Below are 83039 nucleotides of genomic sequence, written 5' to 3'. Positions count from 1 at the left end.
TTCGGCGGCTGGGACGCCATGGGCCAGGCCTGGAAAGGCCTCGCCCAACTCGCCACCGGCCTCGCCATCAGCGCCATCCCCGGCGCCAGCACCCTCTTCTGGGCCCTCCCCGACGACAAACTCCCCTCCTGGCTCCGCGACTCCCGCACCGCAATGAAGGAAACCGGCAAGGCGCTGGTCGCCTGGGACGAATGGGGCAAGAACCCCGGACGGGCAGCGGGAGCCGTCACCTTCAACGTCCTGACCACCGTCTTCACCGGCGGCGCAGGCGGCGCAGCAGCCGGAGCCGGCAAAGCCGGCGCCGTCGCCAAGGTCCTCTCCGCCGCCGGCAAAGCCGGCAAGGTCATCGACCCCATGACCTACATCGCCAAGGGCGCAGGCGCCGGCATCTCCAAAATCGGCGACATCACCAAGGGCCTCAAAGGCATCGGCAACATCGAGATCCCCAAGCTGCCCGACGATGCGATCGTGCTGCCCGAGGGCTCCCTCAAGCTGCCCGACGGCGCCATACACCTGCCCGAGGGGGCAGCGATCCCGGACGGGGCGGTCAAGCTCCCCGACGGCAACATCAAGCTCCCCGACGACGTGCCCGTCCTGCCCGAAGGCGCCACCAAACTCCCCACCGAGCCCGGTGCACCGGCCCAGTACTTCGACGGCGAGGGCAATCTCCTCGACGACAAGGGCAACATCGTCCAAAAGGCCGCGGACGCCCGCCCGGAACCCTCCCCGGACATCACCCCGGACACCCCGCACACCGGCTCCCCCTCCCCCGACAGGGAACCGGCCCTGGTCGGCGCGGGCGCCCACACCGCCGACAACACGGCCCACGTCGGCGCCAACGCCGGCGACCATGCCATCCACCTCGGCGACAGCTTCGGCAATGACCTCGGCGACGTCGGCCGCACCGGCGACAACCTCCCCGGCACCAACATCGGCGACAACCTCCCCGGAGGCAACGTCGGCAACCACCTCCCCGGAGGCGGAGTCGGCGACCACATGCCCACCGGCCGCACCGGCGACAACCTCCCCGGCGGCCATGTGCCCAGCAACAACCTGGACCACGCCGCGCCCGGCAGCCGCGTCGGTGACCACGTGCCGGGGCCCCGCACCGAGCCCCCCGGCGCGGGTCCCTCCACAGGCCACGACATACCCGGCGGCTCCAACGCGGACAACGGGCTCCCCCGCACCGGCGACCACGGCCCGATCGGCCCCGGCAGCCTGGACGACCTGGGACACACCGCGGACGATGCGGGCCATAGCTCGAACGACGCAGGCCACGTCGCCGACGACGGGGCCACGCCCGCAAACCACGCGGACGAGGGCACCGGAAACGGCGGCCACAACGGGGAGCGGGAGCTGACCCCCGCCGAGCGGAAGCAGATCCAGGACGAGCACATCCGGAAGGCCAACGACCCCGACAAGACGTGGTTCGAGAAGTACTACGACAGTCGGGGCCATCGATTGGACAAGTCCACGAAAGAGAGCGGCGTCGAGCTGCCCATCCTGGCCAAGGACAGCAACGGCAACTGGATATCCAAGTACGACCTGCCGCACGGACCGTCCGAGATCAGGTTCGATGAAACGCCGCTCCCGCGGAAGTCGGCCAGTCCTGGGGCTCTCGCCCACCTTGACGATGTAGCAAAGAGCCGCAAGGTCTCCATGGATCTCACCCATGCGGAGAGGACGTTCGAGAAGAACCCGTCCGCCGCGGCACAGGAGACCCTCGACAAGGCGCAGGAAGCGTACGCCAAGCAGCTCGGCGAGACGCCCAACAACAGCTCGATAGCCGAAAGGCTCGGTGAGGACGCGGCCGCGTACCACGTCGTCCCCGAGAAGTTCCCCGACGCCCAGCATGTCCCGCTCCCGAAGACGCCCAACGGCGCCAACATGTTCGACCAGCTCTACAAACGCGGCGACGGAAGCTATCTCATCGTCGAGGCGAAGGCACCATCAGCGAGGCTCGACTGGCGGCAGGGAGGTGGCGCTGCAGACGGAATGATGGTCAAGCAGGGCACCAAGGAGTACGTCCAGACGATCATCGCCGAGATGCAGAGCCGCTCGACGCAGTCGGTGACGGACAGTGCGGGGCGCACAGTGACCAATGGTCAGTTGGCGCTCGAGCTGATGAAGGCGCTGGATAGCCAGAAGCTGGAATACGTGCTGGTCAAGGCCAATGACAGTACGGGCACGTACGCTGGGGCCATGCTCGAACATTTCAAGATCAACTAAAGGAGAGTCAGTGGTCGCGAGCATTCACCGCCATGACTACCCCGTGGCCGACATGGCCGGCGGGATTACGGTTCTCGACGAGACCGCGAGCTGGGTGCTTGAGCGCCTTGAGCAGTCGGACATCGCCCGTGGCCAGGCCCTGAATACCATGCTGACCCTCGCGAAGTCGCGCTGTGCGACGGACCCACAGGTAACAAAGTTCGAGACCTGGGAGGCATGGGTCACCGCCATGCAGGTCGGCTCCGCGCTGTTCGCCGCGGCCACCACGACCGAAGACAGTGTGTCCTGCCGGATCAGGGAAGAGACGAGGAATCTCCCCGCTACGGGGCCCCAGGCCCACGTGAACGCGGGAACCTGGGTCACCTCCTTCTACCTGGCCGTGATCTGCCGCGAGAAGGAGCGCCTGGCGGAGCTGACCCAGGTTCCTGTCTCATTCCTGCGTGAGTCGGGTGCCGTGTTCGACGAGTACATCTACGCGTGGGTGGAGACTCTGCAGAGCTTCTGGTCCAGCCGGGGTGACACGTGGGACAAGCTGGTTGCCGCGGTTGACGGCACGAGCCCGGAAGCGGCCCAGTACGCCGATTCAGAGCTGATGCTCAAGATCTTGTATCCGCCGATCATCCTCTTCTACCGCTACCTGAGTCGGGATGCCGAGCAGTTCAGCGAAGCTCTGACCGACGCCCTCAAGTGGCACAAGGAGTACTGGTCCGCGGACGACGATCGGTCGGCGAACAGTGACGGCCTCGTCGCCCTTGGCACGCTTGCCATCGCCTGTCTGGCCCGCGATGCCGGCATGCCGATCGAGGTCGAGTCCGAGTACCTGCCCAAGGAGCTCCTGGAGTTCGGCTGGGTCGGCGAAATCGACACCTGAGCCCCACCCGCAGCTGTTAAGGACCGCCTTCGACGCCGCCGAGTACATTGTCGCGGGATTCCAGCCTCTGCCGGAACTCGGATCAAAAGGACGGCGTACAGCGCCAGAAAGACCTGCGTGCGGCTGTACATTTCGCGGAGCTCCGCGCTCGGGAAGCGCCACACTGCCCGACCCACCCCTTGGCGAGCCGGTCGGCCCGACGGAGAACACAAGCCCAGCACTCCCGACCTGGGCTCGCTACAAGACGTCGCGAGCGAGGAGTCAGGCCGCGTCAACAACAGGGGATGGCAATGTCAACTCGTACCCGTAAGGGCTGGGCGCCGCGCGAATTCCCTGCCGACCGAGCCGCCGCCGAACGACTGCGCGAATGGCTGAAGGAATCGGACGGTAAAGGGCTCGACGCCGTGGGCCTCGACTTCAGCGCCGCAGACCTGTCGGGCGGAAACTTCTCCGAATCATGGTTCACCGAGGCCAGGTTGGTCGGTACGAACCTGGCTGGAGCAGATTTCTACCGTGCAGATCTCGAGGAAGCCGATCTCTCCGGAGCGAACCTGACCAACGCCTCGCTGGTGCGGGCAAACTTCGACGATGCGACGCTCCGGGGTGCAACTCTTGACAGGGCCGACCTCGTCAAGGCTTCGCTCTACGACGTCGATGCCTCGGGGGCGAGTTTTCGCGGTACGCGACTGATGGGTGCATCCCTGTTGGACGTGAACCTCTGCGGGGCCGATCTGACGAATGCGGTGGCGGACGAGAACTCCTTCAAGGTCAAGATCGACGAGAACACCATCCTGAACGGCTTCTCAGGAACAGTTTTCGGCCCGGTCGAAGTTCTTACTGAAGAAGGCACCAAGGAACTGGGCGGTGGCGACCTCGAGCAGTGGATTCGCGAGAGGAACGGGAATGTGAGGGTGATTCCTTCGCGAGCCGGAACGCAGTGATTGTCCGAGTGCCCCGGCATTACTGGACCGCCGATGAGGATCAGGCCAAGGATCCTGATGGCCGTATCGCTCTGGGACCCCTTGCCATCGCCTGCCTCGCCCACGACGGCGAGATCCCTCTCCTGGTGGAGTCCGCCTACCTGCCCAAGCACCTCCTCCAGCGCAGCTGGCTCGGCGAATTCCCCACCTGAGCCCCACGGGAGAGCACGCGGTGCAGCGCAGTGGTACCGCGTGGCGGACCCCGCAGCGGAGATGTTCCACGCCTGGGAGGCATGGGTCACGGCCACGCAGGCCGGCACCGCGCGGTTCGCCGCAGGCACCGCGGCCGAGGGGCCCCTGCGGTGCCGTATCGACGTCGACGGCGAGGTGGGGAACCTTCCCGCGCGGAGTTCGACGAATACCCCGCTCGATCCAGCTGTCGCCAAGTCGGCGGCCTCTCGCCTGTATCGCCCTGATTCCTGTCCTTTGGCTCCCCTTCCTGATTGTCCGGGGTCTGTCCCACTCCCGGATCCGGGTTGTACTGCTGACTTGTCCATGCCTTATGTTGCGGAGGCAATGCAAGGGGGAATCCGTATGCCGCAACACACGCAGACAGTGGCTCGACGAGGCAACGTTCACACAGGGGACGTACGACGCCTTACGCGCCTCGCGCAACGGCCGACGCGGACCGGTTCCGCCGTACGGGAACCCCTCCGGCCGGAGACCGACGGTTCACCGACCACGACTGAGGCAACGGACGACTGAGGCAGCGGACGACTGATGGCACGGGATTACGACAGCCAGCTTCTGGAGTCGGTGGCGGTACGCCGCCGCAGGATGCGGGACGCGCTGCTGTTCGGCGTGCAGCGGTCGCGACGCACGGCGGACGAGCGGCTCGGCAAGGTGTTCGCCGGGATCGCCATCGCGGCCGTCCTGTGCGCGGGATGCATCGGATGGTCCTTCCTCCAGCACACGCTGGCGAAGCAGAAGGCCGAGCAGGAGAAGCAGCAGCGCCAGGAACAGCAGTACGAGCAGCCGACGCCGACCGGGAAACCGGACAAGTCCGGTACATCCAGCCCAGGTTCATCCTGATCCCGACCGCCCGACGACCCCCGTGAGCAACCGCATGGGCACGTCCGGTCCGCCCCCGTCCTCAATGTCGCGACGATAGGTTCCCGTAAAGTGGTGAGCACAACAATGACTTCCCGGGCTCAACTGAGCCGGGTGACCCTGGTCGGCGAGCGACGCCGGGCCGACATCGTCCTCCCCTCGGACACCCCGATCGGTCAACTGCTCCCGGACATACTGCAGTTGCTCGACGACCGGGCCGCATCACGCCCGATGACACGGCAGTTGATCACATCGGACGGCTCCGCGCTGCCGCACGACAGCACCCTGTCCTCGGCCGAGGTCGCGGACGGCGCCGTGCTCCGCCTCGTCCGTGCCCACTCCGCGCCGCCCGCCCCGGTCGTGCACGACGTCACCGATCTGGTGGCCGACGACCTCGACCTGCAGGCGTGGCGCTGGCGTCCCGCCGCGCGCCGGGCCAGCGCGGGCGTGGCAACCGTCACCTTCGCCGTCGTCGCCGCACTGCTGGCCCGTCAGGAGTTCGAGCTCGGCGCCCTCGCGGGCGCGCTCGTCGCGGTCACGCTCGTCCTCCTGGCGGCCGGTGCGCTCGTCGCCAGGATCGGCCAGGGCAACCTCGGACTCGCCACCGCGCTCCTGCTCGCCTCCGGCGGGCTCGGCATCCTCACCGCCTGGACCGCCGCCGACGCCTACGACTGGCCGGGCACCGCACGGCTCGCCGCCGTCGCGGCCGCGCTCGTCGTGGTGCTCCTGCTCCTCGGCTACTTCTCGCCGCTCGGCCGCGGCGGACTCATCGGCGCCGCGGCGACCGCCGCGATCACCGTGGTGTGGGAGGCCGTCGCCGCCGTCCAGAGCGACCTGTCCCGGCTCGGCGCCGTGATGGCCGTCTTCTCCGTGGTACTGCTCGGCCTGCTGCCCCGGCTCGCTCTGATGGCCTCCGGGCTCACCGCACTCGACGACCGCCGCTCCGGCGGCATCTCCGTCAGCCGCCACCAGGTCGGCAACGCGCTCGCGGCCACGCACCGCGGCCTCGCTCTCGCCACGACCGTCACCGCGGTCTCCGCGACGGCCGGCGGCTGGCTGCTCACCCAGGCGGACACGCCCACGGTGTGGACCATGGCGCTTCCCTCCCTCGTCGCCCTCGTCCTGCTCTCCCGGGCGCGGGCCTTCCCGCTCGTCGCCGAGGTCGTGGCGCTCTTCGCCGCCTCCGCGGTTCTCGTCGTGCGCCTCGTGATGGTGTGGATGCACCACTCCAGCGGCGCCGGACCGCTCGCCGTACTGTGCGCGGCCGCGCTCCTGCCGCTGCTCGTTCTGGCGGTGCAGCCGCCCGAGCATGTGCAGGTCCGGCTGCGGCGCATGGGCGACCTGGTCGAGTCCATCGGCGTCGTGGGGCTCTTCCCGCTCGCCGTCGGTGCGTTCGGCCTGTACGGACAGCTGCTCAACAAGTTCTGAGTCGACGCTCAGGCGCTCCGAGCGGGGCAGCAGGGCGGAAAAAGAAGGGCTGACATGCCGAACGCAGAAAACTGGCAGGGTGACGTGCTGCGCGACCTGCGCGGCGCCACCCCGCAGGGCACGCCGCAGCAGGGCCCGCAGGGCCCCGCCGGACAGCCGCAGGGTGCCCCCGCCGGCCCCGGCTTCCCCACGCAGAGCGCACCCGCGCCGGACGCCGGTTACGGGTACCCGCCGGTGCAGCACCCCGGCCACCAGGCCGCCCCCGCGGACCAGTACCGGCAGGCGGAGCAGTACCGGGCGCAGCAGTACCAACAGCAGGAGCAGTACCAGGCACAGCAGTACCAGGCCCAGCAGGGACAACAAGCCCAGCAGACACAGCAGTATCAGGCGGATCAGTACCAGGCCCAGCAGTACCAGACACAACAGGCCCAGGCCCAGGCGCAACACGCTCAGCCGTACCAGGGGCAGCAGCCCCAGGCCGCCTACACCCCCTCCACCAGTGCCCACCGCACCCCCGACTCCCGGCCCGTCGTGGACAAGAGCCTTGTCACCGCCGGACGCAAGCCGCGACACGGGCAGTCCTTCGCCTCGCGTGCCACCCGCGCCGTGCGCCGTACCGTCTCCTCGTCGGCCGCGAAGGAGGTCGCCGAGATCACCCGGGTCGCCGAGGTACTCCAGCAACCCGTGACGACCGGACGGCAGATCGCCGTCACCTCCATCCGGGGAGGCGCCGGCAAGACGACCGTCGCCGCACTGCTCGGCACCACGTACGCGCACTACCGGCAGGACCCGGTCCTCGTCGTCGAGGCCGACCCGGCGCTCGGCTCGCTGCCGCTGCGGCTCGGCGCGGAATCGCTCCGCTGGACCATCGGCGACTTCGCGGACATCGTCGAACCGCAGATGTCACTGCTCGACATCACCGGCTATCTCGTCCAGCTCCCCGGCAACGCCTGGCTGCTGCCGGGCAGTCAGGGGCAGATCGGCGCGATGCTCGGCAGCAGGGCGTACGAGGGCGTCATGGTCTCGCTGCGCCGCTACTTCGGGGTCACGGTCGTCGACTGCGAGACACTGCCGGCCGAGGTCGCCCGCGTCGCGCTCTCCGCCGCCCAGGCCCGCATTCTGACCGCCCCCGCCACGCTGGAGGGCGTCACCAGCACGTACTCGGTGCTCCAGTGGATGCAGGGGCTTCCGAAGCATGTGATCGCCGGCACGGTCGTCGTCCTCACCGAGCTCGTGCCGCACCCGGGACTCGACCTCGCCGAGGCCGCCGAGAAGCTCAAGTCCACCGGGGCAAGCGTTCAAGTCCTGCCGTACGACCGGCATCTGGCGGCCGGCGGCCTGATCCGTACCGAGCTGCTCGCCCACTCGACCAGGGAAGCCGCCACCCGCCTCGCCGCGGACGTCTTCCAGCTCTCCCAGAAGCGCCACTGACCCAGATGCCGAGCCCGACCGTGAGTGACGGACGCCGATGAGTACCCGACTGATCCACCGCCCGGCCAGGACCACCCGGCCCGCGGCCCCCTCCGAGGCACGCACCATCGAGGCACCGCCCAACCTCCCCGAGGGGAAATCGGGCAACATCGCGATGTCGCTGCTGCCCGTCGCCGGCGTCATGTCGTCCGTCGTGATGATGACCGTCGTACGGAACAGTCAGTTCGCCGGGCTCGGTGCGATCATCCTCGTCGTCACCGTCATCGGATCCGTCGCGCTCGTCTTCTCGCAGCGCGGCAAGGCGCAACGCACCCGCCGTACCCAGCGCGAGGCGTATCTCGCCTATCTGGAGGACCTGCGCGAGGAACTCTCCGGCGAGGAACGCGAGCGGCGCGAGCGGACCGAGATCCTCACCCCGCCGCCGGACGCCCTGTACGACATCGTGCGCGACCCGGCCCGGCTGTGGGAGCGCCGCCGTGCCGACGGCGACTTCCTGCGGGTGCGTGTCGGCACCGGTGAGATGCCCGTACGCGATCTGAAGGTCGCCCAGCAGGGCTCCTCGGTCCTCACACCGCCCGACCGCTTCATGCTCAACGAGGCGTCGGCCCTGATGGCCCGGTTCCGTACCGGCACCGAACTCCCGCTCACCGTCCCACTCGACCGCGTCGGCAACGTCAGCGTGATCGGCCCCCGCGAGGACTGCCTGCGCGTCGCCCGCGCCCTGCTCGTCCAGACCGCCGCGACCCACGCCCCCGACGACGTGGCCATGGCACTGGCCGTGCCCGGCGACCGGCTGGCCGACTGGGAATGGGCCAAGTGGATGCCGCATCTGCTCGACACCGAACAGCTCGACGGCCCCGTCGCCGCCCGCCGCATCGCCCCGTCCGCGCCCCAGCTCGCCCGGCAGATCGGCGCCGAACTGCGCCGCCGCGCCTCGTACGCGGCCGAGGTGCGCCGCGGCCTGTCCGGCAAGGACGCCCTGTCCATGACGTCGCGCCTCCTCGTCGTGGCCGACGGACACGGCCAGGACGCCGTGGACCTGCCGTGCCCCGACGACGCGGTGGGGTTGCGCGACATGGGCGTCACCATGCTGCACCTGCTCGAACAACGCATCCAGGAACCGGGACACGTCGGCGTACGCATCACCGTCGACGGCGACCAGGTACTCATCGAGGACCTGCGCGAGCAGGAGCCGATCAGCGCCCACGGCACCGTCGACGAGGTCAGCATCCCGTTCGCCGAAGGTCTCGCCCGGATGCTCGCACCACTGCGTCTGGCCGCCGAATCGCTCGTCGACGCCCCGCTGTCCGGACCCGTCGACTTCGCCGACCTGCTCGGCATCGACGACGTGGCACGGCTCGACCTGTCCCACCTGTGGGCACCGCGCGGCGAACGCTCCTTCCTGCGCGTGCCGATCGGCGTCAGCGACTCCCGCGAACCGGTCCTCCTCGACCTGAAGGAGTCCTCCGAACTCGGCATGGGCCCGCACGGGCTGTGCGTCGGCGCCACCGGTTCCGGCAAGTCGGAACTGCTCCGCACCCTCGTCCTCGCCCTCGTCGCCACCCACCCGCCCGAGGACCTGGCGCTCGTCCTCGTCGACTACAAGGGCGGTGCCACGTTCGCCCCGTTCGCGGACCTGCCGCACGTCGCCGGCGTCATCACCAACCTGGAGAACCAGGCCGGCCTCGTCGAGCGGGTCCACGCCTCGCTCGCCGGCGAGGTCAAACGCCGCCAGCAGGTCCTCAAGGACGCCGGCAACGTCGCCGACATCGGTGACTACGCCGCGCTCCGCGCCGACAAGCGGCCCGACCTGGACCCGCTGCCCCACCTGTTCGTCGTCATCGACGAGTTCGGTGAACTCCTCACCGCCAAGCCGGACTTCATCGACCTGTTCCTGTCCATCGGCCGTATCGGCCGGTCCATCGGTGTGCACCTGCTGCTGTCCAGCCAGCGCATCGAAGGCGGCAAGCTCAAGGGCCTGGACACCTACCTCTCGTACCGGCTCGGCCTGCGGACATTCTCCGCCGACGAGTCCCGCACAGTGCTGGACACCACCGACGCCTTCCACCTGCCGCCGCTGCCCGGTTTCGGCTTCCTCAAGGTCGACACCAGCCACTACGAGCGCTTCAAGGCGAGCTACGTCTCCGGCGCCTACCGCGGTCCCGTGCAGCGCGCCGAGGAAGCGGAGTCCGGACCCCTCGCCCTCGAGTACGAGGCGTTCAACACCCTTGCCAAGAACGAGAACACGGGCGACCGGGAGCCCACGGTCCGACGCCGCGAAACCGGACCCACCGAGATGGGTGTCATCGTCGACCAGCTGCAGAACGCCGCCGATCCGGTACGCCGCATCTGGCTGCCCCCTCTGCCCTCCGCCATCTCCCTGGACAAGGTCGCAGGCCCCCTGGACGTCGGCCCGCGCGGCATGCAGCTCGCCAAGCGCCGCGGCCCCCTCCAGGTACCGCTCGGCCTGCTCGACGACCCCACCAAGCAATGGCAGGGCCAGTGGTACCTGGACCTCACCGTGGCAGGCGGCCACGCCGCCGTCATCGGCGGCCCGCAGTCCGGCAAGACGACCCTCCTGCGCACCCTCGCCCTCTCCCTCGCACTGACCCACACCCCGCAGGAAGTCGGGATCTACGGCCTCGACCTCGTCGGAGGCGGTCTCCAGGCGCTGGCGGACCTGCCGCACGTCGGCGGCGTCGCAGGCCGCGCCGACCGTGAGCGCGCCGGACGCACCGTGGAAGAGGTACGGGGCGCCCTCGCGGTCCGTGAGGACCTCTTCCGCGAACACGGCATCGACTCCGTCGAGCAGCTGCGTACCCTGCACGCGGCGGGCCGGCTGCCGCAACTGGCCTCCGCCGAGATCGTGCTCGTCATCGACGGATTCGGCGCGCTGCGCGACGACTTCGAGGAGCTGGACGACGCCGTCGTCGACATCCTCAAGCGCGGCGGCGGCTACGGCATCCACGTCGTCGCCGGAATGCTCCGCTGGAACGACGTCCGCATCGCCACCCAGTCCAACTTCGGCACCCGCGTCGAACTGCGCCTGAACGACCCCAGCGAGTCCAGCATCGACCGCAAGCTCGCACAGACCCTGGCACCCGACGAGCCCGGCCGTCTCCTCACCGACGGCAAGCTCTTCACACAGGTCGCGCTCCCCCGCACGGACGGGCTCGCCGACACCTCGGACCTGGGCGCCGTCCTGGAGCGCACCGCCCGCACGATCCGTGCCACCTGGAGCGGCGACGTCGCCCAGCCGGTACGGGTACTGCCGCACATCCTGGAGCCGCACCTCCTGCCGGGCCCGGTCGCCGAGCCCAAGCGGGTACCGATCGGCCTGGACCAGACGGCGCTCGCGCCCGTACTGCTCGACCTGTTCCACCACGACCAGCACCTGCTGGTCATGGGCGACAGCGAGTGCGGCAAGACGAACCTCCTCAAGACCATCGCCGGCGGACTCATCGAGCGCTACAGCGAGGACGAGCTGGTCTTCGCCGTCATGGACCCGCGCCGCGGACTGCGCGGCGCGATCCCCGAGGAGTTCCGCGGCGGCTACGCGTACAACGCCAAGATGTGCGCGGGTCTCGCCGCCGGTATCGCCACCGAGCTGGAGAAGCGGCTGCCCGACGACAGCGCGGACACCGAGGACCTGGAGCCCGGCAGCTGGGGCAGCGGACCACGGATCGTCGTCCTCGTCGACGACTACGACGTGCTGACCACCGCGGGGCTGGCCCCACTCGCCCCGTTCCTGCCGTACATCCCGTCCGCGGTCGACATCGGGCTGCACTTCGTGCTGACCCGCCGCGTCGCCGGTGCCTCGCGCGGCATGTACGAACCCCTGGTGCAGGGCCTGCGCGAGTCCGGCGCCTCGGCGATCCTCATGGCGGGCGACCGCAGCGAAGGCCAGCTGTTCCCCGGCGTGTACGCCACCCAGCAGCCCGCGGGCCGCGGCGTCCTCATCCGCAGGGGCCAGTCGAACCGCCTGATCCAGACCGTGTACACCACCGAGTGACACACCCGTCACGACGGCCGCACCACGCAGAACACACCACGCCACGGACGACGAAGGACCGGACGACCACATGACCAAGGACGTCATCGCCCTCACCCCGAGAATGCCCGATCCGCTCAGCGTGATCGCGGGCCTGCTCTCCGGAGGTCCCGACAAGCTGGTGGATACGGTCGGCGAGGACGCCGTCGTGCAGCTCTGCGACACGGAGGGCCGGCCGCTCGTCTCCGTCGAGGCACCCCTGCTCGTCCAGGTCGCCGGTGAGGCGGAGCGGCTCCTCGGGGCGACCTCGCCCGAGGTCCCGTTCTGGTGGACGGAGGCACGCGCCACCACCGGCGTCGAGGAGGCCGAACGGATCGCGGGCACCTTCGCCGCCCGACTGGTCGCCCTGGCCGGCGGCTCCGCCTGGCCGCCGGAGGTCGCGCGCTCCATCGCCGTGGTCAAGACCGACGGTGTCAGCGTCGCACCCACGCCCGCCGCCGCACAGCCCGCCATCGACGCCCTCACCGACAAGGTCGCGGTCGTCATCCAGGACCGCCCGGTGGTCGCGATGACGGCCTGGCTCTCCGACGCCTTCCGGGCCACCGCGAACGCCGAGCTCGGCCTCCAGATCGTCACCGCCCCGGGGGTCACGCTCTCCCCCGCCGTACGGGGCAGCCTCCCCGGCTGGCCGTCGCGCTGGGTCGTGCAGGACGAACGGGACGGCTACTACGACGGGCTGTCCGGGGCCGTGCTGCGCTGGCAGAACGGCCTGTTCGCACCGGTCGAGGCAGCCGACGCCACGCCCGAGGACCCGCGCACCCCGGTGGCCGCGTCGTTCAAGGAGGTCGCCGACACCGGTGAGCGCCAACTGGCCGTCACATTCCGCACCGTTCACCCCGCCGACGAGCGCCTCGTTCTCGGCGGCTCCATCGAGGCGGTGTGGCGCGAGCTCACCGGCGCAGCCCCGGCAGGCTGGGGCACCGCGGAACCCGCCAACCTGCCCTGGTCTCTGCGCCAACTGACCGATGTCGCCTACGACCGGGCGCCCCAGCCGACCTGGGCCGTGGTGGTCGGCAGCCCGGACCGACCCGCTCTCGCCACGGTCCGGATCAGCCGGACGACGGGCGGCGTGGAGGAGGACGTCACCCTGGCGCTCGGCTACGGGCCCGACGAGGACATGCCGCTGGACGCCCTGCCCAGGGCCGCGGAGATCCTCGCCACCCGCCACCACCTCCAGTCGATGCTCGTCCAGATCCGCAAGGCCCGCCGCGACCTGGCGGTGCCGCCCCGCTTCGAGGGCCCCGGAGTCCCCCTGGCCTTCGTGCTGGGCGCCGAGGAGGTCCGCGAGATGCCCGGCGACCGCGCCCGCCGCACCCCGCTGTCCGAACCCCCGGTCCAGCTCGGCCCGAAGACCCGCCCGGCGCTGTACTACCCGCTGCCGGGCGACCCGTCGGACCTGTCGGGCTGGCAGGACTTCGAACGCCTGATGCGCCATCTGAAGGGCGTCTGACCGCCATCGTGGTGAAGCGCGAGGGCCTCCCGGTCGCCGGTGCGGATGTCGCCATCCCCACCGGACCGGAAGGCCCTCGCGCTTTCAAGACGGACAGAAAGCCCAGTGCCCCTCCCGGCACTAGTACTTGCTGATCTCCCAGAAGCGGAAGACGGTCGAGGCGTCCAAGGTCCACTCCAGGCCGGAGATGTTGTCGTACGCCACGGCATACTGCTTGCCCTGCCACAGCGGCAGGATCGGCAGGTCCTCGGCCACGTCGTCCTGGAGCTCGTTGAAGGCCTTCTCGGTGGTGCCCCGTTCGGCCCGGGAGGCGGCGTCGGGGATGATCCGGCCGGTGATGTCGTCGTTCACGTAGCCGTTCTGCAGGACGTTGTCCTTGCCGAAGAACGGCTGGGTGAAGTTGTCCGGGTCGGGGTAGTCCGGGACCCAGCCCTTCACGTAGACGCCGAGCTTGCCGGCCGCTATCTGCTTCTCGTACTGGTCGAAGGGCAGGGACTTGACGTCCGCGTCGAACAGTCCGCTCGCATTGAGCTGCTGGGCGATCGCCCGGAACTCGGCGTCGGTGGCGGGGCCGTAGCGGCTCGGCGTGGACCACAGCGTGAGCTTCACCTTGTCGGTGATGCCCGCGCTGCGCAGCACCTGTTCGGCCTTGGCAGGCTGGCTCCCACCGTACTTGTCGAAGAACGCGGTGTTGTGGGCCGTGATGCCGGCCGGGACGATCGAGTACAGCGGGGTGGCCGTCGAGTGGTAGACCTGGCTGACGAGAGCGTCACGATTGACCAGGTACGCAATGGCCTTGCGCACGGGAAGCTGTCGGACCACCGGGTCCTTCATGTTGAAGACCAGATGCTGCACCTCGGCGCTGGTGCCTTCGACGACGTCGATACCCTTGTCGGCCGCGGCGGTGGATTCCTCCAACCGGGAGATGTCCCGCGCCGTCAGACCACGGTAGGCGACATCGATGTCGCCCTTCTGCAGTGCGGACGCCAGTTTCTTCTGGTCGCCCCGGAAGAAGTCGAGGGTGATGCCCGAGTTCTTCACCCGCGCTGTGCCCCGGTAGCTGGAGTTGACCGAGAAGACGGCCTTCGACTTGTCGAGGGACTTCAGCTTGTAGGGACCCGACCCGACGGCCTTGCCGTCCTTGCGCAGGCTGTCCGCCGGGTACTCGCGGTGGTTCACGATGGAGCCGGCGCCCGAGGCGATCTTGCTGGGGAAGGTGGCGTCGGGAACGTTGAGCTGGAAGACGACCGTTCGCGCGTCCGGAGTGGTGATCTTCTCGATCGTGGAGAGCAGCGGCGCGGGGCCGCCCGGGTCGTCGATCCTGATCGCCCGGTCGAAGGAGTACTTGACGTCCTCGGAGGTGAGGCTGTCGCCGTTGCTGAAGGTCAGGCCGTCGCGGAGAGTGCACCGGTAGACCCTGCTGCCGTCCTCGAACGAGCAGGACTTCGCCGCTTCCGGCCGAGGGGTCGATTCCCCGCGGGGAAAGCTGAGAAGGGACTGGAAGACATTGTTGAACAGCAGCCAGGACCCCGGGTCGTAGCCCGAGGCCGGATCCGCGGCCAGGACGTCGTCCGACATGCCCACGACGATCGAGCCGCCGGGCCCGGCGGCGTCTCCTCCGGACTGGAAGTCGCAGCCGCCCAGCAGGGCCACCGCGAGACCGGCCCCGATGGGAGCGCTCGTCCATCGATTGCGTATGTTCACAGAACTGCCTCGTGCTCTCTGTCGGCCGCGCGGCATCCTGCGCGGCCGGGATTGATCAGGAACCGTCGGTTGCGGATCTGGTCGGCCCGTTCGGGGATGGTGTGGCCGCTGCCCCGCCGCCTGATCCGGGTCCGGATGGGCCTGGAGCTGTAGCCCTTGCCGCCCAGGACCCGGTCGGGCCGGACCCGCCGCTGTCCCGGGCCGGTACCGAGGCATCCGGAACTCCTCCATCACGGCAGCGAACCGGGTGCAGTCGTTGCTGTGGCCAGCCTCCGTCCGCGGTCCCCCTCCAGACGCGTGGATGCTCCGCGCATCCGGACCAGGGAGGCGAGCATGTTGTCGCCTGATCATAAAGGCGGGGTGACAGCCCCTCCTTATTCCCCCGGTAGTTGGTGGCGGTCCGGCCGCCAACCGGTGTCTTCGGCTCGAACACGAGCCGTCCACCGCTCTGCACGATCGCCCGCCGGGGCCGGTCACGGTGTCCGGGACGGGGGCTCGGGAGCCACGGCCAACGGACGAGGAAAACGAAAAAACAGGACCTTGCTCCAACCACGTGCCCCACCACGCCTCGGACAGCAGAAAACCCCAGGTCACGGGCTGTGTGACCTGGGGTTCTTCCGAGCCCCCTGTCGGATTCGAACCGACGACCTACGCATTACAAGTGCGTTGCTCTGGCCAGCTGAGCTAAGGAGGCAACGCGCACAGCAAAGCCGCGCGCGCAAGCTCCCTCACTCTACACAGCGGCCCGACTCCTGATCCACGAAGTTCTTCCACACCCGTGACCACTCGGCCATCGACCGTCGGCCGACATGCCTGTGGAGCTCCTGCGGGAACGGACTCCGTGGCTCCGCCCACGTGCACGAGACCGGAGGCGCGTTGTTCCACCCGCCACGTCCCGATGCGAGATTTCCGTCGCCCGCGAACTACTGACAGATTCGAAATGGCCAGGTAGCGTCGCGGAAGGTTCACCCAGGTGGACCAGACCACTCCCTTACTCGGATCGTCCGGCACGTTCCTGCCGGTGGAGGAGAAGATTCAGCATGGCCAGTGTCACGTTCGACAAGGCGTCCCGCATCTACCCCGGCTCCACCAAGCCCGCCGTGGACCAGCTCGAGATCGACATCGCGGACGGTGAGTTCCTCGTCCTCGTCGGTCCTTCCGGTTGCGGCAAGTCGACCTCCCTGCGCATGCTCGCGGGTCTCGAGGACGTCAACGGCGGCGCGATCCGCATCGGTGACCGCGATGTCACGCACCTGCCGCCCAAGGACCGGGACATCGCCATGGTGTTCCAGAACTACGCGCTCTACCCGCACATGTCCGTCGCGGACAACATGGGCTTCGCGCTGAAGATCGCCGGTATCAACAAGACCGAGATCCGGGCGAAGGTCGAAGAGGCCGCCAAGATGCTGGACCTCACCGACTACCTGGACCGCAAGCCGAAGGCGCTCTCCGGTGGTCAGCGTCAGCGTGTCGCGATGGGCCGCGCCATCGTGCGTGAGCCGCAGGTCTTCCTCATGGACGAGCCGCTGTCGAACCTCGACGCCAAGCTCCGCGTCTCCACCCGTACGCAGATCGCGTCGCTCCAGCGCCGCCTCGGCATCACGACCGTGTACGTCACGCACGACCAGGTCGAGGCCCTCACCATGGGTGACCGCGTCGCGGTCCTCAAGGACGGTCTGCTGCAGCAGGTCGACTCGCCGCGCAACATGTACGACCGCCCGGCCAACCTCTTCGTCGCCGGCTTCATCGGCTCCCCGGCCATGAACCTGGTCGAGGTCCCGATCACCGACGGTGGCGTGAAGTTCGGCAACAGCGTCGTCCCGGTCTCCCGCGAGGCGCTCACCGCCGCAGCGGACAAGGGTGACACCACGGTCACGGTCGGCATCCGCCCGGAGCACTTCGACATCGTCGAGCACGGCGGCGCCGCCGCCAAGTCGCTCTCCAAGGACAGCGCCGACGCCCCGGCCGGTCTGGCCGTCTCGGTCAACGTCGTCGAGGAGCTCGGCGCCGACGGCTTCGTCTACGGTTCCGCGCGCGTCGGCGGTGCGGACAAGGACCTGGTCGTCCGCGTCGGCGGCCGCGCCGTGCCGGAGAAGGGCACCACGCTGCACGTCGTGCCGCGCCCGGACGAGCTGCACGTCTTCTCGACCTCGACGGGTGAGCGTCTCACCGACTGACGTCACACACGCCGTACGACGGCCCCGCACCCCTCGTGGTGCGGGGCCGTCCGCGTACCGAAGCGCGTGTACGGGTTTGAGCCCGGGCGTCCGGCATCTTCGGCAAATACCCTGGTACTTCGGTCATTTCACCGGCGGTCGTCAACGCGGGATTCGAAAAGCACCCTCGAACCATCCCCCGCAGGGGTGACGCAATGTCGTCGATTCATCACTGCCCGCTACGCTCGCTGCGTGACCCACACCGCGCGCCGCATCGGCCGAACTCTCGCTCTCGTCCTGCCCGTCGTCATGGTCCTCTCCGGGACTCTCGCGGTCACCCGTGTGCCGTGGGCAGCGCACAACTCCGAGTCGCAGGTCCTCACCGCGTCGGCTCGGACCGTATCGAAGCACGCCACGTCGCACGCCCCGCAGGATGTCCTGCGTGACCGGCTGCTCGTGGAGCTTCAGGAGAAGGACCCGGGCGTCGCGCTGACGGACCTCCAGCGCGCCGTCGAGGGGCGCCCCTCGCTCGCCCGGCACTGCATGTCGATCGCCAGGGCGCTGGGCCGCGCCGCGGTCGAGCAGTACGGTCCGACGCGGGCACACCGGTTCTCCCGCCCGGTCTGCGACACGTCGTTCGCCTCGGGTGTCGCGCAGTTCAGCTGACCGGCCCGGCCCGGGCACGGCCTATCGTGCCCGGCATGCATACGTATCCGACGCAGGCCGTGATCCTGGCAGGTGGCCAGGGATCGCGGCTGCGCCCGTACACCGATGACCGCCCCAAGCCGATGGTCGAGATCCCTGGCACCGGGACGCCGATCATCGGCCATCAGCTTTCCTGGTTGGCCGCCGAGGGCGTGACCGATGCCGTCGTCTCGTGCGGTCATCTGGCCGAGGTGCTCCAGGAGTGGCTCGCGGAGGCCGTCCTGCCGCTCCGGGTGACCACTGTGGTGGAGTCGGAGCCGCTGGGCCGCGGCGGCGGCCTGAGGTACGCCGCCGCCCGGCTGCCGGACCCGTCGGAGCCCTGGTACGCCACCAACGGCGACATCTGGACCCGTTTCTCGCTGCGTGAGATGGCCGCGTTCCATGCGGAGCGCGATGCGACCGCCACGCTGGCTCTGGCCCGTCCCCGTATCCCGTGGGGTGCCGTGGAGACGGACGCGTTCGGGCACATCATCGACTTCATCGAGTCGCCGCCGTCCCCGTATCTGATCAACGCGGGTGTGTACGTCTTCTCGCCGGCGTTCACGGCGCTGCTGCCGGAACGCGGCGACCATGAGCGGACGACGTTCCCACGGCTGGCCCGCGAGCGTCGGCTGGCCGGGTATCCGCTGCCGCACGGGGCGTACTGGCGGGCCATCGACACGGCGAAGGACCTGGCCGAGGCGGCGAAGGAGCTGGACGGTCGGTAGCACGGCGGGGAGGGGCGGTCACCGGAGTTCCGGTCACCGCCCCTCCCCGCGTGGCGTGCGGTTCAGCCGAGCAGGCCGCCGATCGGATTACGGCCGCCGCCCGACGTGCCGCCGGAGGTCGAGCCCGTGGAGCCGTCGCCGGTCGAACCACCACCGGCGGAGCCGCCGCCCGTGCCGGTGGAGCCGGAGGAGCCCGGTCCGGCGCTGGTCGTCGGGGGCTGCTGCGGGGTCGTCCGCTGCGGGGGCTGCTGCCCGGTGCCCTGGGTCCGGCTGGGCTGTCCGGCGCCGGAGCCGGCGGTCCGGCCGGACTCGCGGACGCTGTCCGTGGCCGGCGTGGACGCCTGTGCGGAGGGCGTGGCAGCGGCGCTGGAGCGCGACGGGGAGGGCTTCTGTCCGGCGGGGCTGCGCGAGGCCCTGCCCTTGCCCGACTCCTGCGGGAGCGGGGAGCCGGGCAGCTGGTTGGTCGGGTTGTCGTTCGGTCCGGGCACGGTGACGACCTCGGAGGAGCGGACGGCGCCGCCGAGCATCGACCCGATGAGCAGGGTGAGCCCGACGACGACGGTGGCGACGACGGCGCCGCGGCGCAGCACCCGGCGGCGCAGGTCCCAGATCGCAGAGCGCGGGCCGAGCCTGCGCCATGCCTCGCCGGCCAGGCGCCCGTCGACGGAGTAGACGGGGGCGCCCGCGATGACGAGCGGGCTCCACGCGGCGAGGTAGATGATGTCCGGTGCGTCGTAGACGGCGACGGTCCGCCAGCTGACGGTGACCAGCAGCGCGGCGGAGAGCAGGGCGCCGACCGAGGCGGCGACCCGCTGCCAGAGGCCGAGGACGGTGAGGACGCCGACGATGACCTGGAGGAAGGCGACGGTGAGTCCGGCGCCGACCGGGTGCGAGAGTGCGAAGTCCCGCAGCGGTTCGGCGAGTCCCCAAGGGTGCAGCGAGGTCAGCCACTTGACCATGGAGCCGCGCTCGCCGCCGTCGAAGTAGACGGGGTCGCAGAGTTTGCCCATGCCCGCGTAGATGGAGATGAAGCCGAGGAACACCCGCATCGGCAGGAGTACGACCCCGAGGTTCATCCGGCGTCCGGGGTAGTACGCGTGGCGGACGGTGTCGGCGCTGTGCCGTTGCGACCTGCTCCCGACGGTCCGGTCGAACTCGTCGTCCTCGTACGGCTCATGGTCGTACGCGCCGGTGTCGACGGCGTCGTAGGCGCCGACCGCCTGTCGCATCGGGGGAAGCAGCGGGCCTCTGCCGTGGCGGCCGCCGGAGCGGTGGGGGGCGGGGATGACGGGGGTGGGCTGGGTCTCGTCCAGGCGCGGGATGACCTGGGTGGCGCCCGAGCCGGTGTCGAACTCGTCGCCGTACGGGCCGTACCCGCCGTCGAGGCCGACCGCGGTGGAGTTCCGGACGGCCTGGAGGAGTCCGGTGGCGCCGGGGGCGGACTTTCCGCTCCACACGACGGGCGAGCGCCTGCCGCGTCCCGCCCCGCTGCCGCTCATGGCGGGGACCCTGACGGACCCCGCGGGGGCGGCACCGCGCACCCGTGCGCGCTGGCCGGGGGCGAGCTGCACCCGGAAGCTGGCGTGGTTGACGATGACCTGCGCTGGGTCGCAGTCCACCTTGGCCATGCTCAGGGCGGGTAGTTCGTCGAACCGAGGCGTTCTGGTGTCCACACTCATCTAACCGAGTGATGTGTGATTAGGACACTGCCTGACGGCCCCGATGTGTCCGAGACCCGTCAACAGACCCGGGCGGTGCGGAGGCCGGGGTGCGCGCGGCGCTCGGTGCCGACACGTCTGCCGAGGTCGGAGCCCTGCGCTGCCGTCCGGCAGTGCGGGCTCCCGGACGGGCCGGTCTCGGGCCCGTCCGGGAGTCGTCCCGGTCAGACGCGGCGCCGAGCCGCCTCGTAGAGCACGATGCCCGCGGCGACGCCGGCGTTCAGCGACTCCGCGCCGCCCGGCATCGAGATGCGGACCCGGTAGTCACAGGTCTCGCCGACGAGACGGCCCAGGCCCTTGCCCTCGCTGCCGATGACGATGACGACCGGACCGCCGAGGGCGTCCAGGTCCTCGACGGTGTGCTCGCCGTCCGCGGCGAGGCCGACAACCGTGATCCCGGCCTTCTGGTAGCCCTCCAGGGCGCGCGTCAGGTTCGTCACCCGGGAGACCGGCGTACGGGCCGCCGTGCCCGCGGAGGACTTCCAGGCGCCCGCCGTCATCCCGGCCGCACGCCGCTCCGGCACGACCACGCCGTGGCCGCCGAACGCGGAGACGGAGCGGACGATCGCACCGAGGTTGCGCGGGTCGGTGACGCCGTCGAGGGCGACGATCAGCGGGTCCTCGTGGTTGTCGTACGCGGCGGCAGTGAGGTCCTCCGGGTGCGCGTACTCGTACGGCGGGACCTGCAGGACGAGGCCCTGGTGGTTCAGGCCGTTCGTCATCCGGTCGAGCTCGGGGCGCGGCGCCTCCATCAGGTTGATGTTGCCGCGCTGGCCGGCGAGCTGGAGCGCGTCGCGCACCCGCTCGTCGTTGTCGATGTACTGCTGGACGTACAGGGTGGTCGCCGGGACGCCGTCGCGCAGCGCCTCGTAGACCGGGTTGCGGCCCACGACCATCTCGGACGTGCCCTTGGCGCCGCCGCGCCGCGGGGCGGGCCGACGGGCCACGGCCTGCTTCGCCTGGGCGTTGGCGATCCGGTTCTTCTTGTGTCCCTTGCGGGCGGAGGCGGGCGGCGTCGGTCCCTTGCCTTCGAGACCACGGCGTCGGTTACCGCCGCTGCCGACCTGCATGCCCTTCTTGTTGGACGTGCGGCGGTTCCTGCGCTGGCTGTTCCCGGCCATGACCTACCTGTTTCGTTGCTTCAGACATGCGTATGTAAGTGAAGTGTGCCGCCCGGAACGCCGGGCGGCACATGGGTGGACTACTGGCGCGGGCCGAGCGTCCACCGTGGGCCCGTCGGACTGTCCTCGATGACGAGGCCCGACTGGTTGAGCTGGTCGCGGATGGCATCGGCGGCGGGCCAGTCCTTGCGCTCGCGGGCCGACTGGCGCTGGTCCAGGACGAGGCGTACGAGCGTGTCGACGACCCCGTGCAGATCGTCACCGCGGTCGCTCTCGCCCGCCCACTGTTCGTCGAGCGGGTCGAGGCCGAGGACGCCGAGCATCGCGCGGACCTCCGCGAGTCTGGCGACTGCCGCTTCCTTGTCGTCGGCGGCGAGCGCGGAGTTGCCCTGCCGGACGGTGGTGTGGACGATCGCGAGCGCCTGCGGGACGCCCAGGTCGTCGTCCATCGCCTCGGCGAACGCGGGCGGCACCTCGGCGGCGGCCACGACTTCGCCGCCGGCCTTCTCGATGACCCGCTGGACGAAGCCCTCGATCCGCGCGAACGCGGACTCCGCCTCGCGCAGTGCCTCCTCGCTGTACTCGATCATCGACCGGTAGTGCGGGGTGCCGAGGTAGTAGCGCAGCACGATGGGCCGCCACGCCTTGACCATCTCGCTGACCAGCACCGAGTTGCCGAGCGACTTCGACATCTTCTCGCCGGACATGGTGACCCAGCCGTTGTGCACCCAGTACTTCGCGAACTCGTCGCCGAAGGCCTTCGCCTGGGCGATCTCGTTCTCGTGGTGCGGGAAGATCAGGTCGATGCCGCCGCCGTGGATGTCGAAAGCGGTGCCGAGGTACTTGTGCGCCATGGCGGAGCACTCCAGGTGCCAGCCGGGGCGGCCGCGGCCCCAGGGGGTCTCCCAGCTGGGCTCGCCCGGCTTGCTCGCTTTCCACATCGCGAAGTCGCGCTGGTCGCGCTTGCCGGTCTCGCCCTCGCCCGACGGCTGGCGCAGGTCGTCGAGGTCCTGGTTGGAGAGCTCCAGGTAGCCGGGGAAGGACCGCACGTCGAAGTAGACGTTGCCGTCGGCCTCGTAGGCGTGACCGCGCTCGATGAGGCCGCGCATCATCTCGATCATCTCGGTGATGTGGCCGGTGGCACGCGGTTCGTAGGTGGGCGGGAGGCAGCCGAGAGCGTCGTAGCCGTCGTTGAACGCGCGCTCGTTCTCGTACCCGATCGACCACCAGGGACGGCCCTGCTCGGCCGACTTCCCGATGATCTTGTCGTCGATGTCGGTGACGTTCCGGATGAACGTGACGTCGTAGCCGCGGTAGGCGAACCAGCGGCGCATGATGTCGAAGTTCAGCCCGGACCGGATGTGCCCGATGTGCGGGGCGGCCTGGACGGTCGCGCCACAGAGGTAGATCGAGACGCAGCCCGCCGTGAGCGGGACGAAGTCACGGATCTGCCGGGCGCTGGTGTCGTACAGGCGAATAGTCACCCCTCAAGGGTAGTGGGCCCGCACCTGTGCACAGTGCCCCCTTGGGGCTAGCGGAACAAGTTCGTGTTGTCCGCGTCCGAAAGCGCCTGGCGTCCCTGTCCTCAATCGCCGGACGGGCTGGATTTTCGGCGCCGTGTCCCGGGGGCGCCGCCGCACTGTGCGGTGCGTGGTGGGCGGGGCCCCTCCGGGGCGTCTCCTCAGGACTGGCGGCCCCACCCAGGCATCACCCGCGTCTGCGACCCGGTGGAACGCATGGCCGCGGACGCGCGACGGCCGGTCCGGGGCCGTGCAGGGGAGTCCCCGCAGGACGACGAACGGATACCCGGGCTCCCCCGCGTACCCGCCGAACGTTCGTCGTTCGAGGAGACACCCCGGAGGGGCCCCGGACCACCACCCACCAGGGCAGGCGACCGTGCCACCAGGGCCCAGGCCGACACCTCAAGCCCGTCCGGCGATCGAGGACGGAACCGGCCACCCCGGACCGGGGCACCACACCACGCAACGCCCCGCCCAGGGGCCCCGCACGGTCAGCCCACCCGGTAGACCAGCGCCGTCGCGAGCCCCGCGAGCCCCTCCGCACGGCCGGTGAACCCGAGGCCGTCCGATGTGGCGGCCGAGAGCGAGACCGGGGCGCCCACCGCAGCCGACAGCACCTTCTGCGCCTCGTCGCGCCGCTTGCCGATCTTCGGTCGTACGCCGATGACCTGTACGGCGACGTTCCCGATCTCGAACCCCGCGGCCCGTACGATCCGCGCCGCCTCGGTCAGCAGCGTGACGCCCGCGGCGCCGGACCACTCGGGGCGCCCCGTCCCGAAGTGCTGTCCGAGGTCGCCGAGCCCGGCGGCCGAGAACAGCGCGTTGCAGGCGGCGTGCGCCACGACGTCGGCGTCGGAGTGGCCGGCGAGGCCGGGGCCCTCGCCCTCCCAGAGCAGGCCCGCGCACCACAGTTCGCGGCCCTCCTCGAAGGCGTGGATGTCCGTGCCGATGCCGACCTGCGGAATCACCGGCGCGTGCTCAGAACCCATCGTTCGCCCTCCTGCGCGCGAGAACCGCCTCGGCCAGCACCAGGTCCAGCGGCCGGGTCACCTTGAATGCCTCTTCGTGCCCGGGTACGACCACGACGGGCGCCCCGAGCTGTTCGACCATGCCCGCGTCGTCGGTCGCGCCGTCGCCGTCGACGGCGACGCTCTCGTGGGCGCGGACCAGAGTGTCCCGGTCGAATCCCTGCGGGGTCTGCACGGCGCGCAGCCTGGCCCGTACGGGCGTGCCGAGCACGGGCTCCGGGTCGCCGGGCGCGCCGGGCTCGACCTCCTTGACGGTGTCGGCGAGCGGCAGCGCGGGGACGACGGCGGGCGCACCGTCGCGTACGGCCTCGATCACCGCGTCCACGGTGTCGACCGGCACCAGCGGGCGTGCCGCGTCGTGGACGAGGACGGCGGAGATGTCCTCGGGGAGCGCGGCGAGGCCGAGGCCGACCGATTCCTGGCGGGTGTCGCCGCCCGGCACGACGAGGTAGTCGGTGCGCTCGGGCAGGGCGTGTTCGTCCAGCAGGTTCTTGACCTCGGGCGCGCCGTCCGCCGGGGCGACAACGACGACGAGGGAGACGGACCGGGACGCCGCCATGGCCCGTACCGCATGGATGAGCATGGGCGTGCCGCTCAGCGCGCGGAGCGCCTTGGGGGCGCCCGGGCCGAGCCGTACGCCTCGGCCGGCGGCGGGAATCACCGCGGCGGTGCGGTACGGACGCGATTGATCAGACATCGGTTGCACTCCGAAGCATCAGCATGTTTGTTTCCACGGCCGACATGGGTATGGCCACAAGCGAGCCGGGCGCGACGCCTTGACTCGGCCGGGACCCTTTCCGTGACACCCGGTCGAGTTCGAGCAAGCCGCAGCGGTTGCTCGGGGTCGGCTTTACAGGATCGCGAGCAAAGTATCGATGGGATAGCCGGATCCGAATCCGGACATGCCTCAGCGCCCGACGACACACCGTGAATACGGCTGGTCAGCGGGCACCGCGGCACATTTATTTACGACCGGTGCGATCCGGGTCAGGACGCGAGAACCTCGTCGAGCAGAGCCTCGGCCTTGTCCTCGTTCGTGTTCTCCGCGAGAGCGAGCTCACTCACCAGGATCTGGCGAGCCTTGGCAAGCATGCGCTTCTCACCTGCGGAGAGTCCGCGCTCACGCTCGCGACGCCACAGGTCGCGGACGACTTCGGCGACCTTGATGACATCGCCGGAGGCGAGCTTCTCCAGATTTGCCTTGTAGCGCCGGGACCAGTTCGTCGGCTCTTCGGCGTACGGTGCGCGCAGCACCTCGAAGACCCGGTCCAGGCCCTCCTGCCCGACTACGTCGCGCACGCCCACGAACTCGGCATTGTCCGCCGGGACACGAACCGTCAAGTCACCCTGGGCGACCTTGAGCACCAAGTAGGTCTTGTCCACGCCTTTGATCTGGCGAGTTTCGATAGCCTCGATCAGCGCGGCCCCGTGATGGGGATAGACCACGGTGTCGCCAACCTTGAACGTCATGTGACAGGTACCCCTTCCGTGGCTATCAAGAGTAACACGAGAACAGCTTCTCCTGAATGACGTTTTCGCAGGTCAGGGCATATCTCGGGGCTTGACAACAGCAACACGAACGTGCTGCGGAAGGGATCGGGAAGGCGGTAATCGCAGGTCGGAGCGGCTGTACGGGCGGGCTGAAACACGTACGTCACACACGTCCGAACCCCCTCCGAAGTGACCGAACGTCCCGGTTTGCCGGATTCCAGATGGTGAACTTTCCATACTCCGTTCGGAGATCGATCACCCGTACGGACGTAAGTGCCGATGGTCAATAGAATTGATCAACGGTCGGGGATCGCGGAGATTATGCGCAAGGAATACGCCACGGTCCGAGGAATTGATCAAGCCTGTTATGTGAACAGCACACGAATCGCGGGGGCGGGGCGGCGTGCCGGCCGATCGGGAACCTGGTTGCGGTCACGGCACGTGATGCCCGGGGCCCGTAGGGGCGGGTCGGGTGCGGGGCGGGGACGACGGCTCGGTAACCTAAGCCCGCTGACACACCCTTAGGGCGGCTTTACGCCGCTCGCCCCTCCCGTCCGTGAAGTCCGTACGTTCAAGGAGTTGCCGCAGCCGTGAGCCGCAGCCTTCGACGCGGCGCCCTTGCCGCCACTGCCATCGTGATCTCGATCGGTGCACTTTCCGCGTGTGGTGCCGGCAATGACGCGCAGACGCTCGAAATCAAGCCGGACAACGCTGCCACCACCATCGGTGACATCCGGATCCAGAACGCGAACATCGTCACCCAGCCGGAGCGCAACGCCAAGGGCCCGGCCGTCGTCACCGCCACGCTGTTCAACAACGGCGTCGCACAGCAGACGCTGGACTCGATCACCCTCCCGGGCACCGGCGCGGCGGTTCAGCTGCACGCCGCCAAGGGTGCGGGACCGATCGTCGTCCCGGCCGGGGGCAAGGTCGTCATCGGCGGCAAGGGCAATGCCGCCGCCGTGATCGAGAACGGCCGCGAGGCCGCGCAGAACGGCAACGTGCAGTCGGTCGTCTTCAAGTTCAGCAGGACCGGTGAGGTCCCGCTCGGCGTGTTCGTCGTCCCGGCCACCAGCTACTTCACCGGCTTCGGCCCGAGCTCGCTGCCGGCGGTGCCGTCCGAGACGCCCGCAGCGACGCCGTCCGGATCCGCGACGCCGGGCAACCCGGCCGAGTCGCTCGGAGCGGAGGGCCCGACGGACGCCGCGTCGGCCTCGCAGCCGGCCGAGTGACGTCCACGGACACGCACGACGGAGGCGCCTCCCGCTCGGGAGGCGCCTCCGTCGTATGTGCTCCGCCCGGCGGCCTGCCGTACGGACCCGGGGTTTACGGCTCGAACTTGTACCCCAGGCCCCGCACCGTCACCAGGAAGCGCGGCGCCCCCGGGTCGGGCTCGATCTTGGCGCGCAGGCGCTTGACGTGGACGTCGAGGGTCTTGGTGTCGCCCACGTAGTCCGCGCCCCAGACACGGTCGATCAGCTGCATCCGGGTCAGCACCCGGCCCGCGTTGCGCAGCAGCATCTCCAGCAGGTCGAACTCCTTGAGCGGGAGATCGACCTTGCCGCCGGAGACCGTGACGACGTGGCGGTCCACGTCCATCCGGACCGGGCCCGCCTCCAGGGCGGCCGGGGTGACCTCCTCCGGCTCCCCGCGGCGCCGCAGCACCGCGCGGATGCGGGCGACGAGCTCCCGCGAGGAGAACGGCTTGGTCACGTAGTCGTCGGCTCCTATTTCCAGGCCGACGACCTTGTCGATCTCGCTGTCCTTGGCCGTGACCATGATCACGGGGACGTTGGACCTGCTGCGCAGCTGGCGGCAGACCTCGGTGCCGGGCAGGCCCGGCAGCATCAGATCGAGGAGGACGAGGTCGGCGCCGTTGCGCTCGAACTCGTCGAGCCCGTCGGGGCCCGTGGCCGCTATCGCGACCTCGAAGCCTTCCTTGCGGAGCATGTAGGACAGGGCGTCGCTGAAGGATTCCTCATCCTCGACGACAAGCACTCGGGTCACGGAAGGACCTCCGGGGCAGGAAATGGTTCGAGAGTGTCGGGGTCGGCGGTCCGGTAGGCCCCGTCGTCACCGTTGACGATGAGCGGTCCGCCCGATGTACGGTCTCGGTCCCGTACGGAGCCCGCTTCGGGCAGCCGCAGGGTGAAGGTGGAGCCCTGTCCCTCCGAGCTCCAGACCGTGACCTCCCCGCCGTGCGAGGCGGCCACATGTTTGACGATGGCGAGGCCGAGACCGGTGCCACCGGTGGCCCGTGAGCGGGCCGGGTCGACGCGGTAGAAGCGTTCGAAGACCCGCTCGCGGTCCTTCTCCGAGATGCCGATGCCCTGGTCGGTCACGGCAATCTCGATCTGGTCCCCGCCCGGTACGGCCAGGCGCCTCGCGGCGATGCCGACGCGGGTGCGGGCGGGGCTGTAGTTGACGGCGTTCTCCACGAGATTGCCGAGCGCCGCGGCGAGCTGGCCGCGGTTGCCCCAGATCCGGAGCTCCGCGGTGCCGCCGGCGGCCATGGTGATCTGTTTCGCGCCGGCCTGCTGCCGGCAGCGGTCGATGGCCTCGGCGACCAGTTCGTCGACCCGGACCGGCTCGGCGTCCTCCAGCGGGTCGTCGTTCTGCACCCGGGAGAGGTCGATGAGTTCCTGTACGAGGTTGGTCAGCCGGGTCGCCTCGATCTGCATCCGGCCCGCGAACCGCTCGACCGCCTCCGGGTCGTCGGACGCGTCCATGACGGCTTCGGAGAGCAGCGAGAGCGCTCCTACCGGGGTCTTGAGCTCATGGCTGACGTTGGCGACGAAGTCGCGTCGTACCGCTTCGATACGGCGGGCCTCGGTGAGGTCCTCGACCAGCAGGAGCACCAGCCGGGAGCCCAGCGGGGCGACCCGTGCCGAGACCGCGAGGGCCTCGCCCCGGCCCGTACCGCGCCGGGGGAGGTCCAGTTCGACCTGCCGTATCTCACCGTCCCGGCGGGTGTCCCTGGCCATGTGCAGCATGGGTTCGACGGCCAGCCGGCCGCCCCTGACCAGTCCCAGCGCGTACGCGGCGGAGCTGGCCTTGACGACACTGTCGCTCTCGTCGAGCACGACCGCGGAGGAGGAGAGCACGGAGAGCACCGTGTCGACCCCGGGGGGCAGTGCCCCGTTGCTGTCGGGCCGCAGGGACGTGCGCGTCGGTTTCTTCTGGTCGCGCTCGCTCCAGCGGAACGCCAGCATGGCGATCACACCGGTACACAACCCGGCGATCGCTGCAGCTGCGGCGACCGCCGCGTTCACGTCCATACCTCAAGGTTAAGCAGGTGCGGCAGTGCTCTCCCAGCCATCCGAGTGCGTACTCGAACACTCGTCGCCCAGAGTTCACCGAGGAGCAAGGGTTGGTTCACTTGGTCGGCCGGATCCGGACGCGTACGCCCCACAGGGTGAGAGCGTGGGGTTCAGATCTGGCCCCGGCCTTAGTGAGGACTGGAGAGGGACTTCCATGCGCGACGCTTACCACGAGGAACTCGACTCGATCGGAGAGGGCCTGGTCGAGATGGCCCGGCTCGTCGGGTCGGCGATCGGCCGGGCGACGACGTCCATGCTCGACGCCGACCTCAAGCTCGCGGAGAGCGTGATCGCCGCGGACCAGAAGGTCGACGACCTCCAGCACGACCTGGAGGCGCGGGCGATCGCCCTCCTCGCGCGCCAGCAGCCCGTGGCGACCGATCTGCGGATCGTGGTCACGTCGCTCCGGATGAGTGCCGACCTGGAGCGCTCGGGCGACCTGGCCCAGCACGTGGCCAAGCTGGCCCGGCTGCGCTTCCCGCAGTCGGCGGTGCCGCATGACCTGCACGCCACCATTCTGGAGATGGGGCAGCTGGCGCAGCGCCTGATGGCCAAGGCCGCCGAGGTGATCATCACGAAGGACGTCGACCTGGCGCTCCAGCTGGAGCAGGACGACGACGAGATGGACCTGCTGCACCGCACGCTGTTCCAGCACCTGATGGACGACCGCTGGAAGCACGGCATCGAGACCGCGGTCGACGTGACGCTGCTCGGCCGTTACTACGAGCGGTTCGCCGACCACGCGGTGTCGGTCGCCAAGCGGGTCGTCTATCTCGTGACGGGTGAATACGCGGAGGACATCCAGAATGCGACGCCGGTAGAGGGCGCGTAGCGGGTAGCAGACCGCGCGTTTTGCGCGGGTGTGCCTTGGATGCGCCGTCTGTGCGCCGTTGATGGGACGGCCGGAGTGGGCATGAATGGGGTGGGGCGTCAGGCGGTAGGCCTGGTGGTACGCCCCGGTCGTACGTCGCTGTCGGTCGTACGGCCCTGCCGTACGCCTCGATATACGTCCTAGAGGAGGAACGATGGCCGACTCCCCCACGCCCGACCCGCAGCAGGAGACACCCGCTGAAGTGGTCCATCTGACGGTGCTCGGTGCCTGTGGCTGCGGTTCGAGCTGCGGGTGCGGCTGCCAGTCGGGCGCCCCGTGCCAGTGCGGCGGCTGACCGAGGCTGACCGGACGCCACCGGACCGGCGCCCCCTGCGGGGCGCCGGTCCGGTGGCGTCGTGGGCAGTGCCGTTTCAGGCGGTGACGGGCTCCGGGACGCGGCGGATACGGGCCACCGTGTGGCCGACGGCGCCGATCAGCAGCAGCACCAGCACCGTGCCCAGGGTGAAGACCTCGAACGACAGCCGGGACACGCCCCACACCTCGTGGAAGTCGTACGGAATGCCGAGCACCGGCTCCAGCGTGCCCGGGAAGAGCGCCGACCACGATCCGACCAGGATCCAGGCGTAGACGAGTCCGGCGCTGATCAGGAACCCGGGCGTGCCGAACGGCACCCGGTACGGGCGCGGTTCGTCGGTGTGCCGCAGCCGCAGCACCACCAGGGCCGGGACGACCATCAGGTACGACAGCAGCAGCGTGGTCACAGCGACGGTGAGGACGACGCCGAAGACCGCTGCCGCGTCCCCCGCGGCCAGCCGCATCGCGACGAGCATGAAGAGCGTCGCGATCACGCCGGAGAGCAGGTTCGTCCGGACCGGCGTGCCGAGCTTCGGGTGGAAGGCGCCCAGTGAGCGGCTGAAGAAGCCGCCGTCCGCGGCGGCCATCGCCTGCATCCGGTCGCTGACGATCATCCAGGCGCTGCCCTGGGTGAGCAGCGCGAAGACGAACATGACGGCAACCGTGGTGAGGACCGCGCCGCTCGCGGAGCCGTACACCCCGAAGACCAGCCGGGCGCCCTCCATGAAGCCTCCGATGCCGGTGACCTGCCCGGCCGGGACGACGGCGAGGATCGCGAAGACCGGCAGCAGGTAGCAGGCCGCGGCGATCAGGGCGGACCGGCCGAGCGCCGCGGGGACGTCGCGCTGCGGGTCGTGCATCTCCTCGCCCGCCGCGTTGGGCGCCTCGAATCCGACGTACGCGAAGAGCAGGACCGGGACGAGCGCCAGGAAGCCCGCGGTGCTGGGCGGGAAGGAGGCGCTGTCGAGGCCGCGGAAGCCGTGGCCGATGCCGTACGCGACGGCGGTGCCGGTGAAGAGGGTGAGCGCGAGGACCTTCACCGCGGCGCCCGCGGTGGTGATCCACTTGCCGCGGCGCAGCGAGACGACGGCGGTCAGGATCGCGATCCAGATGAACAGCAGCTTGAACGCGTAGTCGGAGAGCGTGCCCTCACCGAGGTGGAACACGAAACCGTCCCAGGTCTCGGCGGCGATGAAGACGAGGGAACCGCCGAGCCAGATGGGGTTGGTGACCCAGTAGAAGAGCGTGGTGAGCGCGGCGGGCAGCCGGCCGAAGGCGCGCTTCACCCAGACGTACGGTCCGCCCTCCTGCGGGAACGCCGCCCCCGTCTCGGCGAAGAGCAGTGCGTACGGGACGAGGAAGAGGACGGCGATCACGGCGGTCCAGGTGACTGCCTCGCCGCCGCCGGTGGCGATCTGGCCGACGGTGTCGAACGAGATGACGGCGGCGACACCCATCGCCGTGATGTCGAAACGACGCAGGCTGCGGTGGAGGTGGGGAACGGGGGTGTGGGTGCGTGGCGAGGGAGCTTGGGGCACGGTCGGTCCTCACGGCGGTCCGGGGGTGACGGGAGGGGGGAGCGGTGGTGGCGGGATCAAGCCCCTCCGGTGATCGAGGAGCGGGGGGGCCGGGGGCGGAGCTCCTGGTGGGGCGGCGCCCCCGGCCGGGGTGTCCGGACGGTGGGTCAGCCCGCGATCGTGCCGTCCGGGCCGGTGCGCTCCAGTACGGACCTCAGCGCCACCGCTGCCTCCTTCGCCTCTGCCTCCGTCATGATCAGCGGCGGCGACAGCACCAGGCTGTGGGCCGAGTCGCGCACGATGACGCCCGTCTCGCGGCGGATGACGTCGTGCGGCATCCGGGCGGGGTCGAGCGGCAGCGGTGTGCGCGACTCGCGGTCGGTGACGAGTTCGACGGCGAGCATCATGCCCACCGATCGGATCTCGCCGACGATCGGCAACTCACCGAGCTGCGCTTCGAGTTCGGCGTGGAGGTGGGCGCCGAGACCGACCGCGCGCGCCAGCAGCCCCTCGCGCTCGATGATGTCGAGGTTGGCGAGGGCCACGGCCGCGGCGACGGGGTGGCCGTTGTACGTGTAGCCCATCGGGAAGCCGTGGTCGAGCAGGAGCGCCTCGGCGACGTGGTCGGCGACCAGCAGGGCACCGAGCGGGGTGTAGCCGGAGGTGATGCCCTTGGCGGTGGTGATGATGTCGGGGACGACACCGAAGTGCTGGGCGGCGAACCACTCGCCGACCCGCCCGTACGCGGTGACGACCTCATCGAAGATGAGCAGGATGCCGTGCCGGTCGAGGACGTCGCGGACCCGCGGCCAGTAGTCGGCCGGCGGTACGAGCATCCCGCCGACGCCCATGATGGGTTCGCCGATCATCGCCGCGATGTTGCCGGGGCCGATCTCGGCGATGCGTGCCTCCAGCTCCCGGATCAGGAAGTCGGTGGGGTCCTCGCCGCCGTACAGCTCGGTGCGGTAGGGCCACGGCGGGGTGAGGTGCGAGACGTGCGGCATCATCGGGGCGAACCCCTCGTGGTAGACCGGGAATCCGGTGGCGGAGCCGCCGCCGTAGCCGATGCCGTGGTACGCCTTGTCGCGGGCCAGGATCCAGGTGCGGGACGACTCGCCGCGCCGGTGGTGGTAGTAGCGGGCCATCTTGATCGCGGCCTCGTTGCCCTCGGAGCCGCCCGAGGTGAAGTAGACGTGGTTCAGGCCCTCGGGGGCGAGGGAGGCCAGCCGGGCGGCGAGCTCGATGGCACGGTCGTTGGAGAACTCCCAGAAGCTGGTGAAGTACTCCAACTGCTTCATCTGCTCGAAGGCCACCCGGGCGATCTCCTCGCGGCCGTGGCCGACCTGGGCGAGCCAGAGCCCACCGGTCGCGTCGAGGTACGAGCGTCCCTCGGCGTCGGTGAGGCGGCAGCCGGAGCCGCAGGTCATGATGACGCGCTCTTCTGCGGTGCCGGGGAGGTAGGGGTGGATGATGTGCGCCCGGTCGGTGGCGGCGAGTTCTGCGTGGGTGAGGGTCATCGTCGTACGTCCTTACGCGTGCGGGTGCGGGTGCGTTGCGGGTGCGGTCATCGAGAGCGCGGCCAGTGCCAGTGCCTTCGCCGTGTCGATCAGGTCGGCGACCTCGATGTATTCGTCGATGGTGTGGAGGGTCGGGGAGCCGTCCGGGCGGGTGGCTGTCGGGCCGAGGCAGACGGCGGGCGTGTCGCCGAGGCGGGTCAGGGTCGCCGCGTCCGTCCAGGACGGTTCGCCGAGCACGCGCGGGGTGCGGCCGAGTGCGGTGGCGGACGCTGCGAGTGCGTGGACGAGCGGGTGTCCGGCGGGGACTTCGGCGGGCGGGAGTTCGGTGTCCCAGGCGAACCGGGGCGGGTGCGCGGTGAGCCAGCCGTCACCGGCGCAGGCGTCGCGTACGGCCCGTTCGATGTCGTCCCGGACCCGGCTCGCCCAGCCGCCGCCGTCCGCCTGGGCCGGCAGGTAGGTGATGTCCAGGGCGACTTCGCAGGACGCCGGGTAGGTCACCCACCACTCGCCGCCCTTGATGGTGGTCGGCACGATGGACGGCGGCGGGAGCAGCGGGTGCCGGTGCGCCGGGTCGTCGGCCCAGCGTTCGCGCAGCCGCCCGAGGGCGGCGAGGACCGGCAGGGTCTTCTCGATGGCGTTCACGGCGCCGCCGCTGCGCCAGTCCCCCGGCGGGTGTTCGGCGTGCCCGGGGCGGCCGGCGACCGTGACGGTGCCGCCGAGGATGCCGCGCTGTGCGGTGACGACGTCGAGGTCGGTGGGTTCGGGGACGACCGCCGCGTCGGCGCGTACCCCGTACCCGACGGAGGCGAGGGTGCCCGCGCCGTTCCACTCCTCGTCGGTCGCCGTGTTGATCAGAAGGTCGCCGGGGAGCCGGATGCCGAGGGCGGCGAGCGTCTCGGCGGCGATGACGGCCGCGGCGATGCCGCCCTTCATGTCGCAGGTGCCGCGCCCGTACAGCCGCCCGTCGCGGACCTCGGCACGGAACGGATCGCTGGTCCACTCGCTCCTCGGTTCCGCGGACACGACGTCGATGTGGCCGTTGAAGAGGAGCGAGCGGCCGCCGCCGGTACCGGGGAAGCGGGCGATGAGCTGGGGGCGGCCGTCGAAGCCGAGGCCCGGCGGAGTCTGCGGGGAGTCGGGCAGGTCGCCCGGTTTCGGGGTGAAGACGTCGACGGTGGCTCCGGCCCGGCGCAGCCGTCCGGCCAGGTACTCCTGGAGGTCGGCCTCGTCCCGGGCGGATTCGGAGGCCTCGCCGCGCACGGTCGTGTCGAAGCGCACCAGGTCGCAGGTGAGGCCGATCAGGTCGTCGGCGCGGCGGTCGATCTCGGCCAGGAGCCCGGCGGCGCCGGGTGTGGTTGCGGTGGCGGGGACTGTGCTCATGCGTACGCGATCCAGGTCGTCTTGAGGCCGGTGTACTTGTCGAACGAGTGCAGGGAGAGGTCGCGCCCGAACCCGGACTGCTTGAAGCCGCCGAAGGGGGTGGCGGGGCTGAGTGCGTCGACGGTGTTCACGGAGACCGTGCCCGCGTGCAGCGCGTCGGCGACCCGGTGGGCGCGGGCCAGGTCGCGGGTCCAGACGGAGGCGGCCAGCCCGTACGGGGAGTCGTTGGCGATCCGTACCGCCGCCGCCTCGTCGGTGAACGGGAGCACGGTCAGGACCGGGCCGAAGAGTTCGTCGCGGGCGAGCGGTGCGTCGGGGGCGAGGCCGGTGACGACGGTCGGATCGAGGTAGGCGCCCGGCCGGTCGGGGCGGGTGCCGCCGCAGGCGATGTCGCCGCCGGACTCCTTGACCGCCTCGATGATGCGGCTGACCTGGTGGTCGTCGACGAGCGGGCCGAGCAGGGTCGCCGGGTCGAGCGGGTCGCCGGGGACGTAGGCGGCGGTGTGGTCGACGACCCGGGCGGTGAACTCCTCGGCGATCGAGGCGTGGACCAGGAGGCGGGTGTTGGCGGAGCAGACCTGGCCGGCGTTGTAGAGGAAGCCCCAGGCGGCGCGTTCGGCGGCGGCGTCGAGGTCGGCGTCGGCGAAGACGAGGTTGGGGCTCTTGCCGCCCGCTTCGAGCCAGACCTGCTTCATGTTGGACTCGGCCGCGTACGCCAGGAACCTCTTGCCGACGGCCGTGGAGCCGGTGAAGACGAGGGTGTCGACGTCCGGGTGCAGGCCGAGGGCGCGGCCCGCGGTCTCTCCGGGGCCGGGCACGACGTTGAGGACACCGTCGGGCAGACCGGCCTCGGCGGCGAGTTCGGCGAGGCGCAGCGCGGAGAGCGAGGACTGCTCGGCGGGCTTGAGCACGACGCTGTTGCCGGCGGCGAGCGCGGGGGCCAGCTTCCAGACCGCGATGTCCAGTGGGAAGTTCCACGGCACGACGGCGCCGACGACGCCCAGCGGTGCGCGGCGGACCAGGGCGACGTTGCCGGGCGGGGTGGGGGCGACCTCGTCGTACAGCTTGTCGGCGGCCTCCGCGTACCAGGCGAAGCAGCCCGCGGCGCCCGGCACATCGGTGCCGTACGACTCGGCGATCGGCTTGCCCATGTCGAGGGTGTCCAGGAGCGCCAGTTCGGGTGCGTTGGCCTCGATGAGGGCGGCGAGGCGCAGCAGGGTGCGCTTGCGGACGGCGGGGTCGGCGCGGGACCAGCGGCCGTCGTCGAAGGCGGTGCGGGCGGCGCGGACGGCGGCGTCGATCTCGTGGGCGCCGCACTCCGCGAGGTGCGCGGTGGTCCTCCCGGTCGACGGGTCGACGGTGGGGAAGACGGCCCCGTCGGCGGCGTCGGTCCAGCGGCCGTCGATGAAGGCGCGGGTGCGGAAGTCGAGCGCGGTGGCGCGTCGTTGCCAGTCGGCGTGGGTGAGGGCGCTCATGTCGTGGGTGCTCCGGAGGTGGGTGCGGATGCGGGTACGGGCGTCGGGAGCCCGCTCCTTGTCGCAGGGGAGGTCGTGAGGCGGGCCGCCAGCAGGTAGGCGGGGACGGTGACGACGAGGCCGGCGATCCAGCCGAGGTCGGTGTCGCCGAGGGCGTGCGCGAGCGGCCCGGTGTAGAGGGACTGCGCCATGAACGGGATCTCGGCGAGGATGCCCAGCGCGTAGACGGCGAGCGCGGTGACGTTCCAGCGGCCGTAGATCCCGCCGTCGCGGGCGAAGAACGACGCCACGTCGTACGAGCCGTGCCGGACCAGGTAGAAGTCGACGAGATTGATCGCCGTCCACGGGATCAGTACGTACTGCAGGACGTAGATCAGGTTGAGGTAGCTGGTCATGAACGAGTCGGCCAGGGCCAGGGCCAGGACCACGGACAGTGCGGTGAGTACGGCTCCGATGACGGCGCGGCCGGTGGCGCGCGGCAGCCAGCGGTGGGCGAACGTCTGCACGGCTGTGACCGCGCAGAGCACCGCCCCGTACAGGTTCATGGAGTTGGTGAGCATCGTGACGACCGCGAAGCTCCACAGGGTGATCTGGCCGAGCGGGGAGCCGAGCAGGGCGCTCTGGGCGGCGATCGGGTCGTCGCCGCCGGCCAGCCCGATCGCCGCGCCGACCACCATGGGGAGCAGGCTGCCGAGCACACAGCCCGCGTAGGTGCACCAGAGCGTCGAGCGGACCCCGGCGCGGTCGGCGGGCATGTAGCGCGAGTAGTCCGAGACGTACGGGGCGTACGCGATCTGCCAGAGCGCGCCGACGGAGACCATGCCGAGGAATCCGGCGAGGCTGAAGCCGCCGCGGTCCAGGAAGCCGTCGGGGAGCCCGCCGAACAGCAGCCAGGCCGCGCCGGCCAGCTGTACGGCTCCGAAGACCCAGCTGGTGAGCGCGCCGATCCGGTGCATCAGCCGGTAGCCGACGACGGCGACGACCAGGCTGACCAGGGCGCCCAGTACGACGCCGGTGCGCTCGCCGACGGGGGCGACCTGGCCCAGCGACTGGGCGCCGACGACCAGGTTCGAGGCGAAGAACCCCTGGTACATGACGATGACGACGAGGACGACGGCGAGTGCGCCGACGTACCCGAACTGGCCGCGGCTCTGGATCATCTGCGGCACTCCGAGCTGCGGGCCCTGTGCCGAGTGCAGTGCCATCAGGAAGCCGCCGCCCAGATGTCCGGCGAGCAGCGCGGCCAGGCTCCACCAGAAGGAGAGCCCGAAGGCGGTGGGGGCCAGGGCTCCGGTGACGACGGTCAGCGGGCCGAGGTTCGCGGAGAACCAGATGGTGAACAGGTCGCGCGTGCGGCCGTGGCGTTCGGAGAGAGGTACGGCGTCGATGGTGCGCCGTTCCACAATCGTCCCTGAGCTGTCGCCGGTCATCCGACCCCGTTCGCCGTTCTTTGAAGATGGATTCAAACAACGCACTAGGAAGCCGTCAATGACTTGGGCGCCACCAACTTGCCTTATTTGAACGAAGTAACAGAGAATTAACCGCATGGGGAGACCGAAGAACCAGACAGCACGACGCGAGGCCCTCGTCGACGCCGCGGGACGCGCGATCGCCGAACGAGGGCTGGAGGGTCTGCGGATCAAGGACATCGCCGCCGAGGCGGGGGTGTCGGCAGGCTCGGTCCTGTACTACTACCCGGAGATGGACGAGCTGGTCCTGGAGGTGCACCGGGGCGCCGTCGAGCGCTATGTGTCCGCGCGCCACGACCGTACGGACGCGGTCGGTGACCCCGTCGAGCGGCTGCGCGCCCTGATCGGCAGCGGACTTCCCGCCGCGGCGGGCGACCCGCAGCACAGCCTGCTGTACGAGCTGCACCGCCGCGCGGACCGCAGCTCCGGGCATGCCGCGCTGATGGCCTCACTGTTCGCGCGCGAGGTCGCGCTCTACACGACGGTGCTCGAAGTCGGCGCGGCGACCGGGGTGTTCACGCTCACGGGAAGTGCGGCCGATGTGGCACGGAACCTGGTGGCGCTGGAGGACGGGTACGGGCTGCACATCGTCAGCCGGAACACACAGCTGACACCGGAGGAGGCGCAGCGGCTGATCCTGGGGTACGCGAGGGCCGCGACGGGCCGCGCGGAACTGTGAGGGTCCCCGGGATCGGCCCGGGCGCCGGGTCCCTGCGCCCGGGTCGAGCAGGACATCAACGGCCGCGCGGAGCCGTGACGGGGCGAGGCGGGGCGACCCCGTGACGTCCCTCAGCCCCGCCCCGCGATCAGCCGTTCCCGCTGGACCGGGTCGGCGGCGACCGCGGCGGCGGTCAGGGCCATCGCCGCGGCCCCGTCCAGCACCGCACGGTCCGCGGCCGCGCCCACGCAGTGCGCCGCGAACTCCTTCTGGTGATTGACGGCGGGCAGCGAGCCGATGCCCAGGTACGGGTGGATGGCGGGCAGCACCCGGGACACATTGCCCATGTCCGTGGACGCCCGGTTCATCCGCGCGGCGGGCGTCCCGGTCTCGAAGCGCCGACCCAGTTCCGTCGCCGTACGCCGGTACATCGCCAGCAGTTCCGCGTCATTGCGGAACTCCGAGTACGGGCGGCTCTCCGGCTCGATCTCCAGCTCGCAGCCCGACGCAAGAGCCCCCGCCTCGAAGCACCGCTCGACCCGCGGCTGGAGCTCGGCGAGCTGTTCCAGGGTGTCGGCGCGTACGTACCAACGCCCCTCCGTCAGCTCCGGGATGGCGTTCGGGGCCTCGCCGCCGCGCGTCATCATGCCGTGCACCCTGGTCCGCCCCGGCAGCTGCTGACGCAGCAGTCCGATGGCGACCTGGGCGACGGTGAACGCGTCGGCCGCGTTGCGCCCCTGCTCCGGGTAGGCCGCCGCGTGGGCCGCCTTGCCGTGGTAGCGCACCTTGAGATGGGCGACGGCGAACGGGTCCGCCTCGGCGACGTCCACCGGTCCCGGGTGCACCATCATCGCGGCGTGCACCCCGTCGAAGGCGCCGCGTTCCAGCATCAGGATCTTGCCGCCGCCTCCCTCCTCGGCCGGGGTACCGAAGACGGTGAGGGTGAGCCCCAACTCGTCGACGAGGGGCGCCAGTCCGGCCGCGGCGCCGACCGCGGCCGCCGCGATGACGTTGTGCCCGCAGGCGTGGCCGAGGCCGGGCAGTGCGTCGTACTCGGCGCAGATGCCGAGGTGCAGGGGCCCGGACCCGAGGGTGGCGGTGAAGGCGGTGGGCAGACCGGCCGTCCCCGGCCGGACGTCGAAACCGAGGTCGTTCAGCGCGTAACCGACCCAGCGGGCCGCCTTCTCCTCCTCCCACGCCACCTCGGGGTGGGCGTGGATGCGGTGGCTGAGGGCGAGCAGCTCGTCGGCGACCCCGGCAACCGCTGTGCGTACGGGTTTCATTCGTCCCCCGGTACGCCGTACGAGGGTGCGTCGCCGGGGGCGAGTGCGCGGCGTACGTAGGCATCGGCCTGCGGCTCCCACACCGTCCACAGAGTGGCGAGTTCGGCGACCGGGTCGCCGTCCGTCCAGTCGACACGGAGGTCGGTCACCGGCCAGGCGACATCGTCGGCGACGAGCAGTCCGGCCGAGCGGACGAGCCCCTCCTCGCCGCCCGCCGCGGCGCCGGCAGCCAGCGCGTCCACCAGACGCCGGCCGAGCGGGGCGGCCGGGTCGGTGGCGAACGCGTCGAGCATGGCCTGCGGGACGCCGGGGCCCGACAGGAGGTTTCCGGCGGTGACGGCGTCCGGACCCACGGCCTCCGCGTACCGGCCGAGCGCCCGCGCCCCCGAGTACACGGCGCCCGGCCCCTGAGCCCCGACAGCCGTCAACTGCCGGTATTCCACGCAGGGTTCCGTGACAACGACCTCGCGCACGGCCGAGGTCGCCGAGCTGCCCGCGCCCAGCAGGTCGAGCAGTCGGGTGCCGAGCCGCGGATCGGTGACGTTCTGCGAACAGACCGCGCCGACGCCCGCCCGCACATGGGCGCAGCGCGCGGCCACGGCGGGCGAGGAGGAGGTGACGGCGACGCCGAACTGTCCGGTCCGGGTGCAGCGGGCGGCGATCGAGAAGGTCACCGAACCCCCTTGGACCGTACGGCGGCGGCTTCCGCCCGCCGTTCGGCCGGGATCACCGCGGTGGCGTCGATCTCGACCAGCCACTCCGGGCGGGCCAGCGCGGAGACGACCAGCCCGGTGGAGACGTAGTGCACGCCCTTCAGCCACCGCCCCATGGTCCGGTAGACGGGTTCGCGGTAGCGGATGTCCGTCAGATAGACGGTGATCTTGACGATCTCGTCGAGCCGGCTGCCGCACTCGTCGAGCAGCATGGCGATGTTCGCCATGGCCTTCTCGGCCTGGGCCGCGACATCTCCGACGCCGACGTTCTCGCGGGTGTCGAGGTCCTGGCCGATCTGCCCGCGCAGATAGACGGTGCCGTCGGCGACGACGGCCTGCGCGAGATCGTTGGAGAGGTCCTGCTCGGGATACGTGTCGGCGGTGTTGAAGGACCGGATCCGGTCGTGCACAGGGCTCACTTGGCGGACCTCCCCAGCGAACCGAGCACGTTGTCGGAGAGCCCGGCCGCGTCCTTGACCAGGTCGAGCGGACCGTCCCAGTCGAAGTTGCGGTAGACGGCGCCGAGGTGGGCGAAGGGCGGCGACTGCGCGAACAGCTGGAAGGTCAGCCGGTGCCCCGCGTAGTCGGAGTTCAGCAGGTCACGGGCGTACGCGAGAAGCTTGCGGCGGTCCTCGGCGACCCAGTGCTCGTTGATCGAGTAGAACTTGTCCAGCCACGGCTTGGTGTCCGGGTGGTCGAACGACGCCTTGTCCGGGGTAATGCAGATCTGGCCGCCGCACAGCTCACGGGCGATGTGCATCATCTCGTGCAGCTGCGAACAGGCCAGTACCCGGCCGGTGTAGAGCAGCGACTGGTTCGGCATGAGCAGCCCGCCGGGGCTGGGCTCGGCCATCGCGATCGCGGCCGTGAGGTGCGCGTTGATGCCTTCGCGGTAGCAGGCGAGGGTGGCCAGCTTCTCCTGAACGGCCTGCTGCTTCTCCAGACCGGTCTGCTTCACGTTCCACAGCGCGGCGCCGATCATGAGGTCCGCGAGCCGCAGATTGCGCTGGGTGAAGGCGAAGGCGCTGTAGCGGTGCAGGGTCGCGCGGATGAAGGTGGCGGCCTTGGTGTCCCGGTAGAAAAGGACGTTCTCCCAGGGGATCTCGACATCGTCGAAGACGACGAGCGTGTCGACCTCGTCGAAGCGGTTGGAGACCGGATAGTCCTCGATCGGCTTGGCGCCGGCGAAGCCCGTACGGCAGATGTACTTCAGACCGGGGGCGCCCATGTCGAGCATGAACCCGAGTGCGTAGTCGGAGAGTTCGGAGTCGCCCCAGTTGGCGATCGTCGGCTTGGTGAACGCCTGGTTGGAGTAGGCGGCGGCCGTCTCGTACTTGGCTCCGCGCACCACGATGCCGTTGTCCGTCTCCCGCACGACATGCAGCAGCATGTCCGGGTCCTGGTCCTGCGGGCGCTTGGAGCGGTCGCCCTTCGGGTCGGTGTTGGCGGAGACGTGGAACGGGTCGCCGTAGCAGGCCAGGTCGATGTGGCGCTTGACGTTCTCGGCGTACGTCGGGTTGATGGCGTTCAGGACGTCCTGGCCGTCGATCAGCGACCAGACCTCGCCGATCGTCTCGTCGCCGACGCGGGTGACGACACCGCCGACATCGCTGAGCACGGCGTCGGTGGCGGCGCGCTTGGCGTCCCAGTCCTCGCGGGTCCGCGGCGGCTTCTGCTGCACGGCGTTGACCTCGCCCGTCTCCGGGTCGGTGTACGTCATGGTGTCCCGGGTCGCCGGCTCGTGGGCCATGTCGTAGATCCGGGCGCGGATGTCGACGAGCGGCTTGAAGGCGGGGTGCGCGGGGACGTCCGCGACCTTCTCGCCGTTGATCCAGACGTCGCGTCCGTCGCGGATCGACTCCCGGTACTGCTCTCCGGTGCGGATCATCTCCGTACTCCTTCTTCGGTGCGGGTGGTCACAGGGGGCGGTGCGCGCCGTACGTACGGGCGTGGTGGACGAGCGGGCGGGCCGTCGTGGAGACGGCGCTGGCGAGGACGGCGCCGAACAGGACCCGGTGCGTGCCGGAGACGACGGCATCGGTGAGCCGGCAGTCGAAGGCGGCGGCGGCGGCGCGCAGCAGGGGCGACCCCGTGGTGTGCGTGTCCCAGTCGGCGCAGCCGAAGTCGTACGGGGCAGTGGCGGTTCCGGGACCGGGCCGACCGGCGAAGACGTCCGAGACATGCGCCTGGCCGAGACCGAGGACGCTGACGGCGAAGTGGCCGTTGCGGACGGCGGCCGCGGCGAGCGGGCTGCGCTCGTTCACGCAGACGAGCAGCGACGGCGGGTCGGCGGTGACGGAACACATGGCGCTCACGGTCTGGGCGAACCGGCCGGCCGGACCGTCGGTCGTGACGACGGTGACACCGGTCGCGGCATTGCCCATCGCGGCGATGAAGTCGGCGCGGTCGGTGGCCGGTTGGACCGGGTGGTGCGGAGCGATCGTCATGGGCTGCGGCCTCCCCTGGAGTGGTGCGGTCCTGGTGGTTGACCACTATGGGAGGGCAGCCCGTCATCCGTACAGCAGATCTTTTAGCGCTATTGCATAGATTTTCCAGATGCAGCGATGTTCTCGGAGGTCAGCCCCGCAGCGCCTCCCGGCACACGGCGGCGAACGCCTGCGCCCGGCCGGTCAGCCGGACGCCCCGGAGCTTGGCGAGGACCACCGGCAGCGCGGGCAGATGGTCGGCCAGCGGCAGATCGACGACGCGGGCGCCGTCGTACGTGCGGTCGTGCGCCGGCCGCTGGTTGAGCAGCGCCCAGCCCTGTCCGGCCGCGACCAGCGCACGTACCGTCTCGTAGCTCCTGGTCCGGTGGCGCACCCGCGGCTCCCCGCCCGCCTTGGCCACGACCGACTGGAAGTAGTCCCGGCTGACCGGCAGGTCGAGCAGGATCATCGGCTCCTCGGCGAGGTCCGCGAGGCGCGCCGAACCGCTCTCGGCCAGCCGGTGCCCCTCCGGGACCAGGGCGTAGGGCGGGGCCATCGCCAGCACCTCGCGCTCGATGTCGTCGTCGAGCTCCAGGTCGTACAGGAGCGCCAGCTCGCACTCGCCGGTCCGCAGGCTCTCCTGGAGCGCGGGGGTGTCCCCCTCGTGCACCTCGATCCGCACCGCCGGATGGTTCTCGCCGAACTCCCGCAGCAGACGCGGCAGATAGAACGGGGCCAGGGTCTGGAAACAGCCCACGGCCAGCTCGCCGACCAGGTCCGAGCCGAGGCTGCGGGCGGACTCGGCGAGCTCGTCGGCATGGGTCAGAAAGCCGCGCAGCTCATGCAGGAACCGCTCACCCGCCCCGGTCAGCGACAGTCCCTTGGCATGCCGACGGATCAGCAGCTGGACCCCGAGCTCGCGCTCCAGATGGGTGACGGCCGTGGAGACCGCCGACTGCGACACATTGATGCGCTGCGCGGCGGCGGTCATCGAGCCGAGCTCGGCGGCGGCGAGGAAGTACCGGAGCTGTACGAGGGTGAAGTTCGCGTCCTTGGCCATGACCGGATTCTGGCTCCTGGCCGGACCGAGTGCATCAATAAATCCGATGCAATCGCTGCGAAATCACTATTTGACCGCTGACTGAAACCGTTCGAGACTCACCGACCACCCGCACCTGTACGCCATGGAGTCCGCCTCACCCTCGTTCCCGCCCCCGTCCCCAGGGAGTCCGCATGCCCGGTCCCGCAGAACCGACCACGCCCGCGGCGCCCGCCGCCGTCGAACAACACACCATCGACCACGTCCCCGATCATGAACGGCACGGCCGGGTACGGGACCTGTTCACCATGTGGTTCGGCACGAACATCGCGCCGCTGCCGCTGGTCACCGGCGCGATGGGTGTCCAGGTCTTCCATCAGTCGTTCTGGTCGAGCGTCCTCGCGATCATCGTCGGGCAGCTCGTCGGCGGCGTGTTCATGGCGCTGCACTCGGCGCAGGGCCCGCAGCTGGGCGTCCCGCAGATGATCCAGAGCCGCGCCCAGTTCGGTGCGATCGGCGCCCTGCTCATCGTGGTCGTCGCGGCCGCGATGTACGTCGGTTTCTTCGCGTCGAACATCGTGCTCGCGGGCAAGTCCCTGCACGGCCTCGCGCCCGCCGTCCCGGTCGACGCGGGCATCCTGCTGGGTGCGCTCGGCTCGGCGGTGATCTGCTGGATCGGCTACCGGCTGATCCACACCCTGAACAAGGTGGCGACCTGGGTCCTGGGCATCGGCATCGTCGCCGGCCTGGCGGTCGTGGTCGCGCGCGGCCTGCCGGACGACTTCTTCACCCGGGGCGGCTTCACGTTCGCGGGCTGGCTGGCCACGGTCTCGCTCAGCGCCCTGTGGCAGCTGGCGTTCGCCCCGTACGTCTCCGACTACTCCCGCTACCTGCCGCGCACCGTCCGCACCGCGTCCACCTTCTGGGCCACGTACTGGGGTTCCTGCCTGGGCTCGACCCTGGCGTTCCTCGCGGGCACGGTGATCGGACTCGCGGCACCCGGCACGGACGACACGGTGGCCGGCTTCGACTCGGCGGCGGGCTCGTTCGGCCCGGTGATCCTGGTGCTGTTCCTGTTCAGCGTGGTCAACCACAACGCACTGAACCTGTACGGGGCGGTGCTCTCGCTCATCACCATCGGCCAGACCTTCCGTACGGACTGGCAGCCCCGCCAGGCGGCACGCGGTGCGGTGTCCGCCGTGGTCCTGGCGGCGTCACTGCTGATCGCGGTCGGCCTGGCCGGCGACTTCGTCTCGCAGTTCGTGAACCTGGTGCTGGTGCTGCTGGTGGTCCTCGTCCCGTGGACGGCGATCAACCTGATCGACTTCTACCTGGTCCATCGCGGCAGTTACGCACTCGGCGACCTCTTCCTCCCGGACGGCGGCCGCTACGGCCGCTTCAACCCGGTGGCCCTGGTCTCGTACGCGATCGGCATCGCCGTCCAGCTCCCGTTCGTCGCCACGTCCCTCTACACGGGGCCGCTGGTCGCACCGCTCGGCGGCGCGGACCTGTCCTGGCTCGTCGGCCTGGCCGTGACGACACCGGTGTACTACCTCTGGGCCCGGAACCGGGGCGAAACGGCACCGGCATCCGCACAGCGGAACGCGCCGCGCGAACCGGCGACGAGCGCGTAGCGAGCAGGTGGGGGGCGGGCCGCGCACCCGCCCCCCACCTCCGATCAGACCGCTCGCTCCACCACACCCTGCGGCGCACCCGAGGCCGCGTCCGGCTCGGTCTCCGCAGCAGTCACCGCCACCACCTCGGTCGCCTTCTCCTCCGCCGGAAGCCCGCGCATGAGCACCCAGTACCCGAGCGCCGCGACCGTCCCCAGCACCCCGCACATCCCCCACAGCCACGTCGCCCCGTAGTGGTCGATCACCAGACCGGACATCAGCGGAGCGACCAGCGCGGCCGCAGACCACGACAGCGTGTACATGCCCTGGTAGCGACCCCGACCGTGGGCCGGGGAGAGGCGGACGACCAGGCTGCTCTGCACCGGTGCGTTGATGATCTCGCCGACCGTCCAGACACAGATCGTCAGCGCATACACGGCGACCGACCCGGCGAACGCGGTCAGCCCGAATCCGTACCCCGCCAGCAGCGACGACACGACCAGCAGCTGGCGCGGGTCGCGGTGCTGGATGAAGCGGGTGGCGGGGATCTGGAGCGCCACGATCAGCACACCGTTGACGGCGATCGCGGTGCCGAAGTCGGAGCTGGAGAGCCCGTCCGTACCCATCGCCACCGGCAGCCCCACGTACCCCTGCTGGAAGATCAGCGCGACCACGAAGGACAGTCCGACGACGCTCATGAAGCGGCCGTCGCGCAGCACGGTGGAGAGCCGGACCTCGGACGCGGCCGCCTCGCTCTTCACGATTCCCGGTGCCTGCTCCGGCCGGGACTCCGGCACCTTCAGGAAGACGACGACCGCGCAGAACAGCGTCATCGCGGCCTCGGCCATGAACCCGGCCCGATAGCTGTACTCGGCGATGAACCCCGCGCCCGCGGACGACACCGCGAAGCCCAGATTGATCGCCCAGTAGTTCAACGAGAAGGCCCGCACCCGGTCCTCGGGCCGGACGATGTCGGCCATCATCGCCTGCACGGCGGGCCGGGACGCGTTGCTCGTCATGCCGACGAGGAACGCGACCGCGGCGATCGCGACCGGATGGACCATGAACCCGAGCAGAGCGACCGACGCGGCGGTCGAACTCTGCGCGATCAGCATCGTGGGCCGTCGCCCGAGCCGGTCCGTCATCACCCCCGCGCCGAGCGAGGAGACGACCCCGCCGAGCCCGTGCAGCGCGACGACCAGCCCCGCGTACGAGGCGGAGTAGCCCCGGTCCAGGGTCAGGTAGAGAGCCATGAAGGTGGCGACGAACGCCCCGAGGCGGTTGACCAGGGTGCTGGTCCACAGCCACCAGAACTCCCTGGGGAGACCGGACACGGTCTCGCGTGCGGCCCGTCTGAGACCGGCGACAGACATAACGGTTCCCCCCGGGGACGTACGGAACGGGTTCGAGCGGTAAGTGGCCCGATGGCTATGAGCACATTACGAAGCTCTGCTTGCGGGCCGCTACTCGTTTGACGGCTGCCGTCAATCGAAGCCGCCCCACCCGCCACTCCCCCGACGCCTGTCCGCCCTGTGACCGGCCGCGCGAAGCCCGCGCGGGTTCGATTACGCTCGGACGCATGGCCGACGCACCGTACAAGCTGATCCTCCTCCGCCACGGCGAGAGCGAATGGAACGCGAAGAACCTGTTCACCGGTTGGGTGGACGTCAACCTCACCGAGAAGGGCGAGAAGGAGGCAGTCCGCGGCGGTGAGCTGCTCAAGGACGCCGGTCTGCTCCCCGATGTCCTGCACACCTCCCTCCAGAAGCGCGCCATCCGCACCGCGCAGCTCGCGCTGGAATCCGCGGACCGCCACTGGATCCCGGTCCACCGCTCCTGGCGCCTGAACGAGCGCCACTACGGCGCCCTGCAGGGCAAGGACAAGGCGCAGACCCTGGCCGAGTTCGGCGAGGAGCAGTTCATGCTCTGGCGCCGCTCGTACGACACCCCGCCGCCCGTCCTCGAGGACGGCGCCGAGTTCTCGCAGAGCGACGACCCGCGCTACGCGTCGATCCCGAGCGAGCTGCGTCCGCGCACCGAGTGCCTCAAGGACGTCGTCGAGCGCATGCTGCCGTACTGGTACGACGGCATCGTCCCGGACCTGCTGGCCGGCCGCACGGTCCTGGTCGCCGCCCACGGCAACAGCCTCCGCGGCCTGGTCAAGCACCTCGACGGCATCTCGGACGCCGACATCACGGGCCTGAACATCCCGACCGGCATCCCGCTCGCCTACGAGCTGGACGCCGACTTCCGCCCGCTGAAGCCGGGCGGCACGTACCTCGACCCGGACGCGGCGAAGGCCGCCATCGAGGCCGTGAAGAACCAGGGCAAGAAGAAGTAGCCTTTGTGATCATGCCTCCCACCTGCGCGAACGGCGCGGATGGGAGGCATTTTCACGTCCTGGGACCGCTCTGGCCCTCAGTCCTGCGGTTCCTGTGGCCGGAGCGCTCGCCCGAGTGCCGACCGGGCCCGGTCCCGGCTGCTCGGCATGAGGTGCGCGTACACCTTCGGGGTCAGCACCGGACCGGAGTGCCCGAAGCGACGCCCACCAGCACGCAGGCCGTTCGGGAGACCGGTGCCGTGTGCCGACCCCATGCCGGGAGAATGCCCGCCTGGTACTGCGACCGGAAAGGTTTGCCGGGAAGCTCGCGGCGTCCGGTGCGGTGCCTCGCAAGGCGGAGGATCGCCCTCGTGCCGGACGTACTCGGGTGAGGCGACAACGCGGCGAGGTGCCGTGCCGGACACCGCGAGCCGGTGAACCTTTCCTGTCGCAGCACTGGCCCAGGAGGAGTGCGACATGACCGATGACGAACTGTTCGAGGCCGTCCGGGCCCGGGTCGGGGCGGGATGCCCAACCGACGAACCCTCCGAGGTGACGGTGCCCGAACCCGCTTCCCTCGCCGCTGTCGAGGAGGTGGAGCGCGTTGTGGGCCACCCCATGCCACCGCTGGTGCGTCGTCTCTATCTTGAGATAGCCGACGGAGGTATCGGCCCGTTCAACGGCTTCTACCCATTGCGTGACGGGCCGGGCATGCTCACCGACTATGTCGAGTTCCTCACTTGTGAGTCGGCCCCGACGGATCCACCGCCCACACCTGCCGGCGTGTTGTTCTTCTGCTTCGAGCATGCAATGTCGGGGATGCTGCTGGACTTTCGTCACCCCGAGGGCCAGATGTGGCTCTGGGACCAAGGGGATCGACACAAGCTGGACCTGACCTTCCCGCAGTGGCTGGAGGCGTGGCTCGGCGGGTGTCTGACCGACCAGTTCTTGGAGCCACGAAAGCTGCAGGACGAGTCGTGGGTCGGTTCCTGGGTGTGCGAAGAGCTGCCCCCGAGCACGTTCGAGGTGCCGGACTCCCTCTAGCGTCCGGGCTGGGCCCTCGCTGGGCCGTCAGGTGCTTGATCGGGCCGTCTCGAAGACGGCGGCCACAGCGTCACCTGCGGTGGGTGTGGGATGTGAACCCACGGTGAGTCGCGCGGTTTTCAAGCCGGTTGCGGCGGTGGGACGTTACTGATTCGATCCTCGAATGGCAGAGATCAAGGAGCCCTGGGGGCTCAGCGTGCTCGGTGCGGGGAACGTGTCGGCGGAGCCACGGCTGGCCCAGGCAAAGCTCGCGGTTGACCTCTTGGCGCCGACACCCGAAGAAGCTTTTGCACAGGCTGGAGCAGCAGTTGTCAGGCTGCGGACTGTGCTGCGGGAGCATGGAATACCCGACTCCGACGTATCCGGATCGCGCCTCGCCCTCCAGTCGGAATTCAAGGGCTACGGCGCGGACCGGACGTTCCACGGCTATCGCTGCGAGGCGACGTACACCGTGCAGACCGAAGCCCTCGATCGGCTCGAACTTCTGATAGAGGACGCTGTCCGGGCCGGCGCGAACCGAGTCGACGAGTTGCACTTCGACGTGCTTGACAAGCCTGCGCTCCGGGACGAGGCCCGCCGCAGGGCAGTCGCGGCCGCACGACGCAAGGCCGAGGTCTACGCGGATGCCTGCGGTGTGCGACTTGGCCCTGTAGTGCACATTCAGGACGTTGACCCGGAATCGGTCGGGCTAGCAGGTCATGGGGGGCGCATGGGAGGCGATCCCGAATCCGACGGTGTCTTCGCTCCCGGGGCGGTGCGCGTCGAAGCAGCTGTGTTGCTCGGCTTCAGTCTGCTGCCTGCCTAGGACAGGCGTTTCCCAGCCCCGGCATGCTGGTGCCGCCCGGCGTGGTGACGGTCACCGAGCCCGATCCAGCCGGGGCGTTTGCGGTGATCTGACTGTCGGAGACGACGCTGATACCGGTGGCCGTGCCGGGTCCGAAGTGGACGGCGGTGGTGAGAGTCAGGTTGCTGCCGCTGATGGTGACCGTGTTTCCCCCGGAGGCCAGGACACTCCACATCGCCGAGGAGTCAGTCGCCCGACACTCCCCAGAAGTAGATCTCGTTCGGCGCGCCCTCGGCGTCGAACAGAACCACGGCCCGACCGTGCCACCGCTCACAGGGGAGCGTGCCGGTCTCGGGCAGATCGCTCCGCGTGGGCCTTCGCGTGCTGAAGAGCCGAAGCGCCTCCTCCTCGGTCACCGGCTTCAGGGTGTGCGAGGCAGGCTCCGCGTCGGGCCCGATGATGCGGGAGATGTCCAGGATGGAATGCGTCCCCTCTTCCTGGGTGGATTCGTCCCGCCACAACGCCCTCTCGCTCTTCGGCCACCGCCTCCCCCGGTACGCCCCGGCCCAGAGGTAGCCCCGCTCCTTGAACACCTTCCGCCGCAAGGACTCGAACGCCCTGTGCAGGTCCGGTTCGTACGGCACGCAGTAGTTCCATGCCGATGCGCCCATCAGCCCACCCTCCCGATCTCCAGCGATCGGTCGGACGCCAACAGCCCCCGCTGACTGCGCGGAGAAATCCGGCGCCGCTTCCGATCCCCTCCGCTAGGGTCCAGCCTCATGTCCGCACAGACCGCTGATCACCATTCGATCATCGACGCCATGACCGCCAACGCCGCCCGCTCCACTCTGCCGTACCAACAGGCCCATCGTGGAACGGACTTCGGGACGGCGTTCTGGTTCAACGACCTCGTCGACACGCAGGGAGACACGGAGACCGTCCGGCAGTATCTGGTGACGGCCCGTGCGTTGACCCGGTACGACGTCGCCGAGGTGCGGCTGCGGCCCGAGCTGTCGAAGTCGGCCATGAGCGCCAACGCCCTGGCGTTGCTCGCGTTCGAGGACGGGTGGATCCCGCTCGGTGACTCCGGTGTCGCGGTGATGTCCGCCGCCCCGCTGCACGCGCTCGCCCGCCGCAAGCGGTGGGAATGGGCAACTGACGAGATCACCGACGGGCTGGCGGCCAAGGAGCAGGACGTCGCCGGTATCGGGGACGAGCCCGTTCCCGCCTATGTCCTGGGGCACGATGTCGGGCCGGACCGGACCGACCGGCCGCAGGCCGTCGTGGTGGGGACCGTCGTACGGGACGCCGCCGACGGGCCGGTGTGGTGGAACGGCACCGTTCCCGTGGGATGTGTCGGGGCCCCTGTCTTCGTCGGGATCCACCTCGACGGCCGGCGGTTCAGACTGGTCTGCCTCGGCGTGATCCTGCCGGAGGACGGCTCGCGGCATCCGGTCGCCACGTTCGACCGGATCCGGTCCGCCGTACGGAAACTGCCCGAGCCGCCGTCTCCTCCGGCTTCTGACGACCCGGCACCTCGTTCCAGGAGGTGGTGGCGGCGCGCCGGATGACGGCCCGTACCCACCGACGTACTGTGTGGCGCAGCACGTTGGGCGATCGGGAGAACGGTCATGGGCGAGCCACTGAAGACCTTTGTCGGCGGCACCGAAGTCGACGTGCCCAACAGCATTCCGGACATCCGGGCCACGCTGCCCGAGGAGAGACGCGAGGAGTTCGACCGCGCCATCAACGGGGCCGGAGTGCAGGAGATCCAGGCCGTGATGCGGCACTGGATGCTGGAGGCCGTGCCCGATCCCGAGGCCGAGCGGATCCTGGACCGGCTGGCGCGGGACGAGGCCGAGAGGCGGAGCGTCGCTTGAGCTTCCGTATCTCCTACGCCCCGCCCGCCGACGACACCCTGGCCAAGATGCGGGAAGGCGACACCTTCCGCGACGAGATGGCGCGCACGCTGGGGAGTGACCCGTACGGGCACGGGTCGTCCGCCGTCAAGAGTGAGCACGACCGGCGTGAAGCGACGGTCGCCGGGGCCATCGTGCTCTATTACGTCTCCGGGTCCGTCCTCACCGTCACCGTGGTGAGGCTCGTCCCGCTCCCCTGACTTCCGCCGCTCAGGCGAGCTTCGCGAGCTGCGCGTCGACCACCGCGGTCGGCAGTTCGAAGTCCTGACCCATGCCAGAAGCGGCCAGATTGAGAGCGCTGAACGACGCGACCGTGGCGCCCTGGCGTGCGACGACCAGCTTGAGCGGAGCCTTCTCGCCGTCCTGTTCCACCGTCAGCGTCCAGGCGGCGGACTCCTCGCCGCCCGAGATCTTCTCCTCCTTGATCGTGACGACCTTCTGCTTCGTCCCGGCCGCGGTGAGGGTGAAGCCGCCGGAGCACGCGGTCGCCGCGGTACGCAGGCTCTCGACGGTGTCCTGGGCGCCCTTGCCGTCGTAAGAGGCGAGGGACGTCAGCGTCGTCGTGATGTCGAAGGCGGCGGTGAAGGCCTCGCCCGCGTCCTCGCTGTCCAGCTTGTCCTTCTGGTCCTTCTTGGGCTCGCTGATCACCTTGCGGCGGTTGACCGCCGCGGGCTTGCCGAGCTCGGCGCCCATCAGTGCGTCGGCGAGAGGCTCACAGGCCTCCTTGTCCGCAGTGACGTCGGAGGCGGCGACGACATCGGCCTTGCCGGTCTCGGCGACCTTGTGCCCCTTGACGTCACCCTGGACCAGCGCGGCCTTGTCCAACTCGGCGGCGGTCAGAGCCTTGGCGGCCGGCTGGGCCGCTGCGCTCTCCTTGCCCTTGCCGTCCGCTGCCTTGCTCCCGGAGTCGGAGTCTCCGCCACAGGCGGTGGCCAGCAGGGTCAGGGACATCGCGCAGGCGGCGGCAACGGCGGTACGGCGTACGGCAGTAGATCTCATGTCCCAACCCTATGAGCGAGCTATGGTTTGACGATCAACCAATTAGGGCACAGCACTTGATCGTGATTGCGTTGTGATCATCCCGTGAAGGAGCTCTCTCCGATGCCGAGCCGAGCAGCCGTCCGGACCGTGCTCAATGCCGTCGGCGTCGGCGCGGACGACATCGCCGCCTGCCTCCCGCTCGCCGGCGGCACGTACAACACCGTCACTCGTGTCACGCTCACCGACGGCCGGGACTGGGTGGTGAAGATACCGCCGCCGCCCACTGCCCCGGGGATGAGTTACGAGCGCGGCCTGCTGGCCAACGAGGTCACGTTCTACACGACTGCGGGGATTTCCGCGGTCCCCTCAGTCGTGCACACCGCACTCGACCCGGGCGCGGCGACCGGTCCGTACCTGATCATGTCGGCCCGCCCCGGACAGCCCTGGCACGAGGCCGCCGCAACCATGACGCATGGTGAAGAGGCACGGCTCAGAAGGGAGTTGGGGGAGCTGGTCCGGCGGTTGCACGCCGTCACGGGCACCTCCGACGGTTTCGGCTACCCCGGTGGGGCGATGGGTCCGCCGGCCCCGACCTGGCGCGCGGCCTTCACCGCGATGACCGATGCCGTCCTCGCCGACGCGGACACGTACCGCGCCCGGCTGCCGCGCCCGACGGACCGGATCCGGGCGCTGCTCGCCGCCGCGGCGCCCGTCCTCGACGACGTCACCCGGCCCGCTCTTGTCCACTTCGACCTGTGGCAGGGCAATCTGCTCGTCGACGGGGAGCCGGGCGCGCGGACCATCGGCGGTGTCATCGACGGGGAGCGGATGTTCTGGGGCGATCCGGTGGCCGACTTCGTGTCGCTCGCCCTGCTCGGGAATGTGGAGGAGGACGAGGACTTCCTCGCCGGGTACGGGAACAGCCTGGTGTTCGACGCGTCCGTGCGGCTGCGGCTCGCCCTCTACCGCTGCTATCTCTACCTGATCATGCTGGTGGAGACAGTCCCGCGCCGCGTTCCGCAGGAGCACCGGGACTGGACGTGGTCGGAGGTCGGCCCGCAGCTCGTATCGGCTCTGGAGGACGTGGAGGCGGCGCTGCGGTCACGGGGGTGACGTGACCGGCAGCGCCTGCGTTCCACGTACGGGCGTCAGTGCGCCAGTGCCCGCTGTGCGTCGTGGAGGTTCTGCGGCCATACCGCTTCCGGTGTGCCGTACGCCTCCAGGCGCGTGTGCAGATCGCCGGTGAAGTCGGGGACGTCGATCTGGTCGAACTCCGTCACCTCGCTGACGCCGACGGTCGCGCTGTACGGGGCGAGCCCGTCGATCCGCATCAGGCCGGCCCGCCCGTTGGTGACGCGGATGTTCCAGTGCGTGAAGCGGGCGCCGAAGAGCGGTCCCGCGCTCGCGTCGCCACCGTGCCGCCCGTTGTTGTCGACGGTGATGTCCGTGCGGACGTTGGCGAACGGCATCCCGCGGTGCGAGTCGAAGGTCCCCATCTCCATCTCGCCGCGCGACCAGACGTTGTGGCTGGACAGCCCCTCGACATTGATTCCGTGCAGCTGCGTCCCCGCGGGCGCCGGGACGGTGCGCCGGGCGATGGTGAAGTCCTCGATCAGGTTGTCGTGCGAACCCTCACGGCAGTAGTACGGGTGGTGGGAGCCGCGCCCCTCGACCCGCGTACGGCGCAGGGTGCAGGCGGACGCGCCGATCAGCCCGAAGCCGTTGTCGACGTGGCGGACGGTGATGTCGTCCGCCCAGCAGTCGTACGCGCACTGGAACGCGACCCCGTTGTACCCCTTGTCGAGAAGGTGTGGCGACTGCGGGGTCTCGACCGCTTCGAGGGTGAGTCCCTCGACGCCAGAGCCGGTGAGGGGGGTGGCGAGCGTGGTCAGGCGCGGGTCCCACTCGGGGCGGACGTCGAGCGGGAGCGGGCGCTCCAGGGTGACCCGGTCTCCGTGCACGGCGGTGATGCGGACGGGCCACTCGTAGGGGACGTACGAGGTCAGCTTGGTCTTGTCGTCCCAGTGGTACGCCTCCGGGCCGGGGCCGTCGCCCGCCATGTGCTCCAGGAGGGTGTGGTCGGCGTCGTCGGCGAGGCGGAGCAGGACGAGGTCGCCGCGCCCCAGCCGCGTCGTGTCCCGGACGGTGATCGTCCGGTCGCCGCGACGGGCGGGGGCGACCGTCGTCAGGGTCTGCCACTCGTCGCGCTTGTTGCCGGTCCAGCCCTCGAAGGGCCAGGCCTTCGCCCTGATCGCGTCGGTGAGCGAGGCCCAACGTTCCTTCGGGCAGAGCCAGATGAGGCCGCCGGCCCAGGACCAGCTGGACTTGTCGCCGCCGTAGCGGCTGCCGTAGACGCCGATCAGCTCGGTGAGATTCCTGGTCGCGTACAGCTTCGTGCGCCCGCTGCCCGCGCCGCGCACCACCACATTGCTGTGGCCGATCCGGATGATGTCGTCGATGCGGTACGTGCCTGCGGGAATGAGCACCGTGCCACCGCCACGCTCTCCGGCAGCGGCGATGGCACGGTTGATCGCGGGGGCGGCGTCGGCGGAGCCGTCGGGTACGGCGCCGTGGTCCAGGACGTCGGCGACGACGTGACGGCGGCGGGGAAGCTCGGAGCCGCCCCGGTAACCGGCCCGGCCGATGAAGGGGATCTGGGCGTGGGCGAAGGGGGCGGCCGTGAACTCCCGCCAGAGGGGGGAGGCGTCGCCCGGGGCGTGACCGCTGCGCGCGTTCTGCGTCGCCGCCCGGGCGGTGCCCGCGCCGATCACGCCGGTCGCCGCGGCTGCGGCCACGGCGACCGCGCTGCCGAGGAGTCCTCGCCTGCTGATGTTCCCCACAGAAGCCATCGAACCGACCCGCCTTTCATGTACGTGAACGACGTTCATGCCTGAGTCGGCGGTGAGCATGCCACGGCTCCCTGGTGCCGCGAAAGACTTGTGCAGCGGGGATTCTTCAGGCGCGGGAGGTCAGTTGGCGGGCCGCTGAGTCAGATGCGTGAACGCATCCAGGTTGCGCGTGGACTCGCCGCGCGATACCCGCCAGGCGTACTCCTTGCGGATCGCGCTCGCGAAGCCCAGCTCCAGCAGCGTGTTGAAGGAGCCGTCGGCCGCCTCGAGGACCGTGCCGAGCAGCCGGTCCAGTTCCTCGGGCGTGACCACCGAGAGCGGCAGCCGGCCGACGAGATAGATGTCGCCGAGCCGGTCGATCGCGTAACTCACGCCGAAGAGGCGGAGGTTGCGCTCCAGCAGCCAGCGGTGGACCGCCGCGTCGTTCTCGTCCGGGTGGCGGATGACGAAGGCGTTGAGGGAGAGCGAGTGCTTGCCGACGATGAGCGAGCAGGTGGTGGACAGCTTGCGGGTGCCGGGAAGCTTCACCACGTAGGTACCGCGGTCGGGGCTCTCCCATTCGAGCCCGGCGTCCTTCAGCGTCGCCTCGATGACCTGCGCTGTTGCCGCTTCGGCGGATACGTCAGCCATGGGGTGAGCGTACGTGAGGTGGGGTGCGGGCGTACGCCGCCCCGGCGCGGGTGCGCGCAGGCGGTGGTGGCGGGTGCGTCAGACGTGGTGCACGCGGACGCGACGGCGGTGTTCGTGCATCGCCGCCGTGTACACGTCCGCGGTCGCGGACGCGGCCGTGTCCCAGCCGAAGCCCTGCGCATGCGCGGCCGCCGCCCCGCCCATCCGGGCGACGAGTTCCGGCGACTCGGCGAACCGGGCCAGCGCCTGTGCGTACGCCTCCGGGTCGTGCCCGGGGATCAGGAAACCGCTCGCCCCGTCCCGTACCGCCACCGGCAGCCCGCCCACGGCCGCCGCGACGACGGGGGTGCCCGCCGCCTGCGCCTCGATGGCGACCAGGCCGAAGGACTCGCTGTACGAGGGCATGACCAGCACGGATGCCGCCCGGAACCAGTCGGCGAGCTGGTCCTGGCCGACCGGCGGGTGGAACCGCACCACATCGGCGATCCCCAGCCGCGCGGCCAGCTTCTGCAGCCCCTCCGGCTTGGCGAGCCCGCTGCCGCTGGGGCCGCCGACCACCGGAACGACGATCCGGGAACGGAGCGATGGGTTCCGGTCCAGCAGTACGGCCACCGCGCGCAGCAGCACATCGGGGGCCTTCAGCGGCTGTATGCGACCCGCGAAGAGCGGGATGAGGGCGTCCTGCGGCAGTCCGAGGCGGGCCCGGGCGGCGACGCGCCCGTCGGCGGGGCGGAAGCGGTCGAGGTTGACCCCGGGGTGGACGACGGCGACCGCCGCCGGATCGGCCTCGTAGAAGCGGACGAGCTCGTCCGCCTCCTCCGCGGTGTTCGCGATCAGCCGGTTCGCAGCATTGACGATCTGCGTCTCACCGATGACCCGGGCGGCCGGCTCCGGGGTGTCGCCCTCGGCGAGCGCGGCGTTCTTCACCTTCGCCATGGTGTGCATGGCGTGGACGAGGGGAACGCCCCAGCGCTGCGCGGCGAGCCAGCCGACATGGCCGGAGAGCCAGTAGTGGGAGTGGACCAGGTCGTAGTAGCCGGGCCGCTGGCCGGCCCAGGCCTGCATCACGCCGTGCGTGAAGGCGCAGAGCTGGGCGGGCAGGTCCTCCTTGGCCAGGCCTTCATAGGGTCCCGCGTCGACATGCCGGACCAGGACGCCGGGCGACAGCTCGACCGCCGGGGGCAGTGCGCCGGTGGTGGCCCGGGTGAAGATCTCCACCTCGATGCCGATCGCGGCGAGCCGATTGGCCAGCTCCACGATGTAGACGTTCATGCCGCCCGCGTCGCCCGTGCCCGGCTGGTGCAGCGGGGACGTGTGGACGGAGAGCATCGCGACACGGCGGGGCTTGCGGTGGCTGCCGGGAAAGGTGCCGGGGAACCTGAGGCGCGGCGCCATACGGCCGCTGCCGAGCCGAGAGACGTACTGGCTCACGTCGTCCGGTCCTCCTCGCTCGGGGCATGACACCGAAGGGGCACGGAGCCCCTCCGAAAGGCTGGAACAGCGGAATGCGTCCTTTCATTTCCGCTTTACCAAATCATTACGCTCGGCCACGGTGCGTCACCGCGCCCGCCCGGACGCGACAGTCCTGCAGGTCGCCGCCCCGGGGGTCGTTAGGCTCGCTGTCATGCGCCCCATCGGCACCGCGACCCGCGGGACCACCAACCCGAACCGGCTCCGCCGCATGGACCGCTGGATCGCCGCCACGCACGGCCCGGCCCTGCGCCGCTCCGACGCCCCCGTCGCCGTCGACCTCGGGTACGGGGCCGCGCCCTGGACCGCCGTGGAACTGCTGCACCGCCTGCGCACCGCCGAACCGCGCACGGCGGTCGTCGGCATCGAGATCGACCCGGAGCGGGTCACGGCGGCGAAACCCTTCGAGGAGGAGGGGCTCACCTTCGTCCACGGCGGCTTCGAGATCCCGCTCGCCGGCCGCCCCACCCTCATCCGGGCGGCGAACGTGCTGCGCCAGTACGACGAGGGCGAGGTCGCCGCGGTCTGGCAGAGGCTCTGCGCCCGGCTCGCACCCGACGGGCTGCTGGTGGAGGGCACCTGCGACGAGATCGGGCGCCGTCATGTGTGGGTGGCGCTCGGCCCGGAGGGCCCGCGCACGGTCACGTTCGCGACCCGCCTCGGCTCCCTGGACCGCCCCTCCGATCTCGCGGAACGACTCCCCAAGGCGCTGATCCACCGCAATGTGCCGGGCGAGCCCGTTCACGCGTTCCTGCGCGACTTCGACCGGGCGTGGGCCGCGGCGGCGCCGTACGCCTCGCTGGGCGCGCGGCAGCGCTGGATCACCGCGGTGCGTTCGCTCTCGGGCGACTGGCCGCTGACGGACGGGGTACGGCGGTGGCGGCAGGGCGAAGTCACGGTGAAATGGGCGGCGCTGCGGCCCGAACCCGACAGGCCCTGAACAGGATCTCCGAGGGGCACCCGGGAACGCGGACGGGGCGTCGTTCGTCCCAGACGAGGGGGAGCGATCCCTGCGCGACCGGCATGACCCGTGTGACCCGAGTGCCCGTCAGGACAGGGCCTGTATGCCTCTGTTGCTTTTCGGTAGGGCATGGCACGATCTCGACGTCACGAAAAGTTACTGACGGTTAATCAGATCCGTTCGGAGGGGGAGCTCGTGAACCGACGCCACTGTGCCGCTGCCGCGATCACTCTGGTCTGCACACTGACCGTACTGACCGCGCCGACCCAGGCATTCGCGGCGCCCGCACCACCTCCCCCCACCGCCTCCCCCGGGGCGCCGAAGAAGAGCCTCGAAGAGGTGCGCAAGGAGATAGACGCCCTCTACCTCAAGGCCGGGACGGCCACCGATGCGTACAACCTCGCCGAGGAGCAGGCCAAGAAGCAGTCCGGCGAGATCGTCGAACTGGCGAAGGCAATCGTCGAGGGACAGGCGAAGATCGCCGACCTCAAGAGCAAGGCGGGCGCCCAGGCCCGCGAGCAGTACCGGACCGGAGGACTGCCGCCGGGCGCGCAACTGATGCTCAGCAACGACCCGCAGATGTTCATGGACGGCATGAACCGGGTCTGGCAGGGCCAGCAGGCAGCCAAGGGGGTTCTCGGTGAACTGACCAGGACCCAGGCGGACCTGGAGATGTACACCAAGGACGCGAGCACCAACTGGAAGAAGCTCGAAGCCAACCGGATCAAGCAGGCCAAGGCCAAGAAGCAGATCAACGCGCAGATCGCCGCCGCGAAGAAGCTGGAATCACAGCTGGAGAAGGAGGAGCGGGCCCGCCTCCTCGAGCTGGAGCGGGAGGCGGAGTACCAGGCACAGACCGCCTGGCTCGGCTCCGGCGCCCTCAAGGAGATCAACCGCGAGGCGAGCGAGCGCGGCAAGAAGGCGGTGGCCTTCGCGACGTCGCAGATCGGCAAGCCGTACGTATGGGGGGCCGAAGGCCCGGGGTCGTACGACTGCTCCGGGCTGACGTCCCAGGCGTGGGCGGCGGCGGGGCGTCCGATCCCGCGCACCTCACAGGAACAGTGGCGGCGGCTCCCGCACATCGCGATCAAGGACATGCGCCCCGGCGACCTGATCATCTACCACGGTGACGCGAGCCATGTGGGGATGTACATCGGCGACGGCGCGATCGTGCACGCACCGCGCCCGGGCCGGAATGTCACGCTGGCGGGCGCGGGCTCGATGGAGATCCTCGGGGTGGTCCGCCCGGACAAGTGAGGGCCCGGCATTGACCACCCCCGTCCGGCGACCCGGATCACGCAACCACGCGCCCGCACCCAGTGACCCGGACCACGCGCCCGCGCCGTGAGCCACGCCACCTCCGGCCCCGCCGCAGGGTGATGTTTGTCATGACCCCCCACCCGGCCCCGGACGGGCACATCGCGCCGGATCCGTGGCGGGACGCGGCTTATGGCTCCGCATATGCCAGGGGTCGGTTGCCGTGCGCCATTCCGTTCGCCTGTCCGGTACCGCTATCGTCCCGGTCTGGCGGGTCGTCGATCGTCGTTCCGCCGCGCCCTCGGGGGGAGGGAAGGAAACCGAACCGATGCCCGTACCCGTACCGCAGCAGCGAGCCGTTCCCGCTGTGGAAACCACCCACGTCGCCGACCTCACCCTCCTGGTGATCGAGGACGACCCGGCGGGCACCTTCACCGTCCCCGAGCTCCCGGCCGCGGCCGGCACCCGGGTGCGCATCCGCACCGCCCGCAACCTGACCGAGGCGGCCCGGCTCCTCACCGACGACGTCGACTGCATCCTGCTGGACCTGGCTCTGCCACCCGGCAGCGAGACACGCACCGGCGAGGGCGCCGAGGGACCTGCCGAGCTCGCCACCCTCAAGCACGTCCTGCGCATCGCACCGCGCCACGCCGTCCTCGCGCTGACCGCGGAGGACGACACCGAGCTGGCCGCCGAGGCGGTGCGCGTCGGCGCCCAGGACTATCTCTTCCGCGGCGAGCTCGACGGACGGCTGCTCACCCGGGCCATCCGCTACGCCGTCGAACGCAAGCGCGCCGACGTGGCGCAGCACCAGCTCACCGAGTCGAAACTGCGCGCCCAGGAGAACGCCCGACTGGAACGCGGACTGCTGCCCACCCCCCTCCTCCAGGGCTCCGACCTCCGCTTCGCCGCCCGCTACCGCCCAGGACGCAGCCGCGCGCTGCTCGGCGGGGACTTCTACGACACGGTGCGTACGCCCGACGGCACCGTTCACGCGATGATCGGCGACGTCTGCGGCCACGGTCCGGACGAGGCGGCGCTCGGCGTCGAACTGCGCATAGCGTGGCGGGCATTGACGCTCGCCGGCCTCTGCGGGGACGAGCTGCTCTCCACGCTCCAGCAGGTCCTGGAACACGAGCGGGAGAGCGAGGAGATCTTCGCGACGCTCTGCACCGTCGACATCACTGCCGACGGGCGCCACGCCGGTCTCTGCCTGGCGGGCCACCCCGCGCCGCTGATCGCCCGCCACGGACGGGCGGCACAGCTGCTCCCGTACGAGAACGGCGGCCCGGCCCTGGGGCTGCTGCCGCGTGCCCGCTGGCCGCGCAGGCAGGTCGAACTGGGGGGCTCCTGGAGCCTGATGATGTACACGGACGGTCTGATCGAAGGCCGCGTCGGGGCGAACGAGACGCAGCGGCTCGGCCAGGACGGCATGGTCGCGATGATCAACCGTCAACTGGCGGAGGGGCTCACCGGGGAGGCGCTGCTGGAAGCCGCCGTGGCCGAGGTCCGGGAGTTGAACGGCGGTGAACTGACCGACGACGTGGCGGTTCTGCTGCTCGACCGCGACCGGAGCGGCAACCGGGGCCGGATCCGGAGCACGTCGCTCCCCCGCCCCCGCCCCGGATCGGCGCCGTCACCGGCGAACGCTCAGCGCCCGCCGTTGTAGGGCCCGTACGGCCCGTCGCTGCTGGAACCGCCGCGCCGCCCACCGCCGCCGGAGACCGCCTTGAGCGCGGGCCGCACGTCGACCATGAAGACGATCGACGCGACCGCGCCCGCGAGCTGCAGGAACAGCATCGGCACGAAGAGGTTCACGGCAACGGTGATGCCGAGAATGATCAGCCAGAAGGACTTCTTCTGCTTGTCCGCGGCGCGGTACGCGTCCTCGCGGGCCGTCGCGGCCAGGAACAGTGCGACCACGGCCAGGACGAGCATGATCATGTAAAGCAGCCAGACGAGCGTGCTGAATCCTGTGAGCAACATGGTGTGCACCGCCTAATAAGTGGATGAGCGCCTCGCGGCCAAGGTACCGGGACAACGAGCCGGCCACCCCGAAAGGTGCCCGCCCCGCGCCCCGGTACACACCGTCCGCAGTGCTACTTGGCGGTCGGCGGCGTGGTCTTCTTCGCCGCGGGCTTGCGCGCGGGCGCCTTCTTGGCGGGCGCGGGCGACGTGCGGGGCTCCGCCTTGGCAGCGGTCTTCGGCTCGCTCTTGGCGGCGGGCTCCGCCTTCGGCTTCGGCTTGGGCTGGGACTCCCGCCGCGGCTCGACGACGACGGCGATCTCGACGATCTCCTCGGCGGTCTCGCCGCGCCACGTCCGCACCGTCTGCTCGCCGCGCTCGGCAACCTTCTCGTACGTCTCCCGGGCCCGTACCGCGTACTCCGCGGCCACTCCCAGGCTGCGCAGCGCCAGGTCCTGGGCCGACTCGCCGAGCTTCTTCAGATCGGTGTCGAGCGACCCGAGCACCTCGGAGACCTTGGCCTGCACGGTGGCCTGCGCCTCCCTGGCCTGCGTGGTCACCTTCTCCTGCACGGCCTTGGGGTCCGTGTTGCGCACGGCCTCGATGCGCTCGGGCGCCTCGGCCCGCAGCTGCTCGATCAGGGCCGGAACCTTCCGGGCCTGCTCGACGGCGAGGTCCGCCGTACCGGCGGCGAAGTAGAGGGGGGTCGGGTCGGTGAGGGTCTTGCGCAGGTCATCGGTGATGGCCATGACTGTGGTCCTCCCGGATCATCAGAATCAGTGTGAGGGTGGTGAAGGCTTTGAAGCTGTATCGGCATCCGTGCCGTCCGCGCTGAGGCCGGATTCGTCACCGGGGTCCCCCGGGACGGTCTCGAGCCCGTTCTCCTTGCGGAAGGAGTCGTAGATCTGCAGCAGCACGCTCTTCTGCCGCTCGTTTATCGAGGGATCGGCCAGGATGACCGCCCGGGTCTCCAGCTCCTCCCGCTCCCGCTCGTCCAGAATCCCGGCCCGTACGTAGAGGGTCTCGGCGGAGATCCGCAGGGCCTTGGCGACCTGCTGCAGCACCTCGGCGCTCGGCTTGCGCAGCCCGCGTTCGATCTGGCTGAGATACGGATTGGACACGCCGGCGGCATCGGCGAGCTGCCGCAGCGACAGCTGTGCATTGCGACGCTGCTCGCGCAGGTACTCACCGAGATTGACGACGTTGAGTGATGCCATGACTCGATAGTGCGCCATCGCTGCTAACTTTTGCAAGCACACGCTTGCAAAAGTGTTCCATACCACGTGCGGCCACGTGTGGTCGGGAAGATAGTCGTCACTTGAGCGGGACAACTGTCACCGCTCGGCTCGGCGGACTCCCGTGCAGGCGAGGACTGCGCTGTCATCGGCAAGGAAGAGCATGAAGGCCCACGTCCGGTCCGATGACGGGTTCCGCCCGGTCCACCTGTCGCCCTCTCGCGTGCTGCCCCGGTGCCCGCTCAGTCGTCGAAGTGGAGCTCAGATCGGGTCCAGAGTGTGAGGTCGCTGCTGGTGGCGACCGCCAGGGTCCGGCCGGAGGGAGAGAATCCGGCTGCGCGGAGCTCCGAGTACTCGGAGTGGAAAATGTGCCACCACGTCCCTCCTGCCAGTCCTTTGTGGGACCCGCCGTCGGCGGAGAGGATGACACGGTCGTGGGGCCACTCGGGGCTGACGACGTCCAGGGTCCAGCCGTCCGGTGTGGTGCTGTGCAGGCCACCACCGAAGAGCCCGGCGATGCGCACCGGGGCGCCTGCGATCGGGCCGAGCCCCGGGCAGGCGAGGTCCGGGTGGGCGTCGGGGGTGCTCGTGTCGGGGTCGGGATCCCGGTCGCGGGCGATCTTTTCGCCGGTGACCGCGTTGAAGAGTCCATGGCCGTCGCTGGACACAACCATGACGAGATCGTGACCGCTATCGGGGTGAACAGCGAATCCGATGCCGAGCAGACCCCCAATGGGGGTCTTGCGGTCCAGCACCGGCTGCCACGGCTCCGGAGCCGGCATGACGGTGGCAGCGATGTAGCGCTCGCGCAGCTTCTGCTGGTACTCCGTGATCAACTCGTCTCCTCGGTGCGATTCGCGTCGAGGGTCTCTCGCTCAGCGGCCCACGTCGACTCGAACAACAAGACCGCAACCGGTCATCCGTCGGGCCGGGCTGCGGGTCGGGCCGGCGATCGCTGGGCTCATGCGGAGCACCGGTCTCAGCTCGCCGCTTTCTTGATGAGCTCGCCGATGCGTGCCTCGTCGGCGGCGGTCAGCTCCGTCAGGGCGTAGGTGGTCGGCCACATGGTGCCTTCGTCCAGAGCCGCCTGGTCGCTGAAGCCGAGCGTCGCGTATCTCGTCTTGAACTTCTGCGCACTCTGGAAGAAGCAGACGACCTTGCCGTTCTTGGCATAGGCGGGCATCCCGTACCAGAGCCTCGGCGAGAGGTCCGGCGCGCCGGCTTTGACGATGTCATGGAGCCGCTCGGCGAGGACGCGGTCCGCTTCCGGCATCTCGGCGATCTTCGCGAGTACCTCGCTCTCCGCGTCCGCCTTGGCCGCGCGCGGGCTGCGGCGCGCGGCCGTCCTCAGCTCCTTGGCGCGCTCCTTCATCGCGCCTCGCTCCTCGTCCGTGAATCCGTCGTGCTTCTCGTCGGCCGCGCTGGTGCTCTTGGCGGACGTCTGCGTGCTCTTCATGGCAGGTTTCCTCTCGTGCAAGGCTTGATCGCGGTCATCTCGTGCCAGGAATCCGCCGCGGCGGTGGCTTCTTCGAAACTGGTCGGTTGTTGTCCGGGGGGCGGCGACGGTGCCGGGGAAGAGGCCGACCACCTGCAACGTCACGCAGAAACACCGCGTTCCGCAGGAAGAGCCAGGCCGGGGGTACGGAGTCGGCGTTCCCGTGCGGCGGTCAGCCGAGCCAGCGGCCGTCGCGCATGAGGTCTCGTCCCTGCAGCTCGTTCGCCTCCCGCCAGGCCTGGATGCGCCGCGGCCGGATCAGGAAGTACTGATAGGGCTCGTCGAGTTGGCGCGGGTCGAAACCGGTCTTGGCGGCGAACGTGTCACCCGTCTCCGGCGCGAGGTCGGCGATGTCCACCGGCTCGGCGATGCCGTCGACGACGACGACGTCGCGCGTCGGCCCGAGGCCGAGTCGCACCCGGCCGTCCGCGAGCAGGTTGCGGCCGGTGACCGAGGCACGCGGCGTCGAGACGAGGAACGCGGTCCCCTCCCAGAGGTACGAGAGCGGGATGAGGTGGACGCCCGGGGAGCCCTGCGTCGCGACCCAGAGATCGACGTCGCTCTCCAGTCTCGCGCGAGTGTCCCGCAGCCTCTCCTCGAGCCCACGCGGCGGCGTGCCTGTCATGCTTCCTCCAGTCACATCGTGGATTGCCCTTCCTCCGAGGGAGGGGATCCGTCGGTCATCGGTCGGCCCATCGAGGCCGCGGGTTTCACGGACGGCATGGCCTCCAGCCCCCTGCTGGCCTCGCGCACACCGCCCATCCCATGGGCCAGGTGGACACCGAGCGAACGCATCCGTTCGGCGACGACAGCACCCGGACCCCGGCAGTGACGGATCAGGGCGTGGGCGCCGGCGACGCGGCCTCCCAGGCAAACCCGTCCGGGTCGGTGAAAGACCCGGCATCGCTGCCGAGCATGAGCCGGTGCGATCCGGTGCCGTCGGCAGGAACGCCGACGTCCTTGGCGAGGGCGCGGTGCCCGTACAGCGCCAGCTTGACGGGACACGACGACGTGGCGAACTCGACGTACTTGCGGCCGAAGCTCTTCGCCACGGCGAGGCCGCGGTCGACGTAGAACTGCTTGCTCGCGGCCACGTCCGCGGCTCCCAGCAGGAGCACGATCTGCTCGATCTGCCTGGTGGCCGGGCCGGTGTCCTTCCTCGCCGACGTGGCGACCTTCCAGATCGTCCCGTCCGGGGCCTGTACGACACCGCCGTAGCCCCAGAGCGACTTCGAGGCAGGCTTCAGCGGCGTGGCACCGGCGTCGAGGGCGGCGCCGATGAAGCCGTTGACGGTGGCCGGCTGGGACACCGTGAGCGACAGCGCGAACCCACGGAAGCCGGTCGTCGGCGCCTCCGAGGCCCGCAGGCGCACCTGAGTGCCCAAACCGAAGGCGGTGTAGAAGCGGTTGGCGGCCGTGGGATCGGCCACCTCGAGGGTGACGGATTCGATGGAGGTCATGTCCGTCACGCTAGTTGCGGTTCGGCCGCCGGTGCTTCTCGATTCCTGACCGGTCTGGTCACCTGTTTCGTCACGCACGACGGCATCCCCGCCGCGGCGCCCGCCGCGCGGCGCCGGTAGACGCTGGGCGCCATGCCGACCAGCTCGGTGAAGCGGGTGCTGAAAGTGCCCAGCGATGAGCAGCCGACCGCGAAGCAGACCTCGGTGACGCTGAGGTCGCCGCGCCGCAGCAGCGCAGTCGCGCGCTCGATGCGACGCGTCATCAGATAGGCGTACGGCGACTCGCCGTAGGCGAGCCGGAACTGCCGGCTGAGGTGTCCGGCCGACATGTTCGCGCCGCGGGCGAGCGCCTCGACGTTCAGCGGCTGCGCGTACTCCCGGTCGATCCGGTCGCGGACGCGGCGCAGTCGCGCGAGGTCGCTCAGGCGCTGCGCAGCGGTAAGTGCGCGCATCCACGCGGGATGACACATGAGAGAACTCCTTTCATCCATGAGTGCGAACACCTGGGTACAGGCTGAGGGTGGAGCGGGCGGCGGCCAGGTGGGGGGCCGGTGGTCGGCTCGCGGGGACCTAAGGGCTGTCCCGTAATCCCTGGCGGAACAGCCCTGAGGAGCACGAAAGCGACGACCGCCGCATTCCTCACAGTGGTTGAGACGCCGGCCACCGGGAGCAGATCGGTTGTCGAACGGCTCAGCGAAGCTCTTGGATGCGGATCAGGTTGCCCGCGGGATCACGGAAGGCGCAGTCGCGAACGCCGTAGGGCTGATCGGTCGGCTCCTGGACGACCTCGGCGTCGGCGGCCTGCACCTTCTCGAAGGTGCCGTCGAGGTCCCGGGTGGCCAGCAGGATCCAGCCGTAGGTGCCCTTGGCCATCATCTCGACGATGGTGCGGCGCTCGTCCTCGGTGACCCCGGGGTCGACGGCCGGCGGCGCCAGGAGGATGGAAGTGCCGGGCTGATCGACGGGACCGACCGTGATCCAGCGCATCTTGCCCTGTCCGACGTCGCTGCGGACCTCGAAGCCGAGGGTGTCGCGGTAGAAGACCAGAGCGGCGTCCGGGTCGTCGTGCGGGAGGGAGGTCGTGTGAATGGTGATGTCCATGGCCGTCACGGTAGCTGCGGCTCGGTGACCGACGCTTCTCGATTCCTGATCCGTCCGGCGATCTGTCGCACACACCTCCTGACGTTGCGTCACCCAGGTTTCCCGCGCGGGCAGCACGAGCGGGCGCAGCGGGGTCGGGGCGCGACCCGGGCCACCCGGTGCGAAGGCGCGGATGGACGGATGGGCGGAGACCGCGAGCCGAGGCGACGGATGCGAGCGCGGGTGGTCGCGCTCGTGCCTTCCGGCCGTCGGAACGTGACACCGGAGACGGCAGGAGCTGAAGCGCGCTCCGGGGCGCGCGGATGTCACCGACCGCGCGGCTGGTTGAAGCGCAGCAGATTGCCGGCCGGGTCTCGGAAGGCACAGTCGCGGACACCGTAGGGCTGGTCGACCGGCTCCTGGAGCACCTCGCCGCCCGCGGCCCGGATGCGCTCGAAAGTGGCGTCGCAGTCGTCGGTGGAGAAGATCACGCCGCGCAGCATGCCCTTGGCCAGCAGCTCGGCCATCACCCGCTTGTCGGCCGGCGAGGCGTTCGGGTTCGCGGCCGGAGGTTCGAGGACGATCTCCACGTCCGGCTGCGCGGGTGAGCCGACGGTCACCCAGCGCATCCCCTCGAACGCCACGTCGTTGCGTACCTCCAGGCCGAGAACGTCGCGGTAGAAGGCGAGCGCCTTGTCATGGTCGTCGACCGCGATGAAGCACTGGGAAAGCTTGATGTTCATGCCTTCGACGCTACGGGCGGGCGGCGGTTTCCGCTTCTCCGCTCCTGGCCGGTGCGTTCTTGACCGGTCGCGTATGGATCTTCGCGACACAGGCCGGGATGGCCGCGCCCTCGTCGTGGCTGCGGGCCCGGTACGCGCTCGGGCTCTCGCCGACCAGCTCGGTGAAGCGCGAGCTGAACGACCCCAGCGATGTACAGCCGACCGCGAAGCAGACCTCCGTCACGCTCAGGTCGCCCCGCCGCAGCAGCGCCTTGGCCCGCTCGACACGGCGCGTCATCAGGTAGCTGTACGGCGTCTCCCCGAAGGCAGCCCGGAAACTGCGGGAGAAGTGTCCGGGCGACATGAGGGCGACGCGCGCCAGCGCCGGGACGTCGAGGGGCTGCGCGTAGTCGCGGTCCATCATGTCTCGGGCGCGGCGCAGCCGTACGAGGTCCTCAAGCGTCACCGGGCCAGCTTAGACCGACCGGCACGCACGCTCGCCGCGTTGCCGAAACCCCCCAAGCTCTCAGCTTCGTTCGAGCAGGGGAGACCCCGTCCGAGGACCTCCCTGCCGACCGCCGACCTCCGACCGCCGTCCGCGGCACAGCGGCCCTGTCCGTCTCCTGCGTGCCCGGCCCGGCGCCGTCGCCGTTCCCGCGTCTCGCGCGGGCGACTCGGTGCGGCACCGGGCACGGACATCGGGTCAGGCGTCGAGCACGGCGATATCGACCTGGCTGAGGCGGCCCCGGTCCGCGATCACGTCGATCTCGGTGATCCCGTCCGCCGTCACCGTGAAGCCGAGCACCAGGGCCAGGCGGCCGAGCGGGGCCATGATGAGACCCACCGCGCCGTTGACCAGCCCGGGCTGGGTGAACCGGGCCCGGCCCACTGCGGCCATCGCGCCCTGGGCGACGGTGCGGGCGCCGCGGACGACGATCGGTTCGGGGGTCGGCACGACCGCCGGGTCGGCACGGAGGACGACGTCCGGATGGAGCAGCCGGACCAGTGCGTCGAAGTCTCCGCCGCGGGTGGCAGCGAGGAAGGCGTCGACCACGTGACGCTGGCGGGCCAGGTCGGCTTCGGGCACCGGGGTGGCCCCCTTGACCCGGCGGCGGGCGCGGCTCGCAAGCTGTCTGGCCGCTGTGGGGGAACGCTCGATCATCGGGCCGATCTCGTCGAAGGGCACGGCGAACAGGTCGTGCAGCACGAAGGCGATTCGCTCGGCGGGCGTCAGTGTGTCGAGCACTACCAGTAGCGCCAGTCCGACCGAGTCCGCGAGCAGCGCTTCCTCCTCGGGGTCGCGCCCGTCCTCCTGGTCCACGCCGGTTTCGGGCACGAGTGCCGCGAGGGGGTCCTCGCGCCGGGACTCGCGCGCCCGCAGCATGTTCAGACACACGCGTGCCGTCACCGTCGTCAGCCACCCACTGAGGTTCTCGACGCCGCTGACGTCGGTGCGATGGAGGCGCAACCAGGTTTCCTGAACGGCGTCATCGGCCTCGCCCACCGAGCCGAGCATTCGGTACGCCACGGCTCGCAGACGGGCCCGGTCCTTCTCGAAACGCCCCGTCAGCCCTGCGTGCTCGTCCATCCGGTCACATTCCTTCCCCATGGCGGGTCATATCAACAGACCCGCAAAACCCCGCTGATTGTGTCCGGGAGATCGGCTCCCGGACGAACGAATTGGAGACGACCATGGCCACCTCACCCCTTCTGGTCACCGGCGGCACGGGCACGCTCGGCCGCCTCGTCGTACCGCTCCTGCGGGACGCCGGGTGTCACGTACGGGTCCTGAGCCGGCACAGCCACGAGTCCGGGGACGGCATCGAGTACGTGACCGGCGACCTGCTCAAGGACGAGGGCGTCGAGTCCGCGGTGGCCGGGGCCGGAACGGTCCTGCACCTCGCGGGCGGTCCCAAGGGAGACGACGAGGCGACCCGGAACCTGGTGCGGGCCGCATCGCGAGCCGGAGTCCAGCACCTCGTGTACATCTCGGTCATCGGGGCGGACCGGATGCCGATCGGCTACTTCAGGGCCAAGCTGGGCGCTGAGCAGGCCGTGGCCGACTCGGGCCTTCCCTGGACCACGCTGCGTGCCGCCCAGTTCAACAACCTGGTCCTGACCGTCGTGGAGAAGATGACGAAGCTGCCGGTGATACCGGTGCCCGGCGGACTCCGGTTCCAGCCGGTCGACGCGCGCGAGGTGGCGGCCCGGCTCGTGGAGCTGACGCTCGGCAAGCCGGCCGGCCTGGTGCCCGACCTGGCCGGGCCGAACGTGTACGGAGTGGCCGAACTGAGCCGCGGATACCTGCAGTTGCGCGGCAAGCACCGGCTGATGATGCCGGTCCGGGTGCCGGGGAAGGCCGGGCTCGCGTACCGGGCGGGCGAGAACCTGTCGCTCGGCAAGGGGACTTCCGTGGGTGCGCGGACCTGGGAGGACTTCCTGGCGGAGCAGGTGGGCTGACTCCCGGCGGACGCTCAGGACGCCGTCGCGGCGAGGGCGGACAGGAGCGTGTCGATCCTCAGGCGCAGTTCGGGTGAGCGGGCGCCGCCGACGACCACGGACAGCACGTCGCTTCCCGACCGTGTTCGCCAGCCGGACGCCCACCCTCATCCTGAGTAATGTGTACGGAAATATCCCATTTCGGAGAGGGGTTCCCATGGGTGACGACGCCACCCGCTCCGCAGGCACGAGCGGAGGCGCGCGACCCGCGCCCCTCAGCCGGAGCGGCGTCGGCCAGGTGGTACCGAAGACCGCCGTGATCGCGGGCGGTGGAGCGCTGGCGGTCTGGGAGCCCGCCTTCACGCTCGGCGCCTACAACGTCATCTTCTACGACCAGATGCTCACCCTCTGGTCGGTGTCGACCGCCGTGATACTGACCGGCCTGTTGGTGCCCACGCGTCGGCAGCATCACGGCTGGGTGTACTGGTCCTGCCTGGCCCTGCCCACCGTGTGGCTCGTCATCGCCGCCGTCGTGCCGCGCAGCGGCAGCTGGCCGGGCGAGACGCTCTTCCTGGCGGGCGGCATCATCAGCATCATCGGCACCCCGCTGCTGGCCTGGGTGCTGCTGCAACTCCTGCTGTTCGGGGAGACGGAACTCACCGACCGCCAGCGCCGGACGGTCGTCGGTGTCGTCGTGATCGTCGGCGGACTGGCCTACGCCCTCGGCAAGTTCAACCATGTCTTTCTCACCTGCGGGGATTTCGACATCAGCGGCAACAGCGTTCCTTCCGGGTGCCGACCGGGGCGCGCCTCCCCGCTCGGCTGACGCCGCTCCGGACGGGTACCCCTGCTCGAACGGAGTTGAGAACTTGGGGAAGGAGCCACCAGGGCTTTCGGCCGACGCGGAAAGGGGTCCCCCTGGCCCTTGAGGCCTTGGGGGAGGGCGTGCCGGGCGACGCGACGGGGCAAAGCTTGCCGGTCGGTCTTGGTCTCCGCCCATGGATATCGACCCCGGCTACACCTGCTGGACGAGCCGGACGGGCCGCGCGGGGGCGTCCGCCCTACCGGTCCCCCTCGATCCCCGACCTCAGCTGCACGAAGGCGAGTTCGGCCGCCCGCACCGCGTCCCCGTACACCTCGTCCGCGCTCTCCCCCGCATCGATCCGCCGCCAGTTCTCCAGCGCCAGGATCCGTTGCACGGCAATGATCTGCCCCGCCGCCAGCCGGTCCCGCATCCCGTCACCCAGCGCACGCGCGAGCGCCGCCTCCGAGCGGCTCTGGTAGCCGTACATGCGGGCCACCAGCGACGGCGTCCCGTACAGCATCCGGTGGAACGCCAGCACCTCGGGCGCATCGCAGAGCCCCGTCACCGGGTCGCGCCGCTCCAGGCCGTCGAGGAGGTGGCGGTGCAGGGCGTCCAGCGGCGATTCGCCCTCCGAGCGGGCCGCGACCACCCTCGCCGCCTCGTCCTCGTGGTCGGCGAACCGGTGCAGCGCCAGGTCCTCCTTGGCCGGGAAGTACCGGAACAGCGTGGGCTTGGAGATGTCGGCGGCGGCCGCCACCTCCGCCACCGAGACCTTGTCGAAGCCCCGCTCCAGGAACATCGCGATCGCGGCATCGGAAACCGCCTGGTACGTCAGCTGCTTCTTCCGCTCCCGCAGGCTGGTCAGCGGCTCAGCCGCGGTCCCGGGTCGGGCCTTCTCTCCGTTCATGACCACGAAGCGTACGCCCTTGACCTCAACCGGACTTGACGTCCGAGAGTGGGAGGACGGGCACCGGACGGCCGGCCGCCCGAACAAGGAGGGGCGTGATCCGCATGCGTGTGGCGCTGGTCAGGGAGCTGGGCGGTCCGGAGGTACTGGTTCCGGCCGAGCGGCCCGACCCGGTGGCGGGGCCCGACGAGGTGGTGATCGACGTGAGTGACGTTGACACGCTCTTCGTGGAGACCCAGATCCGGTCGGGCGCCTTCCGCGACTACTTCCCGGTCGTCCCGCCGTACGTGCCGGGCGGCGGGATCGCCGGCACGGTCCGTACGGTCGGCGAGGGCGTCGACGCGCGTTGGACCGGCCGCCGGGTCGTCGCCTCCCTCGGCTTCGCGGGCGGCTACGCCGAGCAGGCCGTGACCCCCGCGGACCACCTGGTTCCGGTGCCCGACGGACTCGGGCTGCGCGAGGCCGCCGCCCTGATCCACGACGGGGTGACCGCCGCCGCGCTGCTGGAGGCGACCGCCCCCGAACCCGGCGAACGCGTACTGGTCCTCGGTGCCTCCGGTGGCATGGGCACCCTGCTCGTCCAGCTGGTGCACGCGGCCGGTGCGCACGTCGTCGCGGTGGCGCGAGGCAAGCGGAAGACGGAGCTGGTACGGGAGCTGGGCGCCGATGACGTGGTCGACGGCGCGGAGGCGGAGTGGGCGGAGCACGCCCGTGCGGCCCTGGAGAAGGCCGGCGGCCCTGCGGACGTGGTCCTGGACGGGGTCGGAGGCACGATGGGCGCGGCAGCTTTCGCGCTGGTCGCCGACGGCGGCCGCTTCTCCGCCCACGGGGCGCCGACCGGCACTTTCGCCAGGATCGATGCCGAGGAGGCTGCGCGGCGCTCCGTCTCGCTGCGCTCCATCGCGGATGTGCAGCTGACGGACGCGGAGCACGTACGCCTGGCCGGACACGCACTGGCCGAGGCGGCGGCCGGGCGGCTGCGCCCGGTGATCGGGCAGGTCTACCCGCTGGAGCAGGCGGCGCAGGCGCATGCGGCGATCGAGGGGCGCGGTCTGCTCGGCAAGGTGCTGCTCAGCACGCGGAAGGCGTGACGGGCCGGGGATCCGGAACCACCGCGTCCACGCCCGCGCCCCTGCCCGGTCCGGGCTCCGCCCGCCCGGGCCGGCCCCGCAGCAGGACCTCGACCCCGTCCAGCACCCGATCCAGTCCGAATGCGAACTCATCGTCCGGATCGTCCGGCGTGCCCAGCACGCCGGACACCAGCAGCCGCGAGAGTGCCGGGTGCCTCGCGGGGTCGATCAGCCGGTCGAGTGTCCGCGCGTACCCGTTCATCACTTCCTGCGGCGAGATGCCCCGCGCCTCGACGGCGGCGGCGAGGTCCCCCCTCAGCAGCGCCTCGTTCCGCACGAAACCGGCGACGAGAAGGATCACGGAGACCCCCTCCCTCTCGCTGAGACCGGTGCCGTCGAGCGCCTGGAGGCCCTGCTCCCACCAGGCGAGACTGTTGGGGCTGGCCGGCGGACCCACGACCGGGATACGGAGCATCCACAGATTGCGGTGGAACACCTCGCGCTGCGCCCACGCCCACTGCCGGAGCGCCTCCCGCCAGCCCGCACCGCTCTCCAGCGCGGGCAGCGGGGGCGGCGGACCCAGGGCCGCCTCCTGCATCAGGACGTAGAGCTCGTCCTTGGCCGATACATAGCGGTAGAGCGACATCGTCGAGGCGCCGAGGTCCTTCGCGACCCGCCCCATCGAGACCGCGCCGAGCCCCTCGGACTCGGCCACCGCCACCGCGGCGTCCACGATGCGGGCCAGACTCAGGCCGGGCTTCGGTCCCTTGACCGGGCGCTCCCGCAGCCCCCAGGCGGCTTCGATGCTGGCCGGCAGGCCCGTACCGCCCGACGAACCGTATGTTCCAGTCACCTGAACCACCTTCCGCGCCGCCCCCGGACCGCGGCCCCCGGGCCTGCGACGTCCCCCACCCGGAGCGGAGATCCGCCCTTGGATCCATCCTAGGAGGGCATACGTGGCACGCGGTCAGAACACATCCGGGCACCAGGCGCGCCGCGCCGCCCGGAACATCCCGTCCGCCACCGCCGCCGCTCCCGGCGTGAGTTCGTCGATCCGGCCCAGCGCCGCGAGCCGGAGTACCGATTCGTCGCCGAGGTAGAGCGTCCCCAGCTCCTGTACGTCCAGGGCCAGATCGGCGCTCTCCGCGGTCGGTGTGCAGGACGCGCCGTCCGGGGAGGCCTCCAGGCGGAATCGGCCGCCGGCGAGGCCGGCCGGGTCGCGGACGTCCAGGGTCAGGGTGGCCGGGACGGCGTAGGTGCGCGCCTCCAGGGCTCGTACGACATCCAGGACCCGCACCCACATCCAGTCCGCCTGCGTGACGGTGCGGGCCGCACGCGGGTCCGGGAGGAGGAGGGGGAGCAGGTCGTCGGGGGCACGGTAGCCGGAGCGGACCGTGGTGACCCAGTCGATCGAGCAGACGAAGTGCCACAGCGCCCGTTCCGCCGCCGGGGTCTCGGCGATCAGACCGACGACGGACGCCCGGTTCAGCGGCTGCTTCGCATCGCCCCACTTGTCGTCGGCGCGGTAGACGAGCAGGCCGTCGGCCTCGCCGTCCGCGTTGCGGTACACCGCGTGGAACGGTTCCGTCCAGGAACCCGGCACGGGCACGTCCTCGCCGGTGTTCAGCTGCCACCAGCGGTCTCCGCGACTGACCACGCCGTGCTGCCTGGCGCGCAGCCGGTCGTGCAGGGCGGGGCCGAGCTTGCGCACCTCGGCGCCGTCCACCAGGTCGATCCGGCCGCCGTCCGCCGCGGACGGGCCCGACCAGCGCGGGTCCAGGCCGGCCCGGGGGACGTCGATCTCCCACTCGGTGGTCCAGGTGGCCGGGCCGAACCCGTACCGCCCGTAGATCGGGTACTCCGCGGCGATCAGCGTCGCGACCACGTCGCCGCGCTCCTTCGCCGCCGCCAGGTCCGTGGCCATCATCCGGCTGAGCAGCCCGCGCCGGCGGTGCGTGGGCGACACCGTGACGTTGGTGACCGCGTCGGACGGCACCGTGGCGCCGCCGACGACCGTCAGCTCCTGCGCGAAGGACCGGAACGACGCCACGCACCGCCCGTCGTCGAACACCCCTTGGGTACGGGCCAGATCCATGTGCGGGAGGCGGCTCGCGACCTCCCCGTCCGTCACCGTCGGCGGTCGCAGAAAGCCGGTGTTCACGGCGCTCAGCCAACTGGGGAGCTCGGACGCGGTGACGGTACGGACCTCAGGACTCATGCTCCCCACGCTAGGCATACGGGACGGGGAATGTCGCCAGGTTTTCCGCGCCTCCCAGGGAGACCCGGACGGTCAGAACGCCGCCCGGATCACGCCCACTTCCGCGCCGCCGCCCAGCAGCGGCGCCCGGCCGATCCGGTCCACCACCGGCCCGTCGATGCCGAGCAGCTCCAGTGCCCTGGCCAGCACCGGGCCGAGCGCCCGTCCGCCGCCGTCGGCGATCTTGAATGCCACCGCCCGGCCGTCCGCCAGTGCCACCGCCTGGACCGCCTCCGCACCCATCTTGGAGAGCGTGCCCGGCACTTCGCGCATCAGCCACGTGTCGGGGCGCCGGGTGCCCGCGACGTACTCCGGGTGGGTGCGCATCGCATCCGCCACCCGGCGCTCCGCGGTGCCCTCCTCGGCCAGCACGAACGAGCGGAACGCCCGCGCCAGACCGACCAGGCTGATCGCCATCAGCGGGGCCCCGCAGCCGTCCGTACCCACTGCCGTGACCGGCTCGCCCGCCGCTTCCTCGATCACCCGGTGGACCAGCTGCTGGAGCGGGTGGGCGGGGTCCAGATAGGTCGCCTGGTCCCAGCCGTTGCGTGCACACACCGCGAGCATCGCCGCGTGCTTGCCCGAGCAGTTCATGGTGATCCGCTCGCGGACGCCGCCCGCGGCGAGATAGGTCTCCGCCTCCTCCGGGTCCAGCGGCAGATCGGGCGGGGTCTGCAGATCGTCCGGCGTCAGTCCGTGCTCGGCAAGCATCTTGCGTACGAGATCGAGGTGGAACCCCTCGCCCGAGTGGCTCGCGGCGGCCAGGGCCAGTCGTTCACCGGAGAGGTCGAGCCCGGCCCGCAGCACGGCGGCGGCCTGCATCGGCTTGTTCGAGGAGCGCGGGAAGACCGCCGCGGCCGGGTCCCCCAGCGCCTGCTCCACACTGCCGTCGGCGGCCAGCACGACCAGCGAGCCCCGGTGGTGGCCCTCGACGAAGCCGGACCGTACGACCTCGGCCAGAACGGGCAGCGCGGGGGCCGCCGGGGATATGAAGGGTGTGGAGCTCATCGTGGCGGCCTTCCGGGGTTGTGCGAGGGACCTGCCCCGGAAGGATCGCTTCAGGCGAGCAGGTCGTCTACTTGTGCTTCCCCGTCACGGTACCTGCGGGCGATCTCCGCACTGCAATCGTCCGCGGTGCACTGCAGCCGGTGACGGCGGCGGGAGACCTGTTGTTCGTAGCGGACGAGCCGTCCCATCGCGGTGTGCAGCTCTTCGTCGGTACGGGCGTCGAGGTCGGAGAGTTCGACCTCGGCGAGTGTCTCGGCGGCCAGCCGGCGGAACTCGTCGCTCCGCGGCGTGGTCAGCGTCACGTGCCGGGCGGACGAGCGGTGCCGCGACGGGGTGTCGGCGAGGATCTCGGAGAGCCGGTCCACGACCGGTGCCTCCGGGTCCCGGCGGCGGGCCAGCTCGGCCCGCAGGATGTCGATCCGTCCCTGGACCAGACGGCGTACGTAACTGAGGTCTGCCTCATCGCGCTGCGCGTCACGGCGCAGCGCGCGCAGTTCCGGCAGGCGCAGGGTGCCCAGCTCCGGCTGCGAGGGCCCGGGCAGGCCGTCGTCGAGGCAGGGACCGGTCCGTTGCACGGGCGGGCGCATGGTGCTGGTGCTAGTACTGGTACCGGCGGCGGCGGCACGCGTGACCGGTACGACACCGGGGGATTGCCCGGCTCCATATGTACTCATGCTCTGTCCATCCCCTCGACTGGTGCGTCGGCACACCGCCTTCCGTGCATGGTGCCACCCCACACCGTGCCTACGCAGGTGCTCTGTACCCGTTCAGCCCAAGATAGGTTGGTCTGTATGCGTGCAGTGATACAGAGAGTGGACGGCGCGAGCGTCACGGTGGCCGACGGAAACGGGCCCGAGGTGGTCGGCGAAATCGTCGGCGAGGGGCTGTGTGTGCTGGTCGGAGTCACCCACGGGGACACCGCGGAGAAGGCGGCGCAGCTCGCCCGCAAGCTCTGGTCGGTGCGCATTCTGGAGGGCGAGAAGTCCTGCTCCGATGTGAATGCACCGCTTTTGGTGATTTCGCAGTTCACTCTCTACGGGGACGCCCGGAAGGGGCGCAGGCCCACCTGGAACGCCGCGGCGCCCGGCGAGATCGCCGAACCGCTGGTCGACGAGGTGGTCGCGCAGCTGCGGGCGCTGGGCGCGCAGGTGGAGACGGGCCGGTTCGGAGCGGACATGCGGGTCTCGCTCACGAACCATGGCCCGTTCACCGTACTGATCGAGGTCTGAGCCGGGTTCGGCCGTGCGCGTCCGTAGACGGCTGCGCTTAGGAGATCTACGGCTCGACGACCGTCTCCTGGGCCGCCGCGGTGTCCCCCGCGAGTAGTTCCGCGTGCACCGCCACGTTGCGCTTGACCAGTGCCAGCGCGATCGGGCCCAGCTCGTGGTGGCGGGCGGACGTCGTGATGAAACCGAGCTGACGTCCCTCCGCCCCGTCCGCTGCGAGCCGCACCGGAGTGCCGTGTCCGGGCAGGATCACGTCGCTGCCGTCCAGGTGCAGGAAGACCAGTCGGCGCGGCGGCTTCCCCAGGTTCTGCACCCGGGCCACGGTCTCCTGACCGCGGTAGCAGCCCTTCTGGAGGTGAACGGCGGTGCCGATCCAGCCCAGCTCGTGCGGGATGGTGCGGTGGTCGGTCTCGAAGCCGAGCCGGGGGCGGTGAGCCTCGACGCGCAGCGCCTCGTAGGCCAGGATGCCGGCCGCCGGACCGTTCTCGGCGGCGTAGGTCTCCAGGTCGGCGCGGGGCAGGAACAGGTCACGGCCGTGCGGCGCCTCCCGTACGACGATGCCCTCGGGGACCTCCGCGATGGAGCCGGCCGGCAGGTGCACGACGGCGAAGTCCTCGGTGCGGTCGGCGACATCCACCCGGTAGAAGAACTTCATCGACTCCAGATAGGCGATCAGGTCGCCCTGGGTGTCCGGTTCGACGTGCATCCACACCGTCTCGCCGTCGTCGACAAGATAGAGGGCGTGCTCGATGTGCCCGTGCGCGGTGAGGATCAACGCCTCGGTGGCCTGTCCCGGGGCGAGTTCGCTGACGTGCTGGGTGATCAGCAGGTGCAGCCAGGCCAGCCGGTCGCTTCCGGTGACAGTGACGACGCCACGGTGCGAGAGGTCGACGAGGCCGGTGCCGTCGGCGAGGGCTCGCTGCTCGCGGAACAGGTCGCCGTAGTGCGCGGCGACGCCTTCGTCGCGGCCCTCGGCGGGGACGGCGCCGGGCAGGGACAGCAGGGGGCTCTTCATGCGACCAGCGTACGACTCGGTCTACTGCTCGGAAGCGGGCGGCCGGGGCTGATCGGCCGCACGATCGCCCGGCTCACCGTCCGTCTTCTTCGCCGTGCAGCCGGCGCAGCGGCCGAAGATCGCGAAGTGCTTCATGTCGGTCTCGAAGCCGAAGCTGTCCCGCAGCTTCGCGGTGAATTCGGCGACGACCCCGACATCGGCCTCGATGATGTCCCCGCAGTCCCGGCAGACCAGATGGATGTGGTGGTGTCGGTCGGCCAGGTGGTACGTCGGCGCACCGTGCCCCAGATGGGCATGGCTGACCAGCTGGAGCTCCTCAAGGAGCTCCAGGGTCCGGTAGACGGTCGAGATGTTCACACCGGACGCCGTCCTGCGCACCTCGGCGAGGATGTCGTCGGGCGTCGCGTGTTCCAGTGTGTCGACGGCTTCCAGGACAAGCTGCCGCTGCGGCGTCAGCCGATAGCCGCGCTGCCGAAGATCGGTCTTCCAGTCGGTGCTCACCACAGGCCCAGTGTAGGACCGGGTGAGCACCTGACCGCAGATCGTGCGCGTACCTGGATGCGTGCGGCTACTTGAAGAACGCGATGCCGTCGTCCGGCAGGTCGCCGAGGCTCTTCGCCATCGCCTCGACCTCTTCCGGGGTGACGACCTTCTTCAGGTGCGCCGACATGTACGGGCGCAGCTCCACGTCGGGGGTGGCCTTCTCGCCGACCCACATCAGGTCGCTGTTCACATAGCCGTAGAGGCGCTTGCCACCGTTGTACGGGCCGGAGGCCGCGGTCCGGGCCACCGCGTCGGTGACCAGGTCGATCTGCGGCTTCTGGTGGGCGAGCTCGCCGTACCAGATCTCGATGACGCCCTGGTCGCGGACCATGACGACCTCGACCTTGCGGTCCTTGTCGATGCGCCAGTAGCCGGACTCGGTCTCCAGCGGCTTGACCTTGTTGCCCTCGGCGTCGAGCACCCAGGAGTGCGAGACGTACTCCAGGAAGTCCCGGCCGTCGTGGCTGAAGGTGACTTCCTGGCCGAAGTTGCACTTCTCGGCGCCGGGGAAGTCGGACACGCCCGCGCCCGCCCAGTTGCCGAGCAGGAAGGCAAGCGGGACGAGGTCCGGGTGGAGGTCGGACGGGATCTCGATCATGAGCGGCTCAGACGATCTGTGAGGGAGTGGTGAGTGGTGCGGACTCGGGTCAGCGCTGGCCCTGGTACAGCTTCTTCACGGTCAGGCCGGCGAAGGCGAGAACACCGACGCAGACCAGGACCAGCAGGGTGGAGAAGAATGCCTCAAGCACGGGAGCTCCTCGGACGAGCGATAACGAGCGGTATGGCGGCAGTACGGGGCCGAGCCCCAGCCTAATGGGTAGGGGCCCGGCGCGACGGTTCGGGGCGTGCCGAGGAAGCGGGGCTCCCCGGCGTGCGGATCAGCCCAGCAGCTGGTTCTGCAGGATCAGCGTCTGCCGGAACGGGATCTGCTCGGCGATCTTTTCGCCCTGCTGCGAGTGGATGACCAGGGCGAGCGTGTCACCGGCCTGGATGTAGGCCTCGTGGATCCGTCCCTTCCCGGTCTTCGTCTCGCCGAACGCGTAGACCACGGTCTCCGGCACCTTGCCGCCGTTCCAGCTCTCGTCCATCTGCAGGTCCGTCGGCCAGTCGAGCGGTATGCCCGGGGTGCTGCTCACATAGGTGTCGTCCCGGAGCCTCTGGGCGTACGCCGTCGAGTTGAACTGCAGCAGATAGACCCTGGACCTCGTGCCGTCCGGCATGATCCAGCCGCGCGCCGCGATGTGGCGCAGGGCCGAGTCGTCGAGCAGCTGTGTGAGCTCGCCGCGCTTGTCCTTGCGGAACTCGCTGACGAACTGCGCCGTGCTCACCCAGCCGCCCGTCAGCTTCTTGTCCGCCGTTGCTCCGGCCGGGGCGGGGATCAGCAGCTTCCGCAGGTCGGCGTGGTGGACCTCGGCGACATTGGCCTCGTTGAACGGGCGCGGCGAACCGGCCGGCAGCGCGGGCAGGCTGAGCTCCGGGTAGTCCCAGCGTCCGTCGCCCTCGGTGGCCAGGCCCGGTACGTCGGTGCGCTCCATCGAGGTGATGCCGAGGGCCGTACCGGTGCCGAGACCGCCGAGCACCAGCACGGCGGCGGTCCAGCGGGCGACGGCCCGCAGGACGCGCCGGGACGGCTTCGGAGCAGGTACGGGCTCCGCCACCGGAAATGCCTGCTCGGGGGCCGCCGGGGGCTCGGAGGCCGGGACGGTCTCGGCGGCCGCTGCGGGCTCAGCTCCCATCGGCGGAAGCTCCTGATCCGGGACAGCGGGCTCCTCGGTCGCGGCGGCCGGTGTCGCCGTCTGCTCGGTCATACGTACTCCCCCGGGGACTCGATGTGGTCGAGCTGGTCCTTCACGAGATCGGCGACGTCGGACGCGCTGAACGGCTTGGTGCCGTACGCGTCGACGGTGAGGAACAGCTCCCCGTCGTACGCGAGGCAGGACAGGCCGTCGAGCTTCACCTTGGTCCGCACGGGCTCCCGGAAGCACCTGGCCTTCTTGTGGCCCTCGATCTTCGGCCCCGCGCGGAAGTCGCCGTAGGTGTCCATCAGCTCCGTCTGGAAGCCGTACAGGTCATGGACGGCCCTCTTGTCCTTCATCTTCACGATCTGGATCTCGACCGTCAGATCGCTGTCGTCCGAGGTGTACGAGCGCTGCGCGATGCCCTGGAGGTGGAGCCGGTCGATGCGCCGGTCCCGTTCGCGGCGCTGCTTGCCCGCGATCCCCCGGCCGCTCTCCTTCATCTGGGCCGTGGCCTTCTTGCCGCTGATCTCGTCGTCGTTTCCGTAGTCGCCCATGTCCGGGCCGAGACGGTAGCCCTTCGGGACCGGCAGCAGCAGCTTGCTGAGCTCGGTGTCGGCCCTGCCCCGGCCGACGTCCCCGGCGGGGTCCTTCGCGGGCTTGTGCGCGCCCCCGCCCCAGACCTCGGTGGTGACCGTGCGGTCGGCGCTGTCCACGGTGACCTTGGTGTAGGCGGCGGCACCGCCGACTGCGCCGAGGACCAGGACCGCGGGGAGCACGGCGAGCACCACGCGCCGGGCCCGGCCCTTCGGGGCGGGCGGGGCCGGCTCGGCGGGCGGGGCGGTGTCGGGTGTCACGTCGTCGTTCACAGCCGCTCCAGCTGTCGCTCGGCCAGGGCCCGGATGTCCTTCTTGCTGATCGGCGCGGTGTCGAAGATGTTGATGTCGAACATGACGTCGCCGCGCTGGGCGATGGCCCGCGCCTGGTAGACGGGCAGGTAGCCCGGCTTGTTCACCGCCTTGTACAGGAAGTAGCGGCCGTTGCCGCTGCCCTTGATCGGATCACCCTCGTTGCCCGCGCCGTCCTTGGCGTAGGGCATGTAACCCAGCTGATCGTTCGCATGGTCGGACGCCCCGAGCTCTGCACCGGAGCGGAACTGCACGAGGCGGATGCCTACATCGCGGTACTGCCCCTGCGACCAGTTGGCGGCCGCGATCCGGCGGACGTCGGCCTCCGCGAGCGTTTCGAACATGTAGTCCTCGCTCGTGAACTCCCGCGCGTACGCGTCAAGGGACATCCAGCCCTTGGTCGGGAACGGGAATCTGGCGTTGCGCGCCCCCGAGGGCTTGCCGACCAGCAGCTCGCGCAGATCGCCGTCCGTCCTCCGCTGCCGGTCCTGCGACACGGGGAGCGGGTCCGGGACCTTGTCCGTCGGCAACGCCTTCGCCGGGTAGGCCAGGTTCGGCTGCGACAGGGCGGGCAGCGGTGTCGGGGCGCGGTCGGCCTGCACGCCGTAACCGACGGCGGTGCCACCGGCGATCCCGAGCACCGCGGCGGCGGCGATCAGCAGGGTCGTACGGCCACGGGGCCGCGGCTTGACCGGCGCCGGAACGGGATCTGGCTCGGGGCCGGCAACAGGATCGGGAACGACTGCGGGTGGTGCTGCGGGCGGCTCTACGGCCTGGACCGCCACCTCGACCTGCACGGGAGGCTCGGCCGCCCCGCCAGGAATGGTGTCTTTCGGTTCCAAAATGGGTCCCCCCACGAGACCTCAGGCGCAGATTCCGTTACCTGCGCACCCAACTGACCCATGGCAGTGGGGTGAGGTTGCGCGGCCGACGATTACAGTTCGGCATATGCAGAAGAAGCTCGTGATCAAGGTGACCGCAGGTGCCGACTCCCCCGAGCGCTGCTCGCAGGCGTTCACGGTGGCGGCCGTCGCCGTCGCCAGCGGCGTGGAGGTCTCGCTCTGGCTGACCGGCGAATCCTCCTGGTTCGCCCTGCCGGGCCGCGCCGCCGAGTTCGAACTTCCGCACGCCGCACCGCTGCCGGACCTGATCGAGTCGATTCAGGCGGGCGGCCTGATCACCCTCTGCACCCAGTGCGCGGCTCGGCGCGACATCACCGAGGACGACGTACTGGAAGGTGTACGGATCGCGGGCGCCCAGATCTTCGTCAGCGAGGTCATGGCGGACGGCGTCCAGGCCCTCGTCTACTGACGGTTCTTCCCGGCGACGGCGGACAGTTCCGCTACTGGCGGCGCTTCTTGCCGTCGAGCTCGTCCCACCACTCGTCCGACTTCGGGTCGCCGGACGGATCGTCCCACCAGCGGTCCTCCGGCCCCCGCCGGTTGGCGACCATCGCCGCGACGGGCGGGATGACCATGGCGACCACGCACATTCCGACGGCGACGGGCACCGACCAGAGCCGCACGAAGGCCCAGGCGGAGACGAAAAGGACGATGCATCCGCCCATCATCAGGAAGTAGCGGCGACGGCGCCGGGCGTACATAGCTCAAGCGTAGGCCCGATCCCGGCCCGTGCGCCCGGCACGAACGGGCCCGCGCACACCCTGTGGACGGCGCGAAGGGCCGTACCCCGGTTCAGAAGGCGTCCAACCCCCTGG

Annotated in this window: 82 protein-coding genes and 1 tRNA gene; 31 read left to right on the top strand and 52 right to left on the bottom strand. The window is 70.4% G+C overall.

Going from position 1 to position 83039, the window contains the following annotated elements:
* From ACFU8W_RS29355 to ACFU8W_RS29315, 9 genes are all read left to right on the top strand, one after another.
* Positions 1–2229 (top strand): hypothetical protein (locus tag ACFU8W_RS29355; RefSeq protein ID WP_384043298.1); only part of this gene is annotated, 2229 nt, incomplete at its 5' end.
* Positions 2230–2239: 10 nt separating this feature from the next.
* The gene (locus tag ACFU8W_RS29350) at positions 2240–3100 is read left to right on the top strand and encodes an immunity 49 family protein (protein ID WP_384043295.1); all 861 of its coding nucleotides are present in this window, start codon (positions 2240–2242) and stop codon (positions 3098–3100) included.
* Positions 3101–3390: 290 nt separating this feature from the next.
* The gene (locus ACFU8W_RS29345) at positions 3391–4041 is read left to right on the top strand and encodes a pentapeptide repeat-containing protein (RefSeq protein ID WP_384043293.1); all 651 of its coding nucleotides are present in this window, start codon (positions 3391–3393) and stop codon (positions 4039–4041) included.
* Positions 4042–4049: 8 nt separating this feature from the next.
* Positions 4050–4232: an Imm49 family immunity protein gene (locus ACFU8W_RS29340; RefSeq protein ID WP_384043290.1), complete on the top strand. Its 183-nt coding sequence runs from the start codon at positions 4050–4052 to the stop codon at positions 4230–4232.
* Positions 4233–4800: 568 nt separating this feature from the next.
* A complete protein-coding gene (locus ACFU8W_RS29335; RefSeq protein ID WP_384043287.1) occupies positions 4801–5112 on the top strand; it encodes a hypothetical protein in 312 nt (103 codons plus the stop codon).
* Positions 5113–5217: 105 nt separating this feature from the next.
* Positions 5218–6558, top strand: coding sequence for a type VII secretion integral membrane protein EccD (gene eccD / locus ACFU8W_RS29330; protein ID WP_384043284.1), 1341 nt, complete (start codon positions 5218–5220; stop codon positions 6556–6558).
* Between the two features lie 54 nt (positions 6559–6612).
* Positions 6613–7989, top strand: a complete 1377-nt coding sequence (locus ACFU8W_RS29325; protein WP_384043281.1) for a MinD/ParA family protein — start codon at positions 6613–6615, stop codon at positions 7987–7989.
* Between the two features lie 37 nt (positions 7990–8026).
* A complete protein-coding gene (gene eccCa, locus ACFU8W_RS29320) occupies positions 8027–12001 on the top strand; it encodes a type VII secretion protein EccCa (protein WP_384043278.1) in 3975 nt (1324 codons plus the stop codon).
* A gap of 70 nt (positions 12002–12071) precedes the next feature.
* The gene (locus ACFU8W_RS29315; RefSeq protein ID WP_384043275.1) at positions 12072–13490 is read left to right on the top strand and encodes a DUF6177 family protein; all 1419 of its coding nucleotides are present in this window, start codon (positions 12072–12074) and stop codon (positions 13488–13490) included.
* Between the two features lie 120 nt (positions 13491–13610).
* Here ACFU8W_RS29315 and ACFU8W_RS29310 read toward each other — a convergent pair whose 3' ends face one another.
* Both ACFU8W_RS29310 and ACFU8W_RS29305 read right to left on the bottom strand, forming a co-directional pair.
* On the bottom strand, positions 13611–15194 hold the full coding sequence (locus ACFU8W_RS29310; protein WP_384043272.1) for an ABC transporter substrate-binding protein: 1584 nt from the start codon (positions 15192–15194) through the stop codon (positions 13611–13613).
* Between the two features lie 620 nt (positions 15195–15814).
* Positions 15815–15888: transfer RNA gene (locus ACFU8W_RS29305), tRNA-Thr, on the bottom strand.
* 346 nt (positions 15889–16234) lie between these two features.
* Between ACFU8W_RS29305 and ACFU8W_RS29300 the strand changes: the two genes are divergently transcribed.
* From ACFU8W_RS29300 to ACFU8W_RS29290, 3 genes are all read left to right on the top strand, one after another.
* Positions 16235–17371: a sn-glycerol-3-phosphate ABC transporter ATP-binding protein UgpC gene (locus tag ACFU8W_RS29300; RefSeq protein ID WP_345512329.1), complete on the top strand. Its 1137-nt coding sequence runs from the start codon at positions 16235–16237 to the stop codon at positions 17369–17371.
* A gap of 231 nt (positions 17372–17602) precedes the next feature.
* Positions 17603–18016 (top strand): hypothetical protein, encoded by a 414-nt coding sequence (locus tag ACFU8W_RS29295; protein ID WP_345512330.1) that lies wholly within the window; start codon positions 17603–17605, stop codon positions 18014–18016.
* Between the two features lie 35 nt (positions 18017–18051).
* Positions 18052–18762: an NDP-sugar synthase gene (locus tag ACFU8W_RS29290; RefSeq protein ID WP_384043268.1), complete on the top strand. Its 711-nt coding sequence runs from the start codon at positions 18052–18054 to the stop codon at positions 18760–18762.
* A 62-nt stretch (positions 18763–18824) separates the two neighbouring features.
* Here ACFU8W_RS29290 and ACFU8W_RS29285 read toward each other — a convergent pair whose 3' ends face one another.
* The 6 genes from ACFU8W_RS29285 to ACFU8W_RS29260 form a co-directional block, all read right to left on the bottom strand.
* On the bottom strand, positions 18825–20441 hold the full coding sequence (locus ACFU8W_RS29285) for a DoxX family membrane protein (protein ID WP_384043265.1): 1617 nt from the start codon (positions 20439–20441) through the stop codon (positions 18825–18827).
* 203 nt (positions 20442–20644) lie between these two features.
* On the bottom strand, positions 20645–21601 hold the full coding sequence (gene rlmB, locus ACFU8W_RS29280; protein ID WP_384043261.1) for a 23S rRNA (guanosine(2251)-2'-O)-methyltransferase RlmB: 957 nt from the start codon (positions 21599–21601) through the stop codon (positions 20645–20647).
* Positions 21602–21681: 80 nt separating this feature from the next.
* Complete coding sequence (gene cysS, locus ACFU8W_RS29275; protein ID WP_384043258.1) at positions 21682–23085, bottom strand: cysteine--tRNA ligase; 1404 nt, start codon at positions 23083–23085, stop codon at positions 21682–21684.
* Positions 23086–23612: 527 nt separating this feature from the next.
* On the bottom strand, positions 23613–24110 hold the full coding sequence (ispF, locus tag ACFU8W_RS29270; RefSeq protein ID WP_037692876.1) for a 2-C-methyl-D-erythritol 2,4-cyclodiphosphate synthase: 498 nt from the start codon (positions 24108–24110) through the stop codon (positions 23613–23615).
* A complete protein-coding gene (gene ispD / locus ACFU8W_RS29265; protein WP_326792607.1) occupies positions 24100–24846 on the bottom strand; it encodes a 2-C-methyl-D-erythritol 4-phosphate cytidylyltransferase in 747 nt (248 codons plus the stop codon). Before ispD ends, ispF begins: the two co-directional genes overlap by 11 nt.
* A 290-nt stretch (positions 24847–25136) precedes the next feature.
* A complete protein-coding gene (locus tag ACFU8W_RS29260; RefSeq protein WP_006380568.1) occupies positions 25137–25619 on the bottom strand; it encodes a CarD family transcriptional regulator in 483 nt (160 codons plus the stop codon).
* Positions 25620–26230: 611 nt separating this feature from the next.
* Between ACFU8W_RS29260 and ACFU8W_RS29255 the strand changes: the two genes are divergently transcribed.
* Positions 26231–26872 carry a DUF461 domain-containing protein gene (locus ACFU8W_RS29255; protein ID WP_384043254.1) on the top strand — a complete coding sequence of 214 codons (642 nt, stop codon included), beginning with the start codon at positions 26231–26233 and terminating at the stop codon, positions 26870–26872.
* Between the two features lie 94 nt (positions 26873–26966).
* Here the strand turns inward: ACFU8W_RS29255 and ACFU8W_RS29250 are convergent, their stop codons facing one another.
* Positions 26967–27647: a response regulator transcription factor gene (locus tag ACFU8W_RS29250; RefSeq protein ID WP_030977814.1), complete on the bottom strand. Its 681-nt coding sequence runs from the start codon at positions 27645–27647 to the stop codon at positions 26967–26969.
* Positions 27644–28918: an ATP-binding protein gene (locus tag ACFU8W_RS29245; protein ID WP_345512338.1), complete on the bottom strand. Its 1275-nt coding sequence runs from the start codon at positions 28916–28918 to the stop codon at positions 27644–27646. The genes ACFU8W_RS29250 and ACFU8W_RS29245 overlap by 4 nt, the downstream gene beginning before the upstream one ends.
* Before the next feature lie 196 nt (positions 28919–29114).
* Here ACFU8W_RS29245 and phoU point away from each other — a divergent pair, with 196 nt between their 5' ends.
* On the top strand, positions 29115–29792 hold the full coding sequence (phoU, locus tag ACFU8W_RS29240; RefSeq protein ID WP_345512339.1) for a phosphate signaling complex protein PhoU: 678 nt from the start codon (positions 29115–29117) through the stop codon (positions 29790–29792).
* Between the two features lie 410 nt (positions 29793–30202).
* On the opposite strand, the gene ACFU8W_RS29235 is transcribed toward phoU, so the two are convergent.
* The 5 genes from ACFU8W_RS29235 to ACFU8W_RS29215 form a co-directional block, all read right to left on the bottom strand.
* Positions 30203–31684, bottom strand: coding sequence for an APC family permease (locus tag ACFU8W_RS29235; RefSeq protein WP_384043249.1), 1482 nt, complete (start codon positions 31682–31684; stop codon positions 30203–30205).
* Between the two features lie 146 nt (positions 31685–31830).
* Positions 31831–33180 (bottom strand): aspartate aminotransferase family protein, encoded by a 1350-nt coding sequence (locus ACFU8W_RS29230; RefSeq protein WP_384043246.1) that lies wholly within the window; start codon positions 33178–33180, stop codon positions 31831–31833.
* A 12-nt stretch (positions 33181–33192) separates the two neighbouring features.
* Entirely contained in the window at positions 33193–34560 is a 1368-nt protein-coding gene (locus tag ACFU8W_RS29225) for an ArgE/DapE family deacylase (protein ID WP_384043243.1), read from the bottom strand.
* Positions 34557–36035, bottom strand: a complete 1479-nt coding sequence (locus tag ACFU8W_RS29220; protein ID WP_384043240.1) for an aldehyde dehydrogenase — start codon at positions 36033–36035, stop codon at positions 34557–34559. Before ACFU8W_RS29220 ends, ACFU8W_RS29225 begins: the two co-directional genes overlap by 4 nt.
* Positions 36032–37465, bottom strand: coding sequence for a purine-cytosine permease family protein (locus ACFU8W_RS29215; protein ID WP_384043237.1), 1434 nt, complete (start codon positions 37463–37465; stop codon positions 36032–36034). The genes ACFU8W_RS29220 and ACFU8W_RS29215 overlap by 4 nt, the downstream gene beginning before the upstream one ends.
* A 115-nt stretch (positions 37466–37580) precedes the next feature.
* Here ACFU8W_RS29215 and ACFU8W_RS29210 point away from each other — a divergent pair, with 115 nt between their 5' ends.
* Positions 37581–38183 carry a TetR family transcriptional regulator gene (locus tag ACFU8W_RS29210; protein WP_327245106.1) on the top strand — a complete coding sequence of 201 codons (603 nt, stop codon included), beginning with the start codon at positions 37581–37583 and terminating at the stop codon, positions 38181–38183.
* Positions 38184–38293: 110 nt separating this feature from the next.
* Here the strand turns inward: ACFU8W_RS29210 and ACFU8W_RS29205 are convergent, their stop codons facing one another.
* The 6 genes from ACFU8W_RS29205 to ACFU8W_RS29180 form a co-directional block, all read right to left on the bottom strand.
* Complete coding sequence (locus ACFU8W_RS29205; protein ID WP_384043233.1) at positions 38294–39445, bottom strand: M20 family metallopeptidase; 1152 nt, start codon at positions 39443–39445, stop codon at positions 38294–38296.
* On the bottom strand, positions 39442–40119 hold the full coding sequence (locus ACFU8W_RS29200; RefSeq protein WP_384043230.1) for a DUF1028 domain-containing protein: 678 nt from the start codon (positions 40117–40119) through the stop codon (positions 39442–39444). Before ACFU8W_RS29200 ends, ACFU8W_RS29205 begins: the two co-directional genes overlap by 4 nt.
* Positions 40116–40577 carry a RidA family protein gene (locus tag ACFU8W_RS29195; protein ID WP_384043226.1) on the bottom strand — a complete coding sequence of 154 codons (462 nt, stop codon included), beginning with the start codon at positions 40575–40577 and terminating at the stop codon, positions 40116–40118. Before ACFU8W_RS29195 ends, ACFU8W_RS29200 begins: the two co-directional genes overlap by 4 nt.
* Positions 40574–42046 carry a 4-hydroxyphenylacetate 3-hydroxylase family protein gene (locus ACFU8W_RS29190; protein WP_326792602.1) on the bottom strand — a complete coding sequence of 491 codons (1473 nt, stop codon included), beginning with the start codon at positions 42044–42046 and terminating at the stop codon, positions 40574–40576. Before ACFU8W_RS29190 ends, ACFU8W_RS29195 begins: the two co-directional genes overlap by 4 nt.
* Before the next feature lie 28 nt (positions 42047–42074).
* Positions 42075–42605: a flavin reductase family protein gene (locus ACFU8W_RS29185; protein ID WP_384043222.1), complete on the bottom strand. Its 531-nt coding sequence runs from the start codon at positions 42603–42605 to the stop codon at positions 42075–42077.
* Positions 42606–42735: 130 nt separating this feature from the next.
* Positions 42736–43644, bottom strand: coding sequence for a LysR family transcriptional regulator (locus ACFU8W_RS29180; protein ID WP_345512351.1), 909 nt, complete (start codon positions 43642–43644; stop codon positions 42736–42738).
* Between the two features lie 173 nt (positions 43645–43817).
* On the opposite strand from ACFU8W_RS29180, the gene ACFU8W_RS29175 reads away from it, so the two are divergent.
* Positions 43818–45257, top strand: coding sequence for a purine-cytosine permease family protein (locus ACFU8W_RS29175; protein WP_384043219.1), 1440 nt, complete (start codon positions 43818–43820; stop codon positions 45255–45257).
* Between the two features lie 44 nt (positions 45258–45301).
* Here ACFU8W_RS29175 and ACFU8W_RS29170 read toward each other — a convergent pair whose 3' ends face one another.
* On the bottom strand, positions 45302–46609 hold the full coding sequence (locus tag ACFU8W_RS29170; protein ID WP_384043216.1) for an MDR family MFS transporter: 1308 nt from the start codon (positions 46607–46609) through the stop codon (positions 45302–45304).
* A 206-nt stretch (positions 46610–46815) separates the two neighbouring features.
* Here ACFU8W_RS29170 and ACFU8W_RS29165 point away from each other — a divergent pair, with 206 nt between their 5' ends.
* The 3 genes from ACFU8W_RS29165 to ACFU8W_RS29155 all read left to right on the top strand — a co-directional run bounded on the left by ACFU8W_RS29165 (position 46816) and on the right by ACFU8W_RS29155 (position 49405).
* On the top strand, positions 46816–47577 hold the full coding sequence (locus tag ACFU8W_RS29165; RefSeq protein WP_266983164.1) for a phosphoglyceromutase: 762 nt from the start codon (positions 46816–46818) through the stop codon (positions 47575–47577).
* Between the two features lie 456 nt (positions 47578–48033).
* The gene (locus tag ACFU8W_RS29160; protein WP_384043212.1) at positions 48034–48600 is read left to right on the top strand and encodes an SMI1/KNR4 family protein; all 567 of its coding nucleotides are present in this window, start codon (positions 48034–48036) and stop codon (positions 48598–48600) included.
* Between the two features lie 163 nt (positions 48601–48763).
* On the top strand, positions 48764–49405 hold the full coding sequence (locus ACFU8W_RS29155; protein WP_384043209.1) for an SIMPL domain-containing protein: 642 nt from the start codon (positions 48764–48766) through the stop codon (positions 49403–49405).
* On the opposite strand, the gene ACFU8W_RS29150 is transcribed toward ACFU8W_RS29155, so the two are convergent.
* Both ACFU8W_RS29150 and ACFU8W_RS29145 read right to left on the bottom strand, forming a co-directional pair.
* On the bottom strand, positions 49386–49619 hold the full coding sequence (locus tag ACFU8W_RS29150; RefSeq protein ID WP_384043207.1) for an IPT/TIG domain-containing protein: 234 nt from the start codon (positions 49617–49619) through the stop codon (positions 49386–49388). The genes ACFU8W_RS29155 and ACFU8W_RS29150 overlap by 20 nt on opposite strands.
* 10 nt (positions 49620–49629) lie before the next feature.
* Positions 49630–50055, bottom strand: coding sequence for a hypothetical protein (locus ACFU8W_RS29145; RefSeq protein WP_384043204.1), 426 nt, complete (start codon positions 50053–50055; stop codon positions 49630–49632).
* A gap of 108 nt (positions 50056–50163) precedes the next feature.
* Between ACFU8W_RS29145 and ACFU8W_RS29140 the strand changes: the two genes are divergently transcribed.
* From ACFU8W_RS29140 to ACFU8W_RS29130, 3 genes are read left to right on the top strand one after another with little or no spacing between them, the layout of a single operon-like run.
* On the top strand, positions 50164–50955 hold the full coding sequence (locus tag ACFU8W_RS29140) for a hypothetical protein (protein WP_384043201.1): 792 nt from the start codon (positions 50164–50166) through the stop codon (positions 50953–50955).
* 60 nt (positions 50956–51015) lie between these two features.
* A complete protein-coding gene (locus ACFU8W_RS29135; RefSeq protein ID WP_345512371.1) occupies positions 51016–51264 on the top strand; it encodes a hypothetical protein in 249 nt (82 codons plus the stop codon).
* Complete coding sequence (locus ACFU8W_RS29130; protein WP_266983174.1) at positions 51261–51503, top strand: hypothetical protein; 243 nt, start codon at positions 51261–51263, stop codon at positions 51501–51503. Before ACFU8W_RS29135 ends, ACFU8W_RS29130 begins: the two co-directional genes overlap by 4 nt.
* Before the next feature lie 10 nt (positions 51504–51513).
* Here ACFU8W_RS29130 and ACFU8W_RS29125 read toward each other — a convergent pair whose 3' ends face one another.
* The gene (locus ACFU8W_RS29125) at positions 51514–52302 is read right to left on the bottom strand and encodes a hypothetical protein (RefSeq protein ID WP_384043196.1); all 789 of its coding nucleotides are present in this window, start codon (positions 52300–52302) and stop codon (positions 51514–51516) included.
* Positions 52303–52404: 102 nt separating this feature from the next.
* Here ACFU8W_RS29125 and ACFU8W_RS29120 point away from each other — a divergent pair, with 102 nt between their 5' ends.
* Complete coding sequence (locus ACFU8W_RS29120; RefSeq protein ID WP_384043193.1) at positions 52405–53397, top strand: phosphotransferase family protein; 993 nt, start codon at positions 52405–52407, stop codon at positions 53395–53397.
* Positions 53398–53432: 35 nt separating this feature from the next.
* Here ACFU8W_RS29120 and ACFU8W_RS29115 read toward each other — a convergent pair whose 3' ends face one another.
* The 3 genes from ACFU8W_RS29115 to mshA form a co-directional block, all read right to left on the bottom strand.
* A complete protein-coding gene (locus ACFU8W_RS29115) occupies positions 53433–55133 on the bottom strand; it encodes a glycosyl hydrolase family 28-related protein (protein WP_384043190.1) in 1701 nt (566 codons plus the stop codon).
* 120 nt (positions 55134–55253) lie between these two features.
* Positions 55254–55763 (bottom strand): YbjN domain-containing protein, encoded by a 510-nt coding sequence (locus tag ACFU8W_RS29110; RefSeq protein WP_345512378.1) that lies wholly within the window; start codon positions 55761–55763, stop codon positions 55254–55256.
* A gap of 78 nt (positions 55764–55841) precedes the next feature.
* Positions 55842–57194 (bottom strand): D-inositol-3-phosphate glycosyltransferase, encoded by a 1353-nt coding sequence (mshA, locus tag ACFU8W_RS29105; protein ID WP_384043187.1) that lies wholly within the window; start codon positions 57192–57194, stop codon positions 55842–55844.
* 193 nt (positions 57195–57387) lie between these two features.
* Here mshA and ACFU8W_RS29100 point away from each other — a divergent pair, with 193 nt between their 5' ends.
* From ACFU8W_RS29100 to ACFU8W_RS29090, 3 genes are all read left to right on the top strand, one after another.
* Entirely contained in the window at positions 57388–58173 is a 786-nt protein-coding gene (locus ACFU8W_RS29100; RefSeq protein WP_384043184.1) for a class I SAM-dependent methyltransferase, read from the top strand.
* Between the two features lie 216 nt (positions 58174–58389).
* On the top strand, positions 58390–59451 hold the full coding sequence (locus tag ACFU8W_RS29095; protein WP_345512381.1) for an NlpC/P60 family protein: 1062 nt from the start codon (positions 58390–58392) through the stop codon (positions 59449–59451).
* 328 nt (positions 59452–59779) lie between these two features.
* Positions 59780–61120 carry a PP2C family protein-serine/threonine phosphatase gene (locus ACFU8W_RS29090; protein WP_384043181.1) on the top strand — a complete coding sequence of 447 codons (1341 nt, stop codon included), beginning with the start codon at positions 59780–59782 and terminating at the stop codon, positions 61118–61120.
* On the opposite strand, the gene ACFU8W_RS29085 is transcribed toward ACFU8W_RS29090, so the two are convergent.
* The 12 genes from ACFU8W_RS29085 to ACFU8W_RS29030 form a co-directional block, all read right to left on the bottom strand.
* The gene (locus tag ACFU8W_RS29085) at positions 61102–61437 is read right to left on the bottom strand and encodes a DUF2516 family protein (RefSeq protein WP_266983191.1); all 336 of its coding nucleotides are present in this window, start codon (positions 61435–61437) and stop codon (positions 61102–61104) included. The genes ACFU8W_RS29090 and ACFU8W_RS29085 overlap by 19 nt on opposite strands.
* Before the next feature lie 113 nt (positions 61438–61550).
* On the bottom strand, positions 61551–62165 hold the full coding sequence (locus tag ACFU8W_RS29080) for a hypothetical protein (protein ID WP_384043177.1): 615 nt from the start codon (positions 62163–62165) through the stop codon (positions 61551–61553).
* Between the two features lie 27 nt (positions 62166–62192).
* Positions 62193–62633, bottom strand: a complete 441-nt coding sequence (locus ACFU8W_RS29075; protein WP_345512384.1) for a helix-turn-helix transcriptional regulator — start codon at positions 62631–62633, stop codon at positions 62193–62195.
* Positions 62634–62893: 260 nt separating this feature from the next.
* On the bottom strand, positions 62894–63487 hold the full coding sequence (locus ACFU8W_RS29070) for a hypothetical protein (protein WP_345512385.1): 594 nt from the start codon (positions 63485–63487) through the stop codon (positions 62894–62896).
* 143 nt (positions 63488–63630) lie between these two features.
* Positions 63631–64107: an iron chaperone gene (locus ACFU8W_RS29065; protein ID WP_384043173.1), complete on the bottom strand. Its 477-nt coding sequence runs from the start codon at positions 64105–64107 to the stop codon at positions 63631–63633.
* Positions 64108–64318: 211 nt separating this feature from the next.
* The gene (locus ACFU8W_RS29060) at positions 64319–64771 is read right to left on the bottom strand and encodes a pyridoxamine 5'-phosphate oxidase family protein (protein WP_384043171.1); all 453 of its coding nucleotides are present in this window, start codon (positions 64769–64771) and stop codon (positions 64319–64321) included.
* Positions 64772–64982: 211 nt separating this feature from the next.
* Positions 64983–65606: a glyoxalase gene (locus ACFU8W_RS29055; protein ID WP_345512388.1), complete on the bottom strand. Its 624-nt coding sequence runs from the start codon at positions 65604–65606 to the stop codon at positions 64983–64985.
* Positions 65607–65611: 5 nt separating this feature from the next.
* Complete coding sequence (locus ACFU8W_RS29050; protein WP_266983202.1) at positions 65612–66076, bottom strand: helix-turn-helix transcriptional regulator; 465 nt, start codon at positions 66074–66076, stop codon at positions 65612–65614.
* Positions 66077–66296: 220 nt separating this feature from the next.
* On the bottom strand, positions 66297–66707 hold the full coding sequence (locus tag ACFU8W_RS29045) for a VOC family protein (protein WP_384043167.1): 411 nt from the start codon (positions 66705–66707) through the stop codon (positions 66297–66299).
* Between the two features lie 305 nt (positions 66708–67012).
* The gene (locus ACFU8W_RS29040) at positions 67013–67429 is read right to left on the bottom strand and encodes a VOC family protein (RefSeq protein WP_345512391.1); all 417 of its coding nucleotides are present in this window, start codon (positions 67427–67429) and stop codon (positions 67013–67015) included.
* 10 nt (positions 67430–67439) lie between these two features.
* On the bottom strand, positions 67440–67874 hold the full coding sequence (locus ACFU8W_RS29035) for a helix-turn-helix domain-containing protein (protein ID WP_384043164.1): 435 nt from the start codon (positions 67872–67874) through the stop codon (positions 67440–67442).
* 237 nt (positions 67875–68111) lie between these two features.
* Entirely contained in the window at positions 68112–68996 is an 885-nt protein-coding gene (locus ACFU8W_RS29030; RefSeq protein ID WP_384043161.1) for a sigma-70 family RNA polymerase sigma factor, read from the bottom strand.
* A 104-nt stretch (positions 68997–69100) separates the two neighbouring features.
* Here ACFU8W_RS29030 and ACFU8W_RS29025 point away from each other — a divergent pair, with 104 nt between their 5' ends.
* A complete protein-coding gene (locus ACFU8W_RS29025) occupies positions 69101–69868 on the top strand; it encodes an NAD(P)H-binding protein (RefSeq protein WP_345512396.1) in 768 nt (255 codons plus the stop codon).
* A gap of 196 nt (positions 69869–70064) precedes the next feature.
* Entirely contained in the window at positions 70065–70673 is a 609-nt protein-coding gene (locus ACFU8W_RS29020) for a hypothetical protein (protein ID WP_384043157.1), read from the top strand.
* 235 nt (positions 70674–70908) lie between these two features.
* On the opposite strand, the gene ACFU8W_RS29015 is transcribed toward ACFU8W_RS29020, so the two are convergent.
* The gene (locus ACFU8W_RS29015; RefSeq protein WP_384043154.1) at positions 70909–71559 is read right to left on the bottom strand and encodes a TetR family transcriptional regulator; all 651 of its coding nucleotides are present in this window, start codon (positions 71557–71559) and stop codon (positions 70909–70911) included.
* A 104-nt stretch (positions 71560–71663) separates the two neighbouring features.
* On the opposite strand from ACFU8W_RS29015, the gene ACFU8W_RS29010 reads away from it, so the two are divergent.
* A complete protein-coding gene (locus ACFU8W_RS29010; RefSeq protein ID WP_384043304.1) occupies positions 71664–72650 on the top strand; it encodes a zinc-binding dehydrogenase in 987 nt (328 codons plus the stop codon).
* Here the strand turns inward: ACFU8W_RS29010 and ACFU8W_RS29005 are convergent.
* The 4 genes from ACFU8W_RS29005 to ACFU8W_RS28990 form a co-directional block, all read right to left on the bottom strand.
* Positions 72631–73482 (bottom strand): TetR/AcrR family transcriptional regulator, encoded by an 852-nt coding sequence (locus ACFU8W_RS29005; protein WP_384043151.1) that lies wholly within the window; start codon positions 73480–73482, stop codon positions 72631–72633. The genes ACFU8W_RS29010 and ACFU8W_RS29005 overlap by 20 nt on opposite strands.
* 114 nt (positions 73483–73596) lie before the next feature.
* Complete coding sequence (locus ACFU8W_RS29000) at positions 73597–74847, bottom strand: GNAT family N-acetyltransferase (RefSeq protein ID WP_384043146.1); 1251 nt, start codon at positions 74845–74847, stop codon at positions 73597–73599.
* A gap of 72 nt (positions 74848–74919) precedes the next feature.
* Positions 74920–75894, bottom strand: a complete 975-nt coding sequence (locus tag ACFU8W_RS28995) for an asparaginase (RefSeq protein ID WP_384043142.1) — start codon at positions 75892–75894, stop codon at positions 74920–74922.
* A gap of 50 nt (positions 75895–75944) precedes the next feature.
* Positions 75945–76568, bottom strand: coding sequence for an ABC transporter substrate-binding protein (locus tag ACFU8W_RS28990; RefSeq protein WP_345512404.1), 624 nt, complete (start codon positions 76566–76568; stop codon positions 75945–75947).
* A gap of 117 nt (positions 76569–76685) precedes the next feature.
* Between ACFU8W_RS28990 and dtd the strand changes: the two genes are divergently transcribed.
* Positions 76686–77123 (top strand): D-aminoacyl-tRNA deacylase, encoded by a 438-nt coding sequence (dtd, locus tag ACFU8W_RS28985; RefSeq protein ID WP_345512405.1) that lies wholly within the window; start codon positions 76686–76688, stop codon positions 77121–77123.
* A gap of 46 nt (positions 77124–77169) precedes the next feature.
* Here the strand turns inward: dtd and ACFU8W_RS28980 are convergent, their stop codons facing one another.
* The 6 genes from ACFU8W_RS28980 to ACFU8W_RS28955 all read right to left on the bottom strand — a co-directional run bounded on the left by ACFU8W_RS28980 (position 77170) and on the right by ACFU8W_RS28955 (position 82164).
* Positions 77170–78135, bottom strand: coding sequence for a YgfZ/GcvT domain-containing protein (locus tag ACFU8W_RS28980; RefSeq protein WP_384043135.1), 966 nt, complete (start codon positions 78133–78135; stop codon positions 77170–77172).
* A gap of 21 nt (positions 78136–78156) precedes the next feature.
* Positions 78157–78639 (bottom strand): Fur family transcriptional regulator, encoded by a 483-nt coding sequence (locus tag ACFU8W_RS28975; protein WP_384043132.1) that lies wholly within the window; start codon positions 78637–78639, stop codon positions 78157–78159.
* A gap of 64 nt (positions 78640–78703) precedes the next feature.
* The gene (locus ACFU8W_RS28970) at positions 78704–79276 is read right to left on the bottom strand and encodes an FABP family protein (protein ID WP_345512408.1); all 573 of its coding nucleotides are present in this window, start codon (positions 79274–79276) and stop codon (positions 78704–78706) included.
* Between the two features lie 280 nt (positions 79277–79556).
* Entirely contained in the window at positions 79557–80486 is a 930-nt protein-coding gene (locus tag ACFU8W_RS28965; protein ID WP_384043129.1) for a hypothetical protein, read from the bottom strand.
* Positions 80483–81283 (bottom strand): hypothetical protein, encoded by an 801-nt coding sequence (locus ACFU8W_RS28960; RefSeq protein WP_384043125.1) that lies wholly within the window; start codon positions 81281–81283, stop codon positions 80483–80485. The genes ACFU8W_RS28965 and ACFU8W_RS28960 overlap by 4 nt, the downstream gene beginning before the upstream one ends.
* Complete coding sequence (locus ACFU8W_RS28955; protein WP_384043122.1) at positions 81280–82164, bottom strand: hypothetical protein; 885 nt, start codon at positions 82162–82164, stop codon at positions 81280–81282. The genes ACFU8W_RS28960 and ACFU8W_RS28955 overlap by 4 nt, the downstream gene beginning before the upstream one ends.
* A 106-nt stretch (positions 82165–82270) precedes the next feature.
* Between ACFU8W_RS28955 and ACFU8W_RS28950 the strand changes: the two genes are divergently transcribed.
* Complete coding sequence (locus ACFU8W_RS28950; RefSeq protein ID WP_345512413.1) at positions 82271–82633, top strand: DsrE family protein; 363 nt, start codon at positions 82271–82273, stop codon at positions 82631–82633.
* Between the two features lie 31 nt (positions 82634–82664).
* On the opposite strand, the gene ACFU8W_RS28945 is transcribed toward ACFU8W_RS28950, so the two are convergent.
* Positions 82665–82925: a DUF3099 domain-containing protein gene (locus tag ACFU8W_RS28945; RefSeq protein ID WP_345512414.1), complete on the bottom strand. Its 261-nt coding sequence runs from the start codon at positions 82923–82925 to the stop codon at positions 82665–82667.
* Between the last annotated feature and the right edge of the window lie 114 nt (positions 82926–83039).

Origin of the sequence: Streptomyces sp. NPDC057565 (assembly GCF_042801455.1) — a bacterium.
GTDB lineage: Bacteria > Actinomycetota > Actinomycetes > Streptomycetales > Streptomycetaceae > Streptomyces > Streptomyces yanii.
This window is presented reverse-complemented; position numbering and strand designations above follow the sequence as displayed.

Excerpts from the sequence above, each read along its gene's own strand:
- ACFU8W_RS29345 (WP_384043293.1), top strand. The coding sequence starts at position 3,391 with ATGTCAACTCGTACCCGTAAGGGCTGGGCGCCGCGCGAATTCCCTGCC.
- ACFU8W_RS29335 (WP_384043287.1), top strand. The coding sequence starts at position 4,801 with ATGGCACGGGATTACGACAGCCAGCTTCTGGAGTCGGTGGCGGTACGC.
- eccD (WP_384043284.1), top strand. The coding sequence starts at position 5,218 with ATGACTTCCCGGGCTCAACTGAGCCGGGTGACCCTGGTCGGCGAGCGA.
- ACFU8W_RS29325 (WP_384043281.1), top strand. The coding sequence starts at position 6,613 with ATGCCGAACGCAGAAAACTGGCAGGGTGACGTGCTGCGCGACCTGCGC.
- eccCa (WP_384043278.1), top strand. The coding sequence starts at position 8,027 with ATGAGTACCCGACTGATCCACCGCCCGGCCAGGACCACCCGGCCCGCG.
- ACFU8W_RS29315 (WP_384043275.1), top strand. The coding sequence starts at position 12,072 with ATGACCAAGGACGTCATCGCCCTCACCCCGAGAATGCCCGATCCGCTC.
- ACFU8W_RS29300 (WP_345512329.1), top strand. The coding sequence starts at position 16,235 with ATGGCCAGTGTCACGTTCGACAAGGCGTCCCGCATCTACCCCGGCTCC.
- ACFU8W_RS29290 (WP_384043268.1), top strand. The coding sequence starts at position 18,052 with ATGCATACGTATCCGACGCAGGCCGTGATCCTGGCAGGTGGCCAGGGA.
- ACFU8W_RS29285 (WP_384043265.1), bottom strand. The coding sequence starts at position 20,441 with ATGAGTGTGGACACCAGAACGCCTCGGTTCGACGAACTACCCGCCCTG.
- rlmB (WP_384043261.1), bottom strand. The coding sequence starts at position 21,601 with ATGGCCGGGAACAGCCAGCGCAGGAACCGCCGCACGTCCAACAAGAAG.
- ispF (WP_037692876.1), bottom strand. The coding sequence starts at position 24,110 with ATGGGTTCTGAGCACGCGCCGGTGATTCCGCAGGTCGGCATCGGCACG.
- ispD (WP_326792607.1), bottom strand. The coding sequence starts at position 24,846 with ATGTCTGATCAATCGCGTCCGTACCGCACCGCCGCGGTGATTCCCGCC.
- ACFU8W_RS29260 (WP_006380568.1), bottom strand. The coding sequence starts at position 25,619 with ATGACGTTCAAGGTTGGCGACACCGTGGTCTATCCCCATCACGGGGCC.
- ACFU8W_RS29245 (WP_345512338.1), bottom strand. The coding sequence starts at position 28,918 with ATGGACGTGAACGCGGCGGTCGCCGCAGCTGCAGCGATCGCCGGGTTG.
- phoU (WP_345512339.1), top strand. The coding sequence starts at position 29,115 with ATGCGCGACGCTTACCACGAGGAACTCGACTCGATCGGAGAGGGCCTG.
- ACFU8W_RS29230 (WP_384043246.1), bottom strand. The coding sequence starts at position 33,180 with ATGACCCTCACCCACGCAGAACTCGCCGCCACCGACCGGGCGCACATC.
- ACFU8W_RS29225 (WP_384043243.1), bottom strand. The coding sequence starts at position 34,560 with ATGAGCACAGTCCCCGCCACCGCAACCACACCCGGCGCCGCCGGGCTC.
- ACFU8W_RS29220 (WP_384043240.1), bottom strand. The coding sequence starts at position 36,035 with ATGAGCGCCCTCACCCACGCCGACTGGCAACGACGCGCCACCGCGCTC.
- ACFU8W_RS29215 (WP_384043237.1), bottom strand. The coding sequence starts at position 37,465 with ATGACCGGCGACAGCTCAGGGACGATTGTGGAACGGCGCACCATCGAC.
- ACFU8W_RS29210 (WP_327245106.1), top strand. The coding sequence starts at position 37,581 with ATGGGGAGACCGAAGAACCAGACAGCACGACGCGAGGCCCTCGTCGAC.
- ACFU8W_RS29205 (WP_384043233.1), bottom strand. The coding sequence starts at position 39,445 with ATGAAACCCGTACGCACAGCGGTTGCCGGGGTCGCCGACGAGCTGCTC.
- ACFU8W_RS29190 (WP_326792602.1), bottom strand. The coding sequence starts at position 42,046 with ATGATCCGCACCGGAGAGCAGTACCGGGAGTCGATCCGCGACGGACGC.
- ACFU8W_RS29185 (WP_384043222.1), bottom strand. The coding sequence starts at position 42,605 with ATGACGATCGCTCCGCACCACCCGGTCCAACCGGCCACCGACCGCGCC.
- ACFU8W_RS29180 (WP_345512351.1), bottom strand. The coding sequence starts at position 43,644 with ATGGCCAAGGACGCGAACTTCACCCTCGTACAGCTCCGGTACTTCCTC.
- ACFU8W_RS29175 (WP_384043219.1), top strand. The coding sequence starts at position 43,818 with ATGCCCGGTCCCGCAGAACCGACCACGCCCGCGGCGCCCGCCGCCGTC.
- ACFU8W_RS29170 (WP_384043216.1), bottom strand. The coding sequence starts at position 46,609 with ATGTCTGTCGCCGGTCTCAGACGGGCCGCACGCGAGACCGTGTCCGGT.
- ACFU8W_RS29165 (WP_266983164.1), top strand. The coding sequence starts at position 46,816 with ATGGCCGACGCACCGTACAAGCTGATCCTCCTCCGCCACGGCGAGAGC.
- ACFU8W_RS29160 (WP_384043212.1), top strand. The coding sequence starts at position 48,034 with ATGACCGATGACGAACTGTTCGAGGCCGTCCGGGCCCGGGTCGGGGCG.
- ACFU8W_RS29155 (WP_384043209.1), top strand. The coding sequence starts at position 48,764 with ATGGCAGAGATCAAGGAGCCCTGGGGGCTCAGCGTGCTCGGTGCGGGG.
- ACFU8W_RS29150 (WP_384043207.1), bottom strand. The coding sequence starts at position 49,619 with ATGTGGAGTGTCCTGGCCTCCGGGGGAAACACGGTCACCATCAGCGGC.
- ACFU8W_RS29145 (WP_384043204.1), bottom strand. The coding sequence starts at position 50,055 with ATGGGCGCATCGGCATGGAACTACTGCGTGCCGTACGAACCGGACCTG.
- ACFU8W_RS29140 (WP_384043201.1), top strand. The coding sequence starts at position 50,164 with ATGTCCGCACAGACCGCTGATCACCATTCGATCATCGACGCCATGACC.
- ACFU8W_RS29135 (WP_345512371.1), top strand. The coding sequence starts at position 51,016 with ATGGGCGAGCCACTGAAGACCTTTGTCGGCGGCACCGAAGTCGACGTG.
- ACFU8W_RS29125 (WP_384043196.1), bottom strand. The coding sequence starts at position 52,302 with ATGAGATCTACTGCCGTACGCCGTACCGCCGTTGCCGCCGCCTGCGCG.
- ACFU8W_RS29120 (WP_384043193.1), top strand. The coding sequence starts at position 52,405 with ATGCCGAGCCGAGCAGCCGTCCGGACCGTGCTCAATGCCGTCGGCGTC.
- ACFU8W_RS29115 (WP_384043190.1), bottom strand. The coding sequence starts at position 55,133 with ATGGCTTCTGTGGGGAACATCAGCAGGCGAGGACTCCTCGGCAGCGCG.
- ACFU8W_RS29110 (WP_345512378.1), bottom strand. The coding sequence starts at position 55,763 with ATGGCTGACGTATCCGCCGAAGCGGCAACAGCGCAGGTCATCGAGGCG.
- ACFU8W_RS29100 (WP_384043184.1), top strand. The coding sequence starts at position 57,388 with ATGCGCCCCATCGGCACCGCGACCCGCGGGACCACCAACCCGAACCGG.
- ACFU8W_RS29090 (WP_384043181.1), top strand. The coding sequence starts at position 59,780 with ATGCCCGTACCCGTACCGCAGCAGCGAGCCGTTCCCGCTGTGGAAACC.
- ACFU8W_RS29085 (WP_266983191.1), bottom strand. The coding sequence starts at position 61,437 with ATGTTGCTCACAGGATTCAGCACGCTCGTCTGGCTGCTTTACATGATC.
- ACFU8W_RS29080 (WP_384043177.1), bottom strand. The coding sequence starts at position 62,165 with ATGGCCATCACCGATGACCTGCGCAAGACCCTCACCGACCCGACCCCC.
- ACFU8W_RS29075 (WP_345512384.1), bottom strand. The coding sequence starts at position 62,633 with ATGGCATCACTCAACGTCGTCAATCTCGGTGAGTACCTGCGCGAGCAG.
- ACFU8W_RS29065 (WP_384043173.1), bottom strand. The coding sequence starts at position 64,107 with ATGAAGAGCACGCAGACGTCCGCCAAGAGCACCAGCGCGGCCGACGAG.
- ACFU8W_RS29060 (WP_384043171.1), bottom strand. The coding sequence starts at position 64,771 with ATGACAGGCACGCCGCCGCGTGGGCTCGAGGAGAGGCTGCGGGACACT.
- ACFU8W_RS29055 (WP_345512388.1), bottom strand. The coding sequence starts at position 65,606 with ATGACCTCCATCGAATCCGTCACCCTCGAGGTGGCCGATCCCACGGCC.
- ACFU8W_RS29050 (WP_266983202.1), bottom strand. The coding sequence starts at position 66,076 with ATGTGTCATCCCGCGTGGATGCGCGCACTTACCGCTGCGCAGCGCCTG.
- ACFU8W_RS29045 (WP_384043167.1), bottom strand. The coding sequence starts at position 66,707 with ATGGACATCACCATTCACACGACCTCCCTCCCGCACGACGACCCGGAC.
- ACFU8W_RS29040 (WP_345512391.1), bottom strand. The coding sequence starts at position 67,429 with ATGAACATCAAGCTTTCCCAGTGCTTCATCGCGGTCGACGACCATGAC.
- ACFU8W_RS29030 (WP_384043161.1), bottom strand. The coding sequence starts at position 68,996 with ATGGACGAGCACGCAGGGCTGACGGGGCGTTTCGAGAAGGACCGGGCC.
- ACFU8W_RS29025 (WP_345512396.1), top strand. The coding sequence starts at position 69,101 with ATGGCCACCTCACCCCTTCTGGTCACCGGCGGCACGGGCACGCTCGGC.
- ACFU8W_RS29020 (WP_384043157.1), top strand. The coding sequence starts at position 70,065 with ATGGGTGACGACGCCACCCGCTCCGCAGGCACGAGCGGAGGCGCGCGA.
- ACFU8W_RS29015 (WP_384043154.1), bottom strand. The coding sequence starts at position 71,559 with ATGAACGGAGAGAAGGCCCGACCCGGGACCGCGGCTGAGCCGCTGACC.
- ACFU8W_RS29010 (WP_384043304.1), top strand. The coding sequence starts at position 71,664 with ATGCGTGTGGCGCTGGTCAGGGAGCTGGGCGGTCCGGAGGTACTGGTT.
- ACFU8W_RS29000 (WP_384043146.1), bottom strand. The coding sequence starts at position 74,847 with ATGAGTCCTGAGGTCCGTACCGTCACCGCGTCCGAGCTCCCCAGTTGG.
- ACFU8W_RS28995 (WP_384043142.1), bottom strand. The coding sequence starts at position 75,894 with ATGAGCTCCACACCCTTCATATCCCCGGCGGCCCCCGCGCTGCCCGTT.
- ACFU8W_RS28990 (WP_345512404.1), bottom strand. The coding sequence starts at position 76,568 with ATGAGTACATATGGAGCCGGGCAATCCCCCGGTGTCGTACCGGTCACG.
- dtd (WP_345512405.1), top strand. The coding sequence starts at position 76,686 with ATGCGTGCAGTGATACAGAGAGTGGACGGCGCGAGCGTCACGGTGGCC.
- ACFU8W_RS28980 (WP_384043135.1), bottom strand. The coding sequence starts at position 78,135 with ATGAAGAGCCCCCTGCTGTCCCTGCCCGGCGCCGTCCCCGCCGAGGGC.
- ACFU8W_RS28970 (WP_345512408.1), bottom strand. The coding sequence starts at position 79,276 with ATGATCGAGATCCCGTCCGACCTCCACCCGGACCTCGTCCCGCTTGCC.
- ACFU8W_RS28965 (WP_384043129.1), bottom strand. The coding sequence starts at position 80,486 with ATGACCGAGCAGACGGCGACACCGGCCGCCGCGACCGAGGAGCCCGCT.
- ACFU8W_RS28950 (WP_345512413.1), top strand. The coding sequence starts at position 82,271 with ATGCAGAAGAAGCTCGTGATCAAGGTGACCGCAGGTGCCGACTCCCCC.
- ACFU8W_RS28945 (WP_345512414.1), bottom strand. The coding sequence starts at position 82,925 with ATGTACGCCCGGCGCCGTCGCCGCTACTTCCTGATGATGGGCGGATGC.